Source organism: Microbulbifer sp. MI-G (genome assembly GCF_030440425.1).
Taxonomy (GTDB): Bacteria; Pseudomonadota; Gammaproteobacteria; order Pseudomonadales; family Cellvibrionaceae; genus Microbulbifer; species Microbulbifer spongiae.
Map to the genome: position 1 here is coordinate 1,468,464 of NZ_CP098023.1, position 115,343 is coordinate 1,583,806.

The 115,343-nt window shown below is 50.4% G+C and carries 117 protein-coding genes, 2 tRNA genes, 5 pseudogenes and 1 other annotated feature (2 of these 125 cut by a window edge); of the genes and pseudogenes, 51 read left to right on the forward strand and 73 right to left on the reverse strand.

Translation table 11 applies throughout. The annotated features are described in order from the left end of the window. Positions 1-673, reverse strand: the 5' portion of a protein-coding gene (locus M8T91_RS06220) for a M90 family metallopeptidase (protein WP_301417867.1). It extends 176 nt beyond the left edge of the window; only the first 673 of its 849 coding nucleotides appear in the window; it begins with the start codon at positions 671-673; the stop codon falls past the left edge of the window. A 1,456-nt stretch (positions 674-2,129) separates the two neighbouring features. On the opposite strand from M8T91_RS06220, the gene M8T91_RS06225 reads away from it, so the two are divergent. Beyond that, positions 2,130-3,029, forward strand: a complete 900-nt coding sequence (locus tag M8T91_RS06225; RefSeq protein WP_301417869.1) for a zinc metalloprotease — start codon at positions 2,130-2,132, stop codon at positions 3,027-3,029. A gap of 204 nt (positions 3,030-3,233) precedes the next feature. Here the strand turns inward: M8T91_RS06225 and M8T91_RS06230 are convergent, their stop codons facing one another. The 4 genes from M8T91_RS06230 to M8T91_RS06245 all read right to left on the reverse strand — a co-directional run bounded on the left by M8T91_RS06230 (position 3,234) and on the right by M8T91_RS06245 (position 6,843). Beyond that, positions 3,234-4,304: an MJ1255/VC2487 family glycosyltransferase gene (locus M8T91_RS06230; protein ID WP_301417871.1), complete on the reverse strand. Its 1,071-nt coding sequence runs from the start codon at positions 4,302-4,304 to the stop codon at positions 3,234-3,236. Beyond that, on the reverse strand, positions 4,301-4,807 hold the full coding sequence (locus M8T91_RS06235) for a phosphatase PAP2 family protein (RefSeq protein ID WP_301417873.1): 507 nt from the start codon (positions 4,805-4,807) through the stop codon (positions 4,301-4,303). The genes M8T91_RS06230 and M8T91_RS06235 overlap by 4 nt, the downstream gene beginning before the upstream one ends. A 214-nt stretch (positions 4,808-5,021) precedes the next feature. Beyond that, positions 5,022-6,089: a saccharopine dehydrogenase family protein gene (locus M8T91_RS06240; RefSeq protein WP_301417875.1), complete on the reverse strand. Its 1,068-nt coding sequence runs from the start codon at positions 6,087-6,089 to the stop codon at positions 5,022-5,024. A 433-nt stretch (positions 6,090-6,522) separates the two neighbouring features. Then, positions 6,523-6,843: a DUF3301 domain-containing protein gene (locus M8T91_RS06245; RefSeq protein ID WP_301417877.1), complete on the reverse strand. Its 321-nt coding sequence runs from the start codon at positions 6,841-6,843 to the stop codon at positions 6,523-6,525. A 54-nt stretch (positions 6,844-6,897) separates the two neighbouring features. Between M8T91_RS06245 and M8T91_RS06250 the strand changes: the two genes are divergently transcribed. Beyond that, positions 6,898-7,593, forward strand: a complete 696-nt coding sequence (locus tag M8T91_RS06250) for an SDR family oxidoreductase (RefSeq protein ID WP_301417879.1) — start codon at positions 6,898-6,900, stop codon at positions 7,591-7,593. A 160-nt stretch (positions 7,594-7,753) separates the two neighbouring features. After that, positions 7,754-8,392, forward strand: coding sequence for a thiopurine S-methyltransferase (gene tmpT, locus M8T91_RS06255; protein WP_301417881.1), 639 nt, complete (start codon positions 7,754-7,756; stop codon positions 8,390-8,392). Positions 8,393-8,546: 154 nt separating this feature from the next. On the opposite strand, the gene M8T91_RS06260 is transcribed toward tmpT, so the two are convergent. Further along, positions 8,547-8,819 (reverse strand): GIY-YIG nuclease family protein, encoded by a 273-nt coding sequence (locus M8T91_RS06260; protein ID WP_301417883.1) that lies wholly within the window; start codon positions 8,817-8,819, stop codon positions 8,547-8,549. Between the two features lie 52 nt (positions 8,820-8,871). Next, positions 8,872-9,960 (reverse strand): PA0069 family radical SAM protein, encoded by a 1,089-nt coding sequence (locus tag M8T91_RS06265; RefSeq protein ID WP_301417885.1) that lies wholly within the window; start codon positions 9,958-9,960, stop codon positions 8,872-8,874. Positions 9,961-10,189: 229 nt separating this feature from the next. Between M8T91_RS06265 and M8T91_RS06270 the strand changes: the two genes are divergently transcribed. The 3 genes from M8T91_RS06270 to M8T91_RS06280 all read left to right on the forward strand — a co-directional run bounded on the left by M8T91_RS06270 (position 10,190) and on the right by M8T91_RS06280 (position 14,194). After that, positions 10,190-11,425 carry a cation:proton antiporter gene (locus tag M8T91_RS06270; protein WP_301417887.1) on the forward strand — a complete coding sequence of 412 codons (1,236 nt, stop codon included), beginning with the start codon at positions 10,190-10,192 and terminating at the stop codon, positions 11,423-11,425. 319 nt (positions 11,426-11,744) lie between these two features. Next, complete coding sequence (locus M8T91_RS06275) at positions 11,745-12,533, forward strand: TatD family hydrolase (protein ID WP_301417889.1); 789 nt, start codon at positions 11,745-11,747, stop codon at positions 12,531-12,533. Continuing rightward, complete coding sequence (locus M8T91_RS06280; protein WP_301417891.1) at positions 12,530-14,194, forward strand: aminotransferase class V-fold PLP-dependent enzyme; 1,665 nt, start codon at positions 12,530-12,532, stop codon at positions 14,192-14,194. Before M8T91_RS06275 ends, M8T91_RS06280 begins: the two co-directional genes overlap by 4 nt. 369 nt (positions 14,195-14,563) lie before the next feature. Here the strand turns inward: M8T91_RS06280 and M8T91_RS06285 are convergent, their stop codons facing one another. Beyond that, entirely contained in the window at positions 14,564-15,967 is a 1,404-nt protein-coding gene (locus M8T91_RS06285) for a S1 family peptidase (protein WP_301417893.1), read from the reverse strand. Positions 15,968-16,482: 515 nt separating this feature from the next. On the opposite strand from M8T91_RS06285, the gene M8T91_RS06290 reads away from it, so the two are divergent. Together M8T91_RS06290 and M8T91_RS18870 are read left to right on the forward strand one after the other, a co-directional pair. Further along, on the forward strand, positions 16,483-17,007 hold the full coding sequence (locus M8T91_RS06290; RefSeq protein WP_301417895.1) for a hypothetical protein: 525 nt from the start codon (positions 16,483-16,485) through the stop codon (positions 17,005-17,007). 47 nt (positions 17,008-17,054) lie between these two features. Continuing rightward, entirely contained in the window at positions 17,055-17,222 is a 168-nt protein-coding gene (locus M8T91_RS18870; RefSeq protein ID WP_367317748.1) for a SymE family type I addiction module toxin, read from the forward strand. 69 nt (positions 17,223-17,291) lie between these two features. Here the strand turns inward: M8T91_RS18870 and M8T91_RS06295 are convergent, their stop codons facing one another. The 5 genes from M8T91_RS06295 to M8T91_RS06315 form a co-directional block, all read right to left on the reverse strand. Next, complete coding sequence (locus M8T91_RS06295; RefSeq protein WP_301417898.1) at positions 17,292-17,666, reverse strand: hypothetical protein; 375 nt, start codon at positions 17,664-17,666, stop codon at positions 17,292-17,294. 10 nt (positions 17,667-17,676) lie between these two features. Then, positions 17,677-18,075 carry a hypothetical protein gene (locus tag M8T91_RS06300; protein ID WP_301417900.1) on the reverse strand — a complete coding sequence of 133 codons (399 nt, stop codon included), beginning with the start codon at positions 18,073-18,075 and terminating at the stop codon, positions 17,677-17,679. A 499-nt stretch (positions 18,076-18,574) separates the two neighbouring features. After that, positions 18,575-19,060, reverse strand: a complete 486-nt coding sequence (locus M8T91_RS06305) for a hypothetical protein (RefSeq protein WP_301417902.1) — start codon at positions 19,058-19,060, stop codon at positions 18,575-18,577. 363 nt (positions 19,061-19,423) lie between these two features. Then, positions 19,424-19,702, reverse strand: coding sequence for a hypothetical protein (locus M8T91_RS06310; RefSeq protein WP_301417904.1), 279 nt, complete (start codon positions 19,700-19,702; stop codon positions 19,424-19,426). A gap of 10 nt (positions 19,703-19,712) precedes the next feature. Further along, a complete protein-coding gene (locus M8T91_RS06315) occupies positions 19,713-20,918 on the reverse strand; it encodes an RHS repeat-associated core domain-containing protein (RefSeq protein WP_301417906.1) in 1,206 nt (401 codons plus the stop codon). A gap of 97 nt (positions 20,919-21,015) precedes the next feature. Between M8T91_RS06315 and M8T91_RS18875 the strand changes: the two genes are divergently transcribed. Continuing rightward, the gene (locus M8T91_RS18875; protein ID WP_367317758.1) at positions 21,016-21,195 is read left to right on the forward strand and encodes a SymE family type I addiction module toxin; all 180 of its coding nucleotides are present in this window, start codon (positions 21,016-21,018) and stop codon (positions 21,193-21,195) included. 218 nt (positions 21,196-21,413) lie between these two features. On the opposite strand, the gene M8T91_RS06320 is transcribed toward M8T91_RS18875, so the two are convergent. From M8T91_RS06320 to M8T91_RS06330, 3 genes are all read right to left on the reverse strand, one after another. Beyond that, positions 21,414-21,884 carry a hypothetical protein gene (locus M8T91_RS06320; protein WP_301417908.1) on the reverse strand — a complete coding sequence of 157 codons (471 nt, stop codon included), beginning with the start codon at positions 21,882-21,884 and terminating at the stop codon, positions 21,414-21,416. A 13-nt stretch (positions 21,885-21,897) separates the two neighbouring features. Beyond that, the gene (locus tag M8T91_RS06325) at positions 21,898-22,557 is read right to left on the reverse strand and encodes a hypothetical protein (RefSeq protein ID WP_301417910.1); all 660 of its coding nucleotides are present in this window, start codon (positions 22,555-22,557) and stop codon (positions 21,898-21,900) included. Positions 22,558-22,624: 67 nt separating this feature from the next. Beyond that, positions 22,625-22,927: a hypothetical protein gene (locus M8T91_RS06330; RefSeq protein ID WP_301417912.1), complete on the reverse strand. Its 303-nt coding sequence runs from the start codon at positions 22,925-22,927 to the stop codon at positions 22,625-22,627. A 153-nt stretch (positions 22,928-23,080) separates the two neighbouring features. Between M8T91_RS06330 and M8T91_RS06335 the strand changes: the two genes are divergently transcribed. Next, a protein-coding gene (locus M8T91_RS06335) for an IS5 family transposase (protein WP_301413808.1) occupies positions 23,081-23,856 on the forward strand; the annotation gives its coding sequence in 2 pieces (ribosomal slippage) (positions 23,081-23,396 and positions 23,396-23,856; 777 coding nt in all). 71 nt (positions 23,857-23,927) lie between these two features. Here M8T91_RS06335 and M8T91_RS06340 read toward each other — a convergent pair. From M8T91_RS06340 to M8T91_RS06360, 5 genes are all read right to left on the reverse strand, one after another. Then, positions 23,928-24,752 carry an RHS repeat-associated core domain-containing protein gene (locus tag M8T91_RS06340; protein ID WP_301417914.1) on the reverse strand — a complete coding sequence of 275 codons (825 nt, stop codon included), beginning with the start codon at positions 24,750-24,752 and terminating at the stop codon, positions 23,928-23,930. Between the two features lie 42 nt (positions 24,753-24,794). Beyond that, the gene (gene gapS6b, locus M8T91_RS06345; protein ID WP_301417916.1) at positions 24,795-28,124 is read right to left on the reverse strand and encodes a GapS6b family protein; all 3,330 of its coding nucleotides are present in this window, start codon (positions 28,122-28,124) and stop codon (positions 24,795-24,797) included. Between the two features lie 2 nt (positions 28,125-28,126). Then, the gene (gene gapS6a / locus M8T91_RS06350) at positions 28,127-28,495 is read right to left on the reverse strand and encodes a GapS6a family protein (protein WP_301417918.1); all 369 of its coding nucleotides are present in this window, start codon (positions 28,493-28,495) and stop codon (positions 28,127-28,129) included. Between the two features lie 63 nt (positions 28,496-28,558). Continuing rightward, positions 28,559-29,761, reverse strand: coding sequence for a nucleotidyl transferase AbiEii/AbiGii toxin family protein (locus tag M8T91_RS06355; protein WP_301417920.1), 1,203 nt, complete (start codon positions 29,759-29,761; stop codon positions 28,559-28,561). Further along, positions 29,761-30,378, reverse strand: a complete 618-nt coding sequence (locus M8T91_RS06360; protein ID WP_301417922.1) for a DUF6088 family protein — start codon at positions 30,376-30,378, stop codon at positions 29,761-29,763. Before M8T91_RS06360 ends, M8T91_RS06355 begins: the two co-directional genes overlap by 1 nt. A gap of 259 nt (positions 30,379-30,637) precedes the next feature. On the opposite strand from M8T91_RS06360, the gene M8T91_RS06365 reads away from it, so the two are divergent. After that, complete coding sequence (locus M8T91_RS06365; protein ID WP_301417924.1) at positions 30,638-31,330, forward strand: serine/threonine protein phosphatase; 693 nt, start codon at positions 30,638-30,640, stop codon at positions 31,328-31,330. Between the two features lie 23 nt (positions 31,331-31,353). Here the strand turns inward: M8T91_RS06365 and M8T91_RS06370 are convergent, their stop codons facing one another. From M8T91_RS06370 to M8T91_RS06395, 6 genes are all read right to left on the reverse strand, one after another. Next, a complete protein-coding gene (locus tag M8T91_RS06370; protein WP_301417926.1) occupies positions 31,354-31,701 on the reverse strand; it encodes a hypothetical protein in 348 nt (115 codons plus the stop codon). Further along, the gene (locus M8T91_RS06375) at positions 31,698-32,657 is read right to left on the reverse strand and encodes a tyrosine-type recombinase/integrase (protein ID WP_301417928.1); all 960 of its coding nucleotides are present in this window, start codon (positions 32,655-32,657) and stop codon (positions 31,698-31,700) included. The genes M8T91_RS06370 and M8T91_RS06375 overlap by 4 nt, the downstream gene beginning before the upstream one ends. Continuing rightward, the gene (locus tag M8T91_RS06380) at positions 32,651-33,529 is read right to left on the reverse strand and encodes a toprim domain-containing protein (RefSeq protein WP_301417930.1); all 879 of its coding nucleotides are present in this window, start codon (positions 33,527-33,529) and stop codon (positions 32,651-32,653) included. Before M8T91_RS06380 ends, M8T91_RS06375 begins: the two co-directional genes overlap by 7 nt. Then, complete coding sequence (gene istB / locus M8T91_RS06385; RefSeq protein ID WP_301417932.1) at positions 33,529-34,314, reverse strand: IS21-like element helper ATPase IstB; 786 nt, start codon at positions 34,312-34,314, stop codon at positions 33,529-33,531. The genes M8T91_RS06380 and istB overlap by 1 nt, the downstream gene beginning before the upstream one ends. Beyond that, a complete protein-coding gene (gene istA, locus M8T91_RS06390; protein ID WP_301417934.1) occupies positions 34,280-35,827 on the reverse strand; it encodes an IS21 family transposase in 1,548 nt (515 codons plus the stop codon). The genes istB and istA overlap by 35 nt, the downstream gene beginning before the upstream one ends. A gap of 264 nt (positions 35,828-36,091) precedes the next feature. Further along, entirely contained in the window at positions 36,092-36,376 is a 285-nt protein-coding gene (locus M8T91_RS06395; protein ID WP_301417936.1) for a hypothetical protein, read from the reverse strand. Between the two features lie 219 nt (positions 36,377-36,595). On the opposite strand from M8T91_RS06395, the gene M8T91_RS06400 reads away from it, so the two are divergent. Further along, positions 36,596-37,555: a hypothetical protein gene (locus M8T91_RS06400; protein WP_301417938.1), complete on the forward strand. Its 960-nt coding sequence runs from the start codon at positions 36,596-36,598 to the stop codon at positions 37,553-37,555. A gap of 101 nt (positions 37,556-37,656) precedes the next feature. Here the strand turns inward: M8T91_RS06400 and M8T91_RS06405 are convergent, their stop codons facing one another. Together M8T91_RS06405 and M8T91_RS06410 are read right to left on the reverse strand one after the other, a co-directional pair. Next, on the reverse strand, positions 37,657-38,232 hold the full coding sequence (locus M8T91_RS06405) for a hypothetical protein (protein ID WP_301417940.1): 576 nt from the start codon (positions 38,230-38,232) through the stop codon (positions 37,657-37,659). A gap of 62 nt (positions 38,233-38,294) precedes the next feature. Then, the gene (locus M8T91_RS06410) at positions 38,295-39,722 is read right to left on the reverse strand and encodes an RHS repeat domain-containing protein (RefSeq protein ID WP_301417942.1); all 1,428 of its coding nucleotides are present in this window, start codon (positions 39,720-39,722) and stop codon (positions 38,295-38,297) included. A gap of 88 nt (positions 39,723-39,810) precedes the next feature. Between M8T91_RS06410 and M8T91_RS06415 the strand changes: the two genes are divergently transcribed. Then, entirely contained in the window at positions 39,811-40,038 is a 228-nt protein-coding gene (locus tag M8T91_RS06415; RefSeq protein WP_301417945.1) for a SymE family type I addiction module toxin, read from the forward strand. Between the two features lie 288 nt (positions 40,039-40,326). On the opposite strand, the gene M8T91_RS06420 is transcribed toward M8T91_RS06415, so the two are convergent. From M8T91_RS06420 to M8T91_RS06465, 10 genes are all read right to left on the reverse strand, one after another. Beyond that, a complete protein-coding gene (locus M8T91_RS06420) occupies positions 40,327-40,515 on the reverse strand; it encodes a hypothetical protein (protein ID WP_301417948.1) in 189 nt (62 codons plus the stop codon). Further along, a complete protein-coding gene (locus M8T91_RS06425; protein ID WP_301417950.1) occupies positions 40,508-40,870 on the reverse strand; it encodes a hypothetical protein in 363 nt (120 codons plus the stop codon). Before M8T91_RS06425 ends, M8T91_RS06420 begins: the two co-directional genes overlap by 8 nt. 113 nt (positions 40,871-40,983) lie before the next feature. Next, entirely contained in the window at positions 40,984-41,445 is a 462-nt protein-coding gene (locus tag M8T91_RS06430) for a hypothetical protein (RefSeq protein ID WP_301417952.1), read from the reverse strand. Positions 41,446-41,447: 2 nt separating this feature from the next. Further along, entirely contained in the window at positions 41,448-41,795 is a 348-nt protein-coding gene (locus M8T91_RS06435; protein ID WP_301417954.1) for a hypothetical protein, read from the reverse strand. 132 nt (positions 41,796-41,927) lie between these two features. Continuing rightward, positions 41,928-42,374 carry a hypothetical protein gene (locus M8T91_RS06440; RefSeq protein WP_301417956.1) on the reverse strand — a complete coding sequence of 149 codons (447 nt, stop codon included), beginning with the start codon at positions 42,372-42,374 and terminating at the stop codon, positions 41,928-41,930. Beyond that, entirely contained in the window at positions 42,374-48,382 is a 6,009-nt protein-coding gene (locus M8T91_RS06445) for an RHS repeat-associated core domain-containing protein (protein ID WP_301417958.1), read from the reverse strand. Before M8T91_RS06445 ends, M8T91_RS06440 begins: the two co-directional genes overlap by 1 nt. An 897-nt stretch (positions 48,383-49,279) precedes the next feature. Further along, the gene (gene tcdA, locus M8T91_RS06450; protein WP_301417960.1) at positions 49,280-50,080 is read right to left on the reverse strand and encodes a tRNA cyclic N6-threonylcarbamoyladenosine(37) synthase TcdA; all 801 of its coding nucleotides are present in this window, start codon (positions 50,078-50,080) and stop codon (positions 49,280-49,282) included. Beyond that, positions 50,067-50,522 carry a thiol-disulfide oxidoreductase DCC family protein gene (locus tag M8T91_RS06455; protein ID WP_301417962.1) on the reverse strand — a complete coding sequence of 152 codons (456 nt, stop codon included), beginning with the start codon at positions 50,520-50,522 and terminating at the stop codon, positions 50,067-50,069. The genes tcdA and M8T91_RS06455 overlap by 14 nt, the downstream gene beginning before the upstream one ends. Positions 50,523-50,583: 61 nt before the next feature. Beyond that, positions 50,584-51,048 carry an FKBP-type peptidyl-prolyl cis-trans isomerase gene (locus tag M8T91_RS06460; protein ID WP_301417964.1) on the reverse strand — a complete coding sequence of 155 codons (465 nt, stop codon included), beginning with the start codon at positions 51,046-51,048 and terminating at the stop codon, positions 50,584-50,586. Positions 51,049-51,707: 659 nt separating this feature from the next. Then, positions 51,708-52,922, reverse strand: coding sequence for a M12 family metallo-peptidase (locus tag M8T91_RS06465; protein WP_301417967.1), 1,215 nt, complete (start codon positions 52,920-52,922; stop codon positions 51,708-51,710). A gap of 1,030 nt (positions 52,923-53,952) precedes the next feature. On the opposite strand from M8T91_RS06465, the gene M8T91_RS06470 reads away from it, so the two are divergent. The 6 genes from M8T91_RS06470 to M8T91_RS06495 all read left to right on the forward strand — a co-directional run bounded on the left by M8T91_RS06470 (position 53,953) and on the right by M8T91_RS06495 (position 59,383). After that, complete coding sequence (locus M8T91_RS06470; RefSeq protein WP_301417969.1) at positions 53,953-54,960, forward strand: aldo/keto reductase; 1,008 nt, start codon at positions 53,953-53,955, stop codon at positions 54,958-54,960. A gap of 365 nt (positions 54,961-55,325) precedes the next feature. Next, on the forward strand, positions 55,326-55,817 hold the full coding sequence (locus M8T91_RS06475) for a GNAT family N-acetyltransferase (protein ID WP_301417971.1): 492 nt from the start codon (positions 55,326-55,328) through the stop codon (positions 55,815-55,817). Between the two features lie 458 nt (positions 55,818-56,275). Further along, a complete protein-coding gene (locus tag M8T91_RS06480) occupies positions 56,276-57,307 on the forward strand; it encodes an NAD(P)H-dependent glycerol-3-phosphate dehydrogenase (RefSeq protein WP_301417972.1) in 1,032 nt (343 codons plus the stop codon). A 13-nt stretch (positions 57,308-57,320) separates the two neighbouring features. Next, positions 57,321-57,848 carry a DUF4389 domain-containing protein gene (locus M8T91_RS06485; RefSeq protein WP_301417973.1) on the forward strand — a complete coding sequence of 176 codons (528 nt, stop codon included), beginning with the start codon at positions 57,321-57,323 and terminating at the stop codon, positions 57,846-57,848. A gap of 31 nt (positions 57,849-57,879) precedes the next feature. Further along, positions 57,880-58,338: a SixA phosphatase family protein gene (locus tag M8T91_RS06490; protein ID WP_301417975.1), complete on the forward strand. Its 459-nt coding sequence runs from the start codon at positions 57,880-57,882 to the stop codon at positions 58,336-58,338. A gap of 148 nt (positions 58,339-58,486) precedes the next feature. After that, complete coding sequence (locus M8T91_RS06495) at positions 58,487-59,383, forward strand: alpha/beta fold hydrolase (RefSeq protein WP_301417976.1); 897 nt, start codon at positions 58,487-58,489, stop codon at positions 59,381-59,383. Here the strand turns inward: M8T91_RS06495 and M8T91_RS06500 are convergent. Both M8T91_RS06500 and folE read right to left on the reverse strand, forming a co-directional pair. Continuing rightward, the gene (locus M8T91_RS06500; RefSeq protein ID WP_301417978.1) at positions 59,380-59,724 is read right to left on the reverse strand and encodes a 5-carboxymethyl-2-hydroxymuconate Delta-isomerase; all 345 of its coding nucleotides are present in this window, start codon (positions 59,722-59,724) and stop codon (positions 59,380-59,382) included. The genes M8T91_RS06495 and M8T91_RS06500 overlap by 4 nt on opposite strands. A gap of 53 nt (positions 59,725-59,777) precedes the next feature. Beyond that, a complete protein-coding gene (gene folE / locus M8T91_RS06505; protein WP_301417980.1) occupies positions 59,778-60,320 on the reverse strand; it encodes a GTP cyclohydrolase I FolE in 543 nt (180 codons plus the stop codon). 121 nt (positions 60,321-60,441) lie between these two features. On the opposite strand from folE, the gene prmB reads away from it, so the two are divergent. The 3 genes from prmB to M8T91_RS06520 all read left to right on the forward strand — a co-directional run bounded on the left by prmB (position 60,442) and on the right by M8T91_RS06520 (position 64,006). Continuing rightward, entirely contained in the window at positions 60,442-61,365 is a 924-nt protein-coding gene (prmB, locus tag M8T91_RS06510) for a 50S ribosomal protein L3 N(5)-glutamine methyltransferase (protein WP_301417982.1), read from the forward strand. Positions 61,366-61,542: 177 nt separating this feature from the next. Continuing rightward, positions 61,543-62,619, forward strand: a complete 1,077-nt coding sequence (gene aroC / locus M8T91_RS06515) for a chorismate synthase (protein WP_301417984.1) — start codon at positions 61,543-61,545, stop codon at positions 62,617-62,619. A gap of 601 nt (positions 62,620-63,220) precedes the next feature. Further along, complete coding sequence (locus M8T91_RS06520; RefSeq protein ID WP_301417987.1) at positions 63,221-64,006, forward strand: lytic polysaccharide monooxygenase; 786 nt, start codon at positions 63,221-63,223, stop codon at positions 64,004-64,006. A 156-nt stretch (positions 64,007-64,162) separates the two neighbouring features. On the opposite strand, the gene M8T91_RS06525 is transcribed toward M8T91_RS06520, so the two are convergent. From M8T91_RS06525 to M8T91_RS06535, 3 genes are read right to left on the reverse strand one after another with little or no spacing between them, the layout of a single operon-like run. Then, positions 64,163-65,476, reverse strand: coding sequence for a sodium ion-translocating decarboxylase subunit beta (locus tag M8T91_RS06525; protein ID WP_301417989.1), 1,314 nt, complete (start codon positions 65,474-65,476; stop codon positions 64,163-64,165). Between the two features lie 19 nt (positions 65,477-65,495). Further along, positions 65,496-67,289 carry a sodium-extruding oxaloacetate decarboxylase subunit alpha gene (gene oadA, locus M8T91_RS06530; RefSeq protein ID WP_301417991.1) on the reverse strand — a complete coding sequence of 598 codons (1,794 nt, stop codon included), beginning with the start codon at positions 67,287-67,289 and terminating at the stop codon, positions 65,496-65,498. A gap of 56 nt (positions 67,290-67,345) precedes the next feature. Further along, a complete protein-coding gene (locus M8T91_RS06535; protein ID WP_301417993.1) occupies positions 67,346-67,579 on the reverse strand; it encodes an OadG family protein in 234 nt (77 codons plus the stop codon). A gap of 591 nt (positions 67,580-68,170) precedes the next feature. Here M8T91_RS06535 and M8T91_RS06540 point away from each other — a divergent pair. Then, entirely contained in the window at positions 68,171-69,184 is a 1,014-nt protein-coding gene (locus tag M8T91_RS06540; protein WP_301417995.1) for a tRNA dihydrouridine synthase, read from the forward strand. 334 nt (positions 69,185-69,518) lie between these two features. Here M8T91_RS06540 and M8T91_RS06545 read toward each other — a convergent pair whose 3' ends face one another. Further along, complete coding sequence (locus M8T91_RS06545; RefSeq protein ID WP_301417998.1) at positions 69,519-70,103, reverse strand: cytochrome b/b6 domain-containing protein; 585 nt, start codon at positions 70,101-70,103, stop codon at positions 69,519-69,521. Between the two features lie 1,113 nt (positions 70,104-71,216). Between M8T91_RS06545 and M8T91_RS06550 the strand changes: the two genes are divergently transcribed. The 3 genes from M8T91_RS06550 to M8T91_RS06560 all read left to right on the forward strand — a co-directional run bounded on the left by M8T91_RS06550 (position 71,217) and on the right by M8T91_RS06560 (position 75,085). Next, positions 71,217-71,786, forward strand: coding sequence for an alpha/beta hydrolase family protein (locus tag M8T91_RS06550; protein ID WP_301418000.1), 570 nt, complete (start codon positions 71,217-71,219; stop codon positions 71,784-71,786). Between the two features lie 754 nt (positions 71,787-72,540). Next, the gene (locus tag M8T91_RS06555) at positions 72,541-73,209 is read left to right on the forward strand and encodes a flavodoxin family protein (protein ID WP_301418001.1); all 669 of its coding nucleotides are present in this window, start codon (positions 72,541-72,543) and stop codon (positions 73,207-73,209) included. A gap of 664 nt (positions 73,210-73,873) precedes the next feature. After that, on the forward strand, positions 73,874-75,085 hold the full coding sequence (locus tag M8T91_RS06560; protein ID WP_301418003.1) for a cation:proton antiporter: 1,212 nt from the start codon (positions 73,874-73,876) through the stop codon (positions 75,083-75,085). Positions 75,086-75,779: 694 nt separating this feature from the next. Here the strand turns inward: M8T91_RS06560 and M8T91_RS06565 are convergent. Both M8T91_RS06565 and M8T91_RS06570 read right to left on the reverse strand, forming a co-directional pair. Then, positions 75,780-76,478, reverse strand: coding sequence for a glycoside hydrolase family 19 protein (locus M8T91_RS06565; RefSeq protein WP_301418005.1), 699 nt, complete (start codon positions 76,476-76,478; stop codon positions 75,780-75,782). Between the two features lie 692 nt (positions 76,479-77,170). Continuing rightward, positions 77,171-77,479 (reverse strand): hypothetical protein, encoded by a 309-nt coding sequence (locus M8T91_RS06570; RefSeq protein ID WP_301418007.1) that lies wholly within the window; start codon positions 77,477-77,479, stop codon positions 77,171-77,173. Between the two features lie 232 nt (positions 77,480-77,711). Here M8T91_RS06570 and M8T91_RS06575 point away from each other — a divergent pair, with 232 nt between their 5' ends. Then, positions 77,712-78,092, forward strand: a complete 381-nt coding sequence (locus M8T91_RS06575) for a VOC family protein (protein ID WP_301418009.1) — start codon at positions 77,712-77,714, stop codon at positions 78,090-78,092. Positions 78,093-78,280: 188 nt separating this feature from the next. Here M8T91_RS06575 and M8T91_RS06580 read toward each other — a convergent pair whose 3' ends face one another. The 4 genes from M8T91_RS06580 to M8T91_RS06595 form a co-directional block, all read right to left on the reverse strand. Beyond that, positions 78,281-78,427: a hypothetical protein gene (locus tag M8T91_RS06580; RefSeq protein ID WP_301418011.1), complete on the reverse strand. Its 147-nt coding sequence runs from the start codon at positions 78,425-78,427 to the stop codon at positions 78,281-78,283. Between the two features lie 317 nt (positions 78,428-78,744). After that, complete coding sequence (locus M8T91_RS06585; protein WP_301418013.1) at positions 78,745-79,533, reverse strand: hypothetical protein; 789 nt, start codon at positions 79,531-79,533, stop codon at positions 78,745-78,747. A 61-nt stretch (positions 79,534-79,594) separates the two neighbouring features. After that, positions 79,595-81,790, reverse strand: a complete 2,196-nt coding sequence (locus M8T91_RS06590; RefSeq protein ID WP_301418015.1) for a TonB-dependent receptor — start codon at positions 81,788-81,790, stop codon at positions 79,595-79,597. A gap of 150 nt (positions 81,791-81,940) precedes the next feature. Further along, positions 81,941-82,636, reverse strand: coding sequence for a hypothetical protein (locus M8T91_RS06595; protein ID WP_301418017.1), 696 nt, complete (start codon positions 82,634-82,636; stop codon positions 81,941-81,943). A gap of 323 nt (positions 82,637-82,959) precedes the next feature. Here M8T91_RS06595 and M8T91_RS18880 point away from each other — a divergent pair, with 323 nt between their 5' ends. Both M8T91_RS18880 and M8T91_RS06600 read left to right on the forward strand, forming a co-directional pair. Continuing rightward, entirely contained in the window at positions 82,960-83,298 is a 339-nt protein-coding gene (locus M8T91_RS18880) for a transposase (protein WP_367317749.1), read from the forward strand. 44 nt (positions 83,299-83,342) lie between these two features. After that, positions 83,343-84,797, forward strand: a complete 1,455-nt coding sequence (locus M8T91_RS06600; protein ID WP_301418018.1) for a right-handed parallel beta-helix repeat-containing protein — start codon at positions 83,343-83,345, stop codon at positions 84,795-84,797. A gap of 279 nt (positions 84,798-85,076) precedes the next feature. On the opposite strand, the gene M8T91_RS06605 is transcribed toward M8T91_RS06600, so the two are convergent. From M8T91_RS06605 to M8T91_RS06680, 17 genes and pseudogenes are all read right to left on the reverse strand, one after another. Continuing rightward, a protein-coding gene (locus M8T91_RS06605) for an IS5 family transposase (protein WP_301418020.1) occupies positions 85,077-85,822 on the reverse strand; the annotation gives its coding sequence in 2 pieces (ribosomal slippage) (positions 85,077-85,537 and positions 85,537-85,822; 747 coding nt in all). A 315-nt stretch (positions 85,823-86,137) separates the two neighbouring features. Continuing rightward, a protein-coding gene (locus tag M8T91_RS06610) for an IS3 family transposase (protein WP_301413887.1) occupies positions 86,138-87,248 on the reverse strand; the annotation gives its coding sequence in 2 pieces (ribosomal slippage) (positions 86,138-86,996 and positions 86,995-87,248; 1,113 coding nt in all). Between the two features lie 694 nt (positions 87,249-87,942). After that, complete coding sequence (locus M8T91_RS06615; RefSeq protein ID WP_301418022.1) at positions 87,943-88,449, reverse strand: hypothetical protein; 507 nt, start codon at positions 88,447-88,449, stop codon at positions 87,943-87,945. A gap of 293 nt (positions 88,450-88,742) precedes the next feature. Continuing rightward, positions 88,743-88,970, reverse strand: a pseudogene (locus M8T91_RS06620) (IS256 family transposase); the annotation flags it as partial. Between the two features lie 196 nt (positions 88,971-89,166). Continuing rightward, positions 89,167-90,241 (reverse strand): IS3 family transposase gene (locus tag M8T91_RS06625; RefSeq protein WP_301418024.1). Its coding sequence is split into 2 segments (ribosomal slippage): positions 89,167-89,989 and positions 89,988-90,241, totalling 1,077 coding nucleotides; the frame shifts between segments, so codons are not numbered across the junction. 324 nt (positions 90,242-90,565) lie between these two features. Next, positions 90,566-91,018: a DMT family transporter gene (locus M8T91_RS06630; RefSeq protein WP_301418026.1), complete on the reverse strand. Its 453-nt coding sequence runs from the start codon at positions 91,016-91,018 to the stop codon at positions 90,566-90,568. 637 nt (positions 91,019-91,655) lie between these two features. Continuing rightward, the gene (locus M8T91_RS06635) at positions 91,656-92,636 is read right to left on the reverse strand and encodes a hypothetical protein (protein ID WP_301418028.1); all 981 of its coding nucleotides are present in this window, start codon (positions 92,634-92,636) and stop codon (positions 91,656-91,658) included. After that, positions 92,617-92,835, reverse strand: a complete 219-nt coding sequence (locus M8T91_RS06640; RefSeq protein ID WP_301418030.1) for a hypothetical protein — start codon at positions 92,833-92,835, stop codon at positions 92,617-92,619. The genes M8T91_RS06635 and M8T91_RS06640 overlap by 20 nt, the downstream gene beginning before the upstream one ends. A 22-nt stretch (positions 92,836-92,857) precedes the next feature. Then, positions 92,858-93,982: a hypothetical protein gene (locus M8T91_RS06645; protein ID WP_301418032.1), complete on the reverse strand. Its 1,125-nt coding sequence runs from the start codon at positions 93,980-93,982 to the stop codon at positions 92,858-92,860. Further along, complete coding sequence (locus M8T91_RS18885; protein WP_367317750.1) at positions 93,979-94,443, reverse strand: XF1762 family protein; 465 nt, start codon at positions 94,441-94,443, stop codon at positions 93,979-93,981. Before M8T91_RS18885 ends, M8T91_RS06645 begins: the two co-directional genes overlap by 4 nt. Before the next feature lie 27 nt (positions 94,444-94,470). Further along, a complete protein-coding gene (locus M8T91_RS06650; protein ID WP_301418035.1) occupies positions 94,471-94,698 on the reverse strand; it encodes a hypothetical protein in 228 nt (75 codons plus the stop codon). A 240-nt stretch (positions 94,699-94,938) separates the two neighbouring features. Continuing rightward, positions 94,939-95,250 (reverse strand): DUF6378 domain-containing protein, encoded by a 312-nt coding sequence (locus M8T91_RS06655; RefSeq protein ID WP_301418037.1) that lies wholly within the window; start codon positions 95,248-95,250, stop codon positions 94,939-94,941. Then, on the reverse strand, positions 95,247-95,576 hold the full coding sequence (locus M8T91_RS06660; protein ID WP_301418039.1) for a hypothetical protein: 330 nt from the start codon (positions 95,574-95,576) through the stop codon (positions 95,247-95,249). Before M8T91_RS06660 ends, M8T91_RS06655 begins: the two co-directional genes overlap by 4 nt. Next, positions 95,573-95,923 carry a response regulator transcription factor gene (locus tag M8T91_RS06665; RefSeq protein WP_301418041.1) on the reverse strand — a complete coding sequence of 117 codons (351 nt, stop codon included), beginning with the start codon at positions 95,921-95,923 and terminating at the stop codon, positions 95,573-95,575. The genes M8T91_RS06660 and M8T91_RS06665 overlap by 4 nt, the downstream gene beginning before the upstream one ends. A 69-nt stretch (positions 95,924-95,992) precedes the next feature. Beyond that, positions 95,993-96,298 carry a helix-turn-helix domain-containing protein gene (locus tag M8T91_RS06670; protein ID WP_301418043.1) on the reverse strand — a complete coding sequence of 102 codons (306 nt, stop codon included), beginning with the start codon at positions 96,296-96,298 and terminating at the stop codon, positions 95,993-95,995. A 372-nt stretch (positions 96,299-96,670) separates the two neighbouring features. Then, positions 96,671-97,102 carry a hypothetical protein gene (locus tag M8T91_RS06675; protein ID WP_301418045.1) on the reverse strand — a complete coding sequence of 144 codons (432 nt, stop codon included), beginning with the start codon at positions 97,100-97,102 and terminating at the stop codon, positions 96,671-96,673. Positions 97,103-97,714: 612 nt separating this feature from the next. Then, complete coding sequence (locus M8T91_RS06680; protein WP_301418046.1) at positions 97,715-97,888, reverse strand: hypothetical protein; 174 nt, start codon at positions 97,886-97,888, stop codon at positions 97,715-97,717. A 127-nt stretch (positions 97,889-98,015) separates the two neighbouring features. Between M8T91_RS06680 and M8T91_RS06685 the strand changes: the two genes are divergently transcribed. From M8T91_RS06685 to M8T91_RS06740, 13 genes are all read left to right on the forward strand, one after another. Next, complete coding sequence (locus M8T91_RS06685; RefSeq protein WP_301418048.1) at positions 98,016-98,309, forward strand: hypothetical protein; 294 nt, start codon at positions 98,016-98,018, stop codon at positions 98,307-98,309. Between the two features lie 447 nt (positions 98,310-98,756). Then, on the forward strand, positions 98,757-99,017 hold the full coding sequence (locus M8T91_RS06690; protein ID WP_301418050.1) for a hypothetical protein: 261 nt from the start codon (positions 98,757-98,759) through the stop codon (positions 99,015-99,017). A 300-nt stretch (positions 99,018-99,317) separates the two neighbouring features. After that, on the forward strand, positions 99,318-99,527 hold the full coding sequence (locus M8T91_RS18890; protein ID WP_367317759.1) for a hypothetical protein: 210 nt from the start codon (positions 99,318-99,320) through the stop codon (positions 99,525-99,527). 13 nt (positions 99,528-99,540) lie between these two features. After that, positions 99,541-99,867 (forward strand): helix-turn-helix domain-containing protein, encoded by a 327-nt coding sequence (locus M8T91_RS06695; protein ID WP_301418052.1) that lies wholly within the window; start codon positions 99,541-99,543, stop codon positions 99,865-99,867. Next, positions 99,858-100,220: a hypothetical protein gene (locus M8T91_RS06700; protein ID WP_301418055.1), complete on the forward strand. Its 363-nt coding sequence runs from the start codon at positions 99,858-99,860 to the stop codon at positions 100,218-100,220. Before M8T91_RS06695 ends, M8T91_RS06700 begins: the two co-directional genes overlap by 10 nt. Positions 100,221-100,366: 146 nt before the next feature. Next, positions 100,367-100,825, forward strand: a complete 459-nt coding sequence (locus M8T91_RS06705) for a hypothetical protein (RefSeq protein ID WP_301418057.1) — start codon at positions 100,367-100,369, stop codon at positions 100,823-100,825. Then, on the forward strand, positions 100,822-102,207 hold the full coding sequence (locus tag M8T91_RS06710; RefSeq protein WP_301418059.1) for a replicative DNA helicase: 1,386 nt from the start codon (positions 100,822-100,824) through the stop codon (positions 102,205-102,207). Before M8T91_RS06705 ends, M8T91_RS06710 begins: the two co-directional genes overlap by 4 nt. Before the next feature lie 17 nt (positions 102,208-102,224). Next, positions 102,225-102,614, forward strand: coding sequence for a hypothetical protein (locus M8T91_RS06715; protein WP_301418062.1), 390 nt, complete (start codon positions 102,225-102,227; stop codon positions 102,612-102,614). Between the two features lie 413 nt (positions 102,615-103,027). After that, positions 103,028-103,381 (forward strand): hypothetical protein, encoded by a 354-nt coding sequence (locus M8T91_RS06720; RefSeq protein WP_301418064.1) that lies wholly within the window; start codon positions 103,028-103,030, stop codon positions 103,379-103,381. Positions 103,382-103,502: 121 nt separating this feature from the next. Continuing rightward, a complete protein-coding gene (locus M8T91_RS06725; protein WP_301418065.1) occupies positions 103,503-103,913 on the forward strand; it encodes a hypothetical protein in 411 nt (136 codons plus the stop codon). Between the two features lie 98 nt (positions 103,914-104,011). Next, positions 104,012-104,389: a D-Ala-D-Ala carboxypeptidase family metallohydrolase gene (locus M8T91_RS06730; RefSeq protein WP_301418067.1), complete on the forward strand. Its 378-nt coding sequence runs from the start codon at positions 104,012-104,014 to the stop codon at positions 104,387-104,389. A 199-nt stretch (positions 104,390-104,588) separates the two neighbouring features. Then, positions 104,589-105,041 (forward strand): DUF2846 domain-containing protein, encoded by a 453-nt coding sequence (locus M8T91_RS06735; protein ID WP_301418069.1) that lies wholly within the window; start codon positions 104,589-104,591, stop codon positions 105,039-105,041. Positions 105,042-105,129: 88 nt separating this feature from the next. After that, on the forward strand, positions 105,130-105,543 hold the full coding sequence (locus M8T91_RS06740) for a hypothetical protein (protein ID WP_301418071.1): 414 nt from the start codon (positions 105,130-105,132) through the stop codon (positions 105,541-105,543). 193 nt (positions 105,544-105,736) lie between these two features. On the opposite strand, the pseudogene M8T91_RS06745 reads toward M8T91_RS06740, so the two are convergent. From M8T91_RS06745 to M8T91_RS06755, 3 genes and pseudogenes are all read right to left on the reverse strand, one after another. Then, positions 105,737-106,399 (reverse strand): annotated as a pseudogene (locus M8T91_RS06745) (IS3 family transposase); the annotation flags it as partial. A 39-nt stretch (positions 106,400-106,438) separates the two neighbouring features. Further along, positions 106,439-107,655 (reverse strand): IS3 family transposase gene (locus tag M8T91_RS06750; RefSeq protein ID WP_301418073.1). Its coding sequence is split into 2 segments (ribosomal slippage): positions 106,439-107,367 and positions 107,367-107,655, totalling 1,218 coding nucleotides; the frame shifts between segments, so codons are not numbered across the junction. Beyond that, positions 107,261-107,377 (reverse strand) — a sequence feature (AL1L pseudoknot). Its footprint overlaps the gene before it by 117 nt. A gap of 50 nt (positions 107,656-107,705) precedes the next feature. Further along, positions 107,706-108,155 (reverse strand): annotated as a pseudogene (locus tag M8T91_RS06755) (transposase); the annotation flags it as partial. A gap of 193 nt (positions 108,156-108,348) precedes the next feature. On the opposite strand from M8T91_RS06755, the gene M8T91_RS06760 reads away from it, so the two are divergent. The 4 genes from M8T91_RS06760 (at position 108,349) to M8T91_RS06775 (ending at position 110,216) form a co-directional block, all read left to right on the forward strand. Then, complete coding sequence (locus M8T91_RS06760; protein ID WP_301418076.1) at positions 108,349-108,501, forward strand: hypothetical protein; 153 nt, start codon at positions 108,349-108,351, stop codon at positions 108,499-108,501. 440 nt (positions 108,502-108,941) lie between these two features. Then, entirely contained in the window at positions 108,942-109,283 is a 342-nt protein-coding gene (locus M8T91_RS06765) for a hypothetical protein (protein ID WP_301418077.1), read from the forward strand. After that, on the forward strand, positions 109,217-109,666 hold the full coding sequence (locus tag M8T91_RS06770) for a hypothetical protein (protein ID WP_301418079.1): 450 nt from the start codon (positions 109,217-109,219) through the stop codon (positions 109,664-109,666). Before M8T91_RS06765 ends, M8T91_RS06770 begins: the two co-directional genes overlap by 67 nt. Positions 109,667-109,967: 301 nt before the next feature. Continuing rightward, the gene (locus M8T91_RS06775; RefSeq protein ID WP_301418081.1) at positions 109,968-110,216 is read left to right on the forward strand and encodes a hypothetical protein; all 249 of its coding nucleotides are present in this window, start codon (positions 109,968-109,970) and stop codon (positions 110,214-110,216) included. A 153-nt stretch (positions 110,217-110,369) separates the two neighbouring features. On the opposite strand, the gene M8T91_RS06780 is transcribed toward M8T91_RS06775, so the two are convergent. Next, positions 110,370-110,445, reverse strand: a tRNA-Asn gene (locus M8T91_RS06780). Positions 110,446-110,695: 250 nt separating this feature from the next. Between M8T91_RS06780 and M8T91_RS18895 the strand changes: the two are divergent. The 3 genes and pseudogenes from M8T91_RS18895 to M8T91_RS06790 form a co-directional block, all read left to right on the forward strand. Next, a pseudogene (locus M8T91_RS18895) lies at positions 110,696-111,384 on the forward strand (DEAD/DEAH box helicase family protein); the annotation flags it as partial. Positions 111,385-111,501: 117 nt separating this feature from the next. Continuing rightward, a complete protein-coding gene (locus M8T91_RS18900; protein WP_367317760.1) occupies positions 111,502-112,701 on the forward strand; it encodes a helicase-related protein in 1,200 nt (399 codons plus the stop codon). A 157-nt stretch (positions 112,702-112,858) separates the two neighbouring features. Further along, a tRNA-Val gene (locus M8T91_RS06790) sits at positions 112,859-112,935 on the forward strand. 205 nt (positions 112,936-113,140) lie between these two features. Here M8T91_RS06790 and M8T91_RS06795 read toward each other — a convergent pair. Next, positions 113,141-114,267, reverse strand: a pseudogene (locus M8T91_RS06795) (IS3 family transposase). 120 nt (positions 114,268-114,387) lie between these two features. Here M8T91_RS06795 and M8T91_RS06800 point away from each other — a divergent pair. After that, positions 114,388-114,777, forward strand: coding sequence for a hypothetical protein (locus M8T91_RS06800; protein ID WP_301418083.1), 390 nt, complete (start codon positions 114,388-114,390; stop codon positions 114,775-114,777). Between the two features lie 312 nt (positions 114,778-115,089). Then, positions 115,090-115,343, forward strand: the 5' portion of a protein-coding gene (locus tag M8T91_RS06805; RefSeq protein WP_301418085.1) for a hypothetical protein. 94 nt of this gene lie beyond the right edge of the window; 254 of the gene's 348 nt are visible here — the first part of the coding sequence; its start codon is at positions 115,090-115,092; its stop codon lies beyond the right edge, outside the window.

The following is a 115,343-nucleotide window of genomic DNA, read 5'->3' on the forward strand; positions in this document are numbered from 1 at the left end:
CAGAGGGTGCCTCGTCAGCCAGGTTGCCGAATTGCGCGCGCCGGCGCAGACGGGCAAACTCCCTGTTCATCACCCCGGCCCAGTTGGCCCCCTCACTGGCCCGTTCGAACAGGGGGCGGCCATCGAAGCGGCCATCCTCCTCATCCACCTTATGCGCGAACTCGTGCAGGGCCACATTGTGCCCTCTCTCGGGATGCTGCAGATTCTCCTCCAGGTCACCCCAGGACAGGACCACGGGACCGCGGTAATGAGCCTCTCCCGCCCGCACACTGTGTCCTGCGGTTTCTATATAGCCCTCCCGTTTTGTTTCCTGTGCGACATAGGTATCCGGATAGAGAAGCAGGCTGTAGAGACTGGGATAGCATGCATTTTTGCGCCCCAACAGCAACAGGCAGGCGTGGGCGGCAATGGCCACTTTCATTCTCTCATTGACCTGCAATCCCTCGCAGCCCACAAACGTCTTGTCGTGCAGAAACAGAGCGATATTTCCTCGCAACTCTCCCTGCTGTTGCGGGTTCAGGGAATGGTAGAGAGGCAGTGTTTCCCCGAGCAACTGTAGCTGCTTGTCACTCAGTGGTTTGGCGCGACGGTAGTTCAAGCGCCAGCGATTGTAATAGAAAGGAATTAACCAGGCAGCCAGAGCCAGAAGAATGATGGCGAGGAAAACCGTCATACAAGCAACCCTTGCCGTTATTTGCGCTGGCTCAGATCATGCCCGGCGATACCCGTTATTGCAAAGGGCAGGGCCGGTTAAAACCCTGGGGTCCAAGGGCGCATCACAGCAGAGTTCACGCCCTGAGTGTATTTTAATTAGCTTATCGGTAAACACAAGATTCACGGGTTGGCCTCGGCATGCCAGTGCAAAATATCGGCAGGTAAGGGAAACTGCCCGGTTTTTGCCGAGGGCGCCTTAAAAGGTCCAGGATTGTGCCGGTGTGTTGAATGTGGGAAACCACCCCGCGTTTTCGGGCTACCGTCACAAGGGGGAATGTACAAAATTCGTGGTATCAACCGCCAATAAGGATCCGGTGTATTGCGGTACCCGAAAGGATGCGATTTTGTGATTCTAAAATCCTGAAAGACCACAGGGGTTTTTACAATGGGAAAGGCAAACCGGAAAGTTTCATGGTTTCTTCAATTGATATCTTATGATTTGGAAACCTGCAGATGCAGCGACAACAGGATTTGAGGCAGTGATATTTTGTAACGTGTCGTTTTGCAACCACAAATGCTGTGATCCGTTGTAGGTGGCCGGAAAAACTGCTCTGCAATGCGTTTCCTGCTTGGGGGCGGAAGCGCTCTCTGCACAGGCAAAATTGCAGACAATGCCTCTGGGACTGATGCGATACCGTGCTACAGGTGTCTTGAACGGTTGGGATAAGCCGCGCGAAAGCTTGAACGAATCCGGTTAGAGACTGTATCGCCACCAGCATTTGCGCAATCCCCGTAGCGAAGTGCCATGCCGCAGAAGCGGGTGGGATGGGGTTGCAGTTAAGATAGCCTGTCAGCTGTCAATGGATTGCAAGGATCAGCGTCTGCCATTAATAGAGCAGTTGCGAGAAAGAGAGGTCACAATTTTTTGATACGGTTGCTGAGGCTTTTTTTGGGGCAGGAAAAATTTGACCCATTTGCCGGCAAATAAAAAGACAGTCGATGGGATGGTGAATTTTGTATTTCGTGTAGATCTGACATTTATTTACTTTATTGGTATGTATTACAGGCTGTCTCTTGTTTGTATTTGCGTTGTTAGGGAGGTTTTTACGACAGCTTATAATATTTTATATAAACTATTTGTGATCTGGTTATAAAAAAACACACGTTTCTATTGTGTTTGTTTTCAGGGTTCCTATATTGGGCGGACCTCTCAGGCTGATTATTTGTGCCACTCCACTGGATGACTTTGCAGCTTTTGCAAACTGTTACCCTTTAATGTTGGGGTTTTGGTGCAAGTCTACGAGCTTTCCTGTATTTCATGGCCTCTGCTGGTTTTATTTTGCAGCTCTTTGTTTGCAATGTTGCCTGTACGGTTGATCGCTATTGATTGTCGTTGCGGCCTGCTAGGGAATTGACGCTGCCCGATAAAGCCGGGTGGCAAAATAAGGAAATTTTGGTATAGGAAACGACTACCCATGATAACTTTAAATAATAAAATCTCCTGCCGCAGTCTATGGATTTTTGGGGCTCTGCTTGTTTCATTATTCTCATTTTCTGCTGCTGCTAAAAATGTTGCAAAGGACCAGTCAGCGGAGGGAATATTGCGCCACTGCGGAACTGAACATCCAAGCAAGGAAGAGGCTGAGTTACAGGAGCAGTACTTCAACAGTATGCGCCAGAAGTTTGCTCTTGGTGATGAGTATTCCCAACAGCTTATTCCCGCTACTGTTAATGTGTACTTTCATGTCATAACAGACAGTGCAGGTAATGGTGCGCTCACCCAGGCTGAAATCAATAACCAGATGAACGTGCTTAATTCGGGATTTTCAGGTACGGCATTTTCTTTTAACCTGGTTTCCACTACCACAACCGCAAATAATAGCTGGTATAGGGTTACTCCAGGTTCCGGCGCGGAATTTTCAATGAAGTCTTCTCTGCGTGTTGGGGGTGCTGCGGACTTGAATGTCTATGTGGCGAATATCGGCAGTGGTCTTCTCGGCTGGGCGACCTTTCCAAGCAGTTACCCGTCCAACCCGGTCAACGATGGTGTGGTTATCCTAACCGGATCTTTACCCGGTGGTAGTGCATCACCGTATAATGAAGGCGACACACTGGTTCACGAGGTCGGTCACTGGCTCGGTCTTTACCATACTTTCCAGGGTGGGTGCAGCAATCCTGGTGATTTCGTTTCGGATACACCGGCGGAAGCATCCCCCGCATTCGGTTGCCCGGTGGGCCGCGATTCCTGCCCGGGAGCAGGCGTTGATCCGATATTCAACTATATGGATTATACCGATGACTCCTGTATGTTCCAGTTCACCGCAGGGCAGAACACACGCGCAAGCCAGCAGAGCAGTTTTTATCGCGGCTTATAAAAGTCCGTTGAATGGCTGCGGTTGAAAAATTCGACCATTGAATAAAAAGGAATAAAAACCAGCACAGGGAAGTGCTTTTGTTGCCCAATAACCCGGTTGGCGGATATCACCATCGGGTGTCGGTAATACAGGATACTGTGCAATTTACACCAGCCGCGAAAGCAAAGTCAGCGGGCTGGCATATTACGCGATTGGCCACGGGTTCTAGCGTATTTTCCCGTAGGCAGGTGTCGGTTCCTCGCTGGGAGCTGGGGTTACCTGGCACCAGAGTGACCGGGCAAGCTCCGCGGGATGCTGTTTGCAGCCATCGGCTATCCATTGGGCGATGGCTTCGGCGACATTGGGCCACTGGATACGCTGCGGTGTGGGGAGGGTGTCAAGCCAGGCGGTGATGCTGTCGGCATCAATGCGTTTGACAACTTTCGCCAGTTGCAGCTGGTCCAGTGCCTTGGCATTGGCCTCCTGCTCGAATTGATAGGCGAGAGGTCGGCTCAGTATGGGCTTTCCCAGGGCCAGGGTTTCCGCAAGCAGTTCGAATCCGCTGTTGCAGATCACCGCCCTGGCACTGGCCAGATCCCGCTGAAAGCCCACTGTCGAAGGGGCCTTCAGTTGGATGTTGTCAGCCGCGGCCAGTGTGTCCGCTATCCCGTAGACAATAAACTGGCGGTCGACCTTGGACAGTGCCTCAAGCATCGGCAGCGGATCTTCGAAAGGCAGGTAAACCAGAATATGCTCGCCAACCTCCGTATCCGGTTCCCGTCGGGGCGGGACAATGGGCGGAAGGATCGGGTTGCCAAAATGGTGCCAGTGCAAGCCAAGACTTCTTTGCGTGGGGGCAAAAGACCGCAGTATAGTGTGGAACAGCCAGTTGAATCGCGGCATTGGTATTGAGTGCAGAAAGGCATACTGATGGCCGATACCGATACTGGGTATTTTACGGATCTTGGCGGCCCAGGCGGTAATGGGCTCGTAATCACTGATAATGAAATCGAAGTCAGTCACCGGTAACTCGGTAATTTCCTTCCCGACCTGCAATAAACGCAATTGTCTCAGGGTTGCGAGGCTCTTGAGTTTGCCCTTGCGGTGCACAAAGGTCATGCCTCTGCGCCACCAGAAATCCCCGAACGGCTCCATCCCAAATAGGTTTTCCCGCGGTCGACCGGAGAAGAGCCACTGTATTTGTATCTGTGGATACTTTTCTAACGCCTTGGCCAGGGTACGTGAACGGGCAATGTGTCCGTTGCCGGTAGCCTGAACTCCATAGAGTATTTTCATAACAGGGCAGATACCGTTATCAATGCGACACTGGTACCGAGCATAGCGCCGGCACACACGTCTGAAGGGTAATGCACCCCCAGGCTTACCCGGGCAGCACCCACGCCGAGGGCCCAGATATACCCAAAACCCCATACAGGGCTGATACCCAGGCACATAAATGTGATAAAGAGGAAAGCGGCGGAGGTATGCCCGGAGGGCAGGCTGAATCGGTCAAAAGTCACAATGGCTGTTTGCATGCCTGGAATTGCCTGGGCCGGGCGTAGCCGCCGTGTGGTATTTTTGATGGTCCAATACAGGGAGCGCTCCAGCGTAACCGCGGTGCACGCTGCGATAAACAACGAAATGGCGTTATTCAAAACGATGTAACTTGCCAGTACCGATACGGATAGCCAACCATCTCCAGACTTGGATAGCCAGAGATAGTGCCTGTGCGAGTGCGGGCGAGACGCCCGCTCCATCATGTACAGCACCAGTGACACATCAAGACTCTTTAAATTCATCGATAAGCCTCGCATGCCGCAAACTTAAGTATGGAGTATTACACGGAGTTGACCGTTTGATGTCAGAACGATGAAGCCTGAAAAAGTGAAATATAATGACCATCAATCCGCAGGGGTCACGGGCGGGAGGGCAAAAATCGGCAAGAGCACAGCAATGGCAGATTCCGGGGAAGCGCAATCCCGCCTGCCATATCCATGAAAAAACGGGTTTAAATTAACCGCTGGTGATGTCTAGGGCACTGGAGCCTGGTAATTTTTCCACCAACCCGGCACCGCACAGTGCCGAGGGAGTGAAATACCCTCCATCGCCCGCATAATCGACTAGAAACTCCATCACAGCCAGTGCGCCGGATACGGTGACATCATAGCCATTGGCAGTAACCAGACGGCCTACCCTGCGCTCGCCGCGGCGATCATTGCGCACTTCTCCCCAGACCCAGGTTTTGTGTTTTGCGCGATAGGTGTCACTGGGTCCCCGCAGGGATTTATTGACCTTTGCCTTGAGCCAGTTTTGCACCCGGTTGTTGCGCAGTAGCCAGCGGAATGTATTGAGGTACTGTAATTTCCTTGCCCGCCCCGGTGGCATGGGAATATAGACCTCGATGTTGCCAATGCCGGTAGAGTGGAAGGCGGTGGCGATATCTCCCCAGGGGATGGCAACAGAAAATTTAGCGCCCCGCCCAAAATCGATCTGACGGGTCACCTGCCCGTGCCGGGTTACCTGTATCCTGCCATTGCGCCGAACGGCACTGCCAATGCCCAGGCCCTCTATGGCTGTCTTTGCCGTGCCCGGGCTGAGGCTGGAGTCTGAATCAAATCCCAGAACCAGATGTGTCGCCGAGGGCATGGCGGCGTGCAAGGCAGCGGCGAGACAATCTGTGGGGATCACGTCAAAACCGGTACCCGGGCACAGGACGATTCCGGCTGTGCGGGCCCTGTCCCCGAGGCTGTACGCGGCCTCGAAGACAGCGATTTCCCCGGTAATATCCTGGTAATGGGTCTGTGCGTTGATGCAGGCACGCATCATGGGCTCGGCAGTGGCAGAGAAAGGGCCCGCGCAATGTATCACCAGGTCTATGTTTAGCAGGCTTTGTTCAAGGGTTTCCTGTGCATCGAGCGGGATCACCACGGCGGGCAGATTGAGCTCGTCGGCCAAAAGCTGCAGCTTTTGTGCATTGCGCCCGGCCAGGACCGGGTGGTATCCCCGCGCTACGGCCTCGCGGGCGATCAGTTCGCCCGTATAGCCGTAAGCGCCATAGATCATGATATGTTTGTTATTCACAGAGCATCCCTGTTGGGTGCAGCCTTCACGGATACCTGAATGGGTAAACTCCCGAGTTCTATTCCCCCGCAAGCCCGGACGTTCCCCCGTGGCTGGTCCGCTTGCCGGGCGCATCCGTCCTTTAAGGCTGAGCTGGGTGGTGGCTGGAGATAGCAGGGTATATTGGCCCGTATCTGGGTGCAATGATTGTGTTCAGGGCGGAGGCTGCTGAACTGAAACGGCGCAACGCTGCCGCGAAAAAGGCTGGAACGTTCGTGTTTCGCGCAAATCCCAGCGGCTTGAAAACGCAAAGGGGGTGGCTGTCGCACGCTTTAGCGGGAATGCGCGAGGAGTACAGGGGCCTTGCCGCAGCCTGCAATCCGTGGAAGTCGACCCGGGTATTTTCAGCCTCACGGGGAGGGAATCGGTTGGTGGTTTGCCACCCTGTGACCATTCAGCTCAGGTGGTGTGGAGACAGTTGCAGCTGCTCAATACGGCGGCCATGCAGAACCGCCACACCGGAGTAGCGGTGTTGCCCCGTGGAGGTAAATTCAAATTCATAGTTGCGCTGCAGGGCTATCTGGCCGCGCCTGTCACGCTTCAGGCGGGTTCGCACCAGCATAACGGTGTCATCCAGCATTTGCACCCCCAACTGCTTACAGTGAGCGGAAGCGGCCCGGCGTACCTGTTCCTTTGCCGCCATACCTGCCCAGACATACCAGGCCCCCGCAACGAGCAGCAAAAGCCAGAAGAGATCACTTGGTGCGTAGTACATTGCCTTACAGTTGCTATGATCGCGTTGTCCAAGAATAACATTGAAGGAGTTGAAATGTCTGGCACCATACTGATTACCGGAAGCAACCGCGGCCTCGGCCTTGAGGTGTGTACTCAATTCGTCAGGGATGGCTGGCGGGTGTTTGCCTGTTGCCGGAACCTGGACAGTGCCGATGCACTCAAGTCCCTGCAGGCGGCACACCCGCGGTTAGAGCTGATCCAACTCGATGTGACCAATCAGGCACAAATGCTTTCCCTGGGCGAGGCGCTCAAGGGAGAAGCTATCGATATCCTGCTCAACAATGCCGGCTATTACGGCCCTCCGGGCGTGTGCTTTGGAAAGGTGGATCGCAGTGAGTGGTGTCGGGTGCTGGAATCCAATACCATCGCGCCCTACATGATGTCGGAGACCTTCTGTGACAATGTAGCGGCTAGCGATCACAAGGTCATTGCCATGATGAGCAGCAAGGTGGGCAGTATTGCCGACAACCGCTCCGGTGGTGGCTATATCTATCGCACCTCCAAAACCGCACTCAATCAGGTAGTCAAGAGTCTGTCCATCGACTTGCGCGAACGGGGCATTGCGGTGATAGCGCTGCACCCCGGCTGGGTGAAAACGGCAATGGGAGGCCCCGGGGCACTGATTACCGCCGAGCAAAGTGTCAACGGCCTAAAAAAAATCCTGCTGGAAGCTGATATCACTTACAGCGGCCGCTTTTACGATTACGATGGCAGTGAAATTCCCTGGTGATGGTCGCCCCTGGAATCCCTGTTCAAGTAGACGGGTTGCGGGGCCCAAACCGAAGGGAGAAGCGGTAACAAAGCCCCCCGTGTCCGGCAGCGAATCCGGGTGCCGGGCAGAGACCCATTCAATGGTGTTGGCACAGATTGGGGCAGGCAGAGGTTGTGCGATGAAAGAATCATTCTGGCTGGATAAGTGGCAGAAGAACGACATTGGTTTTCATGAACAATCGGGAAATTCCCTGCTAGCGGAACTCCTTCCCGAGCTTTCACTGTCCGAAGGGGACCGTGTCTTTCTCCCCCTTTGCGGTAAGACCCGGGATATTGCCTGGCTGAAATCCAAAGGGCTTCACACGGTCGGGGCCGAGCTGAGTGAGATGGCTGTGCAGCAGCTGTTTCAAGAGCTGGGGGTGACACCACAAACCGAAAGGGTGCACCGGCTTAAGCGCTACCATGGGGATAACACGACGGTTTTTGTGGGGGATATATTTGATCTCGATGCAGCGTTACTGGGCACCGTGGATGCCATCTACGACCGCGCGGCTTTGGTGGCCCTGCCTGCGGATATGCGCAAAGCGTATAGCGGGCACTTGATGGACATTACCGGTGCTGCCCCGCAATTGTTGATTACCTTTGAGTATGAGCAATCACTGCTTGCCGGGCCGCCTTTCTCGGTTAGCTCAAGGGCGGTCTTTGATTGCTATGAGGCAAACTACCAGGTGAGGATGCTGCGCCAGCGTGAGGTGCCTGGGGGGTTGAAAGGGCGGGTGCCGGCACAGGAAGTGGCCTGGCTGTTGACCCCAAGATAGAGCAATAGGATTGCTCACTCCGGGGGAGGGTGTTGATTCCCCCCGCTTTTTATCGCTGTGACACACCGCAGCCTGCCCGCTGGGAGAGGGCGGTGCTGTTCGGGTTTTTCAGGGTGCCTGATGTGTTTTATGCGCAGCTTTGCGGTTGGCGGGATCATACATGGGGCAGCGGCTCTGTGCCGGCAATCAGCCCTTCCTTTTTCTGCTTGGGCCACCGCTTGATAGCCCTTTCCAGTTTGAGTGCTGTGGGTTTGTCCGGTGTCTCGATCTGGTATTCCAGAGTGAGTGGTCCCTTGCCGCGCAGGGCCCTGGCAGCTCTGGCGCCGCCGGTACAGTGTTCGGCAAAGCGCCGCCGGGTATCTGTGGTGATCCCCGTATAGAGTGTGCCGCTGCCCGTGCGGATCAGATAGACAAACCAACAACGCATCCAGTAGCTCACCTGCCCAGAGACTGTTTATAGTGCATACCCTCTGCTGCCGCTAGAATAACACGCGCTGCTCGCCGGGTTCGGGCGGGGGCCGGAATCCACTGCAGTCTAACGACAGGCGGCGGTCATTCAGGCCCAGTTTGCCGGTGGCAACATGAAAGCGCCGGCGCAATAATTGTGCAAATACCCCGGTACCGGTACGGCGCTGGGAAAAGTCGCTTTGATAGTCTTTCCCGCCGCGGCTTTGCCGTATCAGGCTCATCACGTGTCTGGCCCTTTGCGGGTAGTGTACCGCGAGCCACTCGCGGAACAATGGCGCCACTTCATGGGGTAACCGCAACAGGATGTAGGCGGCGTGCTCGGCGCCGGCATTGCGGGCAGCGGTGAGGATAGCCTCCAGTTCACAGTCATTGAGTGCCGGGATCATTGGCGCCGCGAGTACTGTCGTGGGTATCCCGGCAGCACTCAGTTGCTCAATGATACGCAACCGGGCAGACGGGCCCGCCGTGCGGGGTTCCAGCTTTCTCTTCAGGGCATTATCCAGTGTGGTGACACTAATGGCGATCTGGACCAGCTTGTCCTGGGCCATCTCTGCCAGAATCGGTAAATCGCGCAGGATCAGCTGCCCCTTGGTGACAATTGTTGTCGGTTGTCGGAACTGCTGCATCACCTGGAGTATTGTCCGGGTGATACCTTTTTCTTTTTCCAGTGGCTGGTAGGGGTCGGTGTTTGTGCCCAGTGCGATGGGGCTGCAGCGGTAGTTCCGCCTGCGCAGCGCCTGTTCCAGCAGGGTCGCGGCGTTCGGCTTGAAAAAAATCCTGCTCTCGAAGTCGAGGCCGGGAGAGAGATCCATGTAGGCATGGGCCGGGCGGGCATAGCAATAGATACACCCGTGCTCACACCCTCTGTAAGGATTGATTGACTGGGTAAAGGGGATATCGGGCGATTGATTGGTGGCAATGATCGATCGGGCTTTTTCCTCGATGGCCTCGGTGAGCAGGCGCTCCAGCGGTTCGGCTGTGACCGCCCACCCATCCCCCTCGCGGGTGCTTGAATAATCGGTGAAACGCCCGGCCATATTACTGGCCGCACCCCGCCCCTTGTGGTGACGCAGTGGGTTGGCGCTGTTGTTATCGGACATATTCGGGACCCAAACTGTATGGATGTACAGTCTATGGTGAGGTCTGTCTTTTGCGCAAGCTATTCTTTGGGGAGTCACATCAGGGAAAAAGGCTGTTGAAAGCCCCAATTGTGCGGGGTTTGGTCTCTGAAGTGTGCCTGTTGAGGAAAGCCGGGGAATAGCTATTGCCTAAAGCTATTAAAATTAATATTTCTATTGCCAGTTTGAAGCACTGCAAGGGGACAAACCCGTGAGTGATTTGGTCACCATTGTAGGGCAGGGGCTTTACCTGGCCCTGGCGGCGGTCATTGGGCTGGGCATCGCACGCATCCTGCGCATCGATAACACGCTCGGCTGCCTGGTTGCCGGGGTGCTGGCCGCTCTGTTGCTGCCGGTGATCGAGTACGACACCGGAGTGCGGGCAACCAGCCTGCGTGATCTGGTTTTTTTCGTTATTCTGCCGGTTCTGATTTTTGAATCGGCCTGGCAGCTGGACCCAAAAGCATTGAAGCGCTGGATAGGTCCGATCCTGTTATTTTCTACCCTGGGCCTGGTTGTCTGTGCGTTCCTGATCGCGGCAATCACGTACTATGGTATCGGACACCCTCAGGGATTCCCCTGGACAGCAGCGCTGTTGACCGGTGCGATCCTCGCCGCTACCGATCCGGTATCGGTGGTCAATTTATTGCGGCGGGCAAACAGTGGGCAGGATTTGGTGACCCTCGTTGAAGGGGAGAGCCTTTTTAATGACGCTGCAGCGGTGGTGTTTTACTCCCTGATGCTGGGGCTGGCAACCTACTCTCTGATGGAGGGGGGGAGTGAGGCCCCGTCATTGAGTGCCGGTTCGGTAGCACTGTATTTCTGTATGATTTTTTTTGGCGGTGTGGCCTGCGGGCTGGTATTCGGCCTGGTCACCTCCCTGGTGATCCTGTTCCTGCGCTCCCCCAGTGCGGCACTGATGACCCTGGTCATTGCCGCGTTTGGCAGCTTCTACCTGGCGGAAAGCGTATTCAAGGTATCGGGCATTATTTCAGTGATGATCTGTGCCATTGTGGCCCGTTCCTGTTTGCGCAAACAGAGCAAAACCTATCTCGCCGACGCCGAACCGACCTGGGAGTGGCTGGGATTGCTGTTTACAGCCATCATCTTCGTCATCATGGGACTGGTGATTACCTTTGAGATGTTCACGCACCAGTGGCTGGCGATGCTGATCGCAACGGCGGCAGCCCTGGGTTCGCGGGCGCTGTCGGTGGTATTGGTCGCACCGCTCACGCGATTTGTTGGCCCGCCGATTCCAAAATCCTGGCGACTGCTGATGAGCTGGGGTGGTTTGCACAGCGTTATTGCCGTGGCACTGGTACTGTCTTTACCGGTTGAGTTGCCTTACTGGTGGACTATCCAATCCATGGTGTTCGGTGTGGTTCTTTTCTCCCTGCTGGTACAGGGTACTACCAGTGCGCGCCTGATAAGAAAGCTGCAACTCTAAAGGGTAGCGCCCAGTCGGGAGTTTCTCTCCAGCCCCGGCACGCCGGGGCACCCCTTGTGCATTGCCGAACCGCTCGCAACAGTTGGAAGGCCCGATGAGGCCCGGTACTGGCAGACCGGTTTTGAGGGGCTGGATCTTGTGGCTACGCAGGGGCTTTTTCCAACGGCTCACAGGCCGGGGGGGCAGGCGAGGCTACTTTTTTCAGGCGGGTGCGGGCCGTTACAATACAGGCAATGCCCCGCAGCGGCTTTGGTGTTTGAGACCGGGCAGGGAGGGGGTGATTGCCCCGTACCTGGGTGCGGGTAACCCGGAGAGCTCAGTGAAATTGATCGACAGCCATTGTCATTTTGACTTTGATGCCTTTGCACCGGACAGGAGCCGGGTTTGGCAAAGGTGCTTGGCTGCCGGTGTCAGCCGGATGATTATTCCCGGCGTTTGCGAGGCCCAGTGGCAACCCCTTGCAGACCTGGTCAAAGGCCAGCCGGGCTGGTATGCGGCTGCGGGTATTCACCCCTGGTGGGTAGGCAGGATAGAGGATTTGACCGTATCGGCAGAGGGACTGGATCAGCTCGGTCACGCCCTCACCTCGCATGTGCGCGAATACGCCTGTGTGGCGGTAGGCGAGTGCGGCCTGGACACCGCCATAGACACCCCCCTGGCCCAGCAAGAGGCCGTGTTCCGGCTACAGATAGAAGTGGCCTGCGCGTTGCAGCTTCCCCTGGTATTACATGTACACCGTACACACAATGCCGTGTTGCGGCTGCTGAAACACTATCGCCCTCCCCGCGGTGGAGTTGTGCACGCCTTTAGTGGCAGCGAGCAGATGGCCGGGGATTACTGGCAGTTGGGGTTCTATCTGGGGGTGGGTGGCACTGTCACCTACCCACGTGCGGCGAAAACGCGCCGCACGTTTTCCCGCGTGCCGCTGCAGAGCCTGCTGCTGGAATCCGATGCCCCGGATATGCCCTTATCGGGCCGACAGGGGCGGCGCAACAGTCCCGAACACCTGCCATTAATCGCTGCAGAGCTGGCCGAGTTGCGCGGCGTTTCTACAGATGAGATTGCCAATACAACCCGTCACAATACCGAGATGTTATTTTCCCTATGAGCTTTTCGGCAGAGGCATTCAAACGGCAGTTCCCACTCTTTGCCCAGGGGGAAAATGCGCGGCTGGTTTACCTGGATAACGCGGCGACCACACAGAAGCCCTTGTCGGTGATCAATGCCGTGCGCGATTATTATATGCACAGCAGTGCCAACACCCACAGGTCCAGTCACCGGCTGGCCCGTAAAGCCACGGAAATGGTGGAGCGGGTGCGCGGGCAGGCAGCGGAATTTGTCAATGCCGCCAGCCCCAATGAAATGGTTTTTTGCCGCGGTGCCACCGAAGCCCTGAATCTGCTTGCCCACTGCCTGTGCAGTGGCCTCGCCCCCGGCGATGAGATCGTGATTTCCACCGCCGAGCACCATGCCAACATCGTGCCCTGGCAGATGGCGGCCGAGCGCTATCAATTAACACTGCGCTTTGTGCCGGATACGGCGGGTGTCCCCCGGTTTGACCAACTCAGCACCGTGCTGAATGAGCGCACCCGGGTGGTGTCCCTCACTGGAGGCGCCAACGCAATCGGGCTGCGTCCGGATCTGGCCCAGGTGCGCCGGCAGGTGCAACACACACGCAGTGTGTGGATTGTAGATGGCGCCCAACTGGCGGCCCATGAAGTGGTTGATGTACAAAAAATTGGCTGTGATTTTTTTGTGTGTTCCGCGCACAAGTTTTATGGGCCCACCGGTATCGGATTGCTCTACGGTCGCGAAGCATTGCTGGAAGCCATGCCCCCCTGGCTCGGCGGCGGTGAGATGATTACAGAAGTGGGGCTACAGACCAGCCGCTACGCCGGGTTACCGCATAAATTCGAAGCCGGCACCTCTCCGCTGGCGGCGATTGCCGGGCTTGGGGCCGTGCTGGCATTTCTTGCCCGGCAGGATCGCGGGGCTATGGCCGCGCACGAACAGAAGCTGGTGCACAGGTTGCATCGCGCACTGGAGGCATCGCCAGACTTTCACTTGGTGAGCCAGGCCCGCAACAACCTGGGTATTGCGGCCTTTGTGCCGGTACAGGGCAGTGCCGCCGATCTTATGCACTGGCTGGATGAACGGGACATTGCCGTACGGGTGGGGCACCACTGTGCGCAACTGCTGGGCCGGGCTGGCAGCAATCCGGTCACGGTGCGTGCCTCTGTTGCGGCCTACAATACCGACAGCGATATCCGGACTTTGTTACAGGCACTGGAGGCATACTGTGATTTTCACCGGCCAACTGCGGGGCAGTTACAGCGGGAAAGTGGCAGTGGGCAGCGGGATGACTTGACCCGCTTGTCACTGGCGCACCTAGCCTCCCAGCGCAATTGGCAGGATCGTTACCGGGAGTTGTTGCGTTGGGGCAAGGTGATTCGCCACAAACCGGAAGTTCGCCGCCGGGAAAATCTCGTACAGGGTTGTGAATCCCAGGCCTGGTTGGTGCACCGGCAGGAGGGCGGGCGCCATTTCTTTGAGCTGGACAGTGACAGCCGTGTGGTCAAGGGCCTGGGGGCACTGCTGCTGTCACAGATTGATGGGCGCACGGCCGGGGAGATCGGCGCGCTCGACCTGCCCCGGTTGTTTGAAGAGCTGGGGCTGGGTAAACACCTCAGCCAGTCCCGCAGCAATGGGTTTTACGCCTTGATGCGCTGGGCCCTGCAGCAGGTGGAGGCCAGCCTGGCCCAGAAATGATGCCTTCAGGTGCCCTGGGCCAGGCTGCCCGCTGCCGGGCTGCGTTTTCCTGTGAGGGGCTTCAAGCCGAACAGTAAGCGCAGCAGCGGCACCCGGCGAATAGGCAGTTCGTGATTGACCAGACATTTTGTAACAGTTCCCTGGAGAGGAGCTGGAAAGCCATGGGCGTGCGCGCTGAAATTGAATAACCTTGATCTGCGACCGTACGAGCTGCATCCAGCTTGAACCCCAGGGAGAAGGAGTGACGATATCTACTTATTGCTGTCCTTTATTTCAGGCGGTGACTTAATTACCGATACTGGTGTCCGGGAATAGTAACCACTACAATTTCCAACAAACCCGGGCATTCAGTGTATTGAGAGATCCGATCTACTCAACAATGTATTCATAATATTGACTTTCATTATTGGCGTAATCACGCCCGTACAAACACACCTTGGTTGGATGCTCAGTAATACGAATTGGAATCCTGTAGTAGCGTTGATAGGTAACCTTTTCGCAGTTCAGCTCAGCAGGCTTTCCTGTTGCATAATAGAAGTCGCTGTACTCCGGGGGTTGGAAGATCGGCTGAAATGCGGTTTTATTGGGTGAAATAAATACCTCAGGAGCCTCTAAAGGCGGCGTGTTATCCACAAAAACCTGAATCACTTCCGGTAATGGCTCGTCACTGTCACCGGCCTTAATCAGGCAAAATTGATGAACGCCCTCTCGATCGACAGCAATGGGCCAGCCTGAAAAATCTGTCATACCTGATACCGGCTCACTGTAACCATTGATGTCTTGACAAGATTCTTTTTGATCAGACAAACGCACTTCTTTATATCGAACTCTGGTCTCCTGATCTTTAAGCGTAAATTTCCAATACTGATTGCTTGCTTTAAGACCACTAAAGAAATAAGGATAATTTTCAATCTCAACAGAGGGGGGGGTAGGCAACCGGCATGAGAATTGATCTAGATCGAATAAGCCAGAATCAGTGTTGAAGCACCCTGTAAAGTGCTCAGAGGGTATAAAATAGCTTTTCCCCGCATCAATATGCGCACCTGCTTCATCCACCTCACAAGGATTGCCGTTGTAACAGGTTTCTCCCACATGACCGATAGATGTGGTATTAATAATGCCCACCATTGCCAAGTGCTGGTTAAATACAGGGGAACCAGAGCTTCCTGGTGCGATCCCTTTGCAGTTGTTTTTAACCATCTGATACCAATGCCAGTGATACTCAACGACATCCAGTGTCCTATCTGCGAGGCAGGTTGATAATTGCAGCGCATCCACCGCTACGGGAATGCCTGCAACGGTTATGGGTTCCCCTTGTTGGGGTTCCTGAAACAGTTTGTAAGGAGTTAGGCCCAGCTCTATTAATTCCTGAACAGATGCCCCTGCAGATAAAATCGCAAAATCTGTCTCTTTCATAGTGGCATAAATCAATTTGTCAATATGAAGCGCAATGCTGGCATTTTCTTTTGTGTCAGTGAAGTAGTTAAATTTGACAGTATAATCAACTGGCTTGTTCAAAAGCACCTTATTCCCTGAAGCCGAAGGGAAGGGGTCCATTGCGCAGTGCCCATTAGTCAGGAAATAAGCAGGAGCCTGTGTATTCTCCGAGACTTGGACAAAGGAAGCGGAACACCTAAGCGCTCCTCTTAACATGCCAATTGATCGATAAAAATCATGACCTTGACTGTTGGGAATATCAACTTCAGCCCTTGCCATCCCCGCTAATAAAAGTAATGCCAGCATTGATAAAGAAGCTTTGATTATTCTCTTCATAAATAATTCCTTTTCAAGACGAATGTATTTTTACATTCACCTGTACTGCAGAGAACATGATTAAGAAATAATAATTGCTGAGCTTAACATAGTCATGAGGTCATGAACACGGATTACTTTTCTATCTCAATAAATATATAATGCTGAAAGGTAAGAGCTGTAGGGTAGGATTTATGAAAGGCTCAGTATTGTAAGTCCCTTAGCACACAAACAGCATTCTCTTGGAAGTAGCCAGGCAGTGCACACGCGAGTTTGTGTGCCCTGGCAGTCTATTCAATGCCAAATTATTTTAAAATTGATGCAGATCAAAAGCTCAATAAAAGAAAGGGATATTTTCTTTCGGATCAATTTCAATATTGCGCTAATTCAAGGAGGAGTAGCATTTTTTAAATTAATTTTAGCATCTGATTTTTTTGGGTTAACCAAATATTTCAAATTATGAATCGCCAAAAAATATTGATTTTCTTGGGCGAATTTATTTATAGAATCCAGCTTGTACTTATAGGTATCTCTCTATGAAAACTATGGTTAATATTATATCCACGCTCCTGTTTATTTTTTTCATGCCGGCTTGCTTTGCCAGTTCAGTGGATGTAGTGTTCATTCCCAAAATATATTTATCACATAGCAGCCTTGTCCCCCTTGAGTTAACTATTGATGAAAGAACAGTGGAGTTTGATCATTACAGCGAACCGCTGAGCGCCTATCACATCTTCAGTAGTGTAACCCGTACAGGATTTTGGATGTTTTTTAAAGAAGTTAACGGTGAAAAATTTTATATAACCGGCCTTGATGTATATTCTGACCTGAAAACATTCAGGGGAGTAGATCCAGCTACTATTACAGATCTGGGTACATTGCTCAATGACCCAAGAACCTTTGTGCAGGTTAATTTTTCGGAGAATGGCTCTTACTACTTGAATACAAGTTCAAATGGCTATCTTGCGTTGGATTGCTCAGATCCCAACAATTATCCGTACCCTGCAATTTTGGTGGATAACCTGGAGGATGCATCGGTAATGTTTACCACTTTTCAGTAGAGCCTGTTCACACTGGATGCAGTGTAATTGCTAGATGTCAAGTTCAGGTGGCTTACTATGAGTACCGTCTCAAGAAACAGTCGCCCTATGCTGCCAGCCTCCCAGTGCCATGGATCACGATCAGGGGCCACCGGCTTGAACGGACCGGTTTTGTGGTGGATATGCCGACCAAGGTCAGAGTGATGGAGGGGTATTTGGTATTGACTGCTGAATAGATGTAAAGACAAAATCCCTGGCAAGTTTTCTTGCTGGGGCTTTTATTGGTCAAGTATCCAAAAATAGCTTTATAATAGTTGGAACATGGAATGAGGCAAAAATTTCAGAGTCAGGATGTCACCAACTAACTTCCTAATGATAAATGGTTGATATCGCTCGAAAGCTTTTTCCACATCAGAAAAATCTGTATATGGCTCAGGTTCTTTCGGCCCAATCCAATAGCGGCTACTATCTCCGTATGGTTCCCAAACCACACAATCCTCTCCCTGGAATTGGAAGGAAACAAGGTTTTCCTCAGAACTAAAAGCTTTCCTTTGCAGCATATCAGATATGCCATCAACCGTGGATAATATCGATGCAATACCATTGACCGATATATATACACTTTCTACTTCAAAAGCGTACATAGTGCCTTCCGTGCTTTTAATTGGGTAGGTACGCATATTCCGCCCTCTAGTTTCCAAACACACCACCAGCTAGAATGCCAGCACCATAAATGTTGAAATAGATATTCGTTCTTCCTGCAGCAGCTTGTACCGCTGCATCGCTACCATAACGACTCAAAGCCTGAGAATAGGAGAGGGACCTATAGCTGCGAAAAGTTCCTAACCTGAAGCGACCCTTCATATTATTCCTGAAGACGTTAGCAGCAGTTCCAGAAGGAGCCAGCCGCGCACCAATTTTGACTGTAGCAGCATACCCAACCCTTGCAACTCCAGCTGCATAGCTTGTTACTTCCTCTGCTAGATACAGACCGGATTCAGTATTCACGCCACCAATATTTAACGCGCCTCGAATATCATCGCCAAATCCTAATAATAGTCCATCACCTAACCCAGCCAAATAGTCCACAGCTCCTTGTGGGGCAGACGGAAGTTGATTTTTGATAAAAATGTTTTGAATTGCTTGGCCAATTCTATCCAGGTAACTCCCCTTTTGTGCAAATAACTTAATCTACAAAGAGGCAACCATCTTTAAGTTCCCGTTAGACTCTTTATAAATCCTCAACCCGCACTTGAAAGACCCCAAAAACCATGATCCACAGGCAACCCAATACACAGCATCATTCCCCTTCAAAACAAATACATCTTGAATATCTGATACCTTCCAGCGCAACCTGCCTTTAAATAGATTATTGTTTTGCATGTCTACAATCGATATATTGTTTTTTATTGCCCAAGATTCAATTTTTTTCTAAAATAATTGGATCGCACTAATAATGCGATATACGGAAGCGCCCCGAAGATTATAAACAAAAGCAAAGTCAGATTGGCTCCCATCTCAGGAGTGTAAATGTAGGCTATTTTACCTAAGGTAACAGATACAAGTAAAACTAGAATCAATCTCATTTCTATAACTCTAATGCTATAAAGTCTCTCAGAGAAGGCGAAACAACATTTAAACTTCTTCGTTCACCTATAGCCACTCCAGCTCCGATCCCTAGGCCGGCACCTAAAAACCCACCAGCTGAAATTGCCCCATTTGCATAATCCACGGCATATGATCCCGCTGGCCCGCCAACATCCCAGGGTATAGCTGCAAATCCAATTGCTGTACGACTTGAAGATGTAGAAAACCCAGACTTCAACTGAGTAGGTGATTTGCCAAAGCTTACTCCCCTGGTAGCAGCACCACCAATTCCTAATCCTGCCGCAAATACACCAGAAAGTTGCAAATAGACCTTCGAGTTAAATAAATCACTTGGATCAATGGATAAACCAAATGCACCACCACCTTCTAGGCAAAAAGAAATACCACAACCAACTAGTGAACTACTTAGCAATCCTAGCTGAACTGTTCCGTCTGAACTTATCAAGTTCGACAACTCACCAATCAAGTCATGCCAATGCTCACTAAAATACCCGCCTATCTTTTGTGCAACAGCATGACACCGACACAATATCGTAGCTACAAACCGATTTTCCCCAATGCGATCAGCAACTTAAAGAGCATTTTCTCGGCGAACGGCGTTCTTACCAACTTTTTTGCTCCGACGCGGGTTTTACTTTACCGGCATACTTTCCCAGTGGCAATGCCTCTCACAGATTAGTGTTCTACTGACCATTGACCGCAAAGCGGGGGGCAGCCCCTCCTGATTAGCGGGTAAAACGGTGGTGCCGCTTCTTCGATGGCTTCGATCAGGTACCGGTTTTCCTGTTGCATACAAAGAAGCCCCGTATCTTAATTGGGGCTTCGAATATTAAGCTTCTTTCGTTGACAATAACTTCTGTAAAAAAACCGGTATCCCGTATTGCAATAAAACATGAACCCCAACAAAGAATAAAATATCAATAAACTTTGCCAGAATAATTAGCTCTTTATCCCACAGGAAAACCAATAGATAAATAACAAGCGAAACAATTGGTATGCCAGACATTCCACCATGTTTTATAACCTTCTTAGAATTGAGCAAGCAAGATAAAATATCTATAGCCAACCCTACACCAAGAAATAAAAAACTAAAGCTGAAATCAAACATTCTTACTCACCTACTTCAATATTCTTTGTCCAAGAAACCCTTTAAACCATTCACCACCTGAAGGCCATCTCAAGCTATTACCCGAAACCGCAGCCGTCACAGACTGAGAATATGAAGCTTGTAATTGAGGCCCTCCAGCCATTACGTAGTTCCTGTAGGAGTTCCCTCCCGTCATTACCCACCTCGTATTTGCACCGAGTTGACCAGTTGTAGTCCATTGAGTAACGACTTGTGACTGAGCGGTGAAAGGTCGTAGAAGAACACCGCCAATAAGAATTGCTGATGTAGTCAGTTGTCCTGCAACTGTAGATAACCCATACTCAGAAGAAGACTGATCTACAACACCGTTTGTCCCCACCCAATCCCTGACAACATCAGTAAGCCCAAACGAAAAACCATCACCAAAACCGGCAGCTGCATTCACAAGGCCATCAGGGAGGGATGGCAAATACGCGCCAGGGTTATCCCAAAAACTTCGCTCCTTTTGTGCAACCTCTATGGCTTTCTCAGTATCCTCTTTTCGCGGTACAACCTTAGAAGATCGGTCTTTCCATTGATTATACCAGGTGTTGTAGTAGGAACTACTACCATCGCCAAAATAGTCTCCATAAAGATAATCCCATTCAAGTCCATCAATAGGTCTCGGTAATCTTTTGCCCTCTACGGTTACTTCATCCATAGGAAGATACCCGCTGGGATCTGTCAGGCTCAGGGGATTATTGAATACATAACTGTAGCGATTCCAGCTCTGGCTGTTGTTGGGGGCCTGAACAAACGGGTCCGGGCTCAGGAACCGCCCCAGGGCCGGGTCGTAAATACGCCCGTTCATATGGATCAGGCCGGTTCTGTCCAGATGCTCGTGGTTGGTAAAGCCACGCTTGGTACTCAATCCCTGGCTGGCCAATAAATCCGTGAGGAGTTGGGCTCCCAGGGTACCACTCCAGTCGGGTTCCCGGCGTGCGCCGAAGGGGTCATAGGCAAAACGGCCGGTTGCGCCGGTTAACAGATTGCCATCCGCATCGGTGATTTTTTCCACAGAACCCAGGTGGTCCCGGTGCAGGTATTCCAGGGTGGCCAGGGGCAGGCCGGTGTGCTCCGTGGCGCTGATATGCAGCACACTGCTGTCGATAGTGGCTTTCTGGATACGCCGGTAATCCGAATCATCCCCGGGCAGCAAGTCCTCATAGTCTTCGAGAATAAAGGTTTTTTCAGTCACCAGCTGTTGCCGGCTTGGGTCCCACCAGCTGCTTGCGGTTGCCAAGGGTGCGTCAGGCCAGCGCCTGCGCAACAGTAAAATTTGTCAGGAGCGCTATATTAAAGTCCAGGAGGCCTACTATGAGTACCGCCTTAAGAAACAGTCACCCTATGCTGCCAGCCGCTCCGTGCCATGGATCACAATCAGGGGCCACTGGCTTGAACGGGCCGGCTTTGTGGTGGATACACCGACCAAGGTCAGGGTGATGGAGCGGTGTTTGGTATTGACTGCTGAATAAGTATGCCAAAAACAAGCCCTGGCAGATCACTCTGCCGGGGTTTATGATAAGCATTAAAAATGCGGGAAGCTATACTGTGGAACGCTACATTTTGATGATCAAGACAAGGACACGGTGATTCGGGAATTGATGCCATTATCGCCCAGCGTCAGGTCGAACATGCTATGCGGCCATTGGAACGCTAACTATTAATAGTTAGCGCTCTAGAGATTTTCTTGTTACATGCGACCACCAGATTTAGCACTTTCAGGACTGCAGATAATCGCCGGGAACAGTTGCTCACTTTTTTTAAAAGGATTCACAAGAAACCCATCAAACACCTTCACCTCTTTCAGGACCTTATTTGTAGAAGCCTCCTTAAATACAAACTTCTTATAGCTATCTCCATGAGAAACAACCTGGATATTTGATACCAACAACAAAGTTAGCATTTTTAAAACTTCATCAGACCTCTTCTCAAGGTAATCTCTCCCCCAGGAAAACACCTCACTGGCTCCACCTAAATGGACTTCGATCCCATCATTCAAAAAATCGATAGTAAGAGGGATCGAAGTATTATTAACCGAATGTACCCTCGTAAAATCATCATCCAGAAATTCAGTATCTACTTGAAAGAGAGGACTTTCTTTAACCACCGATTGCCCCAAGTCGACCAATGCATGATCCAACAGCTTTACATTGTTATTCATACTCAAAATCTTATTATTGCCCCATTTTATAGAGGGCTCTTTTCAGTTGAATAGAACCATTAGCAAAAGAATTAGGCACAAAAGAACCTGGCATATAGAAGTGAAAGCGCGCTGTATTCCCCGTACCACCAAGACCAACACGAAGCATCATTCCCCCTCCATTTCTAGAAACACTACTCCATCCAACTTTAAACAAGCTACCAGTAACGTTAAAGGAGCCTGAGACTCCAGTAACACTATAAGATAATCTAGTTGAAGTTATGCCGAATGTTTCGCTCAAAAATAATTTTTGACCTAGCTTTGAGCCAACACTTGGAAGCGATCCCAGTCCAGCTGTACCTAAAGTAACAGCTGTGGTAGCAGCAGTTTGATCGGTCCAAAGTGCCGCAAAAACACCTGGAACGTGCGCTAAGAATGCTAAAGGGTGACCCGAACTAACCGCTATATCAGCCCAATATTGAGCAGCTAAATCACCAGCTTCAACTCCAGGTAAGTAACTGCCCCAAGTCCGCTCCTTTTGTGCAGCTTCTTTGGCATTTTCAGTATCCTGAAGCCATTGCCTATACCATTCACTGTAGTAAGAGCTACTGCCAGTGCCGCCGATACCGCCAACAGTGCTGCCACTACCACCAAAATTATACCAGAAAGAATCAGAGAGATTGGGTTCAGGCAAGGGTCCCCCAATTACTATCACCTCTTCTATAAATTTCGTTCTTTCAACTTATTCTCTCTAGGTGAGGCTAAGAGCGACATAAAACGGAAATCTTACTATTGATTTGCAGTAACTTTTCTTTTATACTATCAATATCATCAATGCCATATTCTGAGGATTTACCAATCTTTATTATAATGCTGTTCCTACCTTCTCCAAAACTTACAGACTTAATAGTTTTACTGTCCAAATAATTATCTCTATCCTTAACAAGGCGGTTCAATTGTATCCATGCATATTTTGGGTCAATTCCTAAAAAATCTAAGTCTAATTCTAACTTAGAAAATTTCTCTGAATTTTCTTGTGCACTAGATCTGCCTGACCATCCCATAGAACTAAGAAATTTTTTATTCGATATTTTTTTGTTAGCCCACGTTTCTAAATACTCTATCTTATTATTATCTATGGCTATTGCTTTGAGGTTGTTGCAATACTCTTTTTTTGTACTAGGGCCTGTTCACACTAAATCCTGTATAATCCCTTCATGGAAATTACAGCGCAACAATACAAAATTATCGAAGATTTTCTGCCCCTCCAGCGCGGCAACGTGAAAATATCCAACTTACAAGTGCTGAACGCCATTCTTTACATAGCCGAGCATGGTTGTAAATGGCGAGGTCTGCCGATGAAATTCGGCCGTTGGCACAGCGTCTACATGCGGGCGAATCGTTGGGCCAAACAAGGTGTACTGGATAGGGTCTTTCTGGCCCTCCAGGAAAATAATGTGATCAATATCCAGGTCGATCATATCTCTCTTGATTCTACGGCTGTTAAAGTTCATCCAGATGGTACTGGCGCGTTAAAAAAAACGGTCCTCAATCTATCGGCAAATCACGAGCAGGATGGACCACCAAGATTCATATGGTTGCAGCCGACCACAACCGCGCCGTAGTATTTTCTCTGTCACCGGGGCAGGCTGGAGACGCTCCGGAGGGCCGAAAGCTGCTGAAAAGCCTTGAGAACTGCGGTTGGGATGGTGCCAAAGTGATCATGGACAAGGCCTACGAGGGTAATGAAACCCGGCAGTTGGTATTCGATCTGGGCATGGAACCTGTCGTGCCACCGAAGAGTAACCGAATGAGCACCTGGAAATACGACGTGGAGGCGTACAAAAAACGAAATGAAGTGGAGAGGCTGTTTCGACGCCTGAAGGGCTTCAGAAGAATTTTCTCTCGTTTTGACAAACTGGATGTCGTTTTCACATTTTTTATTCACTTTGCGCTTATTGCCGATACTTTAATTAGTGTGAACAGGCCCTAGAAAAATAATAAAAAAATGCAACTAGGATAGGGATTATAATCAACGTCGTTTTCATATAATATTTACCTTTTCTAATCCCTAATTCGATATTGGGAGGCACCAAGTAGAGCCCACCTTGTACCAGGATTAATGTCACTTAAATTTCGCCAGCCTTCGCCCTGCCATATTTGCTTGAAATTATGACCAACCACAAAACCAGGAAGTGCTTGAATATGGTTAGGACCATAATGTGCCGCTAACATACCCACAGCAAGATAATTTATATGTCCACCGAATGCTGTAACGCTGCCTCCCACATCAAACTGTCTACTTACTAGAGATATCTCCTCGTAGAGCATAGTATCATAAAATCCAAACTGTTCTTTAAACTCGTGACTCATAAAGGGGTGGCGTGGTTCCTCAATCGTTCTATAACGTATCCAAGTTATAATTATATTTAGCTCGGTGACACTTAAATCCAAGATAACACTTGGATTATCCGCAGCGCGCATAAGCAATGATTTCCTAAGAGATTCATATTCTTTTTCAGCTTGCCCTTTTTGTGCAGCTTCTTTGGCATTTTCAGTATCCTGAAGCCATTGCCTATACCATTCACTGTAATAAGAGCTACTGCCAGTGCCGCCGATACCGCCAACAGTGCTGCCACTACCACCACCAGTACTACCACCAAAATTATACCAGAAGGCACCAGAGAGACTGGGTTCAGGCAAGGGTCCCCCAATTACCATCACCTCTTCGATATCTTCCGTAAAATACCCACTGGGGTCTGTCAGGCTCAGGGGATTATTCACCACATAGCTGTAGCGATTCCAGCTCTGGCTGTTGCCGGGCGCCTGAACAAACGGGTCCGGGCTCAGGAACCGCCCCAGGGCCGGATCGTAAATCCGCCCGTTCATATGAACGCGTAGACTTTATGATTCTCTATGCATCGAAAGGTTTTATCTGGACCTAATCTCCTCAATATGTGCATTCACAGCGACAAAACTTAAAAAGTGACCAGCAATAAACCCTGAGCCCAACACCTGAATAAGTTTCTTCATAGTCGGCATATCCTTGACCTCATCTATGACCGCACACAACAATAATGCGAGCTTATATTCAGCCTCATTGCCATCTTTAAACTGCATGGAAATATAACAACAGACGTTGAAAACCTTTTCAGCGTAGCCATTATTCCTGGGATTTCTCACGCGTAATCCATTTAGAATTTCCCCATCGATATAAGCTTTCGCCATAACCAAAACCACTATTTTACTCAGATGAGAAACAGCAGCATTTGTATCTGAATATGCATGGGGATACATCCTTAATATTTCAGCCAAAAAGTAATGAGCGTGCTCGTCGTCAGAATTAGCCATTAATAGGATTTCTTCATACGTCAGCGGATAAGGAAGACCGGAACTAACGTGGTGATATAAACCAGGCAATTTTTTTGCAATATCAAGTTTGTGCCCAGTTAATGTAAAAAACTGCAATGTATTAACAACAGGGTAATCAGACTTAAGTGAAAGTTGCGCGAATGCCTCGTCAATACACAACCAAGGAACATCATTGGATATTGATAATTTGAGGCTAGAGTAAACCGAACTATCAACAGCGCTTTGAATCTGCACGATATCAGGCGGCATATCCACGAGATTTGGTGCGGCCACATCTGCAACCTTGAGGATATGACGAATTGCTAGCTGAACATCTGATGTCCCCACCTGAATATCTTCAGACGTTACACGCCAGAGTTTCCCCTTATTGGTAACACCAACCCTCATGTAATCGTCACGGCTAATATTCTGTAGAAAGGACTCAAGGTAAGCCTTCGTCTCCACAGTAATCAGCATTACGACATCCGACTGAATCAACCCATGGATTAAGCCAGTAAGCCCCATATATACAATCGCATACACATCAACAATGATATATTCTGGACGGCCTTCTCCTACACTTGGCAAAGGTGACTTCACTGAAGCTTTGCTCGTCAAGTGGTTAAGCGCTGAATGTACTGGGCAACTATCACCCAACATATGTCCCTTAAGAAACAGAGGATACTGAGGATTGGAGCATATCAGCTCTTTGTTCCCGCCCTCCATAGCAAGCATTTTCTGTTCGAGACTAGCGACCATTTCATCGGGATTTTCCGGCAGAGAGAAAGAATAAAAACAATCGCTACCATCATTATTTGCCTGCCTAAGCTCAATTGCCAACCTAAATATTGCGACATACGGAGGCATCACCTCCAACAGTTTAATTTCTTGAATTCCATGATTAGCAGTATCGCCAATGTTCATTTTTAATAGCGACTGCCCCAAAGGGGAAGAGCTATTCAGAGTACATGAATGATTAGCACTGACGCCTTCTACCACTAGCTTTATGGCTGGCTGACCATCAATAAGGTAGCTGAATCCACCTAAGCAATGTTCCGTTGTTTTAGAAGGGGTTTTCGTGGCTTTGGCATCAATATCAGTCACTTCAGTGAGATGAAAATCAGTAACTAACTTAGCGCAACGATCGGGATTTTGAAGAAACCAAGTTACAATTATGTTTTCTGCTCTGGCAAAGCCACCATGAGCCGATATCTCATAGAGTAACTGCCACGCCTGCTTGGACTGGCTTTCAAAAACCTCATCGGGCACCCGTTCTAAGAACTTTGCATAGTCCTCTTCGGGTAACTCCTGGCGCTTATAGAGCGATACAGAATAGTGCCAGGCTGATAGCGACATTGGAGATAGGCTAAGCGCTGACTCCATTGCATCTATAGCACCCGACATATCGTTTAGATGATCACACTGCCTAGCTTTAACTTGCCAGATAAAATCGCACCAATCATCCTGGTGTATTTCTGAAAGTATATTGTTCAATGTTGTTAGCTGATCGCTACCAAGCAAAGAGTGTATATAATTTCTAACAATTGGAGACAACCAGATATCAGTAGTGGGAATAATCGGTCTCAGTAAAGAGCAGACTTGAGCGCCCATATCCCTAGCCAGAAGCATAGAGGTTAACTCTAGCAAGCGGGGTGGGTTTATTTTATGTAAGTGTGACTTATGGTTAGTAAGAAAGGAGCTTACTGCTCTCTTTATATTGGCCTCAGATCTAGCGTCGCCATCACTCGCATAGCAGTGCAATTCGATAGAAATGAAGTCTCTCTCAAAATCACCCTCTGTTGCTACTTTTCCTCCATTCTCCATCCAGCTCTTAATGGTCGAGTTTTCAGCAATGCTTCCAAATAGAACTAGTTCCTCTGTCGATATTTCCGAACTGTTTCTTAACTTATCAATAAGGGACTTTCGATAGGAAAAATCGTTCTGGGCTCTCTCTATTTCATAAGGTAGACCTTCAATTCCCTCTGGATTCTTCTCCCTCAAACTGCGCAAGAATAGAGCTGCATCTTTATCGACAACTTCTATATTTGCTATGTATTTCCGACAAGCATCAACCAGCTGCTTGCTAGCCCCACCCAAATAATGCAAAAAGGCAATTGACTGATTCACCAACCGCGCATCCTTCCCTTGGCATTCTTCGAGAAGCGATACAGTCCTATCGACTAGTGCAAATATTTCCCTTCTTTCAGAATTAGTTATTAACCAATAATGAGAAGGAATTAACTGACTGTTCAGACAATTACTACTAGTAATTAGTTTAACGACTTCGCTATTAAAACAAGGATAGGTCGAACACAACCTTATGCTAGAATCCTCAGCAAGCTCAAAACGCTCACATCTGAGCAGCCCTCTAGTGAGTCCACAAAGCGTTGCCTCAGTTAATTGGTGAACCCTATTAGATAAGAATTCTTCGAGAACAAGCTGATCTGCAATAAATTCGAAAAACACCTCTTGGCAGCACTCACCTGGGTCATCCATCGCCTGATAACGACTTCCAGCATCAGCCGTTCTCTCATTAAGGATATCCAAGCGCATCAATGCAGAAAGAGCTATATCTGAGAACGTCAGTTCCAGCTGATGCCGTAAACAACTTTCGACCTGAGAATATCCGTTTCTTGGTATATCGGAGTTACCAATATCAACCAATATAGCCAGGACATCTAATATCCCAGCGGTTCGACTATCTAGCTGGGACGCTATTTGCAGTGTGCGGAGTTTATCTTGAGCAGCGCCAACGTCGCGATGCCGAAGGCAAGTCAATATATCCTGTACCGGCCCATGTATAGCTTCTGGCGAAACAGCATGATGGACATGCTTCTCTTTAACATTGTCACCAGTACCGTAATGCTGCTGATGGACTGTTTCGATAGTAGTTCCGTCACTCTCGTCCATGGTCAGTGGTTGATAACCTTATTGCCTGCGACGTTATCGCCTTGCCCAGAATGAGTTTGTATGATCGTTGTGCTATTTCGAGGCTTTATACTTCGTATAAGCTCCACAATCTCATCAGAGCCGATAAGCCTTTTCTCAATTGCTGCCTCACTCATTTCGTCGTCCAGTGCCAAGTAAGAAATCTTATTCTCAAGAGTCTTCAAGGTGCTATCGTCAACAATCCACTTTTTTAAGTGCGATTTTAAGTTTTCAGCCGACAACACTAACGAGTGTTTAAGCATGTCATATATACTGCTAGCTAAAATAGCTGTCGTTATAGATTCTGAAATCAATTTTTCGTCCTTTTTGAGTTCTATATCTCCAATTAACACTTGAAACGACTACGCGCACAATTCATAAGCTGCCTGAGCGCATGAAATACTGATCTTCTAGTGTTAACTGCAAAATATTTTATCTACCAAACTGGCAATAGCTCGCCCGAGGTTGCCTTCTAACACCATCTCGGAACGAATCTCTTTTTTATTCCACGCAACTACCGCTTGCCTCCAAGCCCCGGAATATACCCAGCGAACATTATCGGCAACCCAATCAGCCAGAACCGCTTTATTAATGCGCTCTTGGGCCTGAGATACCCGGTCTACAATTTTCTCAAAATCATCAGGCTGGCCATAAAACATTCCACCCTGAATAGCAGCCTCGTGATCCTTGGTGATATCGGCCAAACGATCAGCATTAGGGACTAGCTGAATTTCGCCGCGAAAAACTGCTTCATAATCAACGCCTTTTTCCGCCCAGCGCTGTTTTTTCATTTCAACTACATCTCTCATGGCTTGCTTCGTATCCAGTGGATCAGCCATTCCTTTTTGCAGCAAACAATCAACATCATACCAATGCCGGGCCAAACGGTTGGTTCTTGGCTCCCTCTCCATTGTCGAGAACTGATGGAGGGCTGTTAACTTTTCCCACAGAATATAGGCTGAATCGTATGCCTGCACGGTCGCCTTCGGGCAGGCAATCTCACTGAATTCTGGAACTTCAGCCAGGTAGCACCCAATATTATGCTCGACAGTTGGCTGCCCTCGGTTCCGGCCACCAAACTCCAGAAGCACATGATCCAGCTGATAATCGTTACTGCCAGCAGTCATTCGTGGGAAGTGCACGTTGACCTTTTCGCCATGTGAGTCAGCCTCAAGCTCCGCAGTAAGTCCATCTATAGCATATTTAGCAAAGCGTTCATTTAGGCGTTCTACAAGCGCTGTGGACCAATCCGTCAACAGTGCAGTCTGCTTTTTTCGAAATTTCTTCTGTTGCTTGCCGCTCTGAATAGATTGTTCCCAGGCTGCATGCTCATCCTCAGCTCCGGCAAGGTCAGCCCAATGGATGGATAAATCAATATCTTCGGAAAAGCGATCGATGACCTTCCAGCATTTGCTGAGGGCAGTTCCACCCTTGAAAGCAACAGAGAAATCACCCATCAACTGCTCTTCATACAAAAGGCGTAAAATTTCTGTAACCCACAGATCTTTTTCCAGAAAGTTAGCTGGCAGTCCCGCAGGATGCTTTTGGGCACCCAACAGCAAAAGCTGTTTCAGTTCTTCCTGTTTTTGGGGGCTTTGATAGAAATCGAGGATGTTCACTAAGCGGCTTGCTCCAGCTGGCGGAATTTATTCTGCCAAGCATGAAGCAGAGGCAATGCACTGAGCTTATGTAGTATCTCCCTAGTCTCGGAGCTGGATAGCGACAGTCTGCGAAAAGCAGTCTTTAGGTTAGACACTTCAACTGACTCAGGCGGAGTTACCAGCAGCCCTCGCAACAGAGCACCTTCTGGCCCATTCCCCCAACGAAGCTTTTGCTCAGTAATATGGCGCACTTCAACCACTTCATTTCCAATCCTGAACTCCCGAGAGGGGCCATTACTCCAAAAGATCGTTCTCATCGGCGCTTGAGTTTGCAGCCCTAGCCGGTACGCAGCCTCCTGACCCTGACTGACCAGTTTATAACCATGCTCTTTAGCCCAAACCTTGGCCACCTGCTCGGCGCTGGCCGTTGTTTTAATGGACGGCATGCTAGGCAGAGGCTTGGGACGGACATATATACCCTTGGATACCCGCTCAACCACACCTTCCTGAGCAAGGCGACTGAGTGCTTTTTGTACAGATGTGCGATTGCCCAGTGCATAAAACCCTGTAATCGAAAAGGGCACACCACGCTTCATGCGCTCAACCCTGTTTGAAACTTTTAAGGCAACAGACATTCTGACTTCACTTCTGACATATAAATATCAATGTGGATATATTTTAGCCCACTATTTTAGCGGCATTCAAGGTATTTAATGTCAGGATTGAGACACTTCACAATGAACTTACCGACGACATATTCCAACACCAACCTGCAACATCTGCCCAGCCAGCCAAAACAACAAAAAATCCATGCTTATCAACGAGTTAAAAACGTAAAGCCTCTAATACGGGATTTTCAAACACAAACCTTCGATAGGCAGGTATCCTACGGTCATGACTACAAATGAACGGCTCATTGCCATTGGCGACATCCACGGCTGCTACAGCCATCTCACATGCCTGATCGATCAGATCCAACCAACTGAGCATGACCTGCTGGTCTTTCTCGGTGATTACATCGACCGAGGCCCCGACTCGCGGGCCGTTATTGACTACTGCTTTTCGCTGAAAGATCGATACCCCTGTGTTTTCATCAAAGGCAACCACGAGGAGATGCTTCTCGCCTCCTTGGAGGATGAGGCGTATTTCAACTACTGGATGCAGTATGGTGGTGATAAGACCCTAGAATCCTATGGCCTACCCCTTAAGACCAGTTCAGTTACCCAAATCCCGGATGAGCACATCGAGTTTATGGCGCAATGCCTCGATTACTATGAGACGGATGACTTCATTTTCAGCCATGCCCAGCCCAACCCGGAAAAGTCTATGGATCAGCAAACGGCTGAAGAGCTTCGCTGGGAGCACAGAGAGATCGAGACTCTTCACTGCACCACTAAACCTGTTATCTATGGGCACACTACCCAGCGGAATAGCCAGGTTCGTGCTCTATCCTCCGGCTGGGGAATAGATACCTATGCCCACGGCGGCGGTTGGCTGACAGCACTGGTGTTGCCGCAAGGTGAGGTGATCCAGGTAAACCAGTTTTCAGAGGTGAAAAAATCCCGAGTGCCATCAGTTCAACTGTAGACACTCGGGTCAGATCGTAGCGACTATTCCTCCTCCCGCCGCAACATACCTGTGTACTCCTCGCTCATGAAATACATCGCCCACTCATCCGGCTCAAAGCCTTCCTGGGTCCAGTGAATCCATAAGCCAAGTGCGCTGGGTTGAGTGTGATCACTGAAGAAATGCGGCATACGACCAACGGTTTTATCCGGCTTGATAACACCGTTGAAGACAGTTTCACCCTCCTTCGAGTAAATCTCCAGATAGTCACCGGCTTCCAAAATCACCAGCCCGTCATATCCCTCCAAGCCATCTCGCTTCATCGCCCACATCACACCTTCCAGGCCGGTTTCAAAATAACCTGTGAGGACACCACGATACTCCACCATCATGACGACCTCCCGGCATTGAGTGCCGCTGGGTGGGTTTCGGCATACACTCTCTTCAGGTGGTTAATCGCCACATGAGTATAGATTTGGGTGGTGGAAATATCGGCATGGCCCAGCATATCCTGTACTACCCTGATATCCGCACCGTTCTCATGCATCAAGGTCGCAGTGGAGTGCCGGAACAGGTTACAGGCACCGGGCTTGTTGATACCTGCTCGCTGCACGTACTTGGACACAATACGGGTTACTTGATGCTCCCGGAACTTCAGGCCTTTGTTATCCAGAAACAAAGCTGATCCCGAATGCAACTGCTGCAATTTGGGGCGAACATGCTTGAGGTACAACTGCACCCAGGTACAGGCTGAGAGGGCAATCGGTACCCGACGATCTTTCTCTCCTTTACCCTTATGCACTGTCACCACCCCAGTTTTTACATCCACATCATCAACATTGAGATTGGCCAATTCCATTCGCCGAATGCCGGTGGCGTAAAACACCGCCAGCATCGCTCGGTCTCTCAACCCCTTGTGATCATGCAGCAACGACTGTTGCAAGGTAGCCTCAATTTCCTCAACGTCCAGATATCCCTTGGGTAGCTGCCGAGGGACTTTCGGTAATTCCATCAAGGCCAACCCGTTTTCTTTGATGATGCCTCTCACATGCAAGCGGCGAAAGAGGACTTTCACTGCGGTGAGGCGGTTACGAATGGTCGGCTTTTGCAACGGTTTTTGTGTAAACGGCTGGCGGTGACGAAATAAATACGCCTGGTAGGCCTCAATCTCTTCAATACCAATCTGCTGAGGGCGTTTTAAGCGCTCAGACAGAGCCCATTGAGTGAAAGCGTTGAGCGAGCTTCGCTTGCCTTCAATGGTTCTGGGTGAAAGCCCTTTGACCAGACAATCCTCCAGATACCACTCCACACAGGCTACCAGTGTTTTTGGCTTTGGACGATTTAACATAGACCGTCCTCCCTGAGCGCTTCATAGGTCTGGGCACAGGGTTGAGCACCACTGACCAAAAACCGTAAGGCCTCGGTACCATGCTCCAGCACATAGCCTTTCAGATCCATACCTGCCGGAAACGCCAGCCGCGAACACTCGACACCACAGGTACTTAAGGCCTGAGCCACCAAGCGGCTGGTTTGATCACCTTTGACCGTACCGTCGAAGGCAATTGTGACGCTACGAGCCCGGCTGCCCGCTAAGGCCTCCAAGTGCTCAGTACCAAATCCTCGCAGACCTAAAGTAGCCACCACATTGCGATAACCCGCTGATAACAAAATTAATGCTTCTAACGGATTCTTGCAGAGAATGATTTCCTGAAATTGGTGCAAAGCCCGCACGTTATAAAAACCCGCAGATTGTACAGACCAATAAAGGTGATACAGCGTACCAGGACGAAGCCGAGGTGTAATCCGCTCTCCATAAGCTTCCGTGATTTCACCATGCTCATTGCGATTGGGGAAAACCAGCGTACCACGAAAAAATTCACCACCGCTGCCAACAAACATTCCGAGACGCTGGAGATTGCCCCGGATCAATGCCCCCGCCTTCGTTCTGCCAAGCGGAAGCTGCTTACCTAAGGTACGATCAGCAAAGCCAATACCCAGCCGTTTGAGTAGCTCAGCATCTTCAATACCGAGCTGGCGCAGGAAATCCAATGCCCTCGGATTGTAGAACAACGCTTCCTGGTAATAGGCAAAGACCTGATCGATCAGTGTTTGATTAGTCGGGTTATCACCATCAATCTCGGGAAAGTCTGCATAACCTAACCACCGGAGATCGTAGACAGCGGATGGATGGCCTTGATAAGTATTCAGTAGCTCAATCATTACACATCCTCCCTGACACTGTTGTACAGCTTGCGCATGGACTCGCCGCGTAATTCAATCCTGTGAGCACGATGCATAACACGATCGAGAATGGCATCAGCAACGGTGGGATCATCGATGTAATTCAGCCAATCGACATAAGGCACCTGCGAACTCATGATCAGACTGCCGCTGTCGTAGCGATCTTCGATCACCTCCAACAAATCGGCAGATTCCTGGTGCGTTGTGGCGGAGAGGCCAAAATCATCAACAATTAACACCCTGGGCTTGGCATACGATAGCCTTAGCGCTGATAACGAGCCGTCCGCACGAGCAACCATAATTGCTTCCAGTATGCGAGGTAGCCGGAGATAGAGCACGGACAACCCTCGGCGCAAGCATTGATTACCCAACGCGCAAGCCAGATAGCTCTTACCGGTACCAGTCGGCCCGGTAATCACAATGTTGTTGGCCTTGTCCACCCAGGAGCAGGCATTCAGGCTCCCCATCAGCGAGCGGTTCAAACCACGGCTGGCGGTATAGTCGATACCCTCTACACATGCTTCTCGCTGTTTCAGTTTCGCTTTGCGCTGCAAATTCTGAAAACGGCGCAGTTCGGTATGGTGAACCTGACTATCAATCGCTCGCCCAAACCGCTGATCGAAACTCAACGCCTCCACTGCCGGATCACCGTGCCCAAGGCGGTAGTCTTCCAGCATACCCGTCAATTTCAGTTGAGTGAGCTTGTCCACATTCTGTTGAAACTCCATCTCATAGCCCTCCCTGTGCGTAGTAACTCGCGCCACGGATATTCTCGTGAAGTGGCAGCTGGGACTGTACGGGTTTGAAGTCGGCATCCTGCTTATACAAGCCCGTCCGCAAGATAGACTTCACACTACTCAGCCGCATGGAAGCAATTGCCTGAGCCCGCTTGCAGGCCGCCTCGAACTCGGCGGGGTCATACTGGCGGGCCAGTGAACGCAAGGCTGAGCAGGCCTGGTTGGCGATAAAGGAGTTGCTCCGCTTACCCTCGTACTGTGCGCGGACAACCGCTTGAGTCGCAGGGCCAAAGCGTTTTGCCCAAGCCAGGTAGGATTCCAGCCCCTGATCTGAGCAAGCCAGATGCTGGGGAGCCATATGGCGCTTATCCACGGTAGCACCACCCTGCTCAAAGCTGCGCAGATGTGAAGCCACTCGCTTGTTGTCGTGGTACAAATCCACCACCTTACTGGTCACCCGCGCCTCAACCCGCTCACCAACTAACTGAAATGGCACCGAGTAAAAGTGCTTCATAACTTTGATGTGGTAATCGTCACGCACCTTTTGCGGCGCAACCCATTGGGCATACTCAAAACGCTGCGCTGGTAGAGGACGAAGCGCAGGCTTATCGATTTCCTCAAAGCGTGACTGCCGGTTGCCGGGCAGGTCTTTAAATGGTCGGCTGTTGACTACCGGCAACAGCGTTTGAATTGCCTGATTGATTTCTTCCACACTGAAAAAGATACGTTCCCGCAAAGGGGCCAAAATCCAACGTGAAATGTGAAGCACGCCTTGTTCCGCTTTGGCCTTGTCCTGTGGCTTACGAACACGGGCAGGAAGGATGACAGTGCTATAATGGCAAGCCATCTCTTGATAGATGCGATTGAGCTCGAAGTTTTTACCTGGAGTGTTGACCCCGGACTTAAGATTATCGCAGACAATACTCTCCGGTACGCCGCCGATAAAATGGAGTGTTTGAACATGCCCTTCAATCCAATCCTCAACCTTTTGAGATTTTGAAGCCCAGACAAACGTGTAATTGCTGCATCCGAGCACAGCCACAAAAACCTGCGCCTTCATCACTTTGCCCGTTTTCTTATCCTTCCAGGGAACAGTGGTACCGGCGTAGTCAACAAATAGGATTTCGCCTGGGTAGTGCTGAATACGTTCGGTAACGCGAACCTTGTTACGATATTGCTGGTAGTAATGGTTGAACTGTGAATAGCTATAACCATCTGACTTATGCTCGCTTTTGTACTCCTCCCACAACACTTGGTTGGTCAAGTATTTATTGTGGAGCTTACGCTTCTCATAATCGGCAAAATCTGGCATTACCTTGTTTTGATCACGCTCTCTCACTACCATAAATTTCATTGCAAGCTCCGAGTCGCTTAGCTCCTTGAGCTGATCCCAGGTAACATCAACTTCATCCAACTGCTTGCGATAATAGAGAACCGTATTCGTCGCAACACCAAGAATCTCACCAAGCCGTGTTGCTGAAAAATCGGTCGTCAATGAGAGGCGCAACACCTCCCTAAATGTGTTGGTCGCTAATTTCATGTAGTTAGCCTCTTAAAAGCACCAGGCAAGGGGATACCTCAATGCCCGATGCACAGTGATAAATGGAGGCACAGCCGTACCTGTCACCGAGCCAAAGAAGGCTCAGAGGTTGTTGACAGGTAGAGGGAGGAAATGCATACTGAACGAGTGGGTCGTTTTACGACATGCATTTCAGAAAGAGCCTGGGTCCGTCAACCTGGGCTTTTTCGTTTCTGGCCTCAGTAAATTGTGATACCGCTTACGTAGTCTTCTACAGCATATTCATCACCTCCCATTAGTTGTATCGGTCAACGTAGTAAACCTCTGTCGCGCCAAGTAGCGTGCAATATCCTTGGCCAAAGCAAACTTGCCTCTTCTTTTTTCCATCTCGAAGAGCGGGACTGGTACTGTTTTACGGGTAACCGCTTGGCGGTAGGCATCTTTTGATCGGTATCCGAGCACTTTCTGTATCTCATCGCCAGTCAGCACTGGCCCATAGAGCTTTAACAAGTCTTCTTCCAGCAGTGTTTGCAACTGCTGCATATCCTCAGATATCTGATGTTCAGCCATAGCGGGTATATCCCCTCAAAGTAGACAGAGCGCGACGCACAAGGCTACCCTATAAGGCAAATATCTTGAGTGTGTTTTTTTAAGCACCGATCTCGCCCAAAACTCGGCAAAACAGAAAGAATAAAACCCATAGAATTCAAAAGGTTAGAAAATCGCTTAATTTTCCTAGTCAGAAATTTACTGAAAATTCGTGCAAAAAAATTTAGGGATTTTTGCCTTATGACTGCATCTGACGCGACAAGAATCGCCATCAACCTGTGGCTGGATATCATCCAATATCACCGTCAGGGCGACAGTCTGGGAGAGATCGAAAGGTGGCTGACGGATAAACGCTCGAAGAGCAATAGAGACTATTGGGAACAGTACCCACGCCGCTGTTACCGGTTTCGGGCAGGAACTGAAAAACCCGGTAAGAAGTTCATTGACCGGGTAGAAAGCAAGGTACCTGGCACCAAACGAGTCATTCAACACCCATTATGGTGGGTGCTGGATAATCCAGAGCCAAATCTGGAATCAGTCCACCAACAAATGCGGGAACTGGAACCCAATGTGTACCGCCGCCTGTTCCAGAAGTCGCCTAAGCACGGACCTTCCCCAAGACGAACGCTCAGAACTCCCTTTCAAATCGGAAACATCGGCAGAATCAGTAACTTGGACGCTCTCGCAGGACTACTTTTGCTACTGCGAGAAACCGAGCTGAGCAATCAGCAAGGTTACAATCTCGAATGCCAAGAACAGATTTTAGAATTGCTGGAAAGACTCTCTTCGTTCAGCCCCTATAACGCGATCGCTGAACCGCTATCCGAGCTAATCATCGAAAGATTCCTCAAGCCTGACCCCGTAAGTAAGAACGCATCTCCCACTAAAGCAGCAGACATTCAACGTAAGGCTTTTGAGAACGCGCTTACGATTAGGGCAGCGATGCAACAGGGGTACATATCAAGCAGCCCTCAAGATCAGCTGGACTTCCTGTATCGACTTCAGCTGGAAAGAAGTCGTTACAAACCACCAGATCCCCAGTTTGACTTATTCCCCATAAGATTGTGCAGTTACACCAGCGAGCCGTGCAGATCAAAACAGCACAGGCAGGTAGATTCTAACAGCAGAGCTGTGCAAGTTCGGCAGTATACGCAGTTGCGTGCACTGGACGGATTTGCACACTGTACTGGCCACACCTGAACGGGTGTGCTGGTTTGATCTGAACAGCCCGCCGGCACACTTGCACAAAAAAAGCCCTGGACGCTGCCAAGACTTGTTGATTTCAATAGATTAAGTGGCTACTAGTTTTTAGACGCACGAGCAGAAAGGGGGCTAAACACATAATAGTTATGGTCTACACCTGATGGGTAAGCTATCTGTTGATAAACCAGAAAGCCTTGGTTATTCATGGCTCTAATTGAAATAAGGGTCTTGTAATTAAACCACGTACCATCCCCACCGCCCTTGAATTCGCCTACCTTAAATTTCATTTCTCCACTTTTGCAAGAAAAATCTTCATCATATACAAAAGAATCAATGAAGATTAGAGGCTTAGTTAAATGCTTTACGATCAATTCGAAAGAGCCATTTTTACTTTGAATGATCTTTAGTACACCAACATCGGGATCAGAATCACGAACCACCGTAAATTGCTTACTTTCTTTTTTACCCAAGCCAAATATCGAAACATAGTCATAATCATCTACTGAGATCTCTTGGATGATACCTGTCTCTTCAGCAACCTCATAGCCAACCGCCGATATAGAATAACTCCCTGCAATCGAAGGACACTGCTCTTGGTTTTCGCTTTTAATCACATCTCCATCAAATAAATTTGGAAGTGCTGGTGGCGGCACCAAGTCTGGTGTAACCATCATTCCACAACCTATTAAAAGATAGCTAAGCTGAAGAAGAAATAAGCGTCTCATGAGTATTAACATCAATCGTCCCTCAGCTCACTATAGAAAGTGGATCGCATATAATCTGGGATAAGGCTAGGCGCGACAATTGGTGTTGCTATTGCAACATTTGCCGCGTTAATACCCTCTCCAAGCCAATATGAGAATCCATCTCTGCCGATGGCGGTGCCATTAGGATTATAGTGGTACCAGTGATTGAGTGAATCATGCGTTCCAGCAAACCCTTCAACCATATAGTCCAAGAAGCTTCCAGGAGAATAAGAAAGTTTATCACTAAAGATAATTCCTTGGCCGCCCTGATGACCACCGAGTGGGCTTACTTTCAAACCTGGATGGGCGTAGTACTTAGCAAGCGCTTTCTCAGCATTTCCTGTTCTTTGATAAATATCGGCTGCACCTGACTCCTTCCAATACTTATCAACAATTCTTCCTCCACCAACTTTCCCTTTTATACCTCTAAACCCTGGACTATCACCAACTTGTCCAGGAGTGCCCTTAGAGTGTTTTAACTGATATTCCCGAAGCTTCACATTCGTATATGTCGCCAATGACACTGCTAGACCAAACTTAAGCCCATCCTTGAACTCACCTCCATTTATTTCTGCACCGATCCCCATGCCTACCCCATCAGCAGCTACCCGGGTCATGTTATAAGTGTCTCTGAAATGGCCTGCTATACCGCCTGTGATCGCTCCGGCAAATGCTCCCCTGAAACCTGCTTTTAACGCATCAGACCCACTTGCACCACTGAACGCTGCCGCAGAAACACCGGCGGCAAACCCAGCCGCAGCGCCACCAACAATTCCTGAAACAGTCGAAGCACCAGCCAAACCATAAGAAAGCATAAATGATGAGGATTCCATCAGTGTTCCCATAGCCCAGGCAGATGCTGTATTAAACGTGAAATACGATATAGCAATGACGGCCACTACTTTAAATATATCCTTTAATTTAAAGTAACCTGTTGGATCGATATATTTAAGAGGATTGTTGTGAACGTAGCTATATCGATTGTAACCCTGTGTGTTTGTCACACCATCGATAAACGGATCAGCCTGCAAGAACCGCCCAAGCCTCGGATCATAAATCCGCCCGTTCATATGAATCAGGCCGGTTCTGTCCAGATGCTCGTGGTTGGTAAAGCCACGCCTGGTACTCAATCCCTGGCTGGCCAATAAATCCGTGAGGGATTGGGCTCCCAGGGTACCACTCCAGTCGGGTTCCCGGCGTGCGCCGAAGGGGTCATAGGCAAAACTGCCGGTTGCGCCGGTTAACAGATTGCCATCCGCATCGGTGATTTTTTCCACAGAACCCAGGTGGTCCCGGTGCAGGTATTCCAGGGTGGCCAGGGGCAGGCCGGTGTGCTCCGTGGCGCTGATATGCAGCACACTGCTGTCGATAGTGGCTTTCTGGATACGCCGGTAATCCGGATCATCCCCGGGCAGCAAGTCCTCATAGTCTTCGAGGATAAAGGTTTTTCAGTCACCAGCTGTTGCCGGCTTGGGTCCCACCAGCTGCTTAGCGGTTGCCAAGGATATGTCAGGCCAGCGTCTGCGCAATAGTAAAATTTGTCAGGAGCGCTACATTAAAGTCCAGGAGGCCTTCTATGAGTACCGCCTCAAGAAAGAGTCACCCTATGCTGCCAGCCGTTCCGTGCCATGGATCACGATCAGGGGCCACCGGCTTGAACGGACCGGTTTTGTGGTGGATTTGTCGAGCAAGGTCAGGGTGATGGAGGGGTGTTTGGTATTGACTGCTGAATAAGTATGCCAAAAACAAGCCCTGGCAAGTTTTCTTGCTGGGGCTTTTATTGGTCAAGTATCCAGAAATAGCTTTATGATAGTTGAAACATGGAATGAGGCAAAAATTTCAGAGTCAGGATGTCACCAACTAACTTTCGAATGATAAATGGTTGATATCGCTCAAATAGCTTTTTCCACATCAGAAAAATCTGTATACAGATTCCGCTGAGGACCCAAAAATAAAGCCCCCGTGGCAGTGAGGCTTCATCTTGAGGCGGGATATCGTGTCAGTACTTTGCTCTAACCAAAATCATTTCTTAACTTCTTTTTTTATTTGAGATTTATAAAACAATAATCCAATGAAAGCGCCTAGTGAGGCTCCACAGGCAGCCCAAATAATTTTTTCGTACCCTCCGCCTCCCTTATCACCAACCAACAATCCTACCACACCAAAAAATATCGACCAAAATATAATCTTTCGCTTATAGGATTTATTCACCTCTTATTTCCGTTGTATTTGCCCAGGGATCTAACTTAAAGTTCATCGAAGGATCCAAATCTGGGGTAAGAATAAGGTATTGGTGCGGTGTGATATGCTCCCACGTCCCCCACTCATAAATAAGGTTTTTGGTCCAAGATGTTTCTAGAGAATTATTAAACTCAGGAGTATAGAGGGCGTCAAATAAATATAAAGCTTGTTCTCCACACCCTAGATAGTTCGGGCAAATCGTACTACTTAGTGGGTTGTTTATTCTGCCTGAGTTATTACCCTGATAGGGAGAGCCTGGATATCTCAAACCTTTTTCATTCATCTCTTTGATAATTTCATCAAATTTATTTTGGATTTTGTTCACGTCTGAAGAAATAATTTCCTGGCTGGTTCGTTCCTTTTGTGCATTAAAACAAGTAGCCCCGCAAAGCGGGGCTACTATCGTCCATGTCCTGATTATTGCCCTAACTCTATTTGTTAGGACAAACCTCTAAGATCATAAAACCACAAAGCTAGGGGCTGCCCATTAAAAATGGTAAGAACCAACCCCGGAGAAATGCAAACTGACTGACCTTCAGCATCAGGGTTGCCAATACACAACACCTTATTCTTTTTATCGACTGATATCGTCCAACGTTGCTTTTCATCATATCGATGATAAACCCCATCAGTAAAACCACCATCAACAGAAACAATAACTTTGCTAAAAGAATGCTCAGGAACTTTTAATATTCGGCTTTTCCACAATGAAGAAGGGCACAGACCACTTGCATACAACAAACAACCATTTGCATCTACTTCAACTGATATATCGCCAAATAGAATTCCTCCACAAGTGGCCGTTTTGCTGCCTTCATAATTTATCGAGAATTCATCCGCTACGTATTCATACTTTGGTTTTTCGTCAGAAAAAAAAGTACCGCCAATACTAAATTCCATTGCTACTTACTCGACGTAAACAAGAAGTGAAAAATTTGTTTAGTTTCAGGATTAACCACTAACTCCCAGTTACCTGCCGAACCTCTAAATCCACCAGCAACATCATATCGAACGGCTCCGGCCAAACCTTGAGGGTCAGGCACAAACTTGCCTGTTGCCATAATTTCATTAATTAAGTTTGGAGAGTTCATATAAGACCGAGAAGCTAAATGACCAGCAGCGGTTTTAGTATAGGTAAATCCACCAACGGTAAGAGCTTCAGTAGCTTTGCCAAAACCGAAGGCACCTTTTAACCATGATCCAGCTCTAGCAAACCAACCAACTTTAGTAATGGGAACAGGAGCAGTCACTACCCCCACCCAGACACCTGCGGCATCTCTTACTGATTCTTGCTTCTCCGTAGATAAATTATTGAAATGACACCGCCTTGCGTAGCGACCGCCCTTTTGTGCATATTAGATAGTACCGACTATAAACGCGACTCAGTGCTTAATACAAATATTTTTATTTTTTTCCAATATCTGGATGTAGCTAGTATAACTAACAAACCCCAGTGATGGTTTTGCGCTTTCCTTTGGAAAATAAATAAAGTCAATTTTTATTTTCCCTAGAGCGTTTTTGTGCAAATTCATCTGATAAGAAGAAAACTCATTCACTCTCGAATCTTCTAAGTAGATGGGATACCTTAACATCTGTATATCAGAATCAACATATGAAGCATATACAGCAAGGAGGGTTGCGTAAGACATTTTTTTTTCACGAATTTCGAAGCTAACTTCATACTCATTTTTATTTTTTTCTAATATGCTTAGCTTTACACCAATATCTTCAAGTTTCACGCAAGCCATTTCGCTCGACTGAGCGCTATGACAAAAAAAAATAAAAAATAAAATAAAACTATAAAGAATACTCCCCATAACACCAGTCATTAGGGTTTACTCCTTAAGTGGTGTTCAATAGCTTGGTTTAAATAAGAATGAGAAACAGTATACACACGAAATAGCTTAAATTGAACATCGATCACAACCCTTCCATCTGCTAGCTTATACAAGCGTTCTGTTTGACCATACACCGCAGTCCCACCTTCAGCATACGTAGATGGTGAAGGTACGTTGTCAACAGTAAATGCATTTCTCATGTCAGGGCGACGAGAAACTTCGTAAGAAGTCCATTTCATGCCAGGCGTTTCTATACTCTTTCCGTTGATGGTAGTATTGTAAGACCCTGGGCGTACTGCTCTTGCCCAATACCCTGCATCATCTCCTTCAGCTCTTTTATAACTCCTAGTAACTGGGTCCCAAACTGTATTTGGGTCATCGCGATCATACTTAACCTTTTGAGCAGCTTCCTTGGCATTTTCAGTATCCTGAAGCCATTGCCTATACCATTCACTGTAGTAAGAGCTACTGCCAGTGCCGCCGATACCGTAAACAGTGCTGCCACCACCAGTACTACCACCAAAATTATACCAGAAAGAACCAGAGAGATTGGGTTCAGGCAAGGGTCCCCCAATTACCATCACCTCTTCGATATCTTCCGTAAAATATCCACTGGAGTCTTTCAGGCTCAAGGGATTATTGAATACATAGCTGTAGCGATTCCAGCTCTGGCTGTTGTTGGGCGCCTGAACAAACGGGTCCGGGCTCAGGAACCGTCCCAGGGCCGGGTCGTAAATCCGCCCGTTCATATGGATCAGGCCGGTTCTGTCCAGGTGCTCGTGGTTGGTAAAGCCGCGTCTGGTACTCAATCCCTGGCTGGCCAGTAGATCCGTGAGGGATTGGGCTCCCAGGGTACCACTCCAGTCGGATTCCCGGCGTGCGCCGAAGGGGTCATAGGCAAAACTGCCGGTTGCGCCGGTTAACAGATTGCCATCCGCATCGGTGATTTTTTCCACAGAACCCAGGTGGTCCCGGTGCAGGTATTCCAGGGTGGCCAGGGGCAGGCCGGTGTGCTCCGTGGCGCTGATCTGCAGCACACTGCTGTCGATAGTGGCTTTCTGGATACGCCGGTAATCCGGATCATCCCCGGGCAGCAAGTCCTCATAGTCTTCGAGGATAAAGGTTTTTTCAGTCACCAGCTGTTGCCGGCTTGGGTCCCACCAGCTGCTTTCGCGGTAGTAGCGGTTGCCGTTGGGCCCGTACTTGAAGCGGTCCCTGGCGGTAGGGCTCTGGGTGTTTTGGCCGGTGCCCATGACAATTTCCGTGGGTAACTGGCGGGCGTTCCAGCTAATCCATTTGTCGTCGCCGCTGGCGGCGTTGTAGTGGGTGATGGCGCCGTTGCGGTTGTAGTGGAGGGTATAGGGGGTGCCGTTGATAGTGGCACCGCTCACCGCATGGGGGCCGGCATGGCCGAGGCCACCGTATTGATAGCCGCTCACCGCGGCATCCCCGGGCAGGCTGCTGGTTTTCTCTTCAATATTGCCAAGCCGGTCATAGCGGGTGGTGAGGGTTCTCCGGCTGGTGTTACTGATCAGGGTCTCGGCGGTCTCGAGCCGGTTGAGGGCATCATACGCAAACACTTCCTTTTGCGGTGTGTTGCCGGCGCCGTACACCTGGCGGCTTTCCAGTGTGCCGTTACTGCGCCAGCGGTAGCTGTCGTCCTGGATTTGGGAGGCGCCGGCGGTTAGCAGGCCCTGCAGGCGTCCGTTTTCCCGGCCATAGGTTTTGACCGTGACCACACCATTGCCAAAGACCGCTTCCTCGGTTTGCAGCCGGGCGTTTTTCCTGCCGAATACCTTCAGGTCCCGGGTGCCATCGGTGATTTTGTGCAGGTAACCGCGGCTGTTGTAGGCGTAGTGCGCAGATACACCACTGGGATAGGTGAGGCTGCTGATGCGCCCCTGGCCGTCATAGGCATAGTGGTATTGGTACTGCCTGTTGAGCCCGCCGGCGGTCACAGTGAACGCTTTGTCTTGAAGTTTTCCGGCGGGGTTATAGGTGTGCGTTTCATCATACACAGTCTGGCCGCCCACTACAGACCCGCTTTGCACCACGGCGCCTTCAATATAGCGCTGGCGGCTGAGTGCACCCAGGGCATTGCCGGGATCATACTGCCAGTGCGCCACACCATGGGCGTCTTCCTTAAAGCGCATGCGGCCCAGGGTATCGTAGTAATAGGCGGTACTCTGCCCCAGGTTATCCGTCTGCTGCACCAGCTCCCCGAGGGCATTAAAGGTTTTCCTGACAGTGCCAACACTCGGGTCTGTGAGCGTACTCTGATACCCGGCCAGGTCGTAGCTGAAGGTGGCTTCAGTGGCGGAATTGTTATTGACGATTGCCGATTGCATCTGGCCACTGCCGGTATATTGGTAGCTGGTGGTCACGGCATCGGCGCTGCCAACGGCATCGGTGCTGCTTACCAGGTCGCCGGAGACACTATACAGGCTCTCTTTTACCTGGGTTTCCCCAAGGGTGCCAGCGCTGCTGAACACATCGTGCTCAACGCGTACCTTGAACTGGTTGCTTGCGGGGAGTGCGCTGTACAAGGTGCGGGTTTGGCTGCCGTCGGGTCTGTGGATGGCTGTACGCCGGTTTTGGATATCGTAGTGGTAGGTGGTGATGGGTTTGTACTCTCCCACAAAGAATGGCGCCGTCTCCAGATACAGGCGGCCCTGCAGGTCATAGTTGTATTCGGTTCTGGTAAGCGCGCTGCCGTCAAAGGATTGCGTGTCCTGCTGGATTAATCGCCCCAGAATATCGTAATAGCGGTCTGATGCTGGTGAAACCGTGGAGCTGGTGGACACTTTGAAGGCCACCAGCTGGTTCCCGTAAACGGGGCAGCTGCCGGCACTGCAAAACGCCCTTGCTGTGGTGAAGGTCACCCCGTCGGTATCGGTGCGGCTCTGCTCCCTGCCGAAGGCGTCATAGGCCATCGCTGTGGTGCGGTTGTCCCGGGTGATACGGTTCTGTTGCCCAAAGCGCTGGTCATAGCCCAGTGTGGTGATATGGCCCAGGGCATTTTGTATCCTTGCGGGGTATCGCGCATCGATAAAATTACTGTAGGTGGTGGTGCGCTCCGCGACCTGCACCCCGGTCACCCGTTCAGTGGTCAGGTTGCCTTTGGCATCATAGGTGTAGCGGGTGGTCAATTCGTATTTTGCATCGCCCGGCAGGCGGGTCATGCTCTGGATCTTATTGTTGTCACCGAAAGGGGTATAGACGACCGTATTCACCTGGTCGGGGGATATGTTGGTATCACCCCTGTAATAGCGCTGCTCTTCCCCGTCCTTGAACCCGATCAGCCATTTTCCTGTGCGGGTGGTAAAACTGCTGGCGGTTTCCTGGCTGCGCAATACACCACTGACAACAACCGGTTTCACCTCACCCCAAAAGCTCTGGGTATTCGCCAGGGTGACATTGGTTGCGTACTGTTCGGTTTTAAGCCTGCCATCAATAAACTCGCCGTAGCCGCCGTAGCTTTTTTTGCTGTGTTCAAATCCTGTGACATGGTATCCGATCACCTGGCCCCCTTCGTACACCGTATCCACACGCTGGGCGGGCACGGTATGCAGGGTGGAGGCCTTGGGGAAAGCCAGGGTGACAGTCTCGTCCCGGAACTGTTGCTTGGCCAGGACCTGGCTGTGGGCGGGATAGGGGCCTTCATACTCATAGACCCTGGAGACAGTGCCGATATGGGGATAATCCAGGCGGAATTGCCGGTAGGTAACCCTGCCGGATTCCAGGTCATGGGCCTTTTGTGCATAGTAGCCGAGAAAGCCGCGGTTCCTGTCGCTGACCAATCCGGTGCCCTGGTAGGAATAGGCGGTTTTATGCCAACCGTTGGCAACGCCATTGGAGCGCCACACCTCGGATACCACACAGCGGTACTCTCCGCCTACGGGTTGCAGGGGGCTGGCCTCAGCGGGCACAATCCCCTGGCCAAAGGGGCGCTCAAAAAACAGGCCATCGGATGCGGTGGTGCTGATCATTGTGTGGTGAAACTGAACGGCTTTCCCAACAGTATCGATCACTTCGGCAACGCCGGTTTTGAAATCAATGGGGTTGGCACCATTGGGTTCAATCCAGTTAAACGTCATGGGTTTCAGGCATTGGGGGTTGGTGCCGTTCTCATTGTAGGCACACAGTTGCAGGTGCTTTAATCGCCTGTAGTTTTCTACTTCCCCTTCGTCCTCAGAGATAAATTTATACGCCCGCAGTAACTGATTATTCAGCGACACTTTGGCGTGGTGCAGTAATACCAGTTGCTCCTGCTGTATATCCCCGGGTCCCAGCGGTTGTGGTGGGGCATCTGAGCGGGTGCCGTATTCAAAGGTGATTTTCGCATCTCCGGCATTCCCATACACAACCTCCAGGGGATAGTTGATCCCCTCAAGCGTGTCGTTGTGGTATTTATAGCGAATGGTATTGCCAAAGGTGTCGGTGACTTTGTTAAGACTCCAGCCGAATTTGGCTGAGGTGCCCACGCCCAGGCGGCTGTCCGGGGTATTGCCGTATTCCCGGATATGCCCGTCCGGGGACTGCACTCTAAACCATATCCATACAGCGGAGTCTTCTTCGGTGTTGTGCATTATCTCAATTGAGTGAAAACTTTCTTCCTGGGTGTGGTATTTGGCTCCCAGTTGAAAATGCGAACCGGATACCAGAACCAGGGGTTTTCCATTCAGGCACAGGGAGTCGCTGTTATCCAAGGCAATTTCATCGGCATTAGGCCTGCCCACAACACAGCGGCGAATCGCCCCAAAGCCGCTCAGGCGCCAGCCATAGCCGAGAAAATCCTCCGGTAAGGATTCATTATTGCGCTCCCTGAAGCGGGCGCCGGAATAGTGGATATCAATCCTGGGCACCAGCCCGTTTACCCCGGGGGCGCCCTGCAGGGGGACGGAGATTTCCGCATCGCCCTGTTGTGATACCTCGGCGCTATAGGGCAAGGCCCCGGGGGTATGCCCGGGGGAGAGGGAAACCGCGGGGGCAATGCCTTCCAGGTTATGTACCGCCACCCAGGGACTGCTCTTCCAGGGCGAGCAGGCATCCACATTGCATGCGCGCACCCGGTAGCGATACTGATCCGCCACATGCCCCCTGGCTGCATAGATGCGGCTCAGGGCACCGCTTAACTGGACAGCGTGCCATCCGTTCACTCCGCAGGTGGCAGTGCCTTTTTTGCACTGTTTCTGCAGTTGATACGCCGTAATGGCGCCCTGGCCAGACCAGGTGATGTCGTAATCCCCGAATTCACTGGATTCCGGTGCCTGGATGGAGAGGCTGTGTGGTGGTGGCAGGGGAATATTCACCGGTACGGATTTTTGATAGCTGCCTCTGGTCCAGGGTCCCCAGCCCTGGCTATTGTAGGCGCGGACCCTGAATGTATAGGTGCCTTCAGTGCCTGCCGGCAAGTTGACCGGGTGGGTTGTGGCTGTGCCGGTGTTGTCGTTGCCACAGGGCGTAAAGGTAAAGCTTCCGCCGTTGATACTGCACTGGATTTGATATCTTGTCACCGGATCAAAACTGCCAGTGGCACCACTCCAGGCCACCTGAAAGTTTGCCGTTTGTGTGCCAGAGCCCGGCTGTGTGAAGTGGGTGACTTCGTCGGGCCTGCGATTGACCGTAATATCAGGGCTGTAGCGCCAATTGCTGTATTTGGAGGTGCCGCTTACAGTGACAAATGCCCGTACACGGTATCGGTATGTGCCGTTTGTGAGCTTGCCGGAAGACGGTACCGTTATTGATCGCCCTGTACTGGCCGCGGAATAGATTTGAGACCAGATGCCGCTGCTACTGCAGGCACCCTTGCACTGGTCAACCTGATAGCCGGTGACTTTTGGCGGTGTGTCCGAGGCCCCCCAGTTGAGTTTAAAGGACCCATTCCTGTCTGTGCCCCCTTCATTGTTGGAGAAGCTGACACTGCCCGGCATATTGGGTTTTCGAATGACTTTAATGTTATTGGAGTAGATCCAGTTTGAATAGCCACCTCTAGACATGGTTCTTATTCTGTACCGATATACGGCTGAGTCTTGCCCGGATAAATTGACAGTAATACTCCCAAAGGAACCATGACTATAAGTATACCCATCATAATGGGAATAACTGCCGCCATCCCTACTCTGGAAAATAGATACATCCCTAATACACTGATCAGGAAATATCTTAAACGTCAGTGCATAGCTTCCATCTGCATCCGAGGTTGGCAAGGTGACGCCAGACACTGGTGCCGGCGGATTCGATCTACACCATTCATCTGACGGAGGTAAAGGCATCGCGGCAAAAACTGCATTTGAAAGCATCAATAATACAATAAGGAAAAGGCGCATCCTGGTCCCACCCCTATTTTAGGTCATCTACTTATTATTCGGGAAACTCTCACAAGCCCGGCCAGCGGCTTTTATTGTTCGTGGTGAAAGCGAAGGTTTTGTGTTGACTGTTTATCTTATTTAAAGGTTGTATTTTTGATAAACTTACCAACACTTGTTCTTAATAAAATTCAGGCTTTTAACAAGACCGCGGCCGATTCTTTATAGTAATGACACGGGTACAGTTTGTCAGCAGCGCTGTAATGGCCTGTAATCGTTGCCATAAACACCAATGCTGCAGGGAAACTGGCAGCAGCGCGTATAGTGATTGAGGAGGCTGGCAAAACGGCGCAAGGGCAGTGGAGGGCGGATCAATATATCTCAAGTGTGGGAAATTGAACGGGGGAAACCGCCGGGAATAACGTGAACCTGCACCAGGGTGGCGGTGTGTGTCTGATATAGGCGGCCGAAATCGGTGTTGCAGAGTGACCTGCTGGAAAGTGGCCACGCGGGTAGTGATGTTGAATCAAACAGCGGATTGCCGCGAACCGGCGCTTGGGTGACCTGTACAGGGCCCGCGCTCCCGATTTAATGCTTTGGCTGCAACAGCCTCTCAATGGCCCTGGTGGCGGCGGCAAAGCCAAAGGCGCCAGTGACCATGGTGGCGGCACCAAAGCCGCCGCTGCAGTCCAGTTTTACCCCGCCTTGCATGGCGCTTTTTTGCCGGCAAACCTGGCCATCCGGTTTTGGATAGACCATGGCTTCCCTGGAATAGATGGCATCAACACCAAACTGGCGTTTGCGATTTTTCTGGAAGTTGTGGAAGCGGTAGAGGTGCTGGCGCACTTTCGCCAGCATGGGGTCATTGATCGTGCGGCCCAGGTCGGTGCACTCAATGGCCAGGGGAGAGCGTTTGCCACCCGCGGACCCAACAGTGACCAGGCGCAGTTTGCGCGCCTTGCAGTAGGCCACCAGTGCCGCTTTTACCCGCGCACTGTCTACGGCATCAATAACGATATCCAGGGGTATTTGATCCGGGTTGATCAGGTCAGCCAGGTTGTCCGGTGCAATAAAGTCCTCTGCGGCAACTACCCGCAGCTCGGGGTTGATCTGCTTGAGCCGCGCCGCCATCACTGCAATTTTGCTGTGGCCGATGGTGTCTGCCAGGGCGTGGCACTGGCGATTGGTGTTGGTGATACAGACGTCGTCGAGGTCAATCAGTGTCAGGGTGCCCACGCCGCTGCGGGCCAGCGCTTCTGCCGTCCAGCTTCCCACACCGCCAATACCGATTACCACCATGTGGGCCCCGTGCAATCTTTCCAGGGCGCGGTTGCCATACAGGCGGGCGATGCCGCCAAAACGTTGCAGGTATTGTTCAGACAGGCCCATTGGGGTTTTCTTCCGATACGTCTTCCAGAAAGCGGTGTTTGTCCTTCGCCGATGGCAGCTGGCAGCTGCTGCGCCGGCCGAACCAGCGATAGCGATTGCGTGCCACCAGGTCATAGAACAGGTCCCGCAGGGGACGCGGAATGTAACGCAAAAGTGCCAGAAAATGCCAGGGACCCTCTAATTGGGCAGCGATGCGCAGGGCGGCGTCGCTCTTGTGGTACTGGTGAAAGACATTGCCCTTGCGCTCCAGCAGGATCATGGTTTCAAAGGTGTGCAGCGGCAGGCCCAGCTGCCTGAGATAGAACTGCCCCGCGGGTGACTGGAGCCGGCACAAAGTGAAATGGCAGTGCTTGTCGTGTTTCAGCAGCAACTGGCTCCAGCCGTTACACAGGTGGCAGAGGCTGTCAAAGAGAACAATGTGGTCGGGGGGAGCGGGGTGCATACCAGGGCCGGCTAGGGGCAGATCGAGTGGTTTGAATCGGAGTCAGTACCGTTTTATCCGGTCAGTGTACATCGCCGCGGTCAATTTCTTCTGCGGTGGCCTGGCGTACAGAGACCACCTCAATCTCGAAGTGCAGTTCAACGCCGGCCAGGGGATGATTGCCGTTGATGGTGATCTCGTCACCGTCAATGTCGATGATTTCCACCTCCATGGGCTGGCCATGGGTGTTCTCGGCGTGAAATGCCATGCCCACGTCCAGCTCCTCAATATGATCGAAAGCGCTGCGCGGCATAATCTGGATCAATTCCGGCTTTTGCTGGCCATAACCCTCTTCCGGGGCAATAACGGCGGAGAAGGTATCCCCCGGAGCTTTTTCCAGCATTGCCTTTTCAAGGCCGGGAACGATATTACCCGCCCCCTGCAGGTATTTGAGCGGATCGCTATTGGCTGAAGAATCAATCACCGATCCGTCGGCATCCTTTAGGGTGTAGTGAATCTCCACGACAGTGTGATTGGCAACTTTCATAAATCGTCTCGGGTGGCAACTCGAATCAGTCAGAGGAAACTTGTTAACTAAGCCTAGCCCACCAGAGTACGATAAAAAGGGACATCGGTACACTTTGACTGGCCCCTGGCCCGGGAAAGACGGCGTGCCCCGAGCACTTTTTTGACAGTCCGTGTCAATGCGCCTTACGGATTTCCGGAGTATCGGGGGATTGGCCCTGTCGCCCTTCTACTGGTTAAAACAATCCCCGGTCAGGTAAGGGGCTGGGTTACAGTGTATTACTACTGTCCAGTTGCTGCCGGGAAAGCGGCGTGTTTTCTGCGCGGATATATTCAGGCCGGAAAACCGATGGGTGGTGAGTGGCGAATGGGGTTACCGGTTACCGCAATCACCGGGAAAGCGGGCGCTGGCGAAGGTGGGCGGTGCCCCAATCCAACAGTCCCGTGGTCTGGCGATGGCGGTTGTGCCTCTTCCATCGCTGACAAAATCATAAGTCCGGAGAGAGTCGGGGGGTTATTGTAGATCGGATTACGGGATTGCCCACAGATATCAACCGTTGTGTGGTCACAAAAAAGGGGGCCTATCGCCCCCTGCTGTGATGTTTTTGGTCAAGCGGCAAGTGCCTGGCATTCACCCCGCTTGTGGATCTCCTTTCCGGGGATTCTGCTGGCAGCCCGGCCTCAGATCGTACTTAAGCACCCGACACTGTTGGCCCAGGAGATGATGGCGTTCTCGGACGATACGCCGAACCTGTTGAGTATTCCGGTGCAGCCGCCGATACCTGAACACATGATCGCGCAGTCGCCCTGGCCGTTGCAGTGGTTTGCACTCCAGTTGTGGCCGAGTTCGTGGGCTGTGAGCGCGACACGGGAGGCGAAGTTGCCGCTAAACCTTGATTGAGACACCCCGTAGCCGACATTGAAACTGCACACCCCGTTCAGATAGGCAATTCCGATTACGCTGCCGGCGAGATTCTTGCCGGTCATCAGGTGGGCAACATCGCGCGGTACTCCGGCCTGGTTGGTTCTCCACTCATTTCGGAACTGGGAGAGTAGGCCGCTTGGATTAGTTGATGAGTAGGGATCGGCACCGGTGCGCACGATGATTCTGCCGATAGCATAGACGATATCGGTTTCATTCAGGTAGATTAACTCCACCGCATTCATGGTGCTCTCGATATCTGCGATGGTGGCGGATACCGAGCTTCCGTTCAGGTTGTAATACTCGGTATCGGCATCGAACGCGACATCCGCCTCACGGGTGACCAGGCTCTGTTGCAGTGTACTGGATACCCCATGCAGCATATGCTCGAAAGGGGCTTCATCGGCGCCGCAGGTCCAATCCCCGGGCAGGATATCGCTGGTGCGGTACACCACATGCAAACTGGGCGCGATACCGGGTGTGGCGTCCGATAGCGGCTGTACGGCCCAGATTTCGTCGGGCATCTGAATCCAGGCCCTGAGCTGGCCCCCCTCGCTTACCGACGCGGCAACCCTGGTGTCCTTCATACCTGTCAGGCTGCCCTGGTAGGTGCGTATGGGCGGTGCCTTGACCTCGCGTTTCACACCGTCTCCATCAATGGTGTATACCACCAGGTTGGGGCTGCGCACTGAGTGGGGGGACAGCGACATCTGTACCTGTCTGCCATCCAGAGTAAGATCGACATGGATATCTGTCACGGCACCCGAGCGGGCATCCGCAGTAGTATCGGTCGCAATGCGCTGAACGCTGTACTGATTGAGGTTCAGATTGACATTCAGGGCATCCGCCACCGCTGCTTCGAGCTCAGCCTGTACATTTTGCTCGAGTGTGGTTTTTGCATGGATGATACTGCTGAAAGCGCAGAGTGCCATCATTGCGATACACCCTGTTTTTCTTATATATTTCTTCAGCATTTTATTTTTCTCCATATCTTTAGCATTGGTTTTTTTTACAACATTCTTTTGCCTCTTTTTCGATAGTGCTGACTAGCGGACCAATGGCGCAAGGGTCTACACGACCGGTGACTCCACGATCAGGTACGCAAGATAATTCCGGGTCTTATCCTGATGATTGTGTCGTTTCTGCTGCTGTAACTGCGCGGGACACTTGGAGCCATCGTGGTGTGCGGGCCGGTATTAAAGGCATCACCCCCTCCAGGGCAGGGCGCTTGGGGCTGGCCACTGTGAGTGGAAAATGTAACAGCGCCGTTCCCTTGCCATCGACTACCAAGTCGATACTCTGGTACTACTTTTTACTTTTGATGTCAAGCATTGGTCTAAAAACCCAATGGGCTGTCGGGTGAATAATTATTTGAAAGACAAACCGGTGCCAACGCTCTGGGAAACGGCATGGATTCCCGGATTTATTTTTCAAGTGTACCAAGGCGTGACTTGGCAAAATGTCGTATCACACCACCCAATGACAGAGCCCGGGACCGGACTGAGCGCATACACCAGCCGTTGCACTGTGCGAGAGCGTGGGGTGCGATATCAGCCGAGCCAACCGGGACTATAATACTGACGCCGCCGGCAATCCGGATGGGTTGGGTTTTTACTGTATTCGCGCTGCAATTTGTTCTGGTGTGCGCCTGCCAGTCCACATCAACCCTTTTACAGCGCTCCCATGCACAGGCTGACAAGGCAATGCCCAATTTAATCGCGCATGGAGTAAAGATGTGGAATTGGGCTGCTGTAACCCCGCTGTGGAACCGGTGAGCGGGCAATCCGGTCATTGCCGCTTTGCTATGGAAAGTGCATTTTGGGGACTGGATAGCGGGGTGTGGTGGACAGGTGGAATTTCATAAACGTATCCGGCATTTGAATACTGCCCTCCAACCGCTATTGTCAGGCTGTGTGGATTATGCCAGGGCGGTATCCCTGTGGCAGCCTATCTGTGGGGCCGGCTGATGGTAATAAATGAGGGTTGCAAGTGGCTAAGCAAGTAATGCGAAACAAAATGCAGTTTCGCCCTATGGGACATTCCGGCATCAGTGCCTCTGTGATTGGCCTGGGAACATGGGCAATGGGTGGTTGGAAGTGGGGTGGCGGTGACGACAAATCTTCTATTGATGCCGTTCGCGCCTCTATGGATTCTGGCGTAACCTTGATCGATACCGCCCCTGCCTACGGTTTGGGCCGTTCAGAAACGCTGGTTGGTGAGGCAGTGAAAGGCCGACGTGATGAGGTGGTGCTGGCCACCAAATGCGGATTGGTCTGGCATACGGATAAGGGCAACTATTTTCTCGATGAAGATGGAAAAAAAGTGCACCGCTATCTGGGCAAGGAATCCATTTTTTACGAGGCAGAGCAAAGCCTGAAACGCCTTGGCACGGATTATATCGATCTGTATATCACCCATTGGCAAGATAGTACCACGCCCATTGCCGAGACCATGGAGGCGTTATTAACGCTCAAGAAACAGGGTAAAATCAGAGCAATCGGTATTTCTAATGCCTCCGTCGAAGACTTCAGAGCGTATGTGGCCGCCGGGCAATTGGATGCCATTCAGGAGTGCTATTCCATGCTCGATCGGGGCATTGAGCATACCCTGCTGCCGCTGTGCAAACAGTACGATGTGGCAATGCTCAGTTACTCAACCCTGGCCCTTGGCCTGCTTTCAGGAAAGGTCGCTGCGGACCGGGTGTTTGAAGGCGATGACCTGCGCCTCAACAACCCGCGCTTCAGTATTGAAAATCGTATGAAAATTCAAGAATTTTTGCAGTCGATCGAAGGTATTGCGAAGGCGCACGATCTATCAGTTGCCCAAACAGTTATTGCATGGACACTTGCGCAAGCGGGCATCACCTATGCGCTTTGTGGTGCACGGAATGTGAAACAGGCCACTGAAAATGCTGATGCCGGCATCGTCAGACTGACTGGTGATGAGCTTGATCAGATAACCCGGGCAATCGAGCATGACCTCGCCGATTTTGACAACTCCGCGACTACATAAAAGACACCGGTTGTTTTTAAACTGGCAGTTGAGGACTCGGCCATAGCATTGTCTGGCTGTTTTTATCGCAATGGATTATCCGGATGTGCTCTCGGGTGCGGGTTTTGCTCCCAGGAGAACAAGATCCCAAGTAGCCGGCGGGTTTGAGTTTGGCTACCGGTTTGACCGCTCTTTGCGATGCAAAAGCGGGGGTGCCGGCCCCCACTAATGCAAGGCATTTGGCGGCAAATCTGATGCAGATGATACACAAACCGGCATATACACAACAGACCAGTGACAGATACAATTCCCCTTTTTTAGGTTGAATCCTCTAACTGTGTATCCCGGTCCGGGGTACAGGCAGACGGTTTTGCAGAGAATGATACATGAATATTAGGGAAGCAACGAAGGAAGACTGGGATTTGATATGGCCGATCTTCCATGAAATAACCAAAGCCGGTGAAACTTATGCTTATGAAATGGATACTACCAAGGCAGAAGCTGAAAAAATCTGGTTGGAAACTCCACGTAAAACCTTTGTTTTTGAAGAAGATGAAATAATTCTGGGTACCTATTATCTAAAAACCAACCAGGCAGGCCCAGGCAAACATGTCTGTAACTGTGGTTATATGGTTTCTGCGTCCGCTCGGGGCAGAGGACTTGCCACCACAATGTGTCGGCACTCGCAAAACATGGCATTGGAACTTGGTTACAAGGCGATGCAATTCAATTTTGTTGCCTCCAGTAACGGGGGTGCTGTTCACTTATGGTGCAAGCTTGGCTTTGACATCGTAGGCCGACTCCCTAAAGCATTCAACCATCCCACAAAAGGGTATGTTGATGCCCTGGTACTGTTTAAATGGCTGGCAGATTGTTGAAAACCGAAAACCTGGCCAGCCCACTTTCCTGATCAGCTTTTATTGAAAAAAACGCGCCTTTCGCTGGTACCCGGCAATGTCCTGGAGGCTGTGTCTGTACAGGGAATTTGGGCGGTGAAGACACCCATAGTAATGTGAGTTTGGGGTAAAGGCCTGCCCTGGCGCCCCGGTCGTGCTCTGTGCAGGGATTGGTACTGGGATTTGTACAGGTGCGCGGATTGTATTTGGTTGTTTTTTATGCAAGAAAAGGAAGGGAGGGGAATTGGACTGTTGAGCGGGGTGGGGCTTGCAGGTACTATCCGCGAAGAGGTTGGGATTTTTGTCTGCAGGTTGGTAGTATAGCGCGCAAATCACTTGTTTTTCACTCTAAATCAAATAGTTACAATTTATCTCAGCACCATTTGGTTGGTCGCACCTCTAGTATCCCAGGCCCCAGGAAAAGCTTTACCGGTATCATTATGCAAAAGGAAACTTCCAACTCTCGCTCTGTAGTCGTATTGGGCGGCGGCAGTTTCGGGACTGCGATTGCCAATATCGTAGCGGGAAATGGCCACGACACCCGTCAGTGGATGCGGGATTCCGTACGGGCGGAAGCCTGCCGGGAGGCCCGCGAAAATGAAAAATATTTACCTGGCGTAGCCTTGCACCCGGCGCTTTGTATCAGCAGTAACCTGCAAGAGGCGGTGCAGGGCTGCGATATTGTCTTTATCGCTATTCCCAGTGGGTCTTTTCGCGCAGTGGTGCGGCGCCTGGCGCCGATGCTGAAACCGGGCACCATGTTGATTTCCACCACCAAGGGCATCGAGCACGATCACTTTCACCTGATGAGCGAAATTCTTCGCGAGGAAACTGCCGGGATGCGCGTAGGCGTGCTGAGCGGTCCCAATTTTGCCAAGGAAATTGTCGAAGGCCACTACACCGCTACCGTAATTGCCAGTGAGGACGAGAAACTGTGCCGCGATATCCAGGCCGCGCTGCACTCCGAGACGTTTCGCGTCTACTCCAGTCAAGATGTCTATGGGGTTGAACTGGCCGGGGCCTTGAAAAATATCTATGCGATCATCACCGGCATGGCGGCGGCGCTGGACCGCGGGCAGAACACCATTAGCCTGCTGATCACCCGCTCTCTTGCCGAGATGATGCGATTTGCCGAAGCCATGGGGGCAGATCCCATGACATTGATCGGTCTCGCCGGTGTCGGTGATCTGATACTCACCTGTTCTTCAAACCTGAGCCGTAATTACCGCGTTGGCTATCTGGTGGGTAAGGGCAAATCCCTGGATCGCGCTGTCGCAGAAATCGGTCAGGTCGCCGAAGGTGTGAATACCATTCGCCTGATAAAAAAGAAAGCAGAAGAAATGGGCGTCTATATGCCCTTGGTTTCCGCAATTTACGCCATATTATTTGAACAGCGGCCGATCCCGGAAGTGATTCGCCATTTAATGTCGGGCGTACAAACATTTGATGTGGCCTACTCGGCCAAACCCTAACGGAAGCCTCTCTATGAAAAACGATGAACTCAAGCGCAATCTGACCTCTGGCAGCCAATGGGTGCGCCTGCTGTACATGGTGCTGTTTGCCATCTGTCTGGAAATTGCCGGATTTGTATTGCTGGCGGTGGTGGTATTGCAATTTCTTTTTTCGATTATCAACGGCAGCGCCAACGATAATCTGCGCCGCCTTGGTGATCAGCTCGCCTCCTACGTCTACCAGGCAATCCAGTTTTTAATTTACAATACCGAGGAAAAACCCTTCCCGTTTTCCGAATGGCCGGAGTCCGATGTGGAAGATCTCTCCGGTTACGAGGGTGCCGAAGAAGTTTCCGCAGAGGTGGTTTCCAAAAAAGGCAAAGGTGGCACTGCAAAGAAGGCCGCGCAGACAGAGGAGGAGGCGGAGGATGCTATTATCCTTGGCACCGACGAGTCTGTGAAGCAGCCCAAGTCCGGGTTGGCAAAAGACCGTGCGGATGAACCCCCGGCTGCCAAATCCGATGAACCGGGTGAATCCGGTGAGCGTGCCGGTAAGGCCTGATCCCTGATTAACCCGGTTAAAGGAAGTGCTTATGCAGCTCTTCATCCTGCGCCACGGCAAGGCCGAGCCCCAGCTTGGCAATGATGCTGAGCGCGCTTTGACAGAGTCTGGACGCCTTCAGGTTGCACAGGTGTGTGAGCAGCGTGCAGAGGAGCTGTCTGCCGTGCGCGCTCTCTGGGCTAGCCCCTTTGTGCGCACCCAGCAGACCGCCGGGATAGTTTCTACGCATTTGGGGTTGCCTGTGCTTACTGAGCCCCTGCTTATTGGCGATACCAACCCCCAAGAAATCCTTGATAAGCTGCAGGAACAGGCTCGGGAGACCTTTCCCATCCTCCTGGTCAGCCACCAGCCCCTGGTGGGTAAGCTGCTTAACGGTCTCTGCGGCAGCGGCGACCAATACCCCTTCGGCACGGCCAGTCTCGCTTGTATCAGTGCCGAGGTTTGGGCTTACGGCTGTGCTGAGCTGGATTGGCTGCAACACGCCGGATAATCACCATCCTGTTTCCCCGGCGGTAGATTGACCAGGCTGTGTAAGGGCATATTGCATCGAAATTCCTGTCTCGCTGGTGCTAAGAGTCATTGCAGGAAGCTGCGGCCAACTGCACCATAAGTGTCTTTGACAAGTGGAAATAGGCCCGATGGGATCAGCGGTTATAAAGCAAAGCGGGTACAGCGATGTGCATCTTGAGTTCGACAGCAAGGCCATTGCCGGGCGCCGGTGGGGGAGTATTGCGGGGGAACCGGTATTGGCTCTGCACGGCTGGCTGGATAATTGTGCAAGCTTCGACCGCCTGGCACCAATGCTGAAAGGGGTCAACCTGGTTGCCCTGGATATGGCCGGGCACGGTCGCAGCTATCACCGCTCTCCCCATGCCAATTACAATATCTGGGAGGAGACCGAGGATATCCTCGGTGCTGCCGAAGCCCTGGGCTGGCGCAGGTTCTCGCTGCTCGCGCACTCCCGTGGCGCTATTGCGGGTATGATTGCCGCCGGTGCCTTTCCCGGCCGGGTAAAACGTCTTGCGCTGATCGACGGTTTGGTGCCGCCCTCAGCGGAGGATGCCCAGGCACCGGATATCCTCGCCAGGGCCATCGCCCAGCGCGCCCGTTACACCAGGATGCGCAAAGCGCCGGTTTACCAGACTTTTACCCAGGCAGTTGAAGCCCGGATGAACGGTATGTTTCCTTTGTCGGCATGGGCCGCACGTGTGCTTACCGAGCGGGGTGTCCGCCCTGTCGAAGGCGGCTTTACCTGGAGCAACGACCCGCGCCTGATGGCCACCTCCACTGCCAAGCTCAACGGGGCCCAGATACGGGCGTTTATGTCCCGACTCAATATGCCGGTGCGCTTGGTGCTGGCGGAAGGGGGGATCGAGGGTATGATTGAGCGGCTGCGCCCGGTGCTGAAAGGATATGAAAATATCGCAGTGCAGGTGATGGCTGGCAGTCACCACCTGCATATGGAGAGCGGTGCGGAGGGAATTGCGGCGTGGTTTGGTCCTTTCCTGCGCGGCGAGGCCGATCCCGCGGCCTAGAAGGGTACCCGTTTCGAGTAGCAGCTGGCATCCATTTCGCGCACTTCCACCGAGACGGCAGGGACGCCATCGGCAAACTGGCACAGGCAATTGAACACCGCCGAACTCAGTGCCTCCCGCTCCCTGGCGCTGCGCCCCTGCAGTATGCGAATCTCTGCATGGATAAAGCTGTCTCCCTGGTCACCGGCGATAAACTGGTCGTAGGCACTGGCGCGGGTCTTGATGGTGTGGGAGGCGAACAGCCCGGAGCGGTTCATCGCCTCCTGCGCCGAGCTGACCAGGGCGGCAACGGAAATCCTGTCTTCCAGATTTTTTGCGTACTCTATGATCAGGTGAGGCATGGCGATTCACTCTGTAAACACGGGTGACCGGCAACGCTTCTGGGACGATCCGGTTACTGGCGGATCAGCGAGAGAAATTCGTTGCGTGTGGCCTGGTTGCTGCGGAAGATGCCCAGCATGGCCGATGTCTTCATCAAGGAGTTCTGCTTTTCCACGCCGCGCATCATCATGCACATATGCTGGGCCTCTATGATAACACCAACACCGGCGGCACCGGTGACACTTTGCAGGGTCTCGGCGATCTCAACGGTGAGCTGTTCCTGGATCTGCAGGCGGCGGGCGAACATATCGACGATGCGCGCTACTTTGGACAGGCCTACAACCTTGCCATTGGGAATATAGGCTACATGGGCGCGGCCGATAAACGGCAGCAGGTGGTGCTCGCACAGGGAGTAGAGTTCGATATCCTTGACCAGCACCATCTCGCTGCAGTCGGAGGGGAAGAGTGCACCGTTGACCACGTTTTCCAGGGTCTGCTTGTAACCGCGGGTCAGGTATTCCATGGCCTTGGCGGCCCGCTCCGGGGTATCTTTGAGTCCGGGGCGTTGCGGATCTTCACCGATTGCTTCAATAATTTGTGCGTAGTGCTCGTTCATGCTGCTCTTTCCAACATCTCGGCCCGAAGGGCGGATGCGCTACCCTAAGGGTTTGCAACCCGAGAGTAAAGATGATCCGCGCGAAACCCGATCAGAGCCACAGCAATTCAGGATAGATCCCATGATAGAAAGGCGCGAAACCAACCTGCGCGAATTGACCACAGTACTGGACTATATTCGCTGGGGTACCAGCCGCTTTCACGAGGCCGGCCTCTGTTTCGGCCACGGTACCGACAATGCCTGGGATGAAGCGGTATTGCTGGTTACCCATGCCCTGCATCTACCCCCCTACAGCAAACCGGAAATACTGCAGGCCCGCCTGACCGCCGAGGAGCGCCGCGAGGTGCTCTCCCTGCTGGAGCGGCGTTTCACCGAGCGGATGCCCGCTGCTTACCTCACCCGTGAGGCCCACTTCTGCGATATGACCTTCTACGTGGATGAGCGGGTGCTGGTGCCCCGTTCGCCCATCGCAGAACTGATACGTCGCGGCTTTGAGCCCTGGCTCAAGGTGGAGCCCCTGGCGATACTGGATTTGTGCTGTGGCAGCGGCTGTATTGGAATCGCCTGCGCCGAGGCCTTTACACAGGCGCGGGTGGACCTCAGCGACATCTCGGCGGGTGCGATCGAGGTGGCACAGATCAATATCAACCGCCACCACCTGAATGAGCGGGTGCGCGCCCTGCAATCGGATCTTTTTGATAACCTGCAAGGCTTCAGCTATGAGCTGATTGTGTGCAATCCGCCGTATGTGAGCGCAGGGGATTTGGCCGAGATGCCTGACGAATACCGCTTAGAGCCGGAAATCGCCCTGGGTTCGGGGGAGGACGGTCTGGATTTCACCCGCCGCCTGCTGCGCCAGGCTGCCGCGCATCTACAACCGGAAGGACTGCTGGTCTGCGAGGTGGGCAACAGTTGGGAAGCGCTCGAGCAGGCGTTTCCAGAAGTGCCGTTTTTGTGGCCGGAGTTTGACAACGGCGGGCACGGCGTGTTTGTGATCCGTCGCGAGGAGCTGCTTGCCTACCAGCGCTTCTTTGACCCTGAGTAAGTGTTTTTGTGATTCCGGTGAAATCGGTTGCCGGGTTACTCACCGGTAATGATTGTGCGCAGTGTCTGTGTTTTTTATCGGGCACCACTCGCACGGGCGGGGGACACTTTTCTATAATGTGCGGCCACCTTTGGAGCCTACCCCAATTCCATCAATAACGAGCTGGAAAAGTCGCTTATGTCGGGCAATACCTTTGGCAAGCTGTTCTGTGTGACCACTTTTGGCGAAAGTCACGGCCCCGCTCTGGGCTGTATCGTGGATGGCTGCCCACCGGGGCTGGAGATCCATGCGGAGGACATTCAAAGGGAACTGGATCGCCGCAGGCCCGGCACCTCCCGCTATACCACCCAGCGCCGTGAGCCGGATCAAGTGCAGATACTCTCCGGTGTGTTCGAGGGTAAAACCACCGGCACGCCCATCGGCCTGTTGATTGAAAACACCGACCAGCGCTCAAAAGATTACAGCAGTATTGCCCAACAGGTGCGCCCTGCCCATGCCGACTATACCTACTGGCAGAAGTATGGTGTGCGCGACTATCGCGGTGGTGGCCGCTCCTCTGCGCGGGAGACCGCCATGCGCGTTGCCGCCGGCGCAATTGCGAAAAAATGGCTGAAACAGAAATACGGCATTCTGGTGCGCGGTTACCTGTCCCAACTGGGACCCATTAAGGTGCAAAAGCTGGATTGGGATCAGGTTGAACAAAACCCCTTTTTCTGCCCGGATGCAGATCGCGTAGAGGAGATGGAGCGCTATATGCAGGCCCTGATCAAAGAGGGCAACTCCATCGGGGCACGGATTTCCCTTCATGCCAGCGGTGTGCCCGCGGGTCTGGGCGAGCCCGTATTTGATCGCCTGGATGCGGATCTGGCCTGTGGCCTGATGAGTATCAATGCAGTGAAAGGGGTGGAAATCGGTGCGGGTTTTGCTTGTGTAGAGCAGAAGGGCACCGAGCACCGGGATGAAATCACCCCTGAGGATGGCTTCCTGTCAAATAATGCCGGCGGCATTTTGGGGGGTATTTCCAGTGGCCAGGATATTGTTGCCCATATTGCCCTGAAACCCACCTCGAGCCTGCGGATTCCGGGCCGCAGCATCGACCGCTCCGGCAATGCCATCGAAGTGGTGACCAAAGGGCGCCACGATCCCTGTGTGGGCATTCGTGCAACGCCGATAGCCGAAGCGATGATGGCCCTGGTGCTGATGGACCACGCCCTGCGTCAGCGGGGCCAGAATGGGGATGTGGTGCCGGGTTAGTCCGGGAGCCGGCTTGTATGATCCGCCACCGCACAAGCTGTAATCAAAATGTCGTGGGCGGTGCGGTTTATTCGCACCCTGCAAGCGCTGTAAAGGTCATCAATGGTCACCCGCGTAAAGTGCGGCTTTTACTCGGTGGTTGATAAAAAAGACCTTACAGGAAACGGAGAGGATTTTTACGCTAAGATAAAAATTCGACAGTAAATTCATTGGCAACTTGCATTCCCCCGTTGTCCTTAAAATATATATACAATAAAGTTATTGCGCTGCCTGTTTGAGTTATAACTCAGTCTGTTGCTCAAAATGGATTGACAAGATCGCGTATCGGGTTGATTGGTTGTCGCAAAACCAAACAATCAACCAAGAGGGCGCGCCACTATGGATAAGAGTAACCTTATTGAGCTGGCCTGAGACGCCGGAAACATGCAGGTCCCCAGAAAGCGCTTGGGGCAAAATTCAATAATGCTGATTCAGCAGACGGCCCACTAACCCCTGAACACCAGGTTTGATAATAACTCTGTGTGCTTGCCCGGTTTTTGCATGAGTTGTGCAGTGTGCAAACAAGTATACCTGGTTTACAGTCTCCATAAGGGAGAATACGATGCGTATTGATAATCTACCTATCGGTATAATAGGTTTAGCTCTTCTGTTCCTTACAAGCCATGCATTCAGCCATGGCTATTTAGAAAGCCCCCCTTCGCGACAGAAACACTGTGGCGTAGATGTAAAACCTGACAATCCCTCCAGTGAAAAATGTGATGCGCCCTTTGCCAACTATTTGGCTTCAGGAGGGCAAAACTCACACTGGTACAGCTTTATGAGTGTTCTCGCTCACAATCAGGGGCGTAAAGTTGTCAAAACAACGCAGCATGTTTGTGGATTTGATAGTGAAACCTGGAATCCTGTCCCTACCCCCAATCCTGTGCCTACGCCCTATGATACAGCGGCCAATTGGCCGACCACATCCATCACGTCCGGGGAAGAAACGTTTGTATGGGATATAACTTACGGGCCCCATTTCACCGATACAGAAGAATTCGTGTTTTATATTACAAAACCGGATTTTATATTTGACGCTACTCGTGCACTAAACTGGAATGATTTTGAAGCGTTGCCTTTTTGTGATGAGCAGATGATTCCCGGTGATTTTAACAGTAACCCCAATATCACCGCGGATTACATTGAAAACCATATCAGTATTCACTGCAATATACCGAACCGTTCCGGCCGTCATGTCATATTTGCGGAATGGGGAAGAAATGAGTGGACCTACGAGCGATTTTTTAGTTGCATAGATGTGACATTTGAAGAAAACGCTGTTGATAACCGGCCGGTAAAAAGTGCCGACAGCATGGATGCGTATGACTCTGAGGCCGGCAGTCAATAAAATGTCTGTATCGGAAAACTGTCAATCCCTTGCTGCATAAGTCCAGTTGAAAAGGGTGGCGCCCTGCACCTCAGTTTTGAGGGTATTATCCCGCAACTGAGGTGTGCGCTGACAATAGCCACTCTCCTTTTTGTCTCTTGTTATGCCGTCGGTGTATCAGGACGCCAACCTTTGCACCATACTGATCATAACCCCGGCGGCAACAGCAGAGCCAATCACACCGGCTACGTTCGGGCCCATGGCGTGCATCAGCAGGAAGTTGTGGGGGTTGGCTTCCAGGCCCACCTTGTTGGATACCCGCGCAGCCATGGGTACAGCGGATACACCAGCGGAACCGATCAGCGGGTTGACCTTGTGTTTGCTGAACAGGTTAAGCAGCTTGGCCATCAGTACGCCGGCGGCGGTTCCGATGGCGAAAGCCACAATTCCCAGGGTGAGGATACCGAGGGTTTTCGGGTCCAGAAACTTGTCTGCGACGAGCTTGGAACCCACAGACAGGCCGAGGAATATGGTGGTGATGTTGATCAACGCATTTTGGGCGGTGTCGGAGAGCCGAGCCACCACGCCGCATTCGCGCATTAGGTTACCGAAACAGAACATGCCCAGAAGCGGGGCGGCGGCCGGCAGGAACAGGGCCACCAGCATCAGCAACAACAAAGGGAAGGTGATTTTTTCCCGTTTACTCACATGGCGCAGCTGTACCATTTCGATTTTACGTTCCCGCTCGGTAGTGAGCGCGCGCATAATCGGCGGCTGGATCATAGGCACCAGCGCCATATAGGAGTAAGCTGCCACGGCGATGGCCCCGAGTAGATCGGGTGCCAACAGGCTGGATACATAAATCGCTGTGGGGCCGTCGGCGCCGCCGATAATACCAATTGCTGCGGCATCGGCGAGGGTGAAATCCATAATGCCGGCTACCGATAAACCAACGGCACCAAGCACCGTGGCGAAAATACCAAATTGTGCTGCGGCGCCCAAAAACAAGGTGCGCGGATTGGCGAGCAGCGGGCCGAAATCCGTCATGGCACCGACCCCCATAAAGATCACCAAAGGCGCGACTGTAGAGGCTATGGCCACAGAGTAGAAGTTGTACAGCATGCCGTTGCTGAAGCCGGCATCCCGGGCAAACTCCGCAGCCTGTACCTGTACCGCAGCTGGCGCTTTGGCCAGTGCCTGTTTCAGAGCGCCGATGCCGCTGCTGCTATCCAGGCCTAAAATCTGCGCCATTTGCGTTAATACTGCCGCATCTCCCTGGGACAGCGCGGTCTCCGCCGCGGAAAGTGCCAGGTCCGCGCCGGGGATATTTGCCAGTATCCCGCCAAAGCCGATAGGGACCAGCAGCAGGGGTTCGAAATGCTTGCGAATGGCCAAAAACAGCAGCACCAGTCCCGCAAGAATCATGGCAAACTGGCCCGGCGTCATTTGCGAAAGACCGGATGACTGCCAAAGCGTGATAAGGTTATTCACGTGATACTCCTACCCCTAGCTAAGCGATGGCCAGCAGGACATCACCCACCGCCACGGTATCGCCCTCTTTCACCGCCACACTGGAGACGTTGCCACTGCGGGGGGCACTGACGACGGTTTCCATTTTCATGGCTTCCAGCACCAGGATGGCCTGGCCCGCACTGACCCGGTCTCCGGGTTGCACCATGACCTTGAAAATATTGCCCGCAAGCGGTGCATTGACCGGCTCTCCTTCGCCACCGGCAATACGCGCTGCACTGGTGTCTGAGGTTGCGGGAGTGGCGGCGGAAACCGGGGATACACTGGTGAGGTCTCCGCCATCGGACACGGTCACGGTGTATTTCTGCCCCTCCACTGTCACTGTGTAGACCGCCTCGCCCTGAGCATTTTTGATGGCAGCATGCCCGTTGCTGCTGGGTACAGGTTCGAAAGCAGCGGTATTGCCACGGTTTTTCAGAAACTTCAGGCCGATTTGTGGGAAGAGTGCATAGGTGAGCACATCGTCAATCTCACCTTCGCCGCCGGTGAGCGCAAAGTCCTCATCCCCCGCTTTTTCCTGCAGCGCCAGGATCAGCTTATCCAGCTCTGGTGCGATCAGGTCTGCGGGACGGCAGGTCACAGGCGCCTCTCCATCCAGCACCCGCACCTGCAGTTCCTGATTTACCTCGGCGGGTGTTGCGCCATATCCCCCTTTTAAAACAGCGGCAGTCTCATTGGAAATCGACTGGTAACGGCTGCCGGTCAGCACATTCAGAACGGCCTGGGTGCCCACAATCTGTGATGTAGGGGTAACCAGGGGGATATAGCCCAGATCCCGACGCACGCGGGGAATTTCCTCGAGCACCTCGTCAAGGCGATCGCCGGCGCCCTGTTCGCGCAGCTGGTTTTCCATATTGGTGAGCATGCCTCCGGGCACCTGGGCCACAAGAATCCGTGAGTCCACCCCTTTTAGGGAGCCCTCGAACTTGGCGTACTTCTTGCGCACCTCACGGAAGTAAGCGGCGATCTCCTCCAGAAGGCCGATATCCAGGCCGGTGTCCCGCTCGGTGCCCTCCAGAATGGCCACTAATGTCTCGGTGGGGCTGTGGCCGTAGGTCATGGACATGGAACTGATGGCTGTATCCACATTGTCGATTCCCGCCTCGATGCACTTGAGTGCAGTGGCAGTGGAGAGACCGGTGGTGGCATGGCACTGCATGTGGATAGGAATGTTTACAGCCGCCTTCAGGCGCTTCACCAGCTCATAGCCCTCATAGGGCCGCAGCAGTCCGGCCATATCTTTTATTGCGATGGAGTCCGCGCCCATATCCTCGATTCGGCGGCCCAGATCCACCCAGAGATCCATGGTGTGTACCGGGCTTACGGTGTAGGAGATAGTGCCCTGGGCATGCTTTCCCTGTTTTTTGACCGAGGCCAGTGCCGTTTTCAGATTGCGCATATCGTTCATGGCATCGAACACGCGAAAGACATCCACCCCGTTGATTGCCGCGCGTTCGACAAATTTTTCCACTACGTCATCGGCATAGTGTCGGTAACCCAAAATATTCTGTCCGCGAAACAGCATCTGTTGCGGGGTATTGGGCATGGCTTTTTTCAGTTCGCGGATGCGTTCCCAGGGATCCTCGCCGAGATAGCGGATACAGGCATCAAAAGTGGCTCCGCCCCAGGACTCCAATGACCAGAATCCCACCTTGTCGAGTTTTTCCGCGATGGGGAGCATATCGTCCAGGCGCAGGCGGGTTGCGAACAGTGACTGGTGGGCGTCGCGCAGGACTACATCGGTAATCCCCAGTGGCTTTTTAACCTCAGTCATGGGTTCTCTCTCTTGGCAGAAATGATTAAATGGTGAACAAATAAAAAGAAGGGCAGCTAGCGGTTGTTGCGGTGCTGATCAATTGCCGCCTTGATAATGGCGTGTAAGCGCGCCTTGTCTCCCGCGCCGGTAAAGGGTGGTGCTGTGGCCGCTTTGGCCTCGGGAAAGTAACGCCCGATTATACGGGACATAATGCCGGTTCCAATAACCAGCAACAGCAGGAACGTAAAAACAACCCCCATCCCGAATAGTGTAATGTCCAGCCCCTGTTGAAAAAGTGTCTCTTGCACCGTTATCCCCTAAGCCCGTGGATCATAAAATCTGTTTTTCAATTGAATGGGTCGTTTAGAGCGCCGATCAGGGCTTTTCACTGAAAAGCCGGTCTTTGGCTTATCCTGGCCATTGGTGCGCTTTCAGCAAATGGGCAAAGGCATTTGCGTACAAATAGCGCCTTGTGCCTTCGCCTTTTAGGGGCCCGATTGCCAAGCGACACAGGGTTAGTTTGGGTATCGACAGTGCCAGACTCGAAACCTCGCAGGGCACAGCAAGGCTGCCCCATATGCTGACCACTACGTCACTTTGCTGCCAACCTGCAGATTTCCCTTCCTTCCAGCCTTGCCCGGCGAATGTAGCGCCCCTAACTGCTGCACGATAAACCGGCGTTGGCAATTTCCTATTATCAGTACAAGTTACTTTTAAAATCAATCGGTTATTGGTTTCACTGGCAACAATAACCCCTGTTTTGATCTATCCGTCGCTACTACAGAGCCTGCTTTTTGCGCGTTCTTTGCACATTCCTGTACGGATCACGCCTACAGTGGCAGAGTACCTGCTGGTAGAATATGCGCCAGCTATCCCGTGTGTTTCCCCGATCCAGTTGTATGATCAGCAAGACAACCCCGTCCCCACCAACGATCTATCAGGCGCCGATGGAAGGGGTGATTGATCACCATGTGCGCAGTCTGCTCTGCGCAATTGGCGGGGTAGATATTTGTGTAACAGAGTTTGTGCGTGTAACCGATCAGCGGCTGCCCCGTCGCGTCTTTACCCGGTTGTGCCCGGAACTGTTGCATGGCGCAGCCACGGCAGATGGCACTCCGGTACGCCTGCAACTGTTGGGAGGCAACCCGGCAGCCATGGCAGACAATGCCCGCAAAGCGGTTGCTGTAGGGGCAAATGCCATTGACCTGAATTTTGGCTGTCCGGCGAAGTCCGTTAACAAAAGTGATGGCGGCGCCTGCCTGTTGCAAACCCCGCACAGGCTGGAAGCCATTGTCGGAGCGGTGCGCCGGGCTGTTCCGCAGGCAATCCCTATTACTGCCAAGATCCGCCTGGGGTACAACGATAGATCCACTTACCTGGATAACGCCCTCGCCGCAGCTGCCGGAGGTGCCAGTGAACTGGCAGTACACGCCCGCGCCAAGGTGGATGGCTACAAGCCGCCAGTCTACTGGGCGTGTATCGGGGAAATAAGGCAGAGATTGGATATTCCCGTTATTGCCAATGGCGATATCTGGACACTGGAGGCGTTCAAGCGCTGCCGTGAAGTGACCGGCTGCGAGGCTTTTATGTTGGGGCGCAGCTTGCTCGCACGCCCGGATCTTGGCCTGCAGATCAAGACTTACTGTGCCGGTGAGCGCTACTGCCCAATGCGTTGGCAACAGGTTGTTGGCCTTCTGTGGGATTATTACCAGACTACCAGGGAAATTTACCCCTCCAAATACCTGGGCAACCGTATCAAGCAGTGGCTTGCCTACCTCAAGCTGGCTTTTCCCGAAGCCCGGGTGTTTTTTGAAAAACTGAAACGCCTGCGAATCGCAGAAGCGATTGAGGCGGTATTTATCCGGGAATTACAAGATCGACAAAGGGAACTTAAAGTGATGGAGGGGCTGTGAGTCTCGGGAAGTACAGCGGGGGGAAATTGATGGCTTATTCACCATCGGGTAGAGAATGTCCTGAATTCAGACCATCTCGTGGCTGTATTTTTCCCAGTAATAGCAGAACCCGACTGAGTATGCCGAGTAAACTCCAGTGAATGAAAAAGAACCCACTACTACAAATATTGCTAAGTCATAAATGCATTAAGGGTTGGGAGCAGATAAGAATACCAATAGCAGCCAGCAGAAGAGGCAGCCATGGCCGCTCTTCACATGAATAGGGCTGTTTTACCAGGGAAGATGTGTGAGGCGTTTCTTAACCCTGGCCCCGTGCTGTCTTGTCGATTGTAAATCACTGGTGGCTGGTGTTGGATGGTTCTCTATTTTGATATGCAATGAAAACATGTATTACCCCCAATGCACCATGGCCAATAATATAAATCTCGATAAGTCCGGTTAAAGACTCATGAATTTCTTTGAATGTATCTGCGAAAGAGACATGATTGAGCCAGAGCACAAACCAGGTGCAACCGGAGATGACAACCAATAAGAGAGCCCCCAAACCAAGACCCTGGATGATCGCGGCTAATCCCCTTGGCGCAGGTTCTGGCAGTGCCAGTTTTTTTAAGTGATTAATATCTGATTTTAATTGAGAGAAATCACCCATAAGGTAAGGATAAAAGTAAAAGAATCCATTTTTTCGGAACTCTACTGCCGTAAATACAAAAGACAAGCAGAGAAGCAGTAAGCCTGTACCGATATGAAGCCAAGTCGAAAAATATTCAACCGTACTTTGGCCGATGACGCCACTGGCACTGACATCCATAAATTCGCTGAGAATAATTTGAGCAATAATCAGAAAAATCAGGGAGAAATGTAAATATTTTGTTACGGGTGAGAAGGCGCTATCGAGATAATCATTAATCAATTTTAACATGCAAATAAATCTCATTTACAACAATGGGATTGAAAAAAGGTGCGCGGTACCTGTTGCAGCGACAATCAAACAATGATACTGCTGCATTGTGAATGGATTCAGTCTGAAGCTGGCTGATAACCCTTTGCCACTGAGGTTTTATCCTTTCGAAATATTGGGACAGCAGTATTTCTGTCGAAGCCTGGTTGAATTATATGGTCCCTTTTTTTACCAATGCTGCTAATGGTAAAGCCATAGCACAAAATGCTCAACACAACCCAGGCACTCAAAAAAGTGGGTAAGATCAGGCCGAGCCTCTCCGCAGGGGTTGAATGACAAACTGCTGCGGTTGGCTTGTGTGCTGGGTTCCGGGCATAAGGAATCCCTTGAAAGGCAGTACAGGGGGCTGTGCAGGGGTGTGATAACTGGACTAAAGGATATCTCTTGTGCTCCCCAGCCAAGCATTTTCAGTGCTATGTCGATGTCTAATGACTCAGGAGAAGACTGAGCCCTGCATCCGATTCTGAGCAAACTGGCGCGACAGTTGGGCAGTACCGAGGCATTGGACTCCCCAGGGCAATCCTGGCAGAAATTACCGAAAGCATTTCTCCAGGCCACTGGCGTTACGGGCCTTGCAATCCGCGGCATTCAAGGGCTTGCAGATACTCTTGACATTTGCCCGGCGTGTTCGGTGAATGCTAGTACTGGTTCCCGTTGGTCGATATTACCCCAATCCAAACCCGGGGGTGCTGTTTGTATCCTCTTCACGTCAGAGATGTTGAAATTACTGCCAACTCAGACCAAGGTCGAATATCCTCGAGAATTATACGCTGATAACGTTTAGAGTAGGTCGGATAACTTGTGCGCATTTTTTCGCTTAAGAAATAATAAAAAACCATCGCTTGAACGCTTCGGGGTCTTTATTATCAAGCTGCCTCCCTTTTGTGGAAGGAGCAATCACGGCCTACTCCATCAAATACTACGAGGAAGGTCAATATGTATTCCTGTTTTCGCTGCCTAGCCGGGGCGTTTTGCCTGCTGTTTACCGCCATCTGTGCTCCTGGTATTTCCGCTCAATGCTTGGACAACGTTGTACTTGTTCATGGTAACATTGGGCACCCATCGGACTGGGATATGACTTATCAAAGATTGCTTGACGAAGGCTACACATCCAGCCAGATTTTTCGCCCTAGCTGGGGCTCCAAGATCTGTGCTGCGTGCAATAACCACAGCGGCTCTGAAGAGGTGCCTGTGCGCAATGCCATTAATACGGCAATCAATAATTCTTGCACCGGTAAGATAGATGTAATCGGTCACTCCATGGGGGTGACTCTGGCAGCCAAGACCATCATTAGCGAAGGTCGTGCTGATAAAGTGGATGCCTTTATCGGAATTGCCGGGGCCTACAGAGGGCTTTGGTCCTGCGGAAGATATCCGTTCAACGTTACCACCAGTACCTGTGGCCAGGATGGCTTGTCGGTCTCAAGCCCTTTTCTTGACTGGCTCTACGGCAAAGAAATTGCCAGCCGCATTTACTCAATAAAGAGTTACGCCGATCAGGTTGTGTGTGGTACTGGTGTCTGCACAGTGGGTGGTGTGCATTCGAGTCGTATTGAGGGTGAGATAGAATCCTTTACTTATACTTACGGGCACTTCGGACTGCAAAAATATACTGTCAGCAGGCAGTATGCACTGCTGGACTGAACCAGACCGTTAGGTAAAAGCTTCAAAAAGTGTACACGGAAGGTGCGGTAAGAGGATGGACGCTCTTACCGCTTAATTGAATGGGAATCAAGCATGATTGAGCTTCGCTAGCCTATTTATCTCCGGTAGGATATTCAAAGCGCTGGTTTGCCAGGTAAAGCCAGAGTGTTAATTTTTCCCGTCTCGTTATCCTCTCTATGGTTCGGCCTCGGCCACTTGGCAGTCAAAGTAATGACGCGTTGCTTGGGCCGTAATACGTTGTATCCAAGACAGTCGAATTCCAAAGGTATCCGCCTAAGTATTCGCCATGAGCTGCTGATTCAATTCGCCTGACTCCGGTGATATCAATCAATACCAAAGGCTGTATTACCAATTCTGGGCTATGGCTGAACATTGAGAAAAGTAATTATTTCCCTGAACTCTGACTGGGATATTGAAAGCGCAGTACCTTGTTCTGCTCCTGTGCATGACTGAGGGAGCTGAACCGGGAGACTGTCGAGGACTGGAGAGAGTCAGGTTAATCAATGACAGTTACAGCCGGGGTGTGAGCATGAATGGTTCGGATCAATAGCCTCTACGCAAGGCGGTTTTGCCAGATTCAAGAAAGAGGCGGGATTGGGAGTAAAGAGCTGGTAGGGTCATGATTCATTGCTACATTGTATTGTAGCCGAAGAAAGGCTTAACTATGTCTGAAGATGTGTATGAAGCAAAGGCTGGGCGGTAGGTGACTTTGATTGAATCCTAGGAGAAACTTATGAAACTTAAGGCGCTATTTTTGAATTGTACGCTCAAAAAGTCCCCGGAAACTTCCAATACCGAGGCTCTGATCGACAAGGTTGCAGCACTGATGACCCGAATGGGTGTCGAGTGTGAGACGGTTCGTTTAGTTGATTACAAAATCCAATATGGTACTGAGTCCGATTTGGGGGAAGGAGATGAGTGGCCTAAGATCTACGATAAGATCAAGAAAGCCGATATCCTCGTACCGTCGATGCCGATATGGATGGGAGTCAGAGCTTCACCTTGCCAGCTAATGTGCGAACGCCTGGATGGTTCATATCGGGATCTCGATCCAAAAACCGGCCAATACCCTTTATACGGCAAAGTCGTGGGTGTGATCGTAACAGGGAATGAGGATGGTGCGCACGACTGCTGCTCGACAACTCTGTATAATTTCACCCACTATGGGTGTACTGTGCCGCCAAATGCCGATTGTTACTGGGTTGGTGATGCGGGGCCTGGACCAAGTTATATCGAACAGGGACAGGGGCATCTCTATACAAACCGCACCGCCCGCTTTCTCGCAAGCAGCACAGTGTGGATGGCCAAAATGCTCAAAGAGCACGGTCCGATCCAAACCAATCTGATAAAACTCACTGAGGAGGCACAAAAAGTAAGTACCGATACCGCCCCTGCAGGTTGATAGAGGAAGAGAAGGGGGGTAAAGGTGTCAGCTCCTGCCACTCCCCCTTTTGTGTTTACTGCACCGTTCAAAAGGCTGATCCCAGTATCATATTTATCGGAATGTGTTTGAGGTAGGAAATATCTGCATGCTTTAAGAGCCTATGATTAACCAAATAAAATGAAGTTTTTTTAAGACATTGATATGGTTTTTACAGCTACACACTCTGGTTTTGAACGTGAATGAATCGGTATGAAACAACTAAAGGAAGGATGAAGTGTAACAATAACAGTGAAAATTGGCCGCTAAATCCCTTAACTTTACGTGTGATGAAGAAATTTTATCCTTGACTTGGATTTTCTCGTTGCACAGGTTCGCAATGGTGATTTCTCTGGCAAGATCTGACAATTATTATAGGGTAGTGGGAGTCATCACTCTAGGCTTCGCTGTCGATTCTTGGTTGTGCAAATACCACTTTTGACAGTGGGTGATCGATATTTCTTGGTGGGCATTCTGGCAGATAAAGCCTCTTGAGATAATAAAAAATGCAAGTGAGTTTTAAAATTACTGGCAGTCTGTAAATTATTGATAGGGATTGGTTTCGTAGATATAGAGCCTCACTGACTAAAATCAAACATTAATAGTCTTCTTATGTCATCCTGCACAACGGTTCCTGGCAGTCGCTATGGGTTATGAAGATATCACTATTGTCGCGTTATTCATTCTAGTCTATGCTGCGATTAGCGGCAGGGCTGATCGCACTATGATCAATGGTGCCTTGGTCTTTACTTCTTTCGGGTTTATCGTAGGCAATTCTGGCTTAGGCCTACTCGATCTAAACGTCACATCAGAGGGACTGCGAGTTCTTGCAGAGCTGACGCTTGCCTTGGTGCTCTTCACCGATGCAGCCAATGCAGACCTTGGCGTATTGCGTAAAACAATAGCCGTGCCGCGTCGACTGCTGACAATCGGGCTACCAATAACAATCTTATTCGGAACCCTGGTTGGTGCACTGATTTTTCCGGGCCTCGACCTCATTGAAGTAGCGCTACTGGCAACTATTCTTGCACCTACAGATGCCGCTTTAGGAAAAGCGGTAGTGTCTAACCAGTCTGTACCAGTTGGAATTCGACAGGGATTAAACGTGGAAAGTGGCCTTAATGATGGAATTTGTGTTCCCATCCTGTTTGTATTTTTGGCTTTGGCTACGGGTGAAGCGGCCCCGCAATCTTCGGGTATCCTGGCATTAAAGTTGGTGAGTGAAGAAATTGGCATAGGGTTAGTAGTTGGAATTGGATTAACTTTTCCTATAAGTCAATTCCTTCGTGTGGCAGCGGAACGTGGCTGGATGAATGAAAGTTGGAGCCAGCTACCAGTGACGGCCCTTGCAGTGTGCTGTTTTTCAGCAGCCCAATGGTTTGGTGGCAGCGGATTTATCGCTGCATTTTCAGGAGGGCTTCTATTTGGCTGGCTTGCCGGAAAAGCAAAAGTGGGTGTGCTGCTCACTGCTGAGGGGACAGGCGATATTCTGACACTCATCACCTGGGTTGTGTTTGGAGCTACCATTGTCGGTATGGGCATGGGTTTGATTAACTGGCAGATTGTCTGCTATGCCTTATTGAGTCTGACAGTGATCCGTATCTTGCCTGTTTGGCTATGCCTTATCGGCACTGGTCCTCGAATTGCAGAAAAATTATTTATAGGATGGTTTGGTCCGCGAGGACTGGCGAGTATTGTGTTTGCCGTTATTGTGCTCAACAAGAACCTGCCCGGTGGAGCGACAATTGCGGCAACTGTTGCATGCACTATTGTCTTGAGTGTGATAACCCATGGCCTGAGTGCAAATCCACTGGCGATGCGGCTGGCCCGTAGCGAAGAAAGTCAAGGGGATCACTAAGTGCCTCGAGCAATCAAAGATCTCCTGGGTATAGAAAGTAGTCTGTTTGAGTTCCACACAGTCCATTCGCCCACAGTCCTTGATGGATTTTCCCAGTCGCAAACTGCACTTGCTGCGGTAATCCTCCTATGTCAAACAGCGTTGGATTCAACCCACATGCAAGGGTGCGGGCCTGATACAGATTCGTGGTGGCCTGGTTGCCTCTACAAGCGTCGAGAAAAACATGCTGGATAAAGAAGGTAACCGTACCGCCATTCTTACCGCGGAGGATACCGCAACTACCGGCCGAGCGCATATAATCTCAGGTCCACTGCATCCCATCGCGGTTGGATTGCCCCCTATTGTGAGAGGCAGTTACTATCTTCAAAAAATCAGTAATAAAGTCAGAACACTGAAAATAATCACTAGAGCCTTGCTTAGCACATTAGTATTAGTTATCAGCAGTACTGGTTGAGGCGGATGCCTTTGCTAGTTGGTGGTATCGTATTTTCCGTATGTACGCCAATATCCAGGCGGTTGCGCAACCAGGCACTCGGGTATTGTTATTGCTGGCAGTGGCCGTACGGCTATTTTAAAATGACAGTGAGCCACTGGTCTAGCCGTGAAGCCCGGGATATTAACACTTACCTCTAAAGGATTCTTTACCTGCTGTAGTGGCAACCTGAAACAGGCAATGCCCGGTCTATGATTTTCGCTACGGTTGTGGTTTTGACTTTGGTTTCGGTTTAGGCTTCGGAATAGGGGGTTTGCCTTTCCTAGAGACCGTTTGGGCGAGCTTTATCTCCTGGACCTCCAAGCCACCCGCCTCTTCGATTGCCTTGAGGAAGGTGTGGTAATAACTGCCGATCAGTTGCCACCTGTTGGTGACATTCACAGTGCGCCTGGCATTTTTCAGATCGTCCGTGCCGAAGGTTGGCAGGTAGTGGGCGATACCGTGCCCGCTGCTGTTCCATCGGCCATCCAGAAGCCCGCAGATCAGGATGCGTGCGCCGATCTCAGGTTCCAGTGCCTTGTCTGGAAATTTGACCAGGTCGACTCCGGCGTCGGCACTTGAGCGCTCATAGTTGTGCCTCCAGGTTAGTTGTACTTGTCCACGACCGTAATAGCTATGCCCATAGGGCGGCTCCGGTTGCGCGTATCGGGCGTTGCGCAATCTGCGTCGCGCAGTGGTGTCATCCTTTGCCAGTGTCTCGCGCACCGGCACCATGCGGCCGGCTGTCTCATGCCTGGCCGTTGCAAGGGCATAGGCCAGTGTCTTCGTCCGGCCGTCACCGTGGGTTTCGAAGACATCGAGAATCGCTTCGATTCCCTTCACCTGCTGCTGAGACAGGGAAGTGCCAAAGATGCGATTATCACGGCGTCGCAGGGCTGTATAGAATTTCTTGCGGTCCATGAATTTTCCTATTTACCGGACTGATTCTGTTCGAAACAGCCAAGGATTATGAACAATGTCATCCAATCCTTTCGCAAAAGAAAACCGGGAGTTGAGTGCCCGGATTGCAGTGAAGCATGAGCATCTCGAGCATCTTCGCATTGAGATTATGCGCCTCTGGTCAGAAGTAAAGGATAATTTCATCACTTGATCGACCGTTGAGCCAGACGTCTATCAAAACATTAATGTCAGTTGCCACTGGCATAGCTATCAGCTACGTACCTGATAACGCCCAGTAAAAATCTGCTGGCAATGGATTGACCACAGAGCTTCCGGAAAACCAGACCGCAAGTATCGGTCTTAACTACGGCCAGAATTGGGGTAATGCACCATGGGCGCATTTGATAGTGCAATCAATGGAATGCATGGTCAGGGCAAGGCAATAACTATGGTCGCTGGAAGTGTATTCCGATGGCTGCGCCGAGAACACGCTACCTGGCGGGCTGAATTTAATGAACTTTACTAAAGGCTTTAATGCTGGTTTTGAGAGGGAATACTAATAGGTGATGAAATCGAGCGAGTTGTAGCCGTATGTTTTCCTCTGGTTCTACGATATATCGTCGTTTATACTGCATAAGTGGTTTGATGCCGGCAGTTTAGGCAGAGGAGAGCTGGAGGCCTTTCTCTTTTAACTGGTTCGAGCTCTGCCAATATTACTGATTCAAATATCTGTATAACGGTTTATGGTAATTTTCGATACTGTCACAACTCTGAGCTAATGCATCATTTATCCATGGAGAAATTTCTTTACCGGACGCAAAAGCGGTTAGCACCATTGAATTACTTCGATTAGAAATTGCACACCACCATTTATTTCCTGTAGAATCAAGCCGAAATGCTAAATTATCACAGTTTGAGGGCCAATCCAGTACTTGAGTAACCTTTCCAGGACATTTAATAGCAACAGCATTGGCATTTGTAGCCAAAATAAAGCCACCTAAAAGCCAAGTCCATCTTGTCATTTTATTTTATATCCTGTTTTTGAACGAATTAGCGCCGTACGTGGCACTGCGACTGATCAACGCTATAAGCGGTGATAACATAAGGCAGGAGGTGACAAAAGAAAAGAGCGAGTTGCGATCATCCTGCTAATAATGCACTAAAAGAAAAAACTGCAATTTTTCGTGATACCCTGAATTTGAAGGTATATACTTTCTGTCTTTCCAATCATTTACGTAGAACACGGAGGGAGCAATGTTTAGTCATATTATGGTAGGCACCAATGATATGCAGAAAGCCAAAGCATTTTATGATGCTGTTTTGGGGAGCCTGGGTCATAAGCCTGGGGTCATTGACGAAAAGGGTCGTTGTTTTTATTTTACCAAGACGGGCGTGTTTGCCATCAGCAAGCCTATCAATGGCGAATCGGCCTGCCATGCGAATGGCGGCACCATCGGATTTACCGCGAATAGTAAAGAGGAGGCTGATGCTTGGCACTTAGCCGGGCTTGAAAACGGAGGTGCCTGCTGTGAGGACCCACCGGGGATGCGCGATGGAGTAACTGGCAAGTACTATCTCGCCTACTTACGTGATCCTGATGGAAATAAGATCTGTGCTCTTCACCAGGTGGGATAAGCAACCGTTGAGAGTGTAATTCATTTTATGCAACTGCATTCTCAGATGTTTATTGATAAGGCCGCTGCCATTACAGCGGTTTTTGTGATCGAAATTTGAACAAAAATGTAATCTATTAGACTGCACTCTCCCTATGATCAAGACCTTTAAGAACAAAGCCCTGGCAGCAATCTTGGCAAGTCATAAGTCTAGGATCGACCAGCGCCCGCTTCGGCGTATTTTGCTCCGGCTGCCTGATTGCGATCGACGAGGCCGTTACAGTTGAGGATATCAATCTGACGAGCTACCACTCCCACGCCCTGCAGGGCTTTGACCCCTGGCGCTATACCGTGCATTTGAACGGTCTCAGCGCATTACTTTTTAATGCGAAAGCGGCAACACCTAGCGGGCAGATTTTGAGCAATATCATTGAGAGAGGTGGAATCACTATGGCGATTACTTCACAGCAAAACCCCCAACTGCTGTCCACCGCATCCCGGTGAGGTGATCGAGGGTTTACTGAAAGATCTGGACTGCAGCAAGAGTGCCACCGCCCAGATGCTGGGTGTCCCGCGTCAGTCACGGCACACCATATGGCCGTGCGAAAGCCGGTATCGCCGGATATGTCCGCACCGGGAAAAGAAGCCACAGACACACTAAAGGTCAGTGCGTGTTAGTACCCCGTCATGATGAGCACCCCTGCCCCCGGCAGGGCCTCAGACGAATCGACATTAGTTGGCTGAATCAAGGCGTCGATAGCGGTCCCACACTGATCCCCGGTCAAGCCGTTATTGAGTAAGACCTGTACAGGCCGCGAACTTCTGTATTTCTCACCTTCCCCCGCATCAGAAAATAACTGCAGTTCTATCAGATAGGCACCTGTCGATGGATTGCCAGTGTGCCCAACTCCACGGAGCGCACAGTCACCATCGGCGGCTTCTACACAGAAATCAAGGTGCGTATGAATGCTGCCGTCCCGCGCAGCCTGATCGATTGGTGATTCGAGGGGGCCTTCGAGACCGCCGTACGACCATATCGTTCCCTGTTTGTAGAATGCCAATTCAACCGGATCGTTTCGCAAAAAAACTTCGAAAGGAATAGTGCCAAAATACCGTACGCGCTCCCCCTTGACGGGGCCTATCCACGCCTCGATAGTTGGATCCCAGTAGCGGAGCGCTCCCAAAGCGCGAAACCACAGTTTCTCGCCATCTAAAAGGCCGCCGGCATTTACCACCCAACCAGGGTCATCCGTTTTGTGTGGTCCACCGGGAAGGTCACCAAAATCTGCCGGCACCACGATGTTGCCGGTATCCGCACTGAGCGGAAATGAGCCCGCAGAGTCGATCAGGATTTTAGCGCCTACTGCAGCCGGTGGGACAATATCGATGAAGAGGTCAAAGTGTCCAAAGTCGTTACAGCTGCTGTATTGAGCGCTCACCTTCAGGCTTGTTGCGACCAGCAATAGCACGCCCACTAAGTTCCGTAACTGCCTATAGCAGCAAACCATGCATCGTATTCTCATCTTACCACTCCCAGCTTAGCCCTAACTCCAGAGAACGACCTGGCTCCGGAGCAAAATTTCGAATAAATGATGTAGCATTGTGAATTTCCTGGTCACTCAAATTCTTGCCTTTGAGGAACACGCTGGCGTTTTCCAGCCGTCCCGTCAGCCTGTAGTGCAAACTCGCATTCACTTCAAGATAACTGTCGGTTTCTGTCTCGAAGGCACCGGGGTTGTTTAGCGCAGCTACATAAGTCGCTGTGATATCAAACAACCATTGCATCGAAGACCATTCAGCCCCTGCGCCAAGACGCCAGGGTGGCATTCGGGGAATGTCTTCATTACCAGTGCCGCTGTCACCAGCATCTTCTAAATTTCCCTCCACGTAGTCTACAAACCAGTCGACTTGCAAGGTACCGCGAGCGACAGAAACTCCAGGCCACAGCCATTGCACTTCGCCACCCTGTATCACTGCATCGTTCTGTTGGTATTCATAAACGGGCAGGCACTCGGCTAGCCGAACGCAGTTAATACGAAACAGCTGTTCGGCGAGGTCGTAGAAAATCCCTGTATTATTCTGATAGATAAACCCGTCCACTTCACTGCGAAATAGCCTGATCTGGGTACTGCCCAGGCCGTGTGACCAATCCCACCCCAATTCTAAAGTGTTAAACTGCTCTGGATCTGGAATGTTACCATCGGAGCGCAGCAGCAAACCGAGGTCGAAACTGCGGGTCGCCAAGTGTGGCCCCAATGACAAGAACTCATGGACATCGGGCGTACGCTGATGTCTGCCGAGTGCTGCGAACCACTGATGATGCTCCAGTCCATAGTCAACACCCAGCTGGAAGCTGCTGGTCTTGTATTCAATGGGCGCGTGCATGAGCTGATAATTATCGGGGCGAAGGGGAGCTGTCAGTTGGAGTTGGCGAATCTCCGTGATATCGAAACGCCCGCCCGCCTGAAAGGTCCAGGCCCCGCGCTGCCATTTTTCTACCAGGTAGATGCCAAAACTGGTCACATCCGAGGGGGGCACAAAGTTTTCATCGCCCGTAGAGGAAAAATAGCGATCAATGGCTTGTATCCCGATCACACCCTCAAAGCCTGCAGCAAGGTTGTGCTCAAGACTCAGTTTGGCCTCGGTAACATCATTGACAAAGTGCGTACCCGAAAATCCGCTCTCAAATTCGAAATGTTCGTAGTCTACTGTCGCTATCTGCAGCTCTAGCTGATGCAAAACGTCTTGCTGAAATCGATAGCCCGCTCTAAAGTCGTAACGCTGTTGTTCGAGATCAATACGGATCAGCGGATCACCACCTTCGCTACCACCGTGGCTGTGGCCACTGTCTCGAGGTTCTGTATGACTTCCCGGCGGTATTCCGTAGTCGTATTTCATATTTCGGGCCGAAGCGCCGATGTACCAGTGCTCCTCGGTCAATGCGGCACCGATCGAATAGCCTTTCGCCTCAGCATCACTGTTGGCAATATAGCCACAGGTATTGGACTGGCTCGCATTAAAACCAAACTGGCGATTCACCTGGGCGACGTCTATGGCGCAACCGGGGATCTCGACATCATCGTGATTTCTGTTGTAGGCATCAATATGAAAACCGAAGCGCTGATTCTCAATATTGAACTTTGCGGCAGTTGTTGTTTGAGCGTGATCGTTAATGATTTCTTTTCTCCACTCAATGGCACCAGAGTGTGACTGCCCTGCTTTTGTAAAGGGGATACGCTGTGTGTCGACGTGTACGACGCCCCCTACCGCAGCATTACCAAACTCAATACTTGAAGCGCCCTGAAGTACCTCTATGCGTTCTGCTAGTATTGGCTCTATAGCGACAGCATGATCTGGACTGAGCGATGAGGCGTCCCAGCTGCCGATGCCATCTTCTATGATCCTGACGCGTACACCAGACAAACCACGCAATACTGGCAAACCAACACTGGGCCCAAAGGTGGCGTTGTGAACTCCTGGCTGGCTTGCCAATGTCTCTCCCAAGGTATTGCTGATCTCAAGGCGAAGTTCATCGCCAGCCAGGATTACGCCAGACTGACCGGTTCGAAACTGGTCATGGGCTCCCGGTTCTTTCTGGCCGGAGACAGTGACCTCTTCAATCTCTCCATGTTCTTTGTCCTTGGGATCTTCTGCTAGCCCCGGCTGGGGGATAGCCAGGACGACCAACCAACCTGCTACCTGCCTAAACGCCTTCAGCACTTGATACCTCATGTATGTAGTTGAGTGAATGAGTTAAAGGGCCCGTGGAGCGGGCCAGATGTCTGTCAAGCAGACTGGAAGACAGGGGGGCGGTGATTTAAACCTCTCGTGCGCACCAAGCCCCCACGCGTAACAGTACAGAGAACATCATTATTGTCGCTGCACTACGGCAGAGGCATTGGCAAGGAAAGCGTCGATACTCGCTTCATAGGCCGCTTCATCTAAACCAAAGTTGAATGCGATGTAGTAGCTCTCAGATGTGCCATAAATTTGATTGCTGCCGGTGCTGTCAAAGCCCAGCAGCTGCATTTCAATCAGGTAAGCACCCATCGCTGCATCCGGGTTGATCTCATAATCGATATGTGAATGGAAACCACCCACAGCATCTGCAACACCGACAAAACCAGAGCTGCCAGCGGCTACGCCTGCGGAACTAAATACGGTCTCTGCATCAAAAATATCGACCACAGTCACTTGGTCAGCTGTCGTCGTCGTCCAGGCACTACCGTCCCAGAACAGCAAGGTAGCGACACCCGAGAAACCGATGAAATCGCCAGGGTTCAACACGCCACTCTCTTCATGGGAAGCGTATCCCGGATCGTCTGTGGCAAAGGGGCCTAGATGGAAGTCGAGGAAGTCGGCTTCAAACAACAACACCTCCCCATCGCTGGTGAGGACACCCCCTTCGGGTGCTTCGCCCTCACCGGATTCGTGCATATGGTCCTCAAGCTCGATAACAATCTGACCATTGTCAACGTCAAATACAACATCGCTGTGTTGCGCATGGGACAGAACAGCCAGGGCGCTCAGTACACCTGAGACAATCCACTTTAAAATACTTTGCATGAAAGATCTCCTTAATCCCTTATAAGAGTTAATCGATAATTTATGAGTAGTTGATAATCTATGATCTAATCGATAATTTATGAATTATTCAAACAACAAAACGTCGTACTTTTCGCAAATGCTCGCTGGGACAACACTGTTCAGATACGATCCGTAGATGCTCTTGCAAGATTGTCCAGGTGACAAAACTAGTATACTATATCATATCATTTTCTGATTGCCACTCTTGCTAAGTCACATTTTACTGTCTGTAAACACACGTATAAACCTGTAAGGAATGCATCATAGCTCGCAACAAGTTACAGTTTCAGAAAGGTATCAGTTTGACCAAATTCCTCACCGCCATCTCAGATGGTCTCGCATGCTTCAAAGCCGTTACTAAGGCAAGCTGCACACACAATCAGGTTGTCTATGATGGTGACCGCGCTTGTGTCGAAGCTTCCGCGTTTTGTTGGGTGAATACAGTACTCGGTAATTTAAAGGGTGCTTTACGCAGCAGCTACGATGTATTCGGCCCTAAATATACGCAGCGCTATCTGACGAAATTTCACTGCCGATTTAACTGCATTTTCGATTTTTTGCGCTCTTATTCTCCGGCCTACCTATGTGTCTCTGCGCACTCCATTATTGCCGGAAAGATTGCTGAAACTCGGTTTAGATGATAATTGGGTATTTTTTACAACTATTAATTTGAGCACACTATAAAATGTTCACTACCATCTCGAAAACTAAAAGGGTTTTGTTCCACCTTTCTGTTGCAGCATATGCAGCCATATCGATTACTGCCTGCAGTGGATCCGAGTCTGGCGGAGAAGTCACTGTTGTAACTCCAGACACCCAGACGCCGCCGCCACCGCCCCCAAGCGCACAAACCTACGTTGTGGATGACAGCCAAGCACTGCAGGATGCGCTGAATGAAGTGCGGGCAGGCGATACTATCCTTATCAGAGGCGGTCGCCAATACAGAACTAACTATCGCTTCCCCGGTGAAACCATACGAGGATTTACACTGGCTAACAGCGGAACGGCAGACGCCCCTATCCGCATTGCTGGTGATACAAGTAACGACACCTCTGCACCGGTTATTGACCAGGGCATTACCTCGACCGACGAAGACAGCGTCGTTGGCATTTATCTTTTGTGTGCCAGCCATGTTGTTATTGAAAATCTGGAGATCAGAAATGTACACTCATCTGGAATTTCATCATCGCTCGGCGATTGTGCATCCAGCGGTATCAAGATTAGTAACACCCATATCCATCATGTATATGGCGACACAAATGTTGGCGGCATCAGACTGTCGCGGACCAGTCAAGTTGAAATCAGCAACAATTTACTTCACGACATCTACCAGAGCGACAGAGAAAATACCACCCCCATCGTTACCGCTGACAGCGAAAACATCTCGGAGATAGTCATCAGACAGAACCACTTCTCCAATTCCGACACCGGTGTTCGGCTCCAGGCTCAAAACGATAAACACTTGTCAGGTATTATGATTCAAGACAATCACTTCGAGCTGCTCGACAAGGCGGTTGTCGGACTAACCCATTCTCTGAATGGCGCCTCCTCTGCCAACAGCAAGTTAAGCGAACTGCAAATCCAGGGCAATTTATTCCTTGAAACAGCCAGTGCTATTGACCTGGACATGGGAGACACCCGCGAGCAGTCGCAAGGCCTCAGTGTCGTCAACAATACCTTCCACGATATCGAGCGTATTGCGGTAAATCTCTCGGGTATTATCGACATTACCATTTACAATAATATTTTCAGTCATGTTGAACGAGACCTCCTGATTACCCGTGCTTCCAGCCAAATGGGTATTTCAACTAATATCAGTGAGATGGATTACAACCTTTTCTGGCACACAGACTACAGTGCCTCAACGGGCCCCGAATGGCTGCTGGACCTTGGAGGCACCAATCCTCAAACGTTTAATAATTTTAGCGATTGGACAAGTGCTTTCACCGACACGCTTCATGCACACTTGCAATCTGACCCTGACCAGGTCTCTAAGTTTATGGATCCCCTGTTTTCAGATTCAGAAAGTTTGGACTTCACTCCACAGAGTACGTTTGCAATAAATGGTGGGTACCACGGAGAGACTTTAGGGGCATTCACAGATGGAAAGAGGCCAGGGCCGAGCAACGAAAATCCCTAGCTGATGAAGCTGTGTCGTAATATGGCGGAACTTATTGAGTGTGGAGAGCCTGAGATTCACGACATGGACTGCCGCCTGGCAGAGTGCTGGAACTGAAGAGATCACTATCATCTCTCAAAGGGCTATGGTGAGTAGTTTTGTGGGGGTGATTCCATCGCTAATGTAACCAAATGGGAAGGAAAATTTCGTTCACCGTGACCGTTAATTTTGCAGGGAAGTGTATTTCTCCTAAAAACCAATAAATACAGGGGCTTACCTTCTGTAGTTGTTTTTGGGATACTAGAGCCTGTTCACACTAATTAAAGTATCGACAATAAGCGCAAAGTGAATAAAAAACGTGAAAACAACATCCAGTTTGTAAAAACGAGAGAAAATTCTTCTGAAGCCCTTCAGGCGTCGAAACAGCCTCTCCACTTCATTTCGCTTTTTGTATGCCTCTACGTCGTATTTCCAGGTGCTCAATCGGTTTCTCTTCGATGGCACGACAGGTTCCATGCCCAGATCGAATCCCAACCGCCGGATTTCATTACCCTCGTATGCCTTTTCCATGATCACTTTGGCACCATCCCAACCGCAGTTCTCAAGGCTTTTCAGCAGCTTTCGGCCCTCCGGAGCGTCTCCAACCTGCCCCGGTGACAGCGAAAATACTACGGCGCGGTTGTGGCCGGCTGCAACCATATGAATCTTGGTGTTCCATCCTGCTCGTGATTTACCGATAGATTGGGGACCATTTTTTTTAACGCGCCAGTGCCGTCTGGGTGAAGTTTAACAGCCGTAGAATCAAGAGAGATATGATTGACCTGGATATTGATCACATTATTTTCCTGGAGGGCTGGAAAGATCCTATCCAGTACACTTTGCTTGGCCCAACGGCCGAATTTCTTCGGCAGACCTCGCCATTTGCAACCATGCTCGGCTATGTAAAGAATGACGTTCAGCATTTGTAAGTTGGATATTTTCATGTTGTCGCGCTGGAGGGGCAGAAAATCTTCGATAATTTTGTATTGTTGCGCTGTAATTTCCATGAAGGGATTATACAGGATTTAGTGTGAACAGGACCTGGTGTATGCTCACAATAAGAACCGCCATCAATGTAATGAAAAAGAAATGGAGGTAGTTCCGTTTTGGCAGCGGCACGATAGTCGGTAGGAGCAGAGATATCATATTTCAATCCTGTAAAATTGTAATACAATGTCTTCCTCCGTTATTCTATTATGGTCGATGTCTTAAAGAGGGTGGCGCTCCTACCAACCTCTCTGCTGGTATTTTCACATTCTCAGGGCTAGATTGAGAATAAACCCCTTGTTGGTCATTCACAAGTATGTGTAAACCTCCCCTAATTAGTGACACCCTAAATTAGAGTTTTCTAGCCCTTCATGTTTGGCCAGATACTCCCAGGGAGTGAGATCTCCCAGTGAGTCATGTGGCCGCTCTTCGTTGTATTCCCTGATCCAGTTTTCGGTCAGTTCCCGCACCTCGTTCAGCGTGCGGAACACATACATGTTTAAGATCTCGTCACGATAGGTGCGGTTGAACCGTTCAACGTACGAGTTCTGTGTCGGCTTGCCTGGTTTAATAAATTCCAATTCGATGCTGTGCTCCTCCGCCCACTCAGCCAGTGCGGTGGAGATGAACTCCGGGCCATTATCCATTCGCAGCTTGTTGGGATAGCCCTGCCAGGCCACGGCCCGCTCAAGCACCCTGATCACCCGTGGTGCCGGCAGGTTCAGGTCGATCTCGATGGCCAGTGCTTCCCGATTGAAGTCATCTACCAGATTGAAGGTCCGGAAGCGGCGACCACAGAACAAGCTATCGCTCATAAAGTCCATCGACCAGCAGTGGTTCACCTCAGCTGGAACCGACAACGGCTCCGGGTTGCGGCTGGGTAGCCGTTTCTTGCCTCTACGACGCTTATTCAGGTTTAACTCGCAGTACAGGCGGTGAACTCTTTTGTGATTCCAGGCATGCCCCCAGCGACGCAGAATTTTGAACAACTTGTCGAACCCGTAAGCTGGGTAGCGTTCCACTGCCTCTTGGAGCTTGGCGATCACCTCATCATTCCGGTTGGGAATGGGCCGATACCGATACACTGAATCGCTTATGCCAACTGCGCGACAGGCCATGCGAAGGCTGGCACTATGCTCTTGTCGGGCATAGTCGACCAGCTCTCGCCTAATCGCTGGCTTTACAGCTTTTTTCAACGATATCTTTGAGGATCTTATGTTCCAGACTGAGGTCAGCGAACATCGCCTTCAAACGACGATTCTCTTCCTCCAGTTCCTTGAGCCGTTTGATATCGGACGCCTCCATACCGCCGTATTTGGATTTCCAGTTGTAGTAGGTAGCGTCGGATATCCCGTACTCCCGACAGACTTCTTTGACCAGTCTGCCGCCTTCTACTTCCTTCAGGATCTTTACTATCTGCGTTTCCGTGTAGCGCGATTTTTTCATTATTAGCTCTCCGTGTGAGCGTAGTTTACGCCGGAGAACTCTAAATGTGGATGCCCCTAGTTTAAGGGAGGTTTACATATGCACTTACCATGGTTTGGGGTCCCTTTCTTGTCTTTTTGTAGCTCCTCCTGGTGAGGATAGAGTGGATTTTTACCGGCCTTTGATTGCAAGGAACAACCTGTGTGGCTGACTCATGAACGGAATGCCAGCGAGCTCAGCATGTAGATGGGAAAGCTCAATCGAGCCTAACTATGCAGCAATCATCGACACCGCGTTGAATTTTTCCTATAAGAAGCGCAGTCGCTGGCCTTTGAGCAGCAGCACTACAGCCTCCCCGGATTCTGGAAATAGGAATTATAAATCACCTATATTGGTATCCGAGTTTAGTAGATCACTACATAAACAGCATTTTTCGATTGACAATACTCTTTTTTGAGCTTTGATGACTGGCTATTTTGTGCGCCTCTAATAGAAATCGTATTCATGATCTGGCAAGTTCGCTTACGGCGCAACTGGGATCAAACCAGATCATTTGCCAGCTCTGTGAGTTGTTGATGACGGCTAAGAATCATTTACTATAAACAGTGAGGGCGGTGGTGGCCGCCCTTTGTATTATGATCAAGATTTATAGGTTTTAGCGGTGCTCAAACTACGTACTTTAATGTATAATATGCTTCATATACCGTTTCCTCTTTTATGGTGTACATCCAGGAGCAGGAGGGGATAAATTAAAGGTTACTTTTGTTGTAAAGGGCTGTTGGTTAAGGGGGTTAGGCGCTACTGTAGCTGAAGTGACCTTTACTGGAAAAGAACTACCGTTAAATGAAGTTGAATGAGAGTCGTATGGGGTAAGCACACCTACTGCTGGCAATGCGGCACATCCATCAATAAGACCACCATTATTAGTACAGCTGGTGATCACAAACATTCCACCTGTTGATGAGTTAGCTGGAATGTCTGAATCAATTGAAGCTGTAACATTTGCTATAGGAAAAATAAAACCATCAATGACAACGGTTACTTCACCAGAAATTGAAGTTATTTCGTTATTAGGGTCGTAGCTCCAACAACCTTGACCATTGCCAGCACCTGTAAGACTTCCTGTTACATCGACAACAGCAGTTCCACTTCCATCGTATGCAATAGATAAACCTGAAAAACTAGCAATAAAAGTTAGAAGAATTTTTATTATTAATTTCATAATTATGTCCTTATAAATAAATCAGATGGAGTACAAGATAAATAAAAATTACCTTGTGTAAGGTTTTTTGCAAAATAATTCAGATAGAGTCAAGCACATTTAAATAAGACCTTCAAGGCCCTCTAAGATAAACAGAGTTCGCTGGAGGTCAGCAAATGCTTCTGACACCTCATAAAACTCAAGAAAATTTAGTGCCGCGATGAAAAACCCTAAAAACACCTCAATCTTGCGTCCTTTCTCTTGACCAAGAAATACCCCTCGAAGAAGAAATATGAGGAAAAGACTACAACCAAGGACTGCAGCTCAAAGCTGCTAACGGGACTTTTAATGGTTTTGGAAGTGGTACCATTCTTGCGGTTGGCCTTATCCTAGCTGGTGAGGTGGTCCTCCAGCTCCGCTCTCATGGCAGTTTCAGTGAGTTGTTTGATCAGTGGAGTCAGGATACCGTCTTTACCGCTGAGGTTTTTGCCCTCACACAGCGCCTGGACAGCAGCCTCCATATCGAAGGTAGGTTTAGTCATGGATCATCTCTTTTTTGCTAATGGCAAAGAAATGACACAGAATTCTGAACACTACCTATACTCGGTAAGGGCGAGTTTCTAGCCTGCCCACACCACTTTAAAGGATCGTTACTAACTTCTAACTTGAGGAAGGCCAATCATAAAAAACGGACAACTCGGTAATCCCCCCATTTTTACCCGCAACCAAAAGTAGAGGTTAAGCCACCATCAACGGTGGTTTACCGCCATTTGCTTTGTGTGGCCGGCGGTGATTGTAAAACCATAACCATTCAGTTGCATAATCCTGAACCTCTTCAAGGCTGTCGAAGAGGTGCTTGCTGAGCCAACTATACCGAATGGTTCTGTTGGCTCGCTCGATATAAGCATTTTGTTGTGGTTTGCCTGGCTGGATGTACTCGATCCGTATTCGCCGCTTTTTCGCCCATGCTACAAACTCATGACTGATGAACTCAGGGCCATTATCACAGCGGATAATGCTGGACTTGCCCCGCCATTCAAGTAGCTGGTTGAGAGCGCGAGTCACACGTATCGTTGGCAGTGAAAAACCGGCCTCGATTGCCAGTCCTTCACGCCTGTAATCATCAATGACATTGAACAGCCTGAAGTTCCGGCCATCGCTTAGCTGGTCATGCATAAAGTCCATTGACCATACTTGGTTCGCTTTTGTTGGTTCTTTCAGAGGTTCTGGTGCCTGGCGCTTGAGGCGACGTTTTGGCTTTATTCGCATATTTAACGCCAGCTCACAGTAGATCCGGTAAACGCGCTTGTGGTTCCACTGAGCGTCCTCCACGTTGCGTAGGTAATGAAAGCACTGGCCAAAGCCCCAGTCACTCTGCTCATTTGTTAACCGGATAAGCCAATCGGCAATCTCCTCGTTTTCATCGCTGAGAACAGGCTGATAACGATAGCAACTTTCACTGACACCGAAAGCAGCACAGGCAATTCGAATACTGATGTACCGTGTGGCTACGGCTTGCCGCGCCATCTCCTTTCGCCGAGATGGCTTTACCACTTTTTTGCAGAGCTTCCTGAACGATTTCAGCCTTCAACTGCTCTTCGGCATACATCTTCTTGAGGCGCCGATTTTCATCCTCCAGTTCCTTCAGGCGGGCCATCATTGAGGCATCCATGCCGCCGTACTTGGATCGCCACTTATAGAAGCTCGCTGAGCTCATACCGTGTTCTCGGCATAGTTCAGGCACTGGCACGCCATTTTCGGCCTGCTTGAGTATCGCCAGAATCTGGCTGTCGCTGTACTTCGATTTTTTCATGCAGAATCTCCTGCGCGTATTTTACGGGAAAATTCTACTTTTGGTTCCAGTGGGTTTTCGGGGTGATTACCCCATTACTGTCCATGCCTAAATGATCATTATTTGCACATCAAAAAGAGCTGTTGGTTACTCCTCCCCACGCCTGTCGGTTTTGGGCTTTACATTACCCAGTGAAATTGGAAAATATCGCAAACCCCCACCAGCCGTGGGATATAGCGATTTTCGGGATTTCAGAAAATGAACACTTTTGAAGAGAAATGAAGAAGTTTTTCACAGGCCAAAATGGCTTAAAGCCAGTAACCACGGGGTTTTTGGAGGAAAGGATCAGGTAGTGCGCTTCACTACAAGGAACACTCCAATAGTCATCATGACTAGACCGATAAGTCGCTTGGTATCCAGTGAAGATTGCTGGGCACCGAAGAAGCCAAAATGATCGATAATACACATGGCAAGAAGCTGCCCGAGCAGGACGAAGGAGACTGCATTACCGACACCATACCTTGGGGATACCCAAGTAATGCTGAGAGCATAAAAAGCAACCAGGATTCCTCCCAGGTAGAAATACCAGGGAGTTTCCTCTTGAAAAAGCTCCGTGGGCAAGCCCTCTGTTTTCAACAGGTATATGGCGGAGATCAGCAGCGCAACAAAAAACATTATTATGGTTGCAAGTGTAGAACTGCCTAGTTTGACACCAAGCCCGCCGTTTAGAGTTGCCATCACGGGAATGCCAACACCAGCGACCAGCATTATGGATGGATACAAAAACGAATTCGGCATCTGTGAAACCTCAATTCTGGCTATTGGATCAGTCCCCCGAGAGGGCACCTCAGAAAAGCACTTAAGCCAGCGCAGTTAATAGTCATCCTGCAGTGATAGGTTGGGTCGAAGATTTCTTGATTCTGTGGACACTTTGTGGACATTCTAACGAAAAAAGGCGATATCAATTTCTTGATCTCGCCTTTCTCAGCCTTGTAGTTCATTGAACTCCAAGGGATTATTTTGGCTCCGCCTGCTGGGCTCGAACCAGCGACCCAATGATTAACAGGTGTGGTACTGATGTAGTAATGGCGCGGCTTGAAGAGCAATTAATTTTACACCCTTTCCCTCTGTAGCCCGCATTTTACCGTGGGTTTTTTGGGAATTTTACACAAGATTTGAGCGCTAAAACTGGACGTATGACCAGTTACTCAGTAGCTTGAACAATTGCTTCGGCATGGTCATAATTGGCATTTTGCTGCAAAGATCTGTGGCCTGCTTCTTCCGCCTTTTCGATCCGATTGCCGGGGCTGTTGGTAACCCCTGTATGCTTCATCCAGTGGAGTGTAAAGCTTTCTGCCTCCGAAAGCAAACCCTCCTCGACGGCCCTCTTGCGAATGCGTCCAAATGCGCTTCTAAGGGCGGAGGCAGTGAGGGGTCAGCCGCTGTCATTGACGATTAAAGGGCAATCCTCTGGGTCAATGGGCGTGGGGATATTTAAAGATTTGTATCGCTCTGATCGGAATTGTTTGGCAATATCTATTGCTTGACGCAAGCGGGGGGTCCATTTGACGATATTGGTGCGGCTACCTTTTGCTCTGACGATGCGCAGCCCTTCCTCTAGTTCCCGCGCTTGCGTGAGGTATCGGCGCCTGTCATTCCCTCGATCCTCGAATGTCACCTCGATTGTACGACATTTGCACAAATAGGCAATTTCTAAAGCGAGCCAAACGTAAATTGGCGTGCTGCCTTGACTGCGTGTCGGGAGCTGTCCGGCGTTCCAAACGAATGAAAGAAAATGGTTGTGGGTGTTCTTGTCTATAGAACGACTCACACCCTCTTTGCGGAGTTCCTGTGCCCGCTCAAGAGGCTTCCTAAGTACGGCGACAACATCACTTGTGCAGTAGTCAAGGCTGGCGCCCCAATTCCAGCAGCGTTTTAACCAGGAAAGGGTGACACGGGAAGCACTGGGACCACGAGTTTTAGCAATCTCATCAATATGAGCTTGTGCCTTGCCTGCCGTCCACCATCGGAGAGGTCGATTGCCAACACGTTTTCCATTCACGGCCAAGGTGTTGGCAAGAGCACTCATAGCACCGTCGAATTGGCTTTTTGAGCGAGGTTTAAGTCTGATGTACTCAGGAGACTCTTTGAACTGCAACAGTAACCAGTCAAAGTCTTTTGGAGTAACTTTCATGGCATCGGCTGCGATTCGCAGAAGGTCCGCATTGGTGGCGTCCTGGCCAGCCACTCGGCGTAGCTGGATTTTACCATTTTCCTTAGTGGTTTTTAAGCGCCAAATTCGAGAGGTATTGTGCCAGTAAATGGAATCAGGAATCTTGGTCTGATCAATATGCGCTGGAATAGTTGAGTCGTATTTCCGCTTTCTTCCGCGCTTTTTAAGCGTCACGCCATTCATTGTCGCTTTCCTGCTCAAACCCTCGGTTAGGTATAAAACCCACAGAGGCATGTAAAAGATCCATTGTTGTGAAGGGGCCATCTGGGCCACGAAAATATCGAACATTATTCTGTTGGCACCAGCGTTCAATTGCTGAGGGCTTTTCTTTCCCCAATATTCCCCGTAGGTCGTCGGTTGTTAGCACGCCAGTTACCGCCATCACTGGTCTCCTATTGGTTATGTTATCGGCGTCCAGTCAAACAAAACCTTTGGCCGTCACGGGTGATTTCCCCTGCCTGTTCCAGTGCATCGAAAACTGGTTTGGCGGCTGGGTATCCACCGCGAATGCACTTGATGATGTTGCGCAACACGGGTCGGGTGCCGAATTCGCCGGCGCAAATACGGTTGGCCAGCTCGATCTGTTCCTGGCTGAGACCAGCGTTTACAAACCGTTTAGGCTCCGTTGACAACTGTTTAACTGGCGTTGAAAACCGTTTAGGCCGTTTAGCTGACTGTTTACTAACCGTTAAAGATTCTTGAGTTTCCGTTGAAAACCGTTTATCGACTGTTGGCAGCTGTTTAGCGTCATTTAGCAACTGTTTAGGCTCTGTTGGCGACTGTTTAGCATCCGTTGAAAACCGTTTAGAATCCGTTGAAAACTGTTTGTCTGGCGTTGAAAACCGTTTAGACCGTTTAGCTAAACGTTTACAAACCGTTGAGGCAGCGTTAAACGCTAGTAACGCCACCAGCCCTACTACATCTGTGATGATTGCCAGGGCGAGGAATCCGGCGTGCTGTAATCGCACGGGGTCTATGTTGAGCGTGCTGGCCAGGCTGTTGAATGCGCCGTGGGTGCTGGCGCCTGGTTTGGCTATGGATAGGCTTTCGATCAACTGGCTGCGTTGGGCTTCCAGGGCGCGCAACTGAACGGTGGTATCAATGGCCCGCTGGCGATAGCCGTTGGCTGCGTCTGTGGCGATCAGGTCGTTGAGGCTGTTGATCTGCTCTTTAATGCTGTTGAGCTGCTGTTTAAGCGCTTGGTATTCCAGGCTGCCCTGTGTACTGCGCTGCTGCTGTTCTTCATTGTGTGTGGCGAGAAATCCAACGGTGGCGACAATACTGATCACCACCAGCAATGGCCAGAGCGCGAGGAGTACATGGCCGCTGAGCTGTCCATGAGAACGCAACCAGAGTCCTAGAGGCGCGAAAGAGAACTTACACAGTTCGAGAGCAACGGCGGCAAGGCCGGCCACTACCTGGCTGCCGGTAGTGCTGGGTATAGCGATCCACAGCTGCACAGTAAAGGCGAGGCTGGTGCCGCAGAAAATGAGTGCGGCGATGCCGGTGAGGGATTGCCAGAGTCTCACCGGGTAGCCTCCACATTATTCATGGGTGCTTGCCATAAAAGTTTTTGCCCGGTTGGGTGGGTATCAACTCGAGGTCTGGATTCGCGGTTCCAAGTGCCTCCCCCACGTTTTCCGATCAAAGACCATCCTGCACCCCGCAGTGAGGCCCCACCTTCGGATGGCAGGGTATACGTAATCAATTTTCGATAACCCAGAGCCTTAGCTGCTCGCCAAGCGGCGCCATATAGTATGGAGCAGGCATTTCTGGCCCCATCAGTGCAACACCTGTTAACCTCCAGCGTCCACCCATCATCCAAAAATCTCGACACCGGACGACCTACAATTACAACGCCGTGTACGCCACACTTGTTGCTTGCTGCAATTGCGAACTTGTGGCCTGGAACTGTTTTGTGATGTCGGTGAGTTATTGAAATGAAGGCGTTTGCCTCAGCTAGCGTAATTGGAGTTATCCTCAAACTCATGCGCTTTTCCTCCGCTGAGCACGCTTTTTATTCGGTGTCGGCCTCACACTCCACCAACTTGCCGTTGATGACTTTATAAATTGTTGCGGTGTCGGTCTTTTTATCAAAGATCTGCACCCAATCTACAAAGGGGTCTTTGGCTATTTGCTCTGCCTTTTCCTTTGCTTCCTCCTCGGTTTCAAATGACTCTCGAAAATCCTTTATCCCGCCCATCATCAAGTTATATGCGCCACAAAAAAATGTGTATCTTTTCATTAGGTTCTCCAGATTTTAAAAAAGGGGCCCAGTACCAAAGGCCCTAAGCTTGGGGGTACAGCTGACTGAATGCGCCAGGGGCGCGGTGGAAAGTTATTCCGATTTGCTTCCGTTCAAATATGCAACACGCTGGGCTGCCTCTTCGGTGCTTGTGTGATCTGACTCCGGCACCCATTTACCATTTGGCTCATAAAATCCAACGGTCCATAGTCCCGGTTCAGTTTGCGTATAGACGTACATTTATTCCTCCTTTCTGTTTTTTGCTGCGGCTTCACCGGCCAGGGCAAAGTACGCTGCACCGTCTTCGTAGTCGTCTGGTACAAACACCCCGCAGCTTGCACGGGACTGCTTCAGTAGCACCATAAACAGCCATCCCTGTTCTTCGGTAAGGCTGGTACCGTATAGGGCATTGAATGCGGTTATGGTTTTGGCCATGGAGCGCTCGCCATTCCCCGCATCACGTTGTTCAGCACGGTCGCGCATATGCTGAGCGGCTTTTTTCAGGAAGGCGTGGGCGCTGTTGTCTGGTGGTGAAACCGTTTCAGAGCTCACGCGGCTTCGCTCCCATTGATTTGGTGTGCAAGGTGATCGAGGGCTGTGAGGTAATCAGTTGCAGCTTCCCGGCTTTTGATGAGGGCGTTTTGTATGGCCTCTGTGCGGTTTGAGCCGTGGCCCTGTGCCAGGCCTGCCCCCAGAGCACTGGAGAGGTTTACATTCAGGCAGACGTGGTAGTTCAGGCTGCCGTCGAGCCCACGTTGGCAAGTTATCCGCCCAAGGATATTGCCCTGCAGCACAACGTTTTCTTTGCTAAGCACCGGCCTGTTGGGATTTTCCTCAGGGTCGGTGATCGGAATTGATCTAAATTCGATGCCCTTCATGCGGCATTCCCTCCCTGGTTACGTATGCGAATAGTTTTAATGGTGGGTTTGCGCTGGAAGCGGGTACGGAGTTGCTCCTGGGTATCGGTGCCAGTACCGCTAATGATTGAAGCGACGAGAGTGAACTGGATCAGTCCGTGTTTAATGGCTTTAGCGACGGCATCGGTACTGTTACGGGCGTGCAATTTAAAGAAGCATTCGCTGAGGAGGTTGGCGACATTGGCGATAGAGCAGTGCATGGCGGCGGCAGTTTCAGCATTGCTAAGCCCGCGAGCGCGGTGTGTCAGCGCTTCTGCCTGGCGGGGGGCCAGTTTCCTGTACTTAGGGGTTGAGCTGGTGCCGTGCATGGCCGTTCTCCAAAAGGGTCTAACCAACTCTACACACAGTATTTAGATAAGTAAACATTAAATGTTTAGTTAATTTTCAAAACCGGCGGCTATTTCTTTGAGAAACTTAATAAGGTGATGTTTGGCTGGGGAGGGCAACAGCTCTATCTGGTGCTGTAAAGAGCCTGGGCGAGGAGGGACTGACAGCAGGGTATTGCCGTCAAGTGCGAGGATTAGAGCAATTTTCCTCAATAAAACAGGGGAAATAGTTTTAGCTTTCCCTTGCTCAATTCGTTGCAGTTGGGTCAACGGAATATAAAGCTTAGCAGACAGCTCTTGTTGAGTCAGTCCGAGAAGTTCACGGTGTTGCTTAATTATCGAGCCAAGCTGGTGCATCGAAGAACTCGGCAAAATATTAAGAGTTTTGGCATTAAATCTTTCAAAAGTGTATAAATTTTACTCTTCCTTAACCTGATTTAAACCCGTATGGTGATGAGGTTCACGACATGAATGTTGTGTACTACACATGATGTGTTTTGGGAGGGCATGATGCTTATCGAGTTGCTGGACGAGGAACAAAAGATAATAAGTGCTGAAGCGAGAGCTATTGCACGAGCGAGTTTGATGGCAGTCATTCCAGAACAATGTCGGCACTGTATCAAACGGCCTTGCTCAGGAATATGGGCTAATGATGACAACTCTTGTTGGTATCAAGTGAATCTGGCTGAGGCTGGAAAGTAGACAATAGCTATAGGGGTGTATGTGTGTTTAGCGGGCAAGGGTGCGCACTATAAAATCCACTGATACAACCTGGGTTTTACCGCTGGCCATGGTTGCAGAATAGGCAAGCGCAATCGCCTGAGCTTTTCTGGTTGCGGGAATGCCTTCAAGCTTTTGAGCGTCTATTTCCCCTTCGACAGCAACAATACAGTCCTGCAGCACCTCTAAGTTCACACCATCGGATGCAGTGGCTGGAGTTTTTGTCGATTCCTCTAAAAGATCCAGTTTACCGCGGGGTAGGTCGAGTTGGTTCTCAATATCTCGGGCAATACGGTCGCCTATAGGTTTGCTTGCCGAGCGTCCAATCAGATAGTAAAGCTGTTGCTCAGATCGCTCTAGTACTCTTGCAAACTCTGCTCGACTTTTATAGTTGGAGGCTATGCGGCGCAAATTTGCCCGTCGAATATCGTTAATGTCCATCTTTGTACAAATCTCTGGCTCTCCTCTAACTCTATCAAACCTTTAGCGAGCAAAAACTATCCTCGTATGTTTTGCCGTGCGCCAAGAAACAACTAAAAAATAAATAATATTTGCCATAAACTAAACATTTAATGTATAGTTTTGTCATGAGCATACACCTCTACCTACGTTCTCTGTCCTTAGTCGAGCGCTCTGCTTTAGCGGCTCAAGTGGGGACTACTGGCGCCTACCTAAACCGCATTGCGTATGGGAACGGTAAACAACCTCCTGGTCCCAAGCTGGCTCGTAAGTTGGCTGTAGTCCTCAAGGGAAAGCTAACTCTGGAAGAAATCCGTCCGGACATCTGGGGCGAGGGACCTGAAGCTGCCACCAATAACAGTATGGAGGCAAGGGAGGACTTGGTTAATCAATAGCCAACCATGGTCATTCATACAGGAGAAAACGATGGACAGGTAAAGCATACAGGATGAGGGCGCGGAATTCCTCAAAACGGAGCAGGGGAGAGCACTAGTAGTTGAAATCCTTTCTTCCCGTATCGCTAGTGAGGATTTCGTGCTGTTTGAACAAAACAATGGATGAAGCCCAGCTCGGGCCGGGCTAGTAGTCCAGGCACTAATTTTTATGCGCGTTGCGCACTGCGTCGTAAATCACTTGGAAGGCATTGGCAAGTTTCTCGGCGTCGTCTTCGATCATATCGCCTGATGGCCAGTGTGAGGAGTTTCCTCCGCCGCGCTGAAGGGAGGCAATTAGGATATCTGCGGCAATGCGCTCGTCTGAGTCGTCCATAGGGAAAATCTGTGTTGCTGCTGGTGAGGAAGCATGCAGTGTACCGGTAAACCCGTCACTTGGGGAGTGGTGTCACAGCCAGCAGAGTTGTCTACGGCCTGCTGGGGGTGGGCATAGGAGAGCAGTAATGTTTGAGCACACGACAACATGGTTGCAAGCAGATGCGGAACCGATCCTCGGCAGGTTGCAGGATATTAAAGGCAGCCTTTCAGCCTTTGAGGTTCTTAAGGCTCCTCTGGAGATCCTGAATAGCCTTGCCAATCTCGGCGATCTGTCGTTGAAACTGCGTTGCATCAATCTCGACACGGGCTCCACAGGAGCAATTGAAATGCTGGTTGTATTTGAGCCAAGTGAACCGCTTTTTTTGCTTGCGGCTGCACTTTGGACACAGAAGATCGAGGGTACCGTTGTCGATCAATGACATAACTAATTCCTTGTTGTTATTGGTATTGGAAGTTCCAGCATACCGGGAATGGCGACACCTGCCCAGTGGTGTGACAGCCGGGAGAAATCGGTACTGAATCATTGCAAAAGTTATTGGTGGAAGGCATAGAAAATGCAACAGGCGTCTATACGGAAAAGCCCATTTCCCCGGTTGACAGAGATCGGAGAACGGTCCTATGCTTATCCCGCTCTCGCAAAATCGGGAGCCGGGATTGAGACCCCGTATTTCCAAGGCGCCAGGAAGACGCCTATAGCTGTATGCGTCTTTTTTTGTGCGCGAAACCTCCTTGTTATGGTGGGGTATTCGGGGGGCCTTCGGGTCCGCCGTTTACTTGGAGCGGTAGTCTCAACCCGTTTACCCCGCCACCCAATCGAGATTGAGACCTCCTGTGTGGCGAACAACCCGCTATCCAAGGAGGCTATCATGCCTAACCACGCCCCAGTTGTGCCTGCTGCTCGGGCAGATCAGTTTATTACCCAATCCCTTGAGCTCGCTGGCGTTAGCCTGGAAACCGTAGAAAAGCTGCGCACGCTGTTTCGTACCATTGTCCACATCCCCGACAACAATCCCACTACGCAGGAGCTGGCCGCCCTTGGTGCCGAGCTCGCAGACGGGTGGGCCAATGTTATTGATTGCGAGCGTGAGGATCTGGAGCGACTCGCCGCTTCCACTCTAATGAATTGAGGTAATGAATTAATCAACTAGTCATTGCTGAGCCGCAGAAGCGGACGGAGGCGATAATGGAAGACTCCGATCTGTCCTGTATTGCGTGAATGAACGCGCACAACAAACGGGCCTTCCGGCTTGTGAGTTGGCGCGGGCCTTACTCCAAATCCCACCTGAACAAATCAAGGCGGCGGCGGATGCTGACCGAGCCTATCGCAAGTCTGCTGTTTTGAATGGGGGTGAAAAATGAGCCTTATTGTCGCCCCTCTGGAGGTATTGACCGATGGTCGTCTCACTGACCCCGAGCGTCGCGTCCTTATGTCTTTGTTTTCCTTTCTGGAAAAGGGCACTAGCACCACTTGCCCCAGCTTGGAGTTATTGGCGGAGAGAGCGCAAATCAAAGACAAAACCCGAGTATCAAAGCTAACCACATCGCTGGCAGGAAAAGGCTGGTTGAAGAAAAAAAGAAAGGGATTTACCGGGTGCAAAGAATACGCCCTGATAGTCTCCACCAACTTGGACTCATAGAGGGAAATATGTAATGAGTATGGAACTGATGGCCAAAGCCATGAAGCTCAAGGTGGGTAATCCACTGCGTACTCTGGTGCTTTTGGAATTGGCTCACAACGCTAACGATCAGGGTGAGTGCAGGCTTAGTTATCAGCATATTGCTGACCAGTGTGAGATGAGCCGTCGCCCTGCCATTCGGCATATCAAGGCGTTGCAAGATAAAGGTTTTCTGCGTATTGCCCACCATGAAAATGGGCAAGGCGATATCCTAAATTTTTGCAATATTTTTCTACTGACTCTGGATAAGGGTAGTGAGCCTCCTGCATCAGAAGTGAACGGAGGTGAATTATGGAATTAACACTTTCCATAAACCAGGCCAAGAGCATCGAGTGGGAGTTGAACCTTCAGCAGGCCACATTGTTCTCTTTCATCCTGAATGCTGCGTATTGGGCGGACAAGCAGGACGGCTACTGGTATCTCAGCAAGGGCAAGATCATCGAGGAGCTGCCCATTCTCTCTGACAAGAGAGACACCATTTACAGGTTGGGCACACAGCTGATTCGCAAGGGGTTGATTGATCGAAAAGTAATCAATAGCGGTGATCACTACCGTGTGACCAGGAAGGGCTTCGAGTGGAATAAGGCTGAGGCCGGAAAAAAATCCGAGGCACCTCGGAAAAATATCCGAGGGTCGGAAAAAAATCCGAGGTAGGGTCGGAAAAAAATCCGACGTATCAGTATACCAATTTATCAGTTAACCAAGATCAGAATAAAAACACGGGCGATTCTCCAGATGATCAAACCAAGTCCGTAATCGATTCGGCGTTTGATCGATTCTGGTCAGCAGGGTTACCCAAGGTGGGCAAGCAAAAAGCCCACGCCGCCTTCCTGGTCAACCTCAAAAAATCCAAACGGGATGCTGAGTCGTTTGCTGAGTTGCTTGCCGAGGATATCGAACATCGCCTGCTGGCCAACCAATTCGGATTTGACCGGTTGCACCCGACCACCTACCTGAACCAGCGCCGCTGGGAGGACGAGCGACCGGAGATCATCCCATTTGACCGGATTGTCGAGTCTTACCACCGCAACCTGCCCAACAACGTGCCGGTGACAGCCCTGAGTGACCGACGACGGGAATTCCTGACCTACCTGTGGACGCAACGCGCAAACCGCGAGTTGGGTTGGTTTGATGAATTCTTCGCCTTCTGTGCCAGCCAGCAGTGGCTGAATGGTTCCCACAGAGCCGACCTGGAGTGGTTGACCGACCCGAATAATTATCCACGCATCACCGAAAACGCAAAGGGAGCAGCAGCATGATGGCCAAGCCACTGAACAGGAGCGAGCAGAACACCTTGATCGCTGCAGAGCAGATGGTGCTTGGTGGACTCCTGATCAACCCCTCCGCCATCGAGGACGTATTCGAGATTGTAGGCCGGGCGGATTTTATAACTGCACCACACCGCACCATTGCCACAGCCATCAAATCCCTGGCAGAGAACTCCCAGCCAGTGGACGCGTTTACTGTGGGTGAGGAGCTGAACCGCACCAAAAAGCTGAGAGCTGCCGGAGGCGTTGCTTACCTGGCTGAACTGTGTGAGCAGACTCCGGGGGCATCGAATGTACGAACCTATGCCCACATTGCCGCTGACCACGCAAACCGTCGCAAGTTCTTGGCCGCACTGGATGAGGCTGGCAAGGCCGTATACGCCGCACCTGTTCGCCCGTTGAAGGAAATTATCAGCGCACACCAAACCAGCCTGTCTGATCTGGAGCGTGCTCGCGATACCGGTACAGGCCCTCAAGATCTGGACGGGGCAGCCAGGGAGGTTCTGCAGGATTGGAACCGCCTGGAGACCGGTGACCAGATCAAGCGGGTACACACGGGCTGGGATTGCATAGATCGCCGCTGGAAGGGATTGCGTGGTGGGGAGCTGGTAGTCCTCGCTGGTACCACTGGAACTGGTAAAACCGTGTTTGCCATGCAGGTGGCTGCGCACAATGCGCTCAATGGCAACCGCGCCCTGGTCTTCTCTCTGGAAATGAGCCGCCGGGAGCTTTATCGCCGCTTGGTGGGCATGGTTGGACGCATCCCTGTAGGTCTTGCCGACTCTGACAACTCAGATGACCGCAAAGGCTTCTACGCCCAGCACAGCCAGGGCTTGACCTATGCCGTAAGCAAACTTAAGGGCATAGATATGGGAGTGGACGACCAGGGCGCGTTGCACATCAACCAGATTGCCAGTCGTGCTCGCCGTGAACACCGCAAGAGCCCGTTGTCATTGATTGTGGTGGATTACCTGCAGCAGGTGCGTGGAGATGGCCTGAGCCGGGAGAGGGAAGTGGCCTGCGTCTCTGCCGGGCTCAAGGCATTGGCAAAGGAGCTGGATATACCGGTACTGGCACTCTGCCAGTTCAACCGTGAAGCGTCCAAGGGTGGCCGACCCAATATATCCCAACTACGGGATTCCGGCTCTATTGAACAGGACGCCGACATAGTGACCCTGTTGTACCGGGAGGACAAAGACAATCCCGATTCCCTAAACCCAGGACTGGTGGAAGTGATCACTGCAAAGCACCGCCGTGGAGAGCCAGGTATCGACAACCTCAAAGCCAAGCTCAACCAGTTCCGCATGGATGTATGGACGGCGGAGGTACACCAGGCTGAGCCGTCTAAGAGATTCCGGCAATTCGTTGGTTAATCGAGATAGGGGAAAAGATGGTCAATGAAATCAGCATTCGCGAGCGCTTGTGGGAGTGGTCCAGGGCCTATCCTGAACGGGCAGGGGACTCGGTAAACTGGCCCCGTATGGCGGCATTTGGCCGAAGGATGCTATCAGGGTGCAGGGAGAGCCCGGACCCGATAGATTACGAGAGAGCAGCACTCACGGATGCAGCAGTATTGGCTTACCTGAATGTGATTGCCAGGCGCCAGGGCAAGGAGAAGGCTGCGTTGGAGAGGAAGGTTTTTTGGTTGCGGTATTACTACCGGTGGGAAATGCGAGACACTTGCACAAGGGTGAGACGCTCCAAGGCCTGGGTGGAGAATATGTGCAACTTAATCGAGGGGACGGTAGAGGCACTTTATTTGGCGGATAATGCAGTATAACTGTATTTAAATACAAGCTGTATGTATTGACAGCCTAGGCGTGAAGATACTATATTCAGCTAAGCTGTCGCGAAGTATGCGCAGCGGGACCATACCCCCCCTTTGAAAGCCCTGGCTGGTTAACCTGTCGGGGCTTTTTTGTGGCTGTAACTCAGTTTAGTAGCCCAAAGTGTTACTCTGGACTAGGTTGTATTCGAGCTTTCTCCCAGCGGGCTCTCGTGAGCTTGCCCTTAAAGTCGGTTTATGGGTATGATTATTAAATGCGGTAATTAGTCTCACCTATAGAGTTGTTGTCTTCCATTGGTTCGCCCTATGCTGGGTATGAAATAAGTGCAAATTTGCAGAATGATTTCCCATTTCACTTCGAACTTTTAGGTGCTGCGAGTGTTGAGAGATGAAGGAAGTATAAGTTTATGTCATGGTTATGGGATGCTTTTCAACAGAGCCAGATTTCAGATAATCAGAAACGAAGTAGTGATGCTAAGAACGACTCTGCATTAGCACTTCGGTCAGTTAGAGAATTGGAAGAAAAACTGGATCGCCTTTCTTTGCTATGTCACGCATTGTTTGAAGAGCTTGAGCGAACAACAGGTTTTTCTGAAGCACAGCTTAAAGAAAAAATGCTTGAAATTGATCTGCGTGACGGAAAGCTAGATGGGAAGGTAAATTTGACAGCGGGAAAGAAATGCCCAGATTGTGGGCATCAGATAAAAAAATCCCGCCCAAACTGTTTTTATTGTGGTGCCAGTCTTCAAGGAATTAGTTGAAACTGTACGCCAATCAGGTAAGGAAGTGCTTCTAGTCTGTATTTTTACTCAGAAAATAGTAATCAGGACAATAGTGGCCATGGTGATCACTATTATGGATGTTATTTAATTGCGGAAATCTATGAAAGAAAATAAGAAAAAATTATTGGCAGCATTAGCAGCTGCAATTGTCATTTATGGCTTGTATATTGTTATTACAGGGAAAGATTTCAATTTTCTGATAGTTATACCCCTAATTAATATTTTTCTGATCGTAACTCTGATAAGAGGGAGCGGGCCCAAGAAAGTGAGTGATCCGGTAGGCTACGTAAAGTTTACGAATGGAAAAATTAATTTTGGGGAAAATAATATTTCTGTAATCAAGATTAAAAAGATCGCTCTAGAAGCCGTGGAAAATGAATGCTATTTTTCACTTCCGTATAATCAAACGGCACCAGGAAAATGTCCAATTTTCGTGTTTCCACTGGAGAAGCTCACTGATTTTAAAAAGCACCTGTTGACGGGTCTCGGTGAGGTGGAAATAATTACATAACAAATTAGGCAGATAGCTCCAGACGTTTCTTCTTCCATGGGGCAGTCCATACTACTCTTAGCCCGCCTAGTATGGGCTTTTTCGTTTCTGGGAATCCAATGTTTAAAAACGACTACTTCACGGAAGCGGAGTTGTCCTGCCGTTGTTGCGGGGAAATCCATTTCTCGGATGATACGCTCCACCGTTTGATCAGGGTCAGGGAGCGGTTTGCCAGGCCTATGGTGATCACCTCCGGTTATCGCTGCCGTGACCGCTGCGTCAGTCTTGGTTCGACCATGACACACACTACCGGTCAGGCTGTGGATGTATCAGTTTCTGGTGGGCGTGCCTATGAGCTGCTGGGGATCGCGATAGAGGAAGGGTTTACCGGTATTGGGGTAAAGCAGCATGGTCCACACAAGGGCAGATTCCTGCATCTGGATGATCTTGGGCCTATACCGGGTGAGCGTACACGGCCTACTGTCTGGAGTTATTGAGGGGGGGAGCGTATGGAGGGCATCACAGTTAGGGTTGGAGATGCCCTGGGAAACAAAGTGAACCTGCGTAAGACCCTATTATAACTGTATGATTTTAATGAGGATTTTTTGTAATTGGCGCAGAATTGATTTCGAAGACATAATCAGGATAATAGCGGGCACGACGATTAGTATATTAAAGTTATGAGCTACTAAACCCATGAAGTTAACTTATATCTTAACTATTCTTGCTTTTGGCTTGTTAGGATGTTCTGCTAATGGACCAATATATCAGGAACATACACAATCACTAAAAGATTCATCAGTGGTTTATATCTACCGCCCATCAAGGGCCATTAACTGCTGCGTAGCACCAGCTGTATATATCAATGGTGAAAATTCAGGCTCACTTAAAAATGGTGGGTATTTAGTATACGAACTCCCAGCAATGAAGCATGAAATTACTGTTGGGGATGGAAGCAATGGGTTTGAACCATTAACCTATAATAAAAGCCTCAAAAAAAATGAATCGTACTATCTGAAATGGGTTATTGGTTCTATTGAAGAGCTGAATCTTCCAGCTTTGTATGCGCCAAGAAATTATTATCTTGTTGAAGTTAAAGCTGATGATGCACAAATTGATTTGAAGAAACTCAAGCTATCTCGCCCATAACAAGACACAGCATTGCTTCCGAGACAGTAATCAGGATAATAGTGGTCATGGTGATCAGTATATAAATGTTAACTTACTCAGGCTGATTATGAGAATCGACTATCCACTGTTCTGGGCGAACTCAAAACTACCAACCAGAGCTCCATCGTTTTATTTAAAGTGGCTAGCTTTTTTGTTTGTGGGAAATATCGTGGTACTTTTCGCACAGGCCATCGCTGAAATCGATATGGCAAGAATCAGTGTTCTATTTGAGACAATTGCGCTTCTGATGTTTATTTCCTGCTTCTGCCTATGTATTACCACTCTGTATAATAAGAAACCAAAGTTAGGATTCTGGCTTGAGACATATTTTCCATCTGTAGCTGAAAATAAGGCCATTAATTTACTTTCAAAGGGTTCTTCGAGCCTTAATCATTGGGCGCTGGTTATCTTTTGCTACTTACTTTTAGCTTCAATCGTAGCAATAGCTTTATCATTGGCAGTGCAGACAATAAAAAGTTAATCGTGTAAAGGCGGGTTTCTAGCCCGCCCTCCCCACACCACCGTGCAACGACACAAACCGGCCACTGAGCCGGTTTTTTACTCTGGGTAGAGTGATCACATTTTGTACGATTGTGCCAAATCTATGTAACTAGCTGTTTTTGATGTTGAATGTAGGTAAACGACGCAGAATTGATTCTGTAAACCTCCCCTAATTAGTGACACCCTAAATTAGAGTTTTCTAGCCCTTCATGTTTGGCCAGATACTCCCAGGGAGTGAGATCTCCCAGTGAGTCATGTGGCCGCTCTTCGTTGTATTCCCTGATCCAGTTTTCGGTCAGTTCCCGCATCTCGTTCAGCGTGCGGAACACATACATGTTTAAGATCTCGTCACGATAGGTGCGGTTGAACCGTTCAACGTACGAGTTCTGTGTCGGCTTGCCTGGTTTAATAAATTCCAATTCGATGCTGTGCTCCTCCGCCCACTCAGCCAGTGCGGTGGAGATGAACTCCGGGCCATTATCCATTCGCAGCTTGTTGGGATAGCCCCGCCAGGCCACGGCCCGCTCAAGCACCCTGATCACCCGTGGTGCCGGCAGGTTCAGGTCGATCTCGATGGCCAGTGCTTCCCGATTGAAGTCATCTACCAGATTGAAGGTCCGGAAGCGGCGACCACAGAACAAGCTATCGCTCATAAAGTCCATCGACCAGCAGTGGTTCACCTCAGCTGGAACCGACAACGGCTCCGGGTTGCGGCTGGGTAGCCGTTTCTTGCCTCTACGACGCTTATTCAGGTTTAACTCGCAGTACAGGCGGTGAACTCTTTTGTGATTCCAGGCATGCCCCCAGCGACGCAGAATTTTGAACAACTTGTCGAATGAATCACCCCGAGTTTGTCGGAGGCAATTTGATTTGAGTCATGCCGCTTGGGCAGACTCGGTTTGTTGATAATACAGGTTTTCGTATTCAGCTGGAGGCATATCGCCAATTGGCCCAAGAATGCGGCGATGGTTTAACCAGTCGACCCAGGTCAAGGTTGCATGTTCAACCTCATCCAGCCCTTTCCAGGGACCTGCCCTGTGGATGACCTCCGCCTTGAATAAACCGTTGATGGTTTCTGCCAGTGCGTTGTCGTAGGAGTCGCCGACACTGCCGACTGACGCCTGAAAACCCGCCTCACTAAGCCGCTCGGTATATCGAATTGACAGGTACTGACTACCTCGATCACTGTGATGGGTAACGCCACGGGGCTTACCTCGTGCCCAGAGTGCCTGCTCCAGAGCATCAAGCACAATGTCGGTTTGAAGGCTCTTTAATACGCGCCAGCCAACAATGTGGCGGGAGAATACGTCGACAACGAATGCGACATAAACAAAACCAGACCAAGTTGCGACATAGGTTATGTCGGCCACCCAAAGCTGGTTGGGGCGCTCTGCCGTAAACTCGCGATTCACCAGATCCAGCGGCTTATCGGCCAGCTCATCCGGGATAGTCGTAACGCAACGTTTGCCTCTTCGAACACCTTCCAATTGCAGTACCTTCATCAGCCGTTCAACTGTGCAGCGGGCGACCTTTACGTCTTCACGGTTAAGCTGCTTCCAGACCTTGCGTGCACCATAGACGCGGTGGTTTTCTTCGTAGATCCACTGGATCTCAGGCTTCAGCTCATCGTCACGTTGAGCGCGCGCACAGCGTTGCTCTGGATTGGCCTGTAGATGCTTGCAGCGGTAAAAGGTCGACGGTGCAATCGGCAGAACCTCACAGATTGACTCGACACCGTGCGCCTCACGTTCCTGGTCAATGAATGCCACCATTACTTCGGTTTGCGGTCGAGCTCCGCCTGGGCGAAAAAAGCGGCAGCCTTGCGCAAGATCTCGTTAGCGCGCTTCAGCTCACGGACTTCGCGCTCCAGCTCTTTGAGGCGGGCTGCGTCGCTGCTGGTGGTGCCGGGTTTAGTACCATTGTCGACTTCCATCTTGTTGACCCATGATCGTAGGGTCTCGGGTGTGCAGCCGATCTTGGAAGCGATAGATGTGATCGCTGCCCAGCGTGATTGGTGCTCGTGCTCGCCGGTCAACACCATGCGAACTGCGCGTTCCCGTACTTCGGGGGAGTATCCAGGTCGTTTGCTCATTGGCTAATTCTCTCAAGAAAGTTAGCCTCCGAGAAACCCGGGGTGATTCAGAACCCGTAAGCTGGGTAGCGTTCCACTGCCTCTTGGAGCTTGGCGATCACCTCATCATTCCGGTTGGGAATGGGCCGATACCGATACACTGAATCGCTTATGCCAACTGCGCGACAGGCCATGCGAAGGCTGGCACTATGCTCTTGTCGGGCATAGTCGACCAGCTCTCGCCTAATCGCTGGCTTTACAGCTTTTTTCAAGATATCTTTGAGGATCTTATGTTCCAGACTGAGGTCAGCGAACATCGCCTTCAAACGACGATTCTCTTCCTCCAGTTCCTTGAGCCGTTTGATATCGGACGCCTCCATACCGCCGTATTTGGATTTCCAGTTGTAGTAGGTAGCGTCGGATATCCCGTACTCCCGACAGACTTCTTTGACCAGTCTGCCGCCTTCTACTTCCTTCAGGATCTTTACTATCTGCGTTTCCGTGTAGCGCGATTTTTTCATTATTAGCTCTCCGTGTGAGCGTAGTTTACGCCGGAGAACTCTAAATGTGGATGCCCCTAGTTTAAGGGAGGTTTACAGAAACCCTGCAGGCCTCCGCCGTGGCCGAAGGCACGGAGAATGAAGAGGTCAACAAAGGAGCCTGGCGCATGGAGTGTATCCAGCGCACGGTGAACCTGCGGGTGGTGATTGGGGAGTGAAAGGGCTTTTGCATGAACGCTTGAAAGAAGTGAACCAGTTGGCAGCCGAACTGAGAGATATAAGAGGCCGGGAAAAGGCAGAGTTCGTCACTGAGCACCACGACATACTGGCCCAGCGTCGTCCACTGGATCAAGCCAGCCGGTTGTAAAATACTGCGAAACCAACACAGTGGCGAAGAGCTTCCTCCCAGCACTATTAATGATCCATGACTGAAACTTAGAAGTCTAAGATTGCTTTATATAATATTTCCTATATACTGAGTTAAGCTAGGGCAGATTAAAAGCATATAGGAATAAATAATGCATAAAAAATTTATAATAGGATCTTTTTTCTTTTCTATTTTTTCTTTAAATTCTTACGGCTTTCATATCTCTGAAACTACGTGCACAAATAGTTGTGTAATCACCACTGATGCAGTTACAGGCGTAACGACAATAAAAGACTGCTGTGGGGGCGGGTTATGACAACATTTCTTCCTCATGAGACAGAGGAATATCCTGGCCCTAATTAAATTTACAATTTAAATTTAACCTAAAATTTGCCCTGGCTAATTTACAAAGAATAAAAGCAATTTACTCTCAAATTTTTATGAAAAAATATCCCTTAATAGCGATTGTATTACTGCTAACAGCTGGATTTTTAGGATACGTCAGTTTAGAGGAAAATGCCCCTAAAGAAAACGCAGGTACTAATTTATCTGTAGATAAATCCGTCGATAAGCTTGGAGTCGGCTCTATTTATAAAAATAAAGATCATAACCATCATGATCACTCGTATTCTGAAGACAATACAAAAGGTGAATATGAAGAGCACAATCATGCATCGAAGACTAACGCAATAGTTGAGGATGCAAATGGACAATTGTGCAAAAAAATTCCGGTGATCATTTTTGTAATATTGACGTTAGGCTTGGTCTGGAAGAAATTTTAGTAGATTCTACCCTGAATACTGTAAATTCTGATAAGGTTGGAGTTGTTCTTCATAGCAATAATTATGAGGAAGTTATGCAGTCTCTAGTTGGGCTGAATTCAGAAAACATTATGCGTTCTGAAAATTTCAACCAGAAAATAAAATTAATCTCTAGCGAGATTGGGGCAAATGTAGAAAGTAAAATCTCATGCAGCAAAAAATTATGCGCTGCGAGCTTTAAAATGGAGGATGTAGAAAGATGGAATGATTTTTCATCTAAATTTTTCTCACTCGAAGGAGCCAAAGGGGCTAGCTTTGTAGCTACTGATCCAAAACAATCTAATGTTTTCAGGGTTATTCTTGCTTTCGGTGAAGGCATGTCGGTAGTTAAAAAAGAACACTAACCTATCCGTCAACAAGCGCATTATCGAATGCGCTTAAAACGCCGTCCTTTAGGGCGGGGAGGATGTCAAACTCTCAATCGATGGGTATTTGCCGGTTCGTGAAAAGTAATACCGCCTGGAAGCCTAGTAACCACGGGGGCTGCACGGGTTTTTGTCCGTTTACGAGGGAAAAATCCTAGTACCCCATCTTCCCGTACCCTAGAGTTATAACCGAATCTGGTGTTTAAGTGTTTGAAAGAAAGCAGCGTATCTGGTTGATTTGTTGTCGCCAAACAATGAAACCAATCAGGAATACGCCGCTATGGATAAGAATACCGTTGTTGAGTTTACAGGTCGACAGGAAACCGCAGACCCGCTGACTGAATTGCTGCGCCGGGGCGCACGGGAGCTTCTACAGCAGGCGATAGAGGCCAAGCTGTCCACTTTCATGGAGGGGTTTAAGAACCGCCGCCTGGATGATGACCGTGCTGTCGTCGTTCGCAATGGCCACTTGCCTAGGCGCGACATACAGACCGGGATCGGACCGGTGAAGGTCAACTGGCTGTGTTGAAACAGCCTTAAGGCACTAAAGGGATGACCTAAATATAGATAAAGAAAGGTAAAAAGGACGTCTGAATTTTACACAAAATTTTACACATCTGCGGTATCTAGAACGAAAAAACCCCGCTTAGTTTTCATAACTAGCGGGGTTTCTTCACTTTTTTGGCTCCGCCTGCTGGGCTCGAACCAGCGACCCAATGATTAACAGTCATTTGCTCTACCAACTGAGCTAAGGCGGACTTGCTTAGCGGCTGGCTGTACCGCTCAGTTGGCGCGTATAGTATAGAGTGCTCCAGGGCAGGTCAAGCCCTTTTTTGTAGTTTAACTAGTTGATTTGACAAGAAATTATGTATCTGACCCTCCCTGTTTAGGTGATTTGGGTCCGATAGGAGGGCTCCGGTGAGGTGTATCGGCCTTTCGCATTTGTGAGCTTCCTGAGGAGGCCCTACAATCGCACTTTCTGATTTGAGTCTAAGGTTAGGTTGATATATGGAGTCGCGTCCTTTCAAGGTGGAGTCTGGTTATAGCCCGGCCGGCGATCAGCCAGTTGCTATTGCACAGTTGGTTGAGGGGCTCAAAGATGGGCTTAGCCACCAAACCCTGCTCGGTGTTACCGGATCAGGCAAGACCTTCACTACCGCCAATATCATTGAGCGCTTGCAGCGCCCGGCAATCGTGATGGCGCACAATAAGACGCTAGCGGCACAACTGTACGGGGAGTTCAAGGAATTTTTTCCTAAGAATGCCGTAGAGTACTTTGTATCTTATTACGATTATTATCAACCGGAAGCCTATGTTCCTTCCTCGGATACCTTTATCGAAAAAGATGCATCGGTGAATGAGCATATTGAACAGATGCGCCTTTCGGCGACAAAGGCATTGATTGAACGGCGCGATGTAGTTGTCGTCGCTACGGTTTCTGCTATTTACGGACTTGGTGACCCAGATAAATACTTGAAGATGGTGCTGCACCTGGACCGTGGGGATCTGGTAGATCAGCGCACGATTCTGCGGCGACTGGCTGAGTTGCAATATACTCGCAACGATGCGGATTTCCGCCGGGCCACCTTCCGGGTACGGGGGATATTATCGATATCTATCCGGCAGACTCTGACCAGGAGGCGGTACGGCTGTCTCTGTTTGATAGGGAGATCGAGGATATTACCCTTTTTGACCCATTGACGGGGGAGCAGCTCAAAAAAGTCCCTCGGGTCACTATCTTCCCTAAATCCCACTACGTAACCCCACGGGAAACCATTGTCAGTGCTATAGAGCACATTAAAGAGGAGCTAGGCTTGCGGCTTGAACAGTTGCGGAAAAGTGGCAAATTGCTGGAGGCACAGCGCCTGGAGCAGCGCACCCGGTATGATTTGGAGATGATGCAGGAGCTGGGTTATTGCAATGGTGTGGAGAACTATTCCCGCTATCTTTCCGGGCGAGATGTGGGACAGCCGCCTCCTACGTTGTTTGACTATTTGCCTCATGACGCCTTGCTGTTTATTGATGAGAGCCACGTCACAGTTCCCCAGATTGGTGGAATGTACCGGGGTGACAGATCCCGAAAGGAGACGCTGGTAGAATATGGGTTTCGCCTTCCTTCGGCCTTAGATAACCGCCCTCTGAAATTCGAGGAGTGGGAACACCTGGCCCCACAGACTGTTTTTGTATCGGCAACACCAGGCCTCTATGAAGCAGAGCATGCGCAACAGGTGGTCGAGCAGGTGGTAAGACCTACAGGGCTGGTTGACCCCGAGGTAGAGGTCCGTTCGGCCCTGACCCAGGTGGATGACGCGCTGTCGGAAATCCACCGCTGTGTGGATGCGGATCAGCGAGTATTGATCACGGTGCTGACCAAGCGCATGGCCGAGGATTTAACAGAGTACCTTGCTGAAAGCGGGGTACGCGTACGCTATCTTCATTCAGATATCGATACTGTCGAGCGTGTGGAAATTATCCGGGATCTGCGTATTGGTGAGTTCGATGTATTGGTGGGCATCAACCTCTTGCGAGAAGGCTTGGATATGCCGGAAGTGGCGCTGGTAGCTGTCTTCGATGCAGATAAAGAGGGCTTTTTGCGCTCAGACCGTTCATTGATCCAGACTATCGGGCGGGCCGCACGGAATCTGGCGGGGCGGGCCATTCTGTATGCGGATAAAATGACGGGCTCTATGGAGCGCGCACTTGAAGAGACGCAACGCCGTCGGGAAAAACAACTCAATTTCAATGCAGAACACGGTATTACCCCAAAAGGTATCCGCAAGAATGTCGCGGATATCCTCGAGGGGGCAGTATCACCAGGCATGCCAGCCAAAGGGAGACGCAAGGGATTAGAAGGGAGGGAGGCTAACATTGTAATGAAGCCAATACCCGAGGAGCAGCGCTGGGCACAGATCAGTGAACTGGAAGAACAGATGTACGAGCACGCCAAGAATCTGGAATTTGAAGCTGCTGCCAAGCTTCGCGACAAGATCACCCAATTAAAGGAAATGGAGTAGCGATCAAGCTGCTTAGACTGGCAACACCTCCCCCTGAATCTCGGTGTTCCTGTTTGTCTGGACCATTTTATTCGAAAGCCCAACCACATATTGAAAACAGTGAAGAGCGGTGGTAGAGTTCGCGCTCTTCGCGGCACTTGGTTCCTGAGTGCTAAAGAGACCCGTAGCTCAGTTGGTTAGAGCGCTGCCTTGACATGGCAGAGGTCAGCGGTTCAAGTCCGCTCGGGTCTACCAGGTACTACGGCTTTTAACCTTTCTCAATTAACCTCAACTCACTGATTTTTAACTGTTTTTTTAATTTATTGCTGAGAAAATCTAAATTCTCAGATTCTCTCAAGCCTCCCCTATCGAAACCAATAAAATCCACCGATTTGGTTAGAATACGGTTAGAGTGGTCAGCCCCACTGATCAGCCCCACCAAGGCGGTCCAGTTTAAATGTTAGTGCATAGCTGGCCGTGGCTCTTTCTCCACGGTGGTTTCCGGGGCCGGTGGGCGGTAGCCCAAGGCACTGTGTGGCCGCTTGGTGTTGTAGTACTTCCTCCACTCCTCAATAATAATTTCCGCCTCTTGTAACGTATAGAATATTTCACCGTTTAGAAGCTCGTCTCTGAGCCGGGCGTTGAAGCTTTCACAGTACCCATTCTCCCAGGGTGAACCCGGCTCTATGTAAGCCACCTTTGCACCAGCAAATGTGATCCAGTCCCTGACCGCCTGTACAATAAACTCCGGACCATTGTCTGACCAGATGTAGGCGGGAACACCGCGTAAAATGAACAGATCTGTTAATACATTAATCACTTCCGTTGAGTTCAGCTTTCGTTTCACCCGGATTGCCAGGCATTCTCGGGTGTATTCGTCCAGGATGTTCAGCATTCGGAATGCTTTCCCATCGCTAGTCCGATGGTGAACAAAGTCATACGACCAGACATGGTTCGGATACTCCGGACGTAGTCGAACACACGACCCGTCATTTAGCCAGAGCTATCCCTTCTTTGGTTGTTTCATTGGAACCTTCAGCCCCTCACGCCGCCACAGTCGCTCCACGCGCTTGTTGTTCACTTGTCAGCCCACATCTCTCAGTAAAACTGCAATCCGGCGATAGCCGTATCGACCATACTGTCGCGCAAGCTCGACCATGTCAGCAACCAAACGGTTTTCGTCGGAACGACCAACAGGCAGGCGCCTTTGTGTGGATCGATACTGGCCCAAAACACGGCACGCCCGACGCTCAGAAATGTGAAATCGACTTCGTAGGTGGTCAATACAAGCACGGCGACGTGAAGGGCTCAGAAGTTTCCCTTGGCAGCCTCTGACAGAACCAACTTGTCCAGCGTGAGATCCGATACTGCTCGGCGCAACCGCTCATTCTCCTTTTGTAGTCGCTTGAGTTCCCTCAGTTGGTCGGTTCCCATCCCGCCATACTGCTTACGCCAGCGATAGAACGTCTGCTCAGTTATTTGCATCTGGCGTATCGCATCCAAACGCGACATTCCCTGACCGCAGAGCACCTCAATCTGCCGCAGCTTCGTGACAATTTCTTCCGGCTTATGATGTTTGATTCCCATGTTTAGTCCTCCGTCTCCTAATTATACGGGTGGACCACTTCAAGGGGGAGGACCAGTGAGCCAGATCAGCCCGCCTAAGAGATTCCGGCAATTTGTTGGTTAATCGAGATAGGGGAAAAGATGGTCAATGAAATCAGCATTCGCGAGCGCCTGTGGGAGTGGTCCAGGGCCTATCCTGAACGTGCGGGGGACTCAGTGAGTTGGCCCCGTATGGCGGCATTTGGCCGAAGGATGATCTCAGGGCATAGGGAGGGCCCGGTACCGATGGATTACGAGAGAGCAGTCCTCACGGATGCAGCAGTATTGGCTTACCTGAATGTGATAGCCAGGCGCCAGGACAAGGAGAAGGCCGCGCTGGAGAGGTTGGTTTTTTGGTTGCGATATTACTACCGTTGGGAAATGCAGGATGTGGCCAGGAAGGTCAAAAGGTCAAAGCCGTGGGTTGAAAAAATGTGTCAAATTGTTGAGGCGACGGTGGAAGCTTTCTTTTTGTCGCAGAATGCCGCATAACTGTATTTAAAAACAGGCTGTATGTATTGACACCATACGTCCATATGGGTTAACTTTGTATAAGCTGTCGCGAAGTATGCGCAGCAGGACCATACCCCCCCTTTGAAAGCCCCGTCTGGTTAATCCGGCAGGGCTTTTTTACGGCTGTAATTTAGGCATGGACTATTCGTAATGTAATTGGGGGAGAGGCGTTGATTTCCTCCAAGGTTGCCGTATACTGCAATGCTCTATAGAGTAGTGCGACAAGGTTTCGCGTAGGGTTAGGGCGCACTTGTAGATACAGATAGATTGCAAGCTAAGTAAGACGGGTGTATGAAAAATATAATCTTTTTGATCGTTGGAATATTGATCTCTATTAATGTCGCTGCTTCGAGTCAAAGTGGCTATATAGACATATCTCAGAGCAACATTCAGCTTATAAGTAATGGGGAAGATAGCAGATTATTTATTAACGGTGTCACAATGGAAGACTCGGTATGTGATATTAAAAATTATCCTGTAATATTATTCTCTAATAATCCGATAGCCAAAGAAATGTATTCTATGATTTTGGCTGCTAAAGCAGC

Bases quoted from the DNA above. Each gene is read 5' to 3' on its own strand.
- M8T91_RS06225 (WP_301417869.1), top strand. From the start codon at position 2,130: ATGATAACTTTAAATAATAAAATCTCCTGCCGCAGTCTATGGATTTTT.
- M8T91_RS06230 (WP_301417871.1), bottom strand. From the start codon at position 4,304: ATGAAAATACTCTATGGAGTTCAGGCTACCGGCAACGGACACATTGCC.
- M8T91_RS06235 (WP_301417873.1), bottom strand. From the start codon at position 4,807: ATGAATTTAAAGAGTCTTGATGTGTCACTGGTGCTGTACATGATGGAG.
- M8T91_RS06245 (WP_301417877.1), bottom strand. From the start codon at position 6,843: ATGTACTACGCACCAAGTGATCTCTTCTGGCTTTTGCTGCTCGTTGCG.
- M8T91_RS06250 (WP_301417879.1), top strand. From the start codon at position 6,898: ATGTCTGGCACCATACTGATTACCGGAAGCAACCGCGGCCTCGGCCTT.
- tmpT (WP_301417881.1), top strand. From the start codon at position 7,754: ATGAAAGAATCATTCTGGCTGGATAAGTGGCAGAAGAACGACATTGGT.
- M8T91_RS06260 (WP_301417883.1), bottom strand. From the start codon at position 8,819: ATGCGTTGTTGGTTTGTCTATCTGATCCGCACGGGCAGCGGCACACTC.
- M8T91_RS06265 (WP_301417885.1), bottom strand. From the start codon at position 9,960: ATGTCCGATAACAACAGCGCCAACCCACTGCGTCACCACAAGGGGCGG.
- M8T91_RS06280 (WP_301417891.1), top strand. From the start codon at position 12,530: ATGAGCTTTTCGGCAGAGGCATTCAAACGGCAGTTCCCACTCTTTGCC.
- M8T91_RS06285 (WP_301417893.1), bottom strand. From the start codon at position 15,967: ATGAAGAGAATAATCAAAGCTTCTTTATCAATGCTGGCATTACTTTTA.
- M8T91_RS06290 (WP_301417895.1), top strand. From the start codon at position 16,483: ATGAAAACTATGGTTAATATTATATCCACGCTCCTGTTTATTTTTTTC.
- M8T91_RS06295 (WP_301417898.1), bottom strand. From the start codon at position 17,666: ATGCGTACCTACCCAATTAAAAGCACGGAAGGCACTATGTACGCTTTT.
- M8T91_RS06310 (WP_301417904.1), bottom strand. From the start codon at position 19,702: ATGTTTGATTTCAGCTTTAGTTTTTTATTTCTTGGTGTAGGGTTGGCT.
- M8T91_RS06320 (WP_301417908.1), bottom strand. From the start codon at position 21,884: ATGAATAACAATGTAAAGCTGTTGGATCATGCATTGGTCGACTTGGGG.
- M8T91_RS06330 (WP_301417912.1), bottom strand. From the start codon at position 22,927: ATGGGATGGTCAGGCAGATCTAGTGCACAAGAAAATTCAGAGAAATTT.
- M8T91_RS06340 (WP_301417914.1), bottom strand. From the start codon at position 24,752: ATGAACGGGCGGATTTACGATCCGGCCCTGGGGCGGTTCCTGAGCCCG.
- gapS6b (WP_301417916.1), bottom strand. From the start codon at position 28,124: ATGGACGAGAGTGACGGAACTACTATCGAAACAGTCCATCAGCAGCAT.
- M8T91_RS06360 (WP_301417922.1), bottom strand. From the start codon at position 30,378: ATGTCTGTTGCCTTAAAAGTTTCAAACAGGGTTGAGCGCATGAAGCGT.
- M8T91_RS06365 (WP_301417924.1), top strand. From the start codon at position 30,638: ATGACTACAAATGAACGGCTCATTGCCATTGGCGACATCCACGGCTGC.
- M8T91_RS06370 (WP_301417926.1), bottom strand. From the start codon at position 31,701: ATGATGGTGGAGTATCGTGGTGTCCTCACAGGTTATTTTGAAACCGGC.
- M8T91_RS06375 (WP_301417928.1), bottom strand. From the start codon at position 32,657: ATGTTAAATCGTCCAAAGCCAAAAACACTGGTAGCCTGTGTGGAGTGG.
- M8T91_RS06380 (WP_301417930.1), bottom strand. From the start codon at position 33,529: ATGATTGAGCTACTGAATACTTATCAAGGCCATCCATCCGCTGTCTAC.
- istA (WP_301417934.1), bottom strand. From the start codon at position 35,827: ATGAAATTAGCGACCAACACATTTAGGGAGGTGTTGCGCCTCTCATTG.
- M8T91_RS06395 (WP_301417936.1), bottom strand. From the start codon at position 36,376: ATGGCTGAACATCAGATATCTGAGGATATGCAGCAGTTGCAAACACTG.
- M8T91_RS06400 (WP_301417938.1), top strand. From the start codon at position 36,596: ATGACTGCATCTGACGCGACAAGAATCGCCATCAACCTGTGGCTGGAT.
- M8T91_RS06405 (WP_301417940.1), bottom strand. From the start codon at position 38,232: ATGATGGTTACACCAGACTTGGTGCCGCCACCAGCACTTCCAAATTTA.
- M8T91_RS06415 (WP_301417945.1), top strand. From the start codon at position 39,811: ATGTCAGGCCAGCGTCTGCGCAATAGTAAAATTTGTCAGGAGCGCTAC.
- M8T91_RS06430 (WP_301417952.1), bottom strand. From the start codon at position 41,445: ATGGAATTTAGTATTGGCGGTACTTTTTTTTCTGACGAAAAACCAAAG.
- M8T91_RS06440 (WP_301417956.1), bottom strand. From the start codon at position 42,374: ATGACTGGTGTTATGGGGAGTATTCTTTATAGTTTTATTTTATTTTTT.
- M8T91_RS06445 (WP_301417958.1), bottom strand. From the start codon at position 48,382: ATGTCTAGAGGTGGCTATTCAAACTGGATCTACTCCAATAACATTAAA.
- tcdA (WP_301417960.1), bottom strand. From the start codon at position 50,080: ATGGGCCTGTCTGAACAATACCTGCAACGTTTTGGCGGCATCGCCCGC.
- M8T91_RS06455 (WP_301417962.1), bottom strand. From the start codon at position 50,522: ATGCACCCCGCTCCCCCCGACCACATTGTTCTCTTTGACAGCCTCTGC.
- M8T91_RS06460 (WP_301417964.1), bottom strand. From the start codon at position 51,048: ATGAAAGTTGCCAATCACACTGTCGTGGAGATTCACTACACCCTAAAG.
- M8T91_RS06465 (WP_301417967.1), bottom strand. From the start codon at position 52,922: ATGCTGAAGAAATATATAAGAAAAACAGGGTGTATCGCAATGATGGCA.
- M8T91_RS06470 (WP_301417969.1), top strand. From the start codon at position 53,953: ATGCGAAACAAAATGCAGTTTCGCCCTATGGGACATTCCGGCATCAGT.
- M8T91_RS06475 (WP_301417971.1), top strand. From the start codon at position 55,326: ATGAATATTAGGGAAGCAACGAAGGAAGACTGGGATTTGATATGGCCG.
- M8T91_RS06480 (WP_301417972.1), top strand. From the start codon at position 56,276: ATGCAAAAGGAAACTTCCAACTCTCGCTCTGTAGTCGTATTGGGCGGC.
- M8T91_RS06485 (WP_301417973.1), top strand. From the start codon at position 57,321: ATGAAAAACGATGAACTCAAGCGCAATCTGACCTCTGGCAGCCAATGG.
- M8T91_RS06490 (WP_301417975.1), top strand. From the start codon at position 57,880: ATGCAGCTCTTCATCCTGCGCCACGGCAAGGCCGAGCCCCAGCTTGGC.
- M8T91_RS06495 (WP_301417976.1), top strand. From the start codon at position 58,487: ATGGGATCAGCGGTTATAAAGCAAAGCGGGTACAGCGATGTGCATCTT.
- M8T91_RS06500 (WP_301417978.1), bottom strand. From the start codon at position 59,724: ATGCCTCACCTGATCATAGAGTACGCAAAAAATCTGGAAGACAGGATT.
- folE (WP_301417980.1), bottom strand. From the start codon at position 60,320: ATGAACGAGCACTACGCACAAATTATTGAAGCAATCGGTGAAGATCCG.
- prmB (WP_301417982.1), top strand. From the start codon at position 60,442: ATGATAGAAAGGCGCGAAACCAACCTGCGCGAATTGACCACAGTACTG.
- aroC (WP_301417984.1), top strand. From the start codon at position 61,543: ATGTCGGGCAATACCTTTGGCAAGCTGTTCTGTGTGACCACTTTTGGC.
- M8T91_RS06520 (WP_301417987.1), top strand. From the start codon at position 63,221: ATGCGTATTGATAATCTACCTATCGGTATAATAGGTTTAGCTCTTCTG.
- oadA (WP_301417991.1), bottom strand. From the start codon at position 67,289: ATGACTGAGGTTAAAAAGCCACTGGGGATTACCGATGTAGTCCTGCGC.
- M8T91_RS06540 (WP_301417995.1), top strand. From the start codon at position 68,171: ATGATCAGCAAGACAACCCCGTCCCCACCAACGATCTATCAGGCGCCG.
- M8T91_RS06545 (WP_301417998.1), bottom strand. From the start codon at position 70,103: ATGTTAAAATTGATTAATGATTATCTCGATAGCGCCTTCTCACCCGTA.
- M8T91_RS06550 (WP_301418000.1), top strand. From the start codon at position 71,217: ATGACTTATCAAAGATTGCTTGACGAAGGCTACACATCCAGCCAGATT.
- M8T91_RS06555 (WP_301418001.1), top strand. From the start codon at position 72,541: ATGAAACTTAAGGCGCTATTTTTGAATTGTACGCTCAAAAAGTCCCCG.
- M8T91_RS06560 (WP_301418003.1), top strand. From the start codon at position 73,874: ATGGGTTATGAAGATATCACTATTGTCGCGTTATTCATTCTAGTCTAT.
- M8T91_RS06565 (WP_301418005.1), bottom strand. From the start codon at position 76,478: ATGGACCGCAAGAAATTCTATACAGCCCTGCGACGCCGTGATAATCGC.
- M8T91_RS06570 (WP_301418007.1), bottom strand. From the start codon at position 77,479: ATGACAAGATGGACTTGGCTTTTAGGTGGCTTTATTTTGGCTACAAAT.
- M8T91_RS06575 (WP_301418009.1), top strand. From the start codon at position 77,712: ATGTTTAGTCATATTATGGTAGGCACCAATGATATGCAGAAAGCCAAA.
- M8T91_RS06580 (WP_301418011.1), bottom strand. From the start codon at position 78,427: ATGCACGGTATAGCGCCAGGGGTCAAAGCCCTGCAGGGCGTGGGAGTG.
- M8T91_RS06595 (WP_301418017.1), bottom strand. From the start codon at position 82,636: ATGCAAAGTATTTTAAAGTGGATTGTCTCAGGTGTACTGAGCGCCCTG.
- M8T91_RS06600 (WP_301418018.1), top strand. From the start codon at position 83,343: ATGTTCACTACCATCTCGAAAACTAAAAGGGTTTTGTTCCACCTTTCT.
- M8T91_RS06615 (WP_301418022.1), bottom strand. From the start codon at position 88,449: ATGAAATTAATAATAAAAATTCTTCTAACTTTTATTGCTAGTTTTTCA.
- M8T91_RS06630 (WP_301418026.1), bottom strand. From the start codon at position 91,018: ATGCCGAATTCGTTTTTGTATCCATCCATAATGCTGGTCGCTGGTGTT.
- M8T91_RS06635 (WP_301418028.1), bottom strand. From the start codon at position 92,636: ATGAATGGCGTGACGCTTAAAAAGCGCGGAAGAAAGCGGAAATACGAC.
- M8T91_RS06640 (WP_301418030.1), bottom strand. From the start codon at position 92,835: ATGGCGGTAACTGGCGTGCTAACAACCGACGACCTACGGGGAATATTG.
- M8T91_RS18885 (WP_367317750.1), bottom strand. From the start codon at position 94,443: ATGAGTTTGAGGATAACTCCAATTACGCTAGCTGAGGCAAACGCCTTC.
- M8T91_RS06650 (WP_301418035.1), bottom strand. From the start codon at position 94,698: ATGAAAAGATACACATTTTTTTGTGGCGCATATAACTTGATGATGGGC.
- M8T91_RS06660 (WP_301418039.1), bottom strand. From the start codon at position 95,576: ATGAAGGGCATCGAATTTAGATCAATTCCGATCACCGACCCTGAGGAA.
- M8T91_RS06665 (WP_301418041.1), bottom strand. From the start codon at position 95,923: ATGCACGGCACCAGCTCAACCCCTAAGTACAGGAAACTGGCCCCCCGC.
- M8T91_RS06670 (WP_301418043.1), bottom strand. From the start codon at position 96,298: ATGCACCAGCTTGGCTCGATAATTAAGCAACACCGTGAACTTCTCGGA.
- M8T91_RS06675 (WP_301418045.1), bottom strand. From the start codon at position 97,102: ATGGACATTAACGATATTCGACGGGCAAATTTGCGCCGCATAGCCTCC.
- M8T91_RS06680 (WP_301418046.1), bottom strand. From the start codon at position 97,888: ATGGACGACTCAGACGAGCGCATTGCCGCAGATATCCTAATTGCCTCC.
- M8T91_RS06685 (WP_301418048.1), top strand. From the start codon at position 98,016: ATGTTTGAGCACACGACAACATGGTTGCAAGCAGATGCGGAACCGATC.
- M8T91_RS06690 (WP_301418050.1), top strand. From the start codon at position 98,757: ATGCCTAACCACGCCCCAGTTGTGCCTGCTGCTCGGGCAGATCAGTTT.
- M8T91_RS18890 (WP_367317759.1), top strand. From the start codon at position 99,318: ATGTCTTTGTTTTCCTTTCTGGAAAAGGGCACTAGCACCACTTGCCCC.
- M8T91_RS06695 (WP_301418052.1), top strand. From the start codon at position 99,541: ATGAGTATGGAACTGATGGCCAAAGCCATGAAGCTCAAGGTGGGTAAT.
- M8T91_RS06700 (WP_301418055.1), top strand. From the start codon at position 99,858: ATGGAATTAACACTTTCCATAAACCAGGCCAAGAGCATCGAGTGGGAG.
- M8T91_RS06710 (WP_301418059.1), top strand. From the start codon at position 100,822: ATGATGGCCAAGCCACTGAACAGGAGCGAGCAGAACACCTTGATCGCT.
- M8T91_RS06715 (WP_301418062.1), top strand. From the start codon at position 102,225: ATGGTCAATGAAATCAGCATTCGCGAGCGCTTGTGGGAGTGGTCCAGG.
- M8T91_RS06720 (WP_301418064.1), top strand. From the start codon at position 103,028: ATGTCATGGTTATGGGATGCTTTTCAACAGAGCCAGATTTCAGATAAT.
- M8T91_RS06725 (WP_301418065.1), top strand. From the start codon at position 103,503: ATGAAAGAAAATAAGAAAAAATTATTGGCAGCATTAGCAGCTGCAATT.
- M8T91_RS06730 (WP_301418067.1), top strand. From the start codon at position 104,012: ATGTTTAAAAACGACTACTTCACGGAAGCGGAGTTGTCCTGCCGTTGT.
- M8T91_RS06735 (WP_301418069.1), top strand. From the start codon at position 104,589: ATGAAGTTAACTTATATCTTAACTATTCTTGCTTTTGGCTTGTTAGGA.
- M8T91_RS06740 (WP_301418071.1), top strand. From the start codon at position 105,130: ATGAGAATCGACTATCCACTGTTCTGGGCGAACTCAAAACTACCAACC.
- M8T91_RS06765 (WP_301418077.1), top strand. From the start codon at position 108,942: ATGAAAAAATATCCCTTAATAGCGATTGTATTACTGCTAACAGCTGGA.
- M8T91_RS06775 (WP_301418081.1), top strand. From the start codon at position 109,968: ATGGATAAGAATACCGTTGTTGAGTTTACAGGTCGACAGGAAACCGCA.
- M8T91_RS06800 (WP_301418083.1), top strand. From the start codon at position 114,388: ATGGTCAATGAAATCAGCATTCGCGAGCGCCTGTGGGAGTGGTCCAGG.